Origin of the sequence: Stenotrophomonas indicatrix (assembly GCA_041545745.1) — a bacterium.
Lineage (GTDB): Bacteria > Pseudomonadota > Gammaproteobacteria > Xanthomonadales > Xanthomonadaceae > Stenotrophomonas > Stenotrophomonas indicatrix_A.
The window spans coordinates 483633-598595 of the sequence record CP168152.1 but is presented as its reverse complement, the minus strand read 5'-3'; the positions used below and the strand labels follow the sequence as shown (position 1 = coordinate 598595).

General features: G+C 65.8%; 100 protein-coding genes and 1 riboswitch (2 of these 101 running past the window's edge). Of the genes, 42 read left to right on the top strand and 58 right to left on the bottom strand.

Features of this window, described 5'->3' with window-relative positions; translation table 11 throughout:
• From ACEF39_RS02685 to ACEF39_RS02670, 4 genes are all read left to right on the top strand, one after another.
• Positions 1-1702, top strand: the 3' portion of a protein-coding gene (locus ACEF39_RS02685; protein ID WP_500286878.1) for a DEAD/DEAH box helicase. The gene continues 1610 nt to the left of window position 1, outside the view; 1702 of the gene's 3312 nt are visible here — the last part of the coding sequence; its start codon lies beyond the left edge, outside the window; the stop codon is at positions 1700-1702.
• Between the two features lie 130 nt (positions 1703-1832).
• Positions 1833-3179 (top strand): phosphohexomutase domain-containing protein, encoded by a 1347-nt coding sequence (locus ACEF39_RS02680; RefSeq protein WP_500286877.1) that lies wholly within the window; start codon positions 1833-1835, stop codon positions 3177-3179.
• 13 nt (positions 3180-3192) lie between these two features.
• The gene (locus ACEF39_RS02675; protein ID WP_500286876.1) at positions 3193-4596 is read left to right on the top strand and encodes a mannose-1-phosphate guanylyltransferase/mannose-6-phosphate isomerase; all 1404 of its coding nucleotides are present in this window, start codon (positions 3193-3195) and stop codon (positions 4594-4596) included.
• Positions 4597-4959: 363 nt separating this feature from the next.
• Positions 4960-5952, top strand: coding sequence for an acyltransferase family protein (locus ACEF39_RS02670; protein WP_500286875.1), 993 nt, complete (start codon positions 4960-4962; stop codon positions 5950-5952).
• 75 nt (positions 5953-6027) lie between these two features.
• Here ACEF39_RS02670 and rfbD read toward each other — a convergent pair whose 3' ends face one another.
• The 4 genes from rfbD to rfbB are packed head-to-tail and all read right to left on the bottom strand — an operon-like array spanning position 6028 to position 9438.
• Positions 6028-6930 (bottom strand): dTDP-4-dehydrorhamnose reductase, encoded by a 903-nt coding sequence (gene rfbD / locus ACEF39_RS02665; protein ID WP_500286874.1) that lies wholly within the window; start codon positions 6928-6930, stop codon positions 6028-6030.
• On the bottom strand, positions 6927-7484 hold the full coding sequence (rfbC, locus tag ACEF39_RS02660) for a dTDP-4-dehydrorhamnose 3,5-epimerase (RefSeq protein WP_312106443.1): 558 nt from the start codon (positions 7482-7484) through the stop codon (positions 6927-6929). Before rfbC ends, rfbD begins: the two co-directional genes overlap by 4 nt.
• The gene (rfbA, locus tag ACEF39_RS02655; protein ID WP_312106441.1) at positions 7481-8368 is read right to left on the bottom strand and encodes a glucose-1-phosphate thymidylyltransferase RfbA; all 888 of its coding nucleotides are present in this window, start codon (positions 8366-8368) and stop codon (positions 7481-7483) included. Before rfbA ends, rfbC begins: the two co-directional genes overlap by 4 nt.
• 14 nt (positions 8369-8382) lie before the next feature.
• Positions 8383-9438, bottom strand: a complete 1056-nt coding sequence (gene rfbB / locus ACEF39_RS02650) for a dTDP-glucose 4,6-dehydratase (protein WP_500286873.1) — start codon at positions 9436-9438, stop codon at positions 8383-8385.
• A 507-nt stretch (positions 9439-9945) separates the two neighbouring features.
• Here rfbB and ACEF39_RS02645 point away from each other — a divergent pair.
• The 5 genes from ACEF39_RS02645 to ACEF39_RS02625 all read left to right on the top strand — a co-directional run bounded on the left by ACEF39_RS02645 (position 9946) and on the right by ACEF39_RS02625 (position 15441).
• A complete protein-coding gene (locus tag ACEF39_RS02645) occupies positions 9946-11346 on the top strand; it encodes a UbiA family prenyltransferase (protein ID WP_500287955.1) in 1401 nt (466 codons plus the stop codon).
• Between the two features lie 59 nt (positions 11347-11405).
• A complete protein-coding gene (locus ACEF39_RS02640) occupies positions 11406-11783 on the top strand; it encodes an SMR family transporter (RefSeq protein WP_363729687.1) in 378 nt (125 codons plus the stop codon).
• Positions 11784-11855: 72 nt separating this feature from the next.
• Complete coding sequence (locus ACEF39_RS02635; protein WP_500286872.1) at positions 11856-13631, top strand: hypothetical protein; 1776 nt, start codon at positions 11856-11858, stop codon at positions 13629-13631.
• Between the two features lie 125 nt (positions 13632-13756).
• On the top strand, positions 13757-14503 hold the full coding sequence (locus ACEF39_RS02630; protein ID WP_093818820.1) for an electron transfer flavoprotein subunit beta/FixA family protein: 747 nt from the start codon (positions 13757-13759) through the stop codon (positions 14501-14503).
• Positions 14503-15441, top strand: a complete 939-nt coding sequence (locus ACEF39_RS02625) for an electron transfer flavoprotein subunit alpha/FixB family protein (RefSeq protein WP_500286871.1) — start codon at positions 14503-14505, stop codon at positions 15439-15441. Before ACEF39_RS02630 ends, ACEF39_RS02625 begins: the two co-directional genes overlap by 1 nt.
• A gap of 333 nt (positions 15442-15774) precedes the next feature.
• Here the strand turns inward: ACEF39_RS02625 and ACEF39_RS02620 are convergent, their stop codons facing one another.
• The 11 genes from ACEF39_RS02620 to ACEF39_RS02570 all read right to left on the bottom strand — a co-directional run bounded on the left by ACEF39_RS02620 (position 15775) and on the right by ACEF39_RS02570 (position 29319).
• Positions 15775-17046 carry a glycosyltransferase gene (locus tag ACEF39_RS02620; protein WP_500286870.1) on the bottom strand — a complete coding sequence of 424 codons (1272 nt, stop codon included), beginning with the start codon at positions 17044-17046 and terminating at the stop codon, positions 15775-15777.
• A 2-nt stretch (positions 17047-17048) separates the two neighbouring features.
• Positions 17049-20537 carry a polysaccharide pyruvyl transferase family protein gene (locus ACEF39_RS02615; protein WP_500286869.1) on the bottom strand — a complete coding sequence of 1163 codons (3489 nt, stop codon included), beginning with the start codon at positions 20535-20537 and terminating at the stop codon, positions 17049-17051.
• A complete protein-coding gene (locus ACEF39_RS02610) occupies positions 20537-21829 on the bottom strand; it encodes an ABC transporter ATP-binding protein (RefSeq protein WP_500286868.1) in 1293 nt (430 codons plus the stop codon). The genes ACEF39_RS02615 and ACEF39_RS02610 overlap by 1 nt, the downstream gene beginning before the upstream one ends.
• On the bottom strand, positions 21829-23142 hold the full coding sequence (locus ACEF39_RS02605; protein ID WP_500286867.1) for a glycosyltransferase: 1314 nt from the start codon (positions 23140-23142) through the stop codon (positions 21829-21831). Before ACEF39_RS02605 ends, ACEF39_RS02610 begins: the two co-directional genes overlap by 1 nt.
• On the bottom strand, positions 23060-23665 hold the full coding sequence (locus ACEF39_RS02600) for an acyltransferase (RefSeq protein ID WP_428703994.1): 606 nt from the start codon (positions 23663-23665) through the stop codon (positions 23060-23062). The genes ACEF39_RS02605 and ACEF39_RS02600 overlap by 83 nt, the downstream gene beginning before the upstream one ends.
• A 15-nt stretch (positions 23666-23680) precedes the next feature.
• Complete coding sequence (locus ACEF39_RS02595; RefSeq protein WP_500286866.1) at positions 23681-24388, bottom strand: ABC transporter permease; 708 nt, start codon at positions 24386-24388, stop codon at positions 23681-23683.
• A 103-nt stretch (positions 24389-24491) separates the two neighbouring features.
• Positions 24492-25664, bottom strand: coding sequence for a cystathionine gamma-synthase (locus tag ACEF39_RS02590; RefSeq protein ID WP_500286865.1), 1173 nt, complete (start codon positions 25662-25664; stop codon positions 24492-24494).
• A 124-nt stretch (positions 25665-25788) separates the two neighbouring features.
• The gene (locus tag ACEF39_RS02585) at positions 25789-27159 is read right to left on the bottom strand and encodes a pyridoxal-phosphate dependent enzyme (RefSeq protein WP_500286864.1); all 1371 of its coding nucleotides are present in this window, start codon (positions 27157-27159) and stop codon (positions 25789-25791) included.
• Positions 27160-27512: 353 nt separating this feature from the next.
• On the bottom strand, positions 27513-27749 hold the full coding sequence (locus ACEF39_RS02580) for an HP1242/YdcH family protein (protein ID WP_093818802.1): 237 nt from the start codon (positions 27747-27749) through the stop codon (positions 27513-27515).
• 323 nt (positions 27750-28072) lie between these two features.
• Entirely contained in the window at positions 28073-28957 is an 885-nt protein-coding gene (locus ACEF39_RS02575; protein ID WP_500286863.1) for an OmpA family protein, read from the bottom strand.
• Positions 28954-29319, bottom strand: coding sequence for a DUF4398 domain-containing protein (locus ACEF39_RS02570; protein WP_025878451.1), 366 nt, complete (start codon positions 29317-29319; stop codon positions 28954-28956). The genes ACEF39_RS02575 and ACEF39_RS02570 overlap by 4 nt, the downstream gene beginning before the upstream one ends.
• A gap of 121 nt (positions 29320-29440) precedes the next feature.
• Between ACEF39_RS02570 and ACEF39_RS02565 the strand changes: the two genes are divergently transcribed.
• From ACEF39_RS02565 to ACEF39_RS02555, 3 genes are all read left to right on the top strand, one after another.
• A complete protein-coding gene (locus tag ACEF39_RS02565; protein ID WP_223494152.1) occupies positions 29441-30568 on the top strand; it encodes a PilT/PilU family type 4a pilus ATPase in 1128 nt (375 codons plus the stop codon).
• Between the two features lie 129 nt (positions 30569-30697).
• On the top strand, positions 30698-31981 hold the full coding sequence (locus ACEF39_RS02560; protein ID WP_500286862.1) for a putative DNA modification/repair radical SAM protein: 1284 nt from the start codon (positions 30698-30700) through the stop codon (positions 31979-31981).
• Positions 31962-33434 (top strand): UdgX family uracil-DNA binding protein, encoded by a 1473-nt coding sequence (locus tag ACEF39_RS02555; protein ID WP_500286861.1) that lies wholly within the window; start codon positions 31962-31964, stop codon positions 33432-33434. Before ACEF39_RS02560 ends, ACEF39_RS02555 begins: the two co-directional genes overlap by 20 nt.
• Positions 33435-33467: 33 nt before the next feature.
• On the opposite strand, the gene maiA is transcribed toward ACEF39_RS02555, so the two are convergent.
• Together maiA and ACEF39_RS02545 are read right to left on the bottom strand one after the other, a co-directional pair.
• Complete coding sequence (gene maiA / locus ACEF39_RS02550) at positions 33468-34136, bottom strand: maleylacetoacetate isomerase (protein ID WP_500286860.1); 669 nt, start codon at positions 34134-34136, stop codon at positions 33468-33470.
• A gap of 14 nt (positions 34137-34150) precedes the next feature.
• Complete coding sequence (locus ACEF39_RS02545; RefSeq protein ID WP_500286859.1) at positions 34151-35140, bottom strand: fumarylacetoacetate hydrolase family protein; 990 nt, start codon at positions 35138-35140, stop codon at positions 34151-34153.
• 287 nt (positions 35141-35427) lie between these two features.
• On the opposite strand from ACEF39_RS02545, the gene ACEF39_RS02540 reads away from it, so the two are divergent.
• Together ACEF39_RS02540 and ACEF39_RS02535 are read left to right on the top strand one after the other, a co-directional pair.
• A protein-coding gene (locus ACEF39_RS02540) for an IS3 family transposase (protein WP_500285688.1) occupies positions 35428-36779 on the top strand; the annotation gives its coding sequence in 2 pieces (ribosomal slippage) (positions 35428-35884 and positions 35884-36779; 1353 coding nt in all).
• Positions 36780-37519: 740 nt separating this feature from the next.
• Positions 37520-38941 carry a DEAD/DEAH box helicase gene (locus ACEF39_RS02535; RefSeq protein WP_500286858.1) on the top strand — a complete coding sequence of 474 codons (1422 nt, stop codon included), beginning with the start codon at positions 37520-37522 and terminating at the stop codon, positions 38939-38941.
• 530 nt (positions 38942-39471) lie between these two features.
• On the opposite strand, the gene ACEF39_RS02530 is transcribed toward ACEF39_RS02535, so the two are convergent.
• Both ACEF39_RS02530 and ACEF39_RS02525 read right to left on the bottom strand, forming a co-directional pair.
• Complete coding sequence (locus tag ACEF39_RS02530; RefSeq protein ID WP_500286857.1) at positions 39472-42066, bottom strand: M14 family zinc carboxypeptidase; 2595 nt, start codon at positions 42064-42066, stop codon at positions 39472-39474.
• A 64-nt stretch (positions 42067-42130) separates the two neighbouring features.
• On the bottom strand, positions 42131-44758 hold the full coding sequence (locus ACEF39_RS02525) for a TonB-dependent receptor (RefSeq protein WP_500286856.1): 2628 nt from the start codon (positions 44756-44758) through the stop codon (positions 42131-42133).
• 195 nt (positions 44759-44953) lie between these two features.
• Here ACEF39_RS02525 and queD point away from each other — a divergent pair, with 195 nt between their 5' ends.
• Entirely contained in the window at positions 44954-45316 is a 363-nt protein-coding gene (gene queD / locus ACEF39_RS02520; protein ID WP_100554652.1) for a 6-carboxytetrahydropterin synthase QueD, read from the top strand.
• Between the two features lie 583 nt (positions 45317-45899).
• Here queD and asnB read toward each other — a convergent pair.
• On the bottom strand, positions 45900-47801 hold the full coding sequence (asnB, locus tag ACEF39_RS02515; protein WP_500286855.1) for an asparagine synthase (glutamine-hydrolyzing): 1902 nt from the start codon (positions 47799-47801) through the stop codon (positions 45900-45902).
• Between the two features lie 345 nt (positions 47802-48146).
• Here asnB and ACEF39_RS02510 point away from each other — a divergent pair, with 345 nt between their 5' ends.
• On the top strand, positions 48147-48836 hold the full coding sequence (locus ACEF39_RS02510; protein WP_500286854.1) for a winged helix-turn-helix domain-containing protein: 690 nt from the start codon (positions 48147-48149) through the stop codon (positions 48834-48836).
• Positions 48833-50176: an ATP-binding protein gene (locus tag ACEF39_RS02505; protein WP_500287954.1), complete on the top strand. Its 1344-nt coding sequence runs from the start codon at positions 48833-48835 to the stop codon at positions 50174-50176. Before ACEF39_RS02510 ends, ACEF39_RS02505 begins: the two co-directional genes overlap by 4 nt.
• Here the strand turns inward: ACEF39_RS02505 and ACEF39_RS02500 are convergent.
• Together ACEF39_RS02500 and ACEF39_RS02495 are read right to left on the bottom strand one after the other, a co-directional pair.
• Positions 50173-51645 carry a sensor histidine kinase gene (locus ACEF39_RS02500; protein ID WP_500286853.1) on the bottom strand — a complete coding sequence of 491 codons (1473 nt, stop codon included), beginning with the start codon at positions 51643-51645 and terminating at the stop codon, positions 50173-50175. The genes ACEF39_RS02505 and ACEF39_RS02500 overlap by 4 nt on opposite strands.
• Entirely contained in the window at positions 51642-52361 is a 720-nt protein-coding gene (locus ACEF39_RS02495; protein ID WP_500286852.1) for a response regulator transcription factor, read from the bottom strand. The genes ACEF39_RS02500 and ACEF39_RS02495 overlap by 4 nt, the downstream gene beginning before the upstream one ends.
• A 144-nt stretch (positions 52362-52505) precedes the next feature.
• Here ACEF39_RS02495 and msrB (ACEF39_RS02490) point away from each other — a divergent pair, with 144 nt between their 5' ends.
• The 4 genes from msrB (ACEF39_RS02490) to ACEF39_RS02475 all read left to right on the top strand — a co-directional run bounded on the left by msrB (ACEF39_RS02490) (position 52506) and on the right by ACEF39_RS02475 (position 57263).
• Positions 52506-53081 carry a peptide-methionine (R)-S-oxide reductase MsrB gene (msrB, locus tag ACEF39_RS02490; RefSeq protein WP_500286851.1) on the top strand — a complete coding sequence of 192 codons (576 nt, stop codon included), beginning with the start codon at positions 52506-52508 and terminating at the stop codon, positions 53079-53081.
• Positions 53082-53083: 2 nt separating this feature from the next.
• Positions 53084-54847, top strand: a complete 1764-nt coding sequence (locus tag ACEF39_RS02485; protein WP_500286850.1) for a cytochrome c biogenesis protein DipZ — start codon at positions 53084-53086, stop codon at positions 54845-54847.
• Positions 54848-54861: 14 nt separating this feature from the next.
• On the top strand, positions 54862-55599 hold the full coding sequence (gene msrA, locus ACEF39_RS02480) for a peptide-methionine (S)-S-oxide reductase MsrA (protein WP_500286849.1): 738 nt from the start codon (positions 54862-54864) through the stop codon (positions 55597-55599).
• A gap of 215 nt (positions 55600-55814) precedes the next feature.
• Positions 55815-57263 carry an aminotransferase-like domain-containing protein gene (locus ACEF39_RS02475; protein WP_500286848.1) on the top strand — a complete coding sequence of 483 codons (1449 nt, stop codon included), beginning with the start codon at positions 55815-55817 and terminating at the stop codon, positions 57261-57263.
• Between the two features lie 71 nt (positions 57264-57334).
• On the opposite strand, the gene bioD is transcribed toward ACEF39_RS02475, so the two are convergent.
• On the bottom strand, positions 57335-58021 hold the full coding sequence (gene bioD / locus ACEF39_RS02470; RefSeq protein ID WP_500286847.1) for a dethiobiotin synthase: 687 nt from the start codon (positions 58019-58021) through the stop codon (positions 57335-57337).
• A gap of 67 nt (positions 58022-58088) precedes the next feature.
• On the opposite strand from bioD, the gene ACEF39_RS02465 reads away from it, so the two are divergent.
• Both ACEF39_RS02465 and ACEF39_RS02460 read left to right on the top strand, forming a co-directional pair.
• The gene (locus ACEF39_RS02465; RefSeq protein WP_500286846.1) at positions 58089-58571 is read left to right on the top strand and encodes a GAF domain-containing protein; all 483 of its coding nucleotides are present in this window, start codon (positions 58089-58091) and stop codon (positions 58569-58571) included.
• Positions 58568-58930, top strand: coding sequence for a TfoX/Sxy family protein (locus ACEF39_RS02460; RefSeq protein ID WP_025878429.1), 363 nt, complete (start codon positions 58568-58570; stop codon positions 58928-58930). Before ACEF39_RS02465 ends, ACEF39_RS02460 begins: the two co-directional genes overlap by 4 nt.
• Before the next feature lie 90 nt (positions 58931-59020).
• Here the strand turns inward: ACEF39_RS02460 and ACEF39_RS02455 are convergent, their stop codons facing one another.
• Positions 59021-59599 carry a histidine phosphatase family protein gene (locus tag ACEF39_RS02455; RefSeq protein ID WP_500286845.1) on the bottom strand — a complete coding sequence of 193 codons (579 nt, stop codon included), beginning with the start codon at positions 59597-59599 and terminating at the stop codon, positions 59021-59023.
• A gap of 176 nt (positions 59600-59775) precedes the next feature.
• Positions 59776-59996, top strand: a riboswitch (cobalamin riboswitch).
• Positions 59997-60113: 117 nt separating this feature from the next.
• Between ACEF39_RS02455 and btuB the strand changes: the two genes are divergently transcribed.
• Entirely contained in the window at positions 60114-61955 is a 1842-nt protein-coding gene (gene btuB / locus ACEF39_RS02450) for a TonB-dependent vitamin B12 receptor (RefSeq protein WP_500286844.1), read from the top strand.
• A 78-nt stretch (positions 61956-62033) separates the two neighbouring features.
• Here the strand turns inward: btuB and gph are convergent, their stop codons facing one another.
• Together gph and ACEF39_RS02440 are read right to left on the bottom strand one after the other, a co-directional pair.
• Positions 62034-62702: a phosphoglycolate phosphatase gene (gene gph, locus ACEF39_RS02445; protein WP_500287953.1), complete on the bottom strand. Its 669-nt coding sequence runs from the start codon at positions 62700-62702 to the stop codon at positions 62034-62036.
• Positions 62703-62829: 127 nt separating this feature from the next.
• The gene (locus ACEF39_RS02440; protein ID WP_100462792.1) at positions 62830-63759 is read right to left on the bottom strand and encodes a LysR family transcriptional regulator; all 930 of its coding nucleotides are present in this window, start codon (positions 63757-63759) and stop codon (positions 62830-62832) included.
• Between the two features lie 106 nt (positions 63760-63865).
• Here ACEF39_RS02440 and ACEF39_RS02435 point away from each other — a divergent pair, with 106 nt between their 5' ends.
• Positions 63866-64504: an NAD(P)-dependent oxidoreductase gene (locus tag ACEF39_RS02435; RefSeq protein WP_500286843.1), complete on the top strand. Its 639-nt coding sequence runs from the start codon at positions 63866-63868 to the stop codon at positions 64502-64504.
• A gap of 97 nt (positions 64505-64601) precedes the next feature.
• Positions 64602-65513, top strand: a complete 912-nt coding sequence (locus ACEF39_RS02430; protein ID WP_500286842.1) for an MBL fold metallo-hydrolase — start codon at positions 64602-64604, stop codon at positions 65511-65513.
• A 291-nt stretch (positions 65514-65804) separates the two neighbouring features.
• Here the strand turns inward: ACEF39_RS02430 and dinB are convergent, their stop codons facing one another.
• Positions 65805-66893, bottom strand: coding sequence for a DNA polymerase IV (dinB, locus tag ACEF39_RS02425; protein ID WP_500286841.1), 1089 nt, complete (start codon positions 66891-66893; stop codon positions 65805-65807).
• A gap of 191 nt (positions 66894-67084) precedes the next feature.
• Here dinB and fabA point away from each other — a divergent pair, with 191 nt between their 5' ends.
• Both fabA and fabB read left to right on the top strand, forming a co-directional pair.
• Positions 67085-67600, top strand: a complete 516-nt coding sequence (gene fabA, locus ACEF39_RS02420) for a 3-hydroxyacyl-[acyl-carrier-protein] dehydratase FabA (protein ID WP_025878420.1) — start codon at positions 67085-67087, stop codon at positions 67598-67600.
• Positions 67600-68808, top strand: coding sequence for a beta-ketoacyl-ACP synthase I (gene fabB, locus ACEF39_RS02415; protein ID WP_089238458.1), 1209 nt, complete (start codon positions 67600-67602; stop codon positions 68806-68808). The genes fabA and fabB overlap by 1 nt, the downstream gene beginning before the upstream one ends.
• A 94-nt stretch (positions 68809-68902) precedes the next feature.
• Here the strand turns inward: fabB and ACEF39_RS02410 are convergent, their stop codons facing one another.
• The 3 genes from ACEF39_RS02410 to ACEF39_RS02400 are packed head-to-tail and all read right to left on the bottom strand — an operon-like array spanning position 68903 to position 71351.
• Complete coding sequence (locus ACEF39_RS02410; RefSeq protein WP_500286840.1) at positions 68903-69586, bottom strand: HAD family hydrolase; 684 nt, start codon at positions 69584-69586, stop codon at positions 68903-68905.
• Positions 69583-70284, bottom strand: coding sequence for a pseudouridine synthase (locus tag ACEF39_RS02405; protein WP_108266108.1), 702 nt, complete (start codon positions 70282-70284; stop codon positions 69583-69585). The genes ACEF39_RS02410 and ACEF39_RS02405 overlap by 4 nt, the downstream gene beginning before the upstream one ends.
• Complete coding sequence (locus tag ACEF39_RS02400) at positions 70281-71351, bottom strand: class I SAM-dependent methyltransferase (RefSeq protein WP_500286839.1); 1071 nt, start codon at positions 71349-71351, stop codon at positions 70281-70283. Before ACEF39_RS02400 ends, ACEF39_RS02405 begins: the two co-directional genes overlap by 4 nt.
• A gap of 156 nt (positions 71352-71507) precedes the next feature.
• Between ACEF39_RS02400 and ACEF39_RS02395 the strand changes: the two genes are divergently transcribed.
• On the top strand, positions 71508-71771 hold the full coding sequence (locus ACEF39_RS02395; protein ID WP_025878415.1) for a hypothetical protein: 264 nt from the start codon (positions 71508-71510) through the stop codon (positions 71769-71771).
• Between the two features lie 130 nt (positions 71772-71901).
• Here ACEF39_RS02395 and ACEF39_RS02390 read toward each other — a convergent pair whose 3' ends face one another.
• Both ACEF39_RS02390 and ACEF39_RS02385 read right to left on the bottom strand, forming a co-directional pair.
• A complete protein-coding gene (locus ACEF39_RS02390; RefSeq protein ID WP_500286838.1) occupies positions 71902-72192 on the bottom strand; it encodes a DUF3247 family protein in 291 nt (96 codons plus the stop codon).
• A gap of 43 nt (positions 72193-72235) precedes the next feature.
• Positions 72236-74221: a hybrid sensor histidine kinase/response regulator gene (locus ACEF39_RS02385; protein ID WP_500286837.1), complete on the bottom strand. Its 1986-nt coding sequence runs from the start codon at positions 74219-74221 to the stop codon at positions 72236-72238.
• A gap of 251 nt (positions 74222-74472) precedes the next feature.
• Here ACEF39_RS02385 and ACEF39_RS02380 point away from each other — a divergent pair, with 251 nt between their 5' ends.
• Positions 74473-75039: a DUF3016 domain-containing protein gene (locus tag ACEF39_RS02380; protein WP_500286836.1), complete on the top strand. Its 567-nt coding sequence runs from the start codon at positions 74473-74475 to the stop codon at positions 75037-75039.
• Between the two features lie 122 nt (positions 75040-75161).
• Here the strand turns inward: ACEF39_RS02380 and alr are convergent, their stop codons facing one another.
• Both alr and ACEF39_RS02370 read right to left on the bottom strand, forming a co-directional pair.
• Positions 75162-76232, bottom strand: a complete 1071-nt coding sequence (gene alr / locus ACEF39_RS02375) for an alanine racemase (protein ID WP_500286835.1) — start codon at positions 76230-76232, stop codon at positions 75162-75164.
• Positions 76211-77515 carry a D-amino acid dehydrogenase gene (locus ACEF39_RS02370; RefSeq protein WP_099821579.1) on the bottom strand — a complete coding sequence of 435 codons (1305 nt, stop codon included), beginning with the start codon at positions 77513-77515 and terminating at the stop codon, positions 76211-76213. Before ACEF39_RS02370 ends, alr begins: the two co-directional genes overlap by 22 nt.
• A gap of 149 nt (positions 77516-77664) precedes the next feature.
• On the opposite strand from ACEF39_RS02370, the gene ACEF39_RS02365 reads away from it, so the two are divergent.
• Positions 77665-78144 carry an Lrp/AsnC ligand binding domain-containing protein gene (locus ACEF39_RS02365; RefSeq protein ID WP_089241164.1) on the top strand — a complete coding sequence of 160 codons (480 nt, stop codon included), beginning with the start codon at positions 77665-77667 and terminating at the stop codon, positions 78142-78144.
• A 57-nt stretch (positions 78145-78201) separates the two neighbouring features.
• Here the strand turns inward: ACEF39_RS02365 and ACEF39_RS02360 are convergent, their stop codons facing one another.
• Together ACEF39_RS02360 and ACEF39_RS02355 are read right to left on the bottom strand one after the other, a co-directional pair.
• Positions 78202-78354 carry a lana protein gene (locus ACEF39_RS02360; protein WP_089238441.1) on the bottom strand — a complete coding sequence of 51 codons (153 nt, stop codon included), beginning with the start codon at positions 78352-78354 and terminating at the stop codon, positions 78202-78204.
• A gap of 477 nt (positions 78355-78831) precedes the next feature.
• Entirely contained in the window at positions 78832-79206 is a 375-nt protein-coding gene (locus ACEF39_RS02355; RefSeq protein ID WP_500286834.1) for a classical arabinogalactan protein 4, read from the bottom strand.
• 137 nt (positions 79207-79343) lie between these two features.
• Here ACEF39_RS02355 and msrB (ACEF39_RS02350) point away from each other — a divergent pair, with 137 nt between their 5' ends.
• From msrB (ACEF39_RS02350) to ACEF39_RS02330, 5 genes are all read left to right on the top strand, one after another.
• Entirely contained in the window at positions 79344-79811 is a 468-nt protein-coding gene (gene msrB, locus ACEF39_RS02350) for a peptide-methionine (R)-S-oxide reductase MsrB (protein ID WP_088099857.1), read from the top strand.
• Positions 79812-79912: 101 nt separating this feature from the next.
• Complete coding sequence (motA, locus tag ACEF39_RS02345) at positions 79913-80767, top strand: flagellar motor stator protein MotA (RefSeq protein WP_012509934.1); 855 nt, start codon at positions 79913-79915, stop codon at positions 80765-80767.
• A 3-nt stretch (positions 80768-80770) separates the two neighbouring features.
• Entirely contained in the window at positions 80771-81709 is a 939-nt protein-coding gene (gene motB / locus ACEF39_RS02340) for a flagellar motor protein MotB (protein WP_251472871.1), read from the top strand.
• A gap of 132 nt (positions 81710-81841) precedes the next feature.
• Positions 81842-82348 (top strand): hypothetical protein, encoded by a 507-nt coding sequence (locus tag ACEF39_RS02335; RefSeq protein WP_500286833.1) that lies wholly within the window; start codon positions 81842-81844, stop codon positions 82346-82348.
• A gap of 13 nt (positions 82349-82361) precedes the next feature.
• The gene (locus ACEF39_RS02330) at positions 82362-82637 is read left to right on the top strand and encodes a DUF4031 domain-containing protein (RefSeq protein ID WP_180167766.1); all 276 of its coding nucleotides are present in this window, start codon (positions 82362-82364) and stop codon (positions 82635-82637) included.
• An 87-nt stretch (positions 82638-82724) separates the two neighbouring features.
• Here the strand turns inward: ACEF39_RS02330 and ACEF39_RS02325 are convergent, their stop codons facing one another.
• Positions 82725-83267: a DUF6630 family protein gene (locus ACEF39_RS02325; RefSeq protein ID WP_025878402.1), complete on the bottom strand. Its 543-nt coding sequence runs from the start codon at positions 83265-83267 to the stop codon at positions 82725-82727.
• Between the two features lie 90 nt (positions 83268-83357).
• Between ACEF39_RS02325 and ACEF39_RS02320 the strand changes: the two genes are divergently transcribed.
• The gene (locus ACEF39_RS02320; RefSeq protein WP_025878401.1) at positions 83358-83606 is read left to right on the top strand and encodes a DUF3297 family protein; all 249 of its coding nucleotides are present in this window, start codon (positions 83358-83360) and stop codon (positions 83604-83606) included.
• Positions 83607-83675: 69 nt separating this feature from the next.
• On the opposite strand, the gene ACEF39_RS02315 is transcribed toward ACEF39_RS02320, so the two are convergent.
• The 3 genes from ACEF39_RS02315 to ACEF39_RS02305 all read right to left on the bottom strand — a co-directional run bounded on the left by ACEF39_RS02315 (position 83676) and on the right by ACEF39_RS02305 (position 86792).
• Positions 83676-85319, bottom strand: a complete 1644-nt coding sequence (locus ACEF39_RS02315; RefSeq protein ID WP_500286832.1) for a Na+/H+ antiporter — start codon at positions 85317-85319, stop codon at positions 83676-83678.
• Positions 85320-85528: 209 nt separating this feature from the next.
• Positions 85529-86338 carry a dioxygenase family protein gene (locus tag ACEF39_RS02310; protein WP_500286831.1) on the bottom strand — a complete coding sequence of 270 codons (810 nt, stop codon included), beginning with the start codon at positions 86336-86338 and terminating at the stop codon, positions 85529-85531.
• Positions 86339-86381: 43 nt separating this feature from the next.
• The gene (locus tag ACEF39_RS02305; protein ID WP_108266276.1) at positions 86382-86792 is read right to left on the bottom strand and encodes a DoxX family protein; all 411 of its coding nucleotides are present in this window, start codon (positions 86790-86792) and stop codon (positions 86382-86384) included.
• Between the two features lie 94 nt (positions 86793-86886).
• Here ACEF39_RS02305 and ACEF39_RS02300 point away from each other — a divergent pair, with 94 nt between their 5' ends.
• Positions 86887-87768, top strand: a complete 882-nt coding sequence (locus tag ACEF39_RS02300; RefSeq protein ID WP_500286830.1) for a LysR family transcriptional regulator — start codon at positions 86887-86889, stop codon at positions 87766-87768.
• A 43-nt stretch (positions 87769-87811) separates the two neighbouring features.
• On the opposite strand, the gene ACEF39_RS02295 is transcribed toward ACEF39_RS02300, so the two are convergent.
• Positions 87812-90874: a bifunctional diguanylate cyclase/phosphodiesterase gene (locus tag ACEF39_RS02295; protein ID WP_500286829.1), complete on the bottom strand. Its 3063-nt coding sequence runs from the start codon at positions 90872-90874 to the stop codon at positions 87812-87814.
• A 174-nt stretch (positions 90875-91048) separates the two neighbouring features.
• On the opposite strand from ACEF39_RS02295, the gene ACEF39_RS02290 reads away from it, so the two are divergent.
• Positions 91049-93160 (top strand): M13 family metallopeptidase, encoded by a 2112-nt coding sequence (locus ACEF39_RS02290; protein WP_500286828.1) that lies wholly within the window; start codon positions 91049-91051, stop codon positions 93158-93160.
• Between the two features lie 135 nt (positions 93161-93295).
• Here the strand turns inward: ACEF39_RS02290 and ACEF39_RS02285 are convergent, their stop codons facing one another.
• Complete coding sequence (locus ACEF39_RS02285) at positions 93296-94225, bottom strand: oxygenase MpaB family protein (RefSeq protein ID WP_500286827.1); 930 nt, start codon at positions 94223-94225, stop codon at positions 93296-93298.
• Positions 94226-94534: 309 nt separating this feature from the next.
• On the opposite strand from ACEF39_RS02285, the gene ACEF39_RS02280 reads away from it, so the two are divergent.
• Complete coding sequence (locus tag ACEF39_RS02280; RefSeq protein ID WP_025878393.1) at positions 94535-95149, top strand: hypothetical protein; 615 nt, start codon at positions 94535-94537, stop codon at positions 95147-95149.
• Between the two features lie 39 nt (positions 95150-95188).
• On the opposite strand, the gene ACEF39_RS02275 is transcribed toward ACEF39_RS02280, so the two are convergent.
• The 13 genes from ACEF39_RS02275 to ACEF39_RS02215 all read right to left on the bottom strand — a co-directional run bounded on the left by ACEF39_RS02275 (position 95189) and on the right by ACEF39_RS02215 (position 107689).
• The gene (locus tag ACEF39_RS02275) at positions 95189-95533 is read right to left on the bottom strand and encodes a hypothetical protein (RefSeq protein ID WP_500286826.1); all 345 of its coding nucleotides are present in this window, start codon (positions 95531-95533) and stop codon (positions 95189-95191) included.
• A gap of 32 nt (positions 95534-95565) precedes the next feature.
• On the bottom strand, positions 95566-96336 hold the full coding sequence (locus ACEF39_RS02270; protein WP_500286825.1) for a LytR/AlgR family response regulator transcription factor: 771 nt from the start codon (positions 96334-96336) through the stop codon (positions 95566-95568).
• Positions 96326-97585 (bottom strand): histidine kinase, encoded by a 1260-nt coding sequence (locus tag ACEF39_RS02265; protein WP_500286824.1) that lies wholly within the window; start codon positions 97583-97585, stop codon positions 96326-96328. Before ACEF39_RS02265 ends, ACEF39_RS02270 begins: the two co-directional genes overlap by 11 nt.
• 211 nt (positions 97586-97796) lie before the next feature.
• Positions 97797-99446, bottom strand: a complete 1650-nt coding sequence (locus tag ACEF39_RS02260; protein WP_500286823.1) for a M28 family metallopeptidase — start codon at positions 99444-99446, stop codon at positions 97797-97799.
• Positions 99447-99840: 394 nt separating this feature from the next.
• Positions 99841-101487, bottom strand: coding sequence for a CsgG/HfaB family protein (locus ACEF39_RS02255; RefSeq protein WP_500286822.1), 1647 nt, complete (start codon positions 101485-101487; stop codon positions 99841-99843).
• A gap of 16 nt (positions 101488-101503) precedes the next feature.
• Positions 101504-102178 (bottom strand): hypothetical protein, encoded by a 675-nt coding sequence (locus ACEF39_RS02250; protein WP_500286821.1) that lies wholly within the window; start codon positions 102176-102178, stop codon positions 101504-101506.
• Between the two features lie 100 nt (positions 102179-102278).
• A complete protein-coding gene (locus ACEF39_RS02245; RefSeq protein WP_500286820.1) occupies positions 102279-103379 on the bottom strand; it encodes a hypothetical protein in 1101 nt (366 codons plus the stop codon).
• Entirely contained in the window at positions 103370-104566 is a 1197-nt protein-coding gene (locus tag ACEF39_RS02240) for a hypothetical protein (protein WP_025878385.1), read from the bottom strand. The genes ACEF39_RS02245 and ACEF39_RS02240 overlap by 10 nt, the downstream gene beginning before the upstream one ends.
• A 107-nt stretch (positions 104567-104673) precedes the next feature.
• Positions 104674-105936, bottom strand: a complete 1263-nt coding sequence (locus ACEF39_RS02235) for an RNA polymerase sigma factor (RefSeq protein ID WP_500286819.1) — start codon at positions 105934-105936, stop codon at positions 104674-104676.
• A gap of 45 nt (positions 105937-105981) precedes the next feature.
• A complete protein-coding gene (locus ACEF39_RS02230) occupies positions 105982-106338 on the bottom strand; it encodes a DUF1428 domain-containing protein (protein WP_049468925.1) in 357 nt (118 codons plus the stop codon).
• 24 nt (positions 106339-106362) lie between these two features.
• Entirely contained in the window at positions 106363-106773 is a 411-nt protein-coding gene (locus ACEF39_RS02225; protein WP_500286818.1) for a VOC family protein, read from the bottom strand.
• A 37-nt stretch (positions 106774-106810) separates the two neighbouring features.
• Positions 106811-107233, bottom strand: coding sequence for a VOC family protein (locus ACEF39_RS02220; RefSeq protein WP_500286817.1), 423 nt, complete (start codon positions 107231-107233; stop codon positions 106811-106813).
• 39 nt (positions 107234-107272) lie between these two features.
• On the bottom strand, positions 107273-107689 hold the full coding sequence (locus tag ACEF39_RS02215) for a YciI family protein (protein WP_500286816.1): 417 nt from the start codon (positions 107687-107689) through the stop codon (positions 107273-107275).
• Between the two features lie 805 nt (positions 107690-108494).
• Here ACEF39_RS02215 and ACEF39_RS02210 point away from each other — a divergent pair.
• A complete protein-coding gene (locus ACEF39_RS02210; RefSeq protein WP_089238385.1) occupies positions 108495-108902 on the top strand; it encodes a YciI family protein in 408 nt (135 codons plus the stop codon).
• On the opposite strand, the gene ACEF39_RS02205 is transcribed toward ACEF39_RS02210, so the two are convergent.
• Positions 108880-110964 carry a gluconolaconase gene (locus tag ACEF39_RS02205; RefSeq protein WP_500286815.1) on the bottom strand — a complete coding sequence of 695 codons (2085 nt, stop codon included), beginning with the start codon at positions 110962-110964 and terminating at the stop codon, positions 108880-108882. The two genes, ACEF39_RS02210 and ACEF39_RS02205, sit on opposite strands and share 23 nt — an antisense overlap.
• Positions 110965-111114: 150 nt before the next feature.
• Between ACEF39_RS02205 and ACEF39_RS02200 the strand changes: the two genes are divergently transcribed.
• Positions 111115-112650 carry a hypothetical protein gene (locus tag ACEF39_RS02200; RefSeq protein ID WP_500286814.1) on the top strand — a complete coding sequence of 512 codons (1536 nt, stop codon included), beginning with the start codon at positions 111115-111117 and terminating at the stop codon, positions 112648-112650.
• 7 nt (positions 112651-112657) lie between these two features.
• Here ACEF39_RS02200 and ACEF39_RS02195 read toward each other — a convergent pair whose 3' ends face one another.
• Together ACEF39_RS02195 and cycA are read right to left on the bottom strand one after the other, a co-directional pair.
• Positions 112658-113434 (bottom strand): lytic transglycosylase domain-containing protein, encoded by a 777-nt coding sequence (locus ACEF39_RS02195; RefSeq protein ID WP_500286813.1) that lies wholly within the window; start codon positions 113432-113434, stop codon positions 112658-112660.
• Between the two features lie 449 nt (positions 113435-113883).
• Positions 113884-114963 carry the 3' portion of a D-serine/D-alanine/glycine transporter gene (gene cycA, locus ACEF39_RS02190; RefSeq protein ID WP_500286812.1) on the bottom strand. It continues 294 nt past the right edge of the window, so 1080 of the gene's 1374 nt are visible here — the last part of the coding sequence; its start codon lies off the right edge, out of view; its stop codon occupies positions 113884-113886.

The following is a 114963-nucleotide window of genomic DNA, read 5'->3' as shown; positions in this document are numbered from 1 at the left end:
GCTCTCTGCGGCAGACAACACCCGCCTGGCCTTCCGCGCCGGGCGGTTGAAGCCGGTGATCACCCTGCTGGCTGACCTGTTCGGGCAACGTGGCGAGCCGTTGCGCGTATCTGCGCATGACCGCGGTCGCCTGCGCGCATTGCAGGATGACGCACGCCTGCAGTTCAAGGGGCAGCGCGATACGCGCGCGCTGGTGCAGAGGCTGCTGGACGCGCCGGCACCTGCGCCGGTGGCGCCACCTGCCGGACTGGCCGCAACGCTGCGTCCCTACCAGCTTGAGGGCTTGGCGTGGCTGCAGTATCTGCGCCAGCAACAGCTCGGCGGCGTGCTGGCCGACGACATGGGCCTGGGCAAGACCCTGCAGACGCTGGCCCACGTACTGATGGAAAAGGAAGCGGGCCGACTGCAGCGACCGGCACTGGTGGTCATGCCCACCTCGTTGCTGCACAACTGGCAGAGCGAAGCCACGCGCTTCGCGCCCGATCTGCGTGTGCTGGCCCTGCATGGTGCAGGCCGCGAGGCATTGTTCGCGCAGATTCCAGAGCACGACCTGGTGTTGACCACCTATCCCCTGCTCTGGCGCGACGAACAGGCATTGCAGGCAAACACCTATCACCTGCTGATCCTGGATGAAGCCCAGCAGGTAAAGAACCCGAAGTCGCGCGCGGCGATCACCCTGCGCACACTGCACGCCGATCATCGACTGTGCCTGACCGGCACGCCGTTGGAAAACCACCTGGGCGAGCTGTGGACGCAGTTCGATTTCCTGCTGCCCGGCCTGCTGGGAAGCGAGAAACAGTTCAACCAGCATTGGCGCTATCCCATCGAACGCGGCAGCGACCAGCAGCGTGCGAAGCTGCTGGCAAAGCGGGTACGACCGTTCATGCTGCGCCGACGCAAGGACCAGGTCGCCACCGAACTGCCACCCAAAACGATCATCACCCGTACCGTTGCGCTGGAAGGCGGGCAACGCGATCTCTACGAGACCGTACGCGCGGCGATGGAAAAGAAAGTGCGCGAGGCGATCAGCAGCAATGGCCTTGGGCGCAGCCATATCGTGGTGCTCGATGCGCTGCTGAAACTGCGGCAGGTGTGCTGCGATCCGCGCCTTCTGCCCGGTGACAGCGCCGCGCGCGATGCGGGCTCGGCCAAGCTGGACCTGCTGCGCGACATGCTGCCGGAGATGGTCGAGGAAGGCCGCCGCATCCTGCTGTTCTCGCAGTTCACGGGCATGCTGGCCTTGATCGGCCAGGCGCTGCAGGAACTTGGCCTGGCCTACGTCGAGTTGACCGGCGATACCCAGGACAGGGTCACGCCAGTGCAGCGCTTCATGCAGGGCGAGGTTCCAGTGTTCCTGATCAGCCTGAAGGCCGGCGGTGTGGGCCTGAACCTGACCGCGGCCGACACCGTCATCCATTTCGATCCCTGGTGGAATCCGGCTGCCGAGAATCAAGCCACCGACCGCGCCCACCGCATTGGCCAGGACCAACCGGTGTTCGTATACAAGCTGATCGCCACCGGCAGCATCGAGGAACGGATCGCAGACCTGCAGCAGCGAAAGGCGGCTCTGGCCGAGGCAATCCTGGAGAACGGTGGCAGCGCCGCGCCACGCTTCGACGCTGCCGACCTGGAGGCGCTGCTGGCACCGCTGCCAGGTGCGCCCAGGCGCGCTACTGGCAGACGCAGGACCGCCCGGTCCTGACATCGCGCCCGGTCTGACATCACGCCCGGTCCTGACATCGCGCCGGTCAGGCAGCGTTGGGGCTATGGAAACGATTCCCATACGTGGCTGGGATTACACTAGCCAACTGATCTGACAAAGGATTCCAGCGATGCCCCTGCCCGCCTTCAAGGCTTATGACATCCGCGGCCGCGTGCCGGAAGAACTGAACGAAGACCTCGCCCGCCGGATCGGTGTGGCCTTAGCCGATCAGTTGTCACCCGGGCCAGTGGTACTGGGGCATGACGTGCGCCTGACCAGCCAGGCGCTGCAGGACGCGCTGGCAGCCGGTCTGCGCGGCGCGGGCCGGGAGGTGATCGACATCGGCCTGTGCGGCACCGAGGAAGTCTATTTCCAGACCGACCATCGCGGTGCAGCAGGCGGTGTGATGGTTACCGCCAGCCACAATCCGATGGACTACAACGGCATGAAGCTGGTCAAGGAGAACGCCCGGCCGATCAGCTCCGATACCGGCCTGTTCGCGATCTCCGATGCCGTGGCGGCCGACAGCGCAACACCGCAGCCGCCGACTGCAGGCCAACGCAGCGAGCACGACAAGAACGCCTACATCCATCACCTGCTGTCCTATGTTGACACCGCCAAGCTCAAGCCCCTCAAGCTGGTGGTCAACGCCGGCAACGGCGGCGCCGGCGCCATCGTCGACCTGCTGGCACCGCACCTGCCATTCGAGTTCATCCGCATCTGCCACGAACCCGACGGCAACTTCCCCAACGGTATCCCCAACCCGCTGCTGCCGGAAAACCGCGCCGCCACGGCCGAGGCGGTTCGAGCGCACGGCGCCGACTTCGGCATTGCCTGGGACGGCGATTTCGACCGCTGCTTCTTCTTCGACCACAGCGGGCGCTTCATCGAGGGCTATTACCTCGTCGGCCTGCTGGCCAAGGCGGCGCTGGACCGCAACCCGGGTGGCAAGATCGTGCACGACCCGCGCCTGGTCTGGAATACCGTGGAAATGGTCGAGCAAGCCGGTGGTGTGCCGGTGCTGTGCAAGAGCGGCCATGCCTTCATCAAGGAAAAGATGCGCGCGGAGGACGCGGTGTATGGCGGCGAAATGAGCGCCCATCACTACTTCCGCGAATTCGCCTATGCCGACTCGGGCATGATCCCCTGGCTGCTGATCGCCCAGCTGATCTCTGAAAGCGGCCGCTCGCTGGCCGACTGGGTCGAGGATCGCATGGCGGCCTACCCCTGCAGTGGCGAGATCAACTTCAAGGTCAGCGATGCGAAGGCGTCGGTTGCCCGTGTGATGGAACACTTTGCCGCCCAGTCGCCGGCGCTGGACCATACCGATGGCATCAGCGCCGATTTCGGCGACTGGCGCTTCAACCTGCGCAGCTCCAATACCGAACCGCTGCTGCGCTTGAACGTTGAATCGCGTGGGGACGCCGCTCTAATGCAGGCGCGTACCGACGAAATTTCCTGCCTGCTGCAGAAATAATCAAAGGAAGGTCATGAGTAACATCCAGCCCGTTATCTTGTCCGGCGGTTCCGGCACCCGCCTGTGGCCGCTCTCGCGCGAGGCCTATCCCAAGCAGTTTCTGCCACTGGCTGGTGAGGAAACAATGCTGCAGGCGACCTGGCAGCGCGTGGCGCCCATCGCCGCACGTGGGCCGCTGGTGATCGCCAACGAGGAACATCGCTTCGTTGCCGCCGAACAGCTGCAGCAGGTTGGCGCCGAGCCGGCCGCGATCATCCTCGAGCCGGTCGGCCGCAATACGGCACCGGCAATCGCGGTGGCCGCGCTGGAAGCGACCCGCGATGGCAGCGATGCGTTGCTGCTGGTGCTGCCCTCCGATCACGTAATCTCCGATGAAGCGGCGTTCCGCACGGCAGTACAGGCAGCTGCCGGCGCTGCGGAAGCTGGCAAGCTGGTCACCTTCGGCATCGTGCCGACCGGTCCGGAAACCGGCTATGGCTACATCAAGGCCGCCGATGGCCAGGGTGCGCGCGCGGTCGAACGGTTCGTCGAGAAACCCGATCTGGACACCGCGACCGGTTACGTTGCCAGTGGGCAGTACTACTGGAACAGCGGCATGTTCCTGTTCAGGGCCTCGCGCTACCTTCAGGAGTTGGAACGTCTGCAGCCGGCCATGTTGGCTGCCTGCCGCGCCGCTTGGCAGAGCGCACGCCGGGATGCCGATTTCACCCGGCTGGACAAGGACGCGTTCACCGCAGTGCCCTCCGATTCGATCGATTACGCGGTGATGGAAAAGACTGCCGACGCGGTGGTGGTGCCCCTGGATGCCGGCTGGAACGATGTTGGCTCATGGACCGCACTGCGCGATGTATCGCAGCAGGACGGCGACGGCAATGCCCACCAGGGCGATGTGATCGCCATCGACTGCCGCAATACCTATGCCTATGCACAGCGCCTTGTCGCCTTGGTCGGCCTGGATGACGTGATCGTAGTCGAGACCGATGACGCGGTGTTGGTAGGCAAGGGCGACCGCATGCAGGAGGTCAAGACCGTGGTAGCGCAGTTGAAGGCCGGCGGCCGCAGCGAGGCGACCTGGCATCGCAAGGTCTATCGCCCATGGGGTGCCTACGATTCGATCGACAACGGCGAGCGTTTCCAGGTCAAGCGCATCACCGTCAAGCCGGGCGGCACGCTGAGCCTGCAGATGCATCATCACCGTGCCGAGCACTGGATCGTGGTCAGCGGCACTGCTGAAGTCACCCGGGGTGACGAGGTAATCCTGCTGAGCGAAAACCAGAGCACCTACATCCCGCTGGGCGTGACCCATCGTCTGCGCAACCCGGGCAAGCTGCCGCTGGAGCTGATTGAAGTGCAGTCGGGCAGTTACCTCGGCGAGGACGATATCGTTCGATTCGAGGATACCTACGGGCGGAGTTGAGGAACTTCTCCATGCCGTGGGAAACAAAAGAGTAAAGTACGCCCCTTCTTTCGGGAATCTGCACGCGCCCGGGCACAAGGCACCGGGCGCTTGCTGGCAACAGTGTCCTCCACAGAAGCACACGGCAAGCCCACGGCGGGACGTTGGTTATGGGGACTGTGATGGCGCAGTATTGATGCAACTCCCGATTGGGAGGGATGACGTTAATCCCTCCAATCCCAGGTCAAAACAGGCAAACGTCAGTTCTTCCTAGCATTCCCAGCTTCAGGCCTCCTTGCCACGAAGTCCACTTTCCAGCACCCTGTGTATCGCCTATGATCCGGACCTCATCGACGTCGGATCCATCTGGGGATCGCATTATCCATGGACAACAAGATCACTCTGCAGTCGCTTCAGGCCCTAAGAGGCGTAGGAGCCGTGGCCGTGGTCGTGTTCCATGCACTGTCGCTACATCCTTTTTTCAATTTCCGGGCTGGTGCGGCGGGCGTTGATCTGTTCTTCGTGATCAGCGGAGTCGTGATGTACCTCTCGTTGAGGAACAACGCCTCACCCTTCGAGTTCCTGAAGCGCCGCTTCATTCGCGTAGTTCCAATGTACTGGATCGCAACCACCCTGGCCGCTGCCTATTTCTACGCGCGATATCCGGACATGACTCCGTCGACGGAGCACATCGTTCGGTCGTATCTGTTCGCCCCGCCGCCACCGGGCTACCAGATGCCGTTGCTCTACCCTGGGTGGACGCTGAACTATGAAATTTTCTTCTACGCGATTTTAGGCACGTTGCTGGTCACCAAGCGGCTTGCGGCCGCGCTCACCATCTGTGTGATTGCCGCCTTGGGCTCACTGACGAATGTCGTACCGGCCATCACTGGCGTTTATTACTTCAACCAGATCATCCTAGAATTTGCTGCGGGCATGCTTGTTGGCATGGCAATAAGGCACGGCTACCGGCCGAAGAAGCTGGAAGGATTCATTTACCTGGCACTATCCGTCATGCTGTTCGCAGTCCATAACCACTACAAGCCGGAAGGCGTTCTGGCATGGGGCGTTCCAAGTGTCTTGATGGTTGTTGGTGCACTGGCGTTCGAATCATCCAAAGCAGTGACCAACAGGATCTGCCAACTCATTGGGAGCGCCAGCTACTCCATCTATCTTTTCCACGCGCTTGCGATCTGGTTGGTCGACTGGTTCTGGCATACACCCCGCGGCGTCAGCGCTGTACTTTTCGCTATCGCACTATCAGTGGCGGGGGGGGTGGTTGCACATTTCCTGATGGAAAAGCCCTTACTACGCCTGATGCTGGGCTGGAATCGTGGCGACACGACTGCTGCCAGCCCGTCCCAGGCTAGCCCCTGATCATTGCGGAACCGAAGCCAGTGCAGCGGTGTGGGGATGGCAGATGGAAGCGATTGGCTGGATGCTGACGCTCACTTATTGAGCCGCAACAATCTCCGCCATCACCCGCTTCAGCCCGTCCTGCCACGCCGGCAGCACGATGCCGAAATCACGCTGCAGCTTGTGAATGCCCAGCACCGACCACGCCGGGCGCTTGGCCAGCGTCGGGTACTCGGAACTGGCAATCGGCTCGACGACCGGCGCTTTGGTCAGCACACCCGCTGCCAGCGCCTCGACGAAGATCGCCTCGGCAAATCCATGCCAGCTGGTCTGGCCACTGGCCGTCAGGTGCCAGGTACCGGACGACCTGCCCGGATGCTGCAACGCCTGCGCAGTGACATCGGCGATGAGTGCCGCAGGCGTCGGCGTGCCGATCTGGTCGGCCACCACACGCAGCTGATCGCGCTCAGCGCCCACCCGCAGCATCGTGCGCAGGAAGTTTGCGCCGTGCGAGGCATACACCCACGCCGTGCGGAAGATCAGATGACGGCCGCCGGCAGCGCGTACAGCGTCCTCGCCATCACGCTTGCTGGTGCCGTACACGCCCAGCGGCGCGGTCGGTTCGTCCTCGCGGTAAGGCGCACTGCCCTGACCATCGAACACGTAGTCGGTGGAGTAATGCACGAACGGCACGCCATGGGCGGCACACCAGCGCGCGACCACGCCCGGCGCCTGTGCGTTGGCAGCAAACGCAGCCTCCGCATCCTGCTCTGCACGATCCACTGCCGTGTAGGCCGCTGCGTTGACCACCACCGATGGCTGCAGGCGATCGAGCAGCGCCGGAAGGCTCTCAGGCTGGCCGAAATCAGCCATCTCGCAGGTGCTGCCATCGGGCAACGTGCCGCTGCGGGTGGTCGCAACCACCGTACCCAACGGGGCCAGTGCGCGCAGCAGTTCCTGGCCGAGCTGGCCGTTGCCGCCGAACAGCAGCACGGTCACGGCACGTAGACCGGCAGGCGGTCCTCGGCGATGTCCTTCAGGAACGGCGCGTTCTCGTCCTTGGCCGACAGCGTCGGTGCGCTGACCGGCCAATCCACGGCGATGCCAGCGTCGTTCCAGCGCACGCCGGCATCGAAGTCCTTCAGATAGACCTCGGTGCAGAGATAGCTGAACACCGCGCGCTCGGACAGCACTGCAAAGCCGTGCGCGAAGCCTTCCGGAATCCAGAACTGCTTCTTGTTCTCCGCACTCAGTACCACCGCTTCCCATTGGCCGAAAGTCGGCGAGCCGCGACGGATGTCGACTGCCACGTCATACACCTCGCCTTCCAGCACGCTGACCAGCTTGCCCTGCGGGCGCGGCCATTGGTAATGCAGGCCCCGCAGCACACCCTTGGCAGAAGTGGAGACGTTACTCTGCACAAAGCGATCGGGCAGACCCTGCGCGGCAAAACGCTCGGCGTTCCAGGTCTCGAAGAAATAGCCTCGGGCATCGCCGAAAACTGCCGGCTCGATCACCCTGCAGCCGGGCAGCCTGGTTTCAATCACTTTCACGGAACAACTCCACGCAATGCGAGCTTGTGCAGGTACTGGCCGTACTCATTCTTGATCAACGGCGCGGCAAGTGCTTCCAACTGCGTGGCGTCGATCCAGCCTTTTCCGAAAGCAATTTCTTCCGGGCAGCAGACCTGCAGGCCCTGCCGGGTCTGAATGGTCTCGATGAAGTTCGACGCTTCCAGCAATGACTGGTGTGTGCCGGTATCGAGCCAAGCGTAACCGCGGCCAAGCGGCTCCAGATGCAGACGACCCTCGCGCAGGTAGCGCTGGTTCAGATCGGTGATTTCCAGTTCGCCGCGTGGCGAAGGCTTCAGATCGGCAGCGTAATCACTGGCATTGCCATCGTAGAAGTACAGCCCGGTCACAGCGTAATTCGAACGCGGGTTTTCCGGTTTCTCGACCAGATTGATGACCCTGCCGCTCTTGTCGAACTCGGCCACACCATAGCGCTTGGGATCATTGACCCAGTAGCCGAACACCGTCGCGCCATCAGTGCGCACATCGGCGCGTCGCAGGGTTTCGCTCAGTCCATGCCCATGGAAAATGTTGTCACCCAGCACCAGGCAGCTCGGCCTGCCCGCCAGATAGTCGCGACCGATCAGATAAGCCTGCGCAAGCCCATCAGGGCTCGGTTGCACGGCGTACTGGATGTCCATGCCCCACTGCGAGCCATCGCCCAGCAACTGCTGGAACAACGCCTGTTCGTGCGGGGTGTTGATGATCAGCACTTCACGGATGCCCGCCAGCATCAGCACACTGAGCGGGTAATAGATCATCGGCTTGTCATACACCGGCAGCAGCTGCTTGCTGACGCCCTTGGTGATCGGATACAGCCGGGTGCCGGAGCCGCCGGCGAGGATGATGCCCTTGCGCTGGGTCATGTCGTCTCCTGGGTTCAGGCCGCGTTGCCGATGCGCTGCAGGCGGTAGCTGCCGTCAAGCACGCCATTCACCCATTCCTGGTTGTCCAGGTACCAGTCGACCGTGAAGCCGATGCCCTGCTCGAAGGTGTACTTCGGCTCCCAGCCCAGCTGGTCCTTCAACTTGCTGGCATCGATCGCGTAGCGGCGGTCATGCCCCGGACGGTCGGCGACGTAGGTGATCTGGCTGCTGCGCGGCTGGCCATCCTCACGCGGGCGGCGGGCATCGAGCAGCGCGCAGATCGCGTGCACCACTTCGAGGTTCTCCTTCTCCGAGTTGCCGCCCACGTTGTAGGTCTCGCCCACCTGGCCCTTGGCCAGTACGGTGCGGATCGCCTCGCAGTGGTCGGACACGAACAGCCAGTCGCGCACCTGCTTGCCATCGCCGTACACCGGCAGCGGCTCACCGGCCAGCGCCTTGGCGATCACCAGCGGGATCAACTTCTCGGGGAAGTGGTACGGACCGTAATTGTTCGAGCAGTTGGTGGTCAGCACCGGCAGCCCGTACGTATGGTGGAAGGCGCGGACCAGGTGGTCCGAAGCCGCCTTCGACGCTGAATACGGCGAATTGGGCGCGAACGGGGTCGTTTCGGTGAACTTGCCGGTCTCGCCCAGGGTGCCGTACACCTCGTCGGTGGACACGTGCAGGAAGCGGAAGGCCGCGCCCTGCTCGGCCGGCAGCGCCTTCCAGTAATCACGCACCGTCTCGAGCAGGCCGAGGGTGCCGACGACATTGGTCTGGATGAACGCGCCGGGGCCATCGATCGAACGGTCGACGTGGCTTTCGGCAGCAAAGTTCAGCACGGCATCGGGCTGATGCTCGGCCAGCAGGCGGGAAACCAGCGCGCTGTCGCCGATGTCACCCTGCACGAACACGTGGTTGGGGTTGCCGTCGAGGCTGGACAGGGTCTTCAGGTTGCCGGCGTAGGTCAGTGCATCGAGATTGACGACCTTGACGCCGCGGGCGGCGGCCTCCAGAACGAAGTTTCCGCCAATGAATCCGGCGCCGCCGGTGACGAGCCAGGTAGGCACCATCCATTCTCCAGGTTCGGGGGGGAGCGCGACCGCTTGCGACAGCGCTTCAGGACACACAGGATACCGCCCCAACGCGCGTCCAGGTATGACTGGAATCCGCATGCCGGTTTGCCGTCGGCGATGCAGGGCTGGAGCCGCCAATGGCCATTGCCAAGTCAACCTGAACAACACTGCCAGACTCTTGGCCCGATAACCGGCGGGGAGCGCCACGGCCGACATGGCATAAGCGCGAAATCCTGCCCAAGCACCCGTTCAAAGCGGCCGATGGGCGCGCAGCACAGTGTATACGTGCCACCCGGATTACGCCGGAGATCGCGCCCCCCCCCGACAGACCGGGGCCCTTAAAAGACGGTATCGTGCCACAGGCTACCGCGGCCCACTGCGGCGATTCCGGCAGTGGCAGCAACGGCTATAATCGCCGCCAACATGAGGCGACCGGACCCGGCGCCGAGCACACAAGGACTCCGGCTGGACCGCATGCAACGAACTCATCGCGCACTCTGCGTGGACCTGGATGGCACTCTGCTGCGATCGGATCTGCTCTACGAATCCCTGCTGGCGTTACTGGCGCAGAATCCACTGTATATCTTCCTCCTGCCTCTGTGGCTGTTGCGGGGCAAGGCCGCACTCAAGCGCGAGATTGCGTCGCGGGTCAGCCTGGCCGTCGAACATCTGCCCTACGATGACCGCGTGCTTGAATTGCTGCGGACGACCGAGCAGCGGCCGCGTGTGCTTTGCTCCGCCTCGGATCGGCGCCTGGTCGATGCCATTGCAGACCACCTAGGTGTGTTCGAGGAGGTAATGGCAAGCGACGGTACGCGCAATCTGGCCGGCGACCACAAGGCCGAAGCGCTCAATGCCCGATTCCGGCCTGGGCACTACGACTATATGGGCAACGCCAACGTCGACCTCAAGGTGTGGAAGCACGCTGGCGGCGCCTACGTTGTAAATGCAGGGGCCGCGCTTGCAGCAGCGGCGGGCCAGCAGACGCAGGTTCACGCGCACTGGACGGCCCACGGTGGCGGACTCCGCACCTGGATCAAGGCACTGCGGCTCTACCAATGGGCGAAGAACCTGCTAGTACTGATTCCCCTGCTCACCGCCCATCGACTCTTCGAATTGCATTCGGTGATCGATGCATTTCTGGCGTTCATCGCGTTTGGGCTTTGTGCTTCCGGCGTCTATCTACTCAATGATCTGCTTGACCTGGCCCCGGATCGACAACATGCGCGAAAGCGCAAGCGTCCGTTTGCAGCAGGCAACCTGCCCCTGCTGCACGGCCTGCTTGCCGCTCCCGCGCTCACGGCTCTGGGGTTCGGTCTGGCGTTGTGGACCAGCCCGGCTTTCGCACTGGTACTTGCGATCTACTACGTCATGACATTGGGCTACTCGTTCGTGCTCAAGCGCATCGTCATGATCGATGTGGTCATGCTGGCAGGGCTCTACACCGTCCGCATCATCGGCGGAGCGGTCGCGATCGATACCGAACTGTCGTTCTGGCTGCTCGCGTTCTCAATGTTCATCTTCCTCAGCCTGGCCCTGCTCAAGCGCTACACCGAACTGGGGGCAATGAAGAACAGCGGTAAGCAGAAGGTCGTTGGCCGCGGCTACGATGTGGCTGACCTGTCATTGATCCAGTCGCTGGGGGCAGCGGCCGGGTACATCGGCATTCTGGTATTCGCGCTTTACATCAACAGTCCCGAAAGCCTGGAGCGCTACCACAACCCACGCATACTCTGGCTGCTTTGTCCGGTACTGCTTTACTGGATAAGTCGTGTATGGATCATTGCCCATCGTGGCCAGATGCATGACGATCCAATCGTTTTCGCTGCGCGCGACGGCGTCAGCCGAATTGTGGCGCTGGTCTCCATCATCATCATCGGCGTGGCTACAGTCGCCTGGTAACCCCCACATCCGGATGCTGGGATCCCGGTCATCCACTGGGCATTCGTCGGAGTCTATGCATGTACTTCACCTACATACCCACAATCCTGCTGTCTGTGGCACTGAACGCAGCTGCGCAACTGCTGCTTCGCCAAGGCATGCCGCAGGTTGCATTGACCACGAACGAAGGCGCATTGGCGCTGTTGTCCAGCGCATTCAAGATCGTGATCAATCCTTGGGTGTTCTCAGGACTTGTCTGTTTCGCCGGTAGTCTCGTGGTCTGGATGTACGTACTTTCCAAGGTACAGGTCAGCTTCGCCTATCCCTTCAACAGCGTCGGTTACGTGATCGTGGTTGCCGCCGCGTACTTCGTCTTCCGGGAACCCATCAGCGCCATGAAGCTCTTGGGCGTGGGCTTGATCTGTCTTGGTGTTTTTCTCGTTACCAAGGGCAGCTGATGTTCCAGCACCCCAACGTAAGCGCCTGAGCTTGGCCGGGCCGTGGCTTCACCGAAGAAAGAGCGCCATGCCATGCCGGCTTCCACTTCCGCCGCAAGGCCGTGCGCCGCGCAGAAAATCAAGTCAAGGACACCTTCAGCCATGCAACTAAACGACAAGACTGCCCTGACTGGTAGCGTTGCGCGTATCGATTCAAGCACATTCGCAGCCAGTGTCGCCGGCGTAATCGTGACGGTGTCAGCTGCCAAGGCCGCTGCCTCCTACTGTGATGTCCCCGTCATGGTTTTCCTCCTTCCCGCCGCGGTCTTCGCTCTGCTGTGGTTCTACGCCTCTGATCGGCGCTGGGTAGCGGCTTTGGCTGCAACGGTTGCTCTGCTGATTGCCACCGCACTTGTCTCCAACTGGCTGCCCGACCCCACCTGGGACGGGAACATGTATCACAAGGTCGCGCTTGTTGCGCTGCATGACGGCTGGAACCCTTGGCGATTCCCAGAGTTTTCCGACTGGCTCAAGGCGCAGTCCGCCCTGGAGTACAGCGACAAGGTGTGGAGCAGCAACATAGCTGCTTCCTGGATCAGCCACTACCCCAATATCTCGTGGCTTTTTGGTGCCGCGCTGATGGACTATGGCTTCGGCTGGGAGTCGACGAAGGCGATCGGCACGATGATGGCCGTCGCGATCTTCTTCCGTTCGTTTTCCGTGTTCAGGCAGTGGATCGGACGACGCGCGGCAAGCGCCATACTGGCGGTATGCGTGGTGCTCTGCCAGCCGCTGCTGGCGCAGATTACGACAAATTACGTCGATGGCATCACCTACGCACTGTTCGTTTTGATCATGCTTGCGCTGCTGGACCAAGAACGAGGTACGGCAAACAGAATCACAGTTTGGTGCAGCCTGATTTTGCTGGCCGGCCTGAAATTCACCGGCGCCCTCTATGGTGCGCTCCTGGCAGTTCCCTTCCTTTTCGTCTATCGCCCCCGGTTCCGGGAAATGCTGTTGTGGGGCGCCATCGGCCTGGCCACGCTTTCCCACCCATACCTCAATCACGTCGTTTCGGGCCTTCCCATCGGCTATCCCGTCACCACCGGCAATCAGATCCTGGCGGGGCAGGCCGAGCAGGCAATGCTTGATCAGTCACGCCCCCAAGCGCTGCTGACCTCGCTGTTCTCGAAGGTGTCGAACGATTTCGCCATGCCGGGGCTCAAGATTCCAGGCAGCGTCCGCTCACGTGAAATCGCCATGTCCGGGGTACCGGATACGCGCTATTCCGGGTTCGGTCCGCTGTTCTCATTGGCCGCTCTGCTGGGATTGGTGGCGGGTGTTGCGGCCGCCGTGCGGGCCTACTGGATGAACGGTTGGCGCGACCCTACATGGAAGCTGCATGCATGCATCGGCTTCTTGCTGGTACTGGCACTGATCCACGCCGCTCCTTGGTGGGCACGTTATGTGCCGTTCCTCCAGTTTGCGCTCGTCGTCGCACTATTGGCCGGCATACGGACCGGTCCCTCTTGGGCGAGGGGTGTGGCGGTTGCCGGTGCATTCATTCTTGTCGTCAACGGCGCGATGGTCCTCATGGGCGCGGGCAGCTACATCCATCGCGCCTCCGTTGAAGGAGGCGTTGCCGTCGACCGTCAGATCATTCATCGTCATCTCCGTGGCGAGAGCGTGGTAATCCGTGCGCCCGCCTTCATGGGATTCCCCGCCATCTACCACGCCCGGGAGGTTCTTCATTTGGACTCAATCGATTATCAGGCGGTCAGTCTGGACAAGCTCGACTGCGATGGGCGCGAGGAGCTGGGCACATGGATTGCGCTGGTGAAGTTCTGCCGGGGCGAGATGCAGCCTTGACCGCGGCCAGACCATACGCATTCGCATGGTCGACAAAGGCCAGTTAGAATCGGGGTCCCACCCCCCGAACCGGTTGCTGTTGCAGAACCGGACGTTCTCCCTGTTACTGAAGGACCCCGTACCAGATGAAAATCCTCGTCGCGTACAAGCGCGTGGTGGACTACAACGTCCGCATTCAGGTCAAGCCGGACGGTTCCGGCGTGGTCACCGACGGCGTCAAGCTGTCCCCCAATCCCTTCGATGAGATCGCCTTGGAAGAAGCGTTGCGCCTGCGCGACAAGGGCATCGCCAGCGAAGTCGTGGTTGCCACCATTGCCCCCGCCGATGCCCAGGCGCACCTGCGCAATGGCCTGGCCATGGGCGCCAATCGCGCCATTCATGTGGTCACCGACCAGGCCATCCAGCCGCTGACCGCTGCCCGTACCCTGCTCAAGCTGGTCGAAAAGGAACAGCCGGACCTGGTGATCCTGGGCAAACAGGCCATTGACGACGATGCCAACCAGACTGGCCAGATGCTGGCCACGCTCTGGGGCCGTCCGCAGGCCACCTTCGCCAGCAAGCTCGAGATCGCCGATGGCAAGGCCACGGTGACCCGTGAAGTCGATGCCGGCCTGGAAACGCTGGAAGTCGATCTGCCGGCCGTGGTCACCACCGACCTGCGCCTGAACGAACCGCGCTTCATCAAGCTGCCCGACATCATGAAGGCCAAGGCCAAGCCGCTGGAGACCCTGCAGCTGGCTGACCTCGGCGTTGAAGCCGCCGATACCTTCAAGACCACCCAGTACGCCGCGCCGTCCAAGCGCAGCAAGGGTGTGATGGTCAAGGACGCGGCCGAACTGGTTGCTGCACTCAAGCAGAAGGGGTTGCTGTAATGAGCAAGATTCTCGTCATCGCCGAGCACCACGACGGCAAGCTCAACGCCGCCACCGCCAAGACCATCAGCGCTGCGGCCGCCATTTCCGGCGCCAGCATCGATGTGCTGGTGCTGGCCGCCGACCCGACCGCCGTTGCTGCTGAAGCGGCGAAGATCGCAGGCGTCGCCAAGATCCTGACCGTGGCCAACGCTGCCAACGCACAGGCGTTGGCTCAGGTACTGGCCCCGCAGATCGCGCAGCTGGCCAAGGGCTACACGCACGTGTTCGGCCCGTCGACCACCTTCGGCAAGGACCTGATGCCGTGCGTGGCCGCCCTGCTTGGCGTCAACCAGGTCTCCGACCTGATGGCCGTCGAAGGCAGCCACACCTTCAAGCGCCCGATCTACGCCGGCAACGCGATCATCACTGTGGAAGCACCAACCGACCAGATCGTGGTCGCCACCGTGCGTGCCGCGTCGTGGCCGGAAGCCGCCCAAGGCGGCAGCGCCTCGGTTGAGGCCGCAAGCGTCGATGCCTCCCTGCCGACCCACACCCGCTTCGTCGGCCTGGCCGCCGGTGCCAGCGACCGCCCGGACCTGCAGAGCGCCAAGCGCGTGGTCTCCGGTGGCCGTGGCGTCGGCTCGGAGGAGAACTTCAAGGTCATCTTCCAGCTGGCCGACAAGCTCGGCGCCGCTGTCGGTGCCTCACGCGCAGCGGTCGATGCTGGCTACGTGCCCAGCGACCTGCAGGTCGGCCAGACCGGCAAGATCATTTCGCCGGAGCTGTATGTGGCCGTCGGCATCAGCGGTGCCATCCAGCACCTGACCGGCATCAAGGATGCCGGCACGATTGTCGCCATCAACAAGGACGCGGATTCGCCGATCTTCGAGATTGCCGATATCGGCCTGGTGGGGGATCTGTTTGCGATCCTTCCAGAGCTTGAGAAAGCGCTGTAAGCGGAAGTTTGCCCACATGATGCATGGGTGGGCGATCATCGCCCCCCCATGTATTCATCAGATCATGCAGGCTTGTTTGCAACACACCTTCTGCCATTGGCTGAAGGCGCCGCGGTGGTTCACGCAGACGCCAGCAACCGCTGTCAGCACAGGCCACCGGCAGATCACAGTGCTTGCCGACGATGCGCGGCTGGGGCGAACTCCGGCTCGAAACAGGTACACGCGGATACCTGATCGACCTGGCGACGCTGCCTGCAGCCGCAGTTGGACACTGCAGCCTGTGGTGGCTGCGGGTGAGACTGTTTTCCCAGCCACCGGATCACCCCGACCCGCTCACGCATCCAGCATTTGCCGTAGGCGCTCGCGGAACCGCCCGGCGTCGTAACGTTGGCGAAGATAAGCTGCTGCCCCTGACGCTGCCGCCACCCAGGCAGCGTCATCCTCTACCAGTTGTTGGATAGCGGAAACGATCACCTGCGGATCATCGCTGACGGGTAGGAAGGCTCCCAGGCCATCCAGTCCCTGGGCACCAGCGGTCGACATCACGCAGGGAACTCCCTTGCCTATCGCTTCGAGAACTTTGCCCTTGACCCCCCCACCGAAACGCAGCGGTGCGATCACTACACGGGCGTGGCCATAGCACGCATCCAGGGCTGCATCGTCAACGCGTCCCAGAATGCGGACCTGCGTCGTGGGCGACGGCGGCACGTAAGCCTCCATTCCGGAACCCACGATGGTCAGCGTGCGTTGTCCCGCGTGCAGCTTCAGCTTGGGCTGCACCTCCCTCAGGAACCAATCCAGGCCATCCACGTTCGGCGCGTGTGCGTAGCTGCCAACAAACAGAAGTCCCTGCCGACCACTGGGCGCCGCAACGCAGACGTCACCATCCAGAGTCCACAGCGGGAACATTTCAGCATTACCGGCCAGTGCGTGCGCACGACGGAATGCATTTACCTCGTCCGCCTCCTCCTGCGAGGGATAAAGCACCACATCAACGTACTGCCACAAGCGTCGCTCGACCCTGCTCATCACCCACCGCTGCCAGAGCAGGCCCCGGCTCGAGATGGCGCCGATGCGCCGCATCGCCTGCAGGCGGCGGAAATGAATGTCATGACCGTAGTAGATGCAGGGGCCAGACAGGCTGCGGCGTATGACCGGCAGATACATGGCGGCGATCAAGGGTCGACTCAATACAGTGCCAGCCAGGTTCCAGGCACGACCGGGACCACGCAACCATTCTTCCAGCGGCCCCGTTTCGCTGCGGCAGGAGGCATGGATACCGGCACGGTGCAGCGTCGCTCTTCCCGCAGCAGATGGCGTGGTCGATGCTGCCCAGAACACAAGCTCGAATCCGGCCTCACCCACGAGCTTGGCGAACGACAGAATCGCTCGCGAACCTGCATCACGGTCGATCTCGGGAAAGTCATGGTCCACCAGCAGAACAGCGCGACGCCCGCCCTGTACAGAGGGCGCACGCTGTTCGGTCGCTGCTTCGGGTGATCGACTGCGATCGAACCAGCGGCTATAGAACTGTGGAACAACCGCCAGCAGTGCTTCCAGCACATGGTGCCTGACCCTGGAAAGCGGTGCCAACCAGCGACGCATGCTCAATGCCAGGACTTGAGGTCCACGAAGAACTCCGGATACCCCTTCCACTTGTCGCGGAAGTAGGCTGCGTTGCGGTTGAACAGCCGCTTGTAGCGCTCGCTGCCCTCGCTGGCGCCGGTGGTCTGGTGCGGCTGGTGACGGACACCGGCCAGGTCACGGAACGCCACCGAGTAACCAGCCTTCTTCACCTGGAAGCAGATGTCCGTGTCTTCGAAGCACGTAGGGTCGTAGAACACATCGAAGCCTTCCAGACGCTCGAACAGGTCGCGGGCAATGAACATGCAACTGGTTCCCAGGAAACCCACGTCATCGCGGTATCCCTTGATGCGGGCCTCGTTGTTCATGCCGCGATTGGGAAGGTAGTCGGAGATGGGCCCACCGAGGTCATCACGCGTGGCGTCGAACCAGCCTGCGTTCCAGCCGATGGTGCCGACACCGGGGTTGGCCGCCAGGATGTTCACGGCTTCACTGAAGCAGGAAGGAGAGGTCAACCACTGGTCGGAGTCGAAGAACGCAATGTAATTGCCGGTGGAATGCTTGACGCCCAGGTTGCGGCCCGAGGAGCACCCATTCTCACTGTTGCGGACAAGCTTCACCTTGGCATGCCCTGCATACAGCGATTCAACCAGTTCGGCGCCACCATCGCTGGACTGATTATCGACAACCACGATTTCCTGCAGCCATTCCCCGGCATGCTCCAGCAACGTGCTGACGCAGCGTTCAATGATGCGGCGGTTGTTGTGGATCAGCACGACCACGCTTACCGACACCGGATACTCCGGCTGCATCAATTGCTCGACATGGCCCAGCCAGGCGTGACGGGCGATGAATGCGTAGTCCTCCGACGCAGTGGCGCCGGCCAGCTGTGCGGAAAGCTGCGCGGCATCCACCCGATGCAGGTTAGGCGACGGTGCGAATGACGGCAGCGCATCGACAAACACCGGCTTCTCCAGCAGCAGCGCTGCCATCGACAGGTCGGCAAGGCGCGTGCTGTCCCCGGCTCCGCCGACGATGACGACCGCATGCGCGCCGGCGATCAGCGGAGCCATCTGCTGCGGCTGCCACGACCAATCGAGGGCATGTACCTGACGCGTGTCGCGGCCACCCACGTTCATTCCGGTGACATGGAAGACAAGATCGGGAGATGCCTCCAGCGCGGCATCGAGCCAGGCGTCGCCGTCTCCGCCGAGGACGACGAACAGGACATGTTGTCGCCCGTCCTCATATGCCTGCGGCAGCCCATGACTGCGGTAGGAGTCGAAGATTTCATTGTCTCCGGCCGCGCCCAGGAAACGCGACGGCACGCCATCGACCTTCTGCTCCGGGGTTCCGGTGACAACGCGATCGGTGAGGACGCGTAGTTCCGCGGAGAGAGAATCCGTACCGAGTGCAGCAAGGTCGACGATCACTTCGGCACCGCGTTCACGTGCCGAACGGGCCAGGCCCAGCGCCTGCGGCGATCCATCAGCAAGCAGAACGCGGGTGTCCTCGGCACGCACTTCCTGCAGCCAGGTGTGCGCATCAACAGCGAGACGCGCCGGCAGGCCGCTGCCATCGTCAGGCCAGGCACTTCCATCCGCTGAGGTGATGCGCACGAAGAAGCCCGCACGATCGCCCGCCTTCGCGAACTGCATCGCCCGGTTGGGCCAACCGTCGGTGGTCAACGTGCCGGCGATCACCAGCAGGCGTTCGCGGCGAACAGGTCGCACCATCGACGGTGGCGGCTCCGCCATCTGTTGCATGGCAGCGGTCTGAGGGACACCCAACGTCTTCATGCGCCGGGGGATCTGCTGCAGGGCAACCTTCAGACCATGGCGACGCCAAACCGAGGCCAGTTTGAAAGGAGCTGCCAGCACGCGCACCAGGTCGCGTCGAAGCAACTGCAGGAACCTGCGCAGGCGACGCCACAGGTTCAGCGCATCTGCGGTTTCCTGACGGCTGCGCGCCAGCTCGGCCTGCATCTGCTCGATCTGCTGCTGCAGGATCGCGATGTAGACCTCCTTGTCATCAATGTAGGCCTGCTTGCCTGCCAACTGCTGCTGGATCTGCTGCAGTATCTGCGCACTCTCCTCCTTGATCTGCTGCAGTGCCTTCGCACTCTCCTGCAGCTGGCCTTGAGCCGCATCCAAGCGGACCATGTCTTCATTCATCTTCGTTTGCTTCTCGACAAATTGCTGCGTCAGGTTTGTGTTTTGAGTCGCCTGTTCGGCAAGCTGATGGTCCCGGAACAGAAGCAGTTCGTGTGCGCGTTGGCTCTGCTCCCGGGTCTGTCCAAGCTCGACCAGTGCCTGTTGCAGCCACAATGACAACCAGTCCGTAGAGGTTGCGTCGAAGCGGAGGGGCGCCGGCGGCAAGGACGTACAACTGTCAAGCAGCCGCAGATGCGCGCTGGCCGACGCTTCCAGGCTATCTACCACCTGCGGGTCCGGCCGCCACTCCTCGGCAACCAGCGATTGGATCGCCTGCACGAAGCGCTCCGGGCCATCGTCGGTCGAGAGTCTCAGAATCGCTGGCATTTCGGCCATGGCATGGGCATGCGACAACTTGTCGTCGTACTCAAGGCCCGCAGTAGGCTTGCCCGCCAGCAGGGCCAGGATACTGGCATGCAGGCGCATGGACAGCACCGCGTCAGCGCTGGTGATTGTCTGCCAGGTCGCTTCCGTTGTTGCCGGTGCGATCAGTTCATCATTGCTGCGTCCCGGTAGCTGTTGACGCAGCGATTCGATTAAGGGCAGGTCGGATGTGGCGCCACTGCCTTCGGTATGGGCCTGGAACGCCACCCATTGGATGCGCCATCCTGCAGGAACTGCGGTGCGCAACGCCTCCACCAGGGACGTTTTCCACTGCCCCTTGTCCCATTCACGGACCACTACCGCCAGTACCTTGTTCTGCGGCTGGCCTGCGCCTTGCGCGGCCTGTTGCGCCGGCAATGGGTGATAGCGGCGGAACAACCACCCCGGATCGGCGGCAACGAGGATATCCCGATCCACGCCGATCTGTCGCAGCAGTGCCTTGGACGAGTCATCCCGCACGGATACGGCGGCCGCATGCTGGAACAACTCGCGCACCAGGGTGCGTGCGCCCTCTGAACTCAGCGGCCCGACCCCCTGCCCCCATACGATCGTCGGCACTCCCAGTTGCCGCGCGAGCAGCATCGGCCGCGCATAGCCGGAAATGTCATTGGCATAGGGGAGGTACACTGCATCGAGGTTGAAAGGATGATGATCCTGGAAGATGCCTCCCCCGCCCATCACCAGCACGTCGCAATGCATCAGTGCACGGGCGATGTCCCCGACATTGGCAAACTGCACGGCATCCACACCATGCATGCGGCGGGTCAACGAGGGATCGATGCTGGCAACCACCGGCTCGCCGCCCAGCTCGCGGATGCGGCGGACCAGCAGGTCCAGCAGCACCTCGTCGCCTACGTTGGGTGCCCCATAGAAACCCACGACCAGGGCCCTGAATACTGGCTTGGAGTGCGTCATCATGCAGTTCTCACAGGAGCGGTGAAACGGGGGGAGGGTGCAAGCCAGCCATGCCCGGAATGGGGCTGAGGCAACACATCCACATGGCCCGCGTAGGGCACGCGTGAATGACGGTGATACTCGCCCGTGTCGAGGTCACCGACACCCAGCGCCAGCACATAGCGGTTGCCGGTGACATTCAACGTCAACTGCCAATCGAAAACATAATCGCCCGGTTCCGTCGGCAGCGGCGAAAGGCTCATGTTCTGGGTGGTGCCAGCCCACAGGGCAATATCATCCACGCTCTTCAACTGAATTCCATAGCAGGGCTGCTCGATACGCCGGCGTACATGGATGGCGACCTTCACCAGTACTTGTTCGCCATGGCTGAACGTCGTCCTCGGCTGCCCCTGCAGGTCAAGAATCTCCACGCCGGTGATTTCGCTTGCCGGCAATGCCGCTGCGTCTGCAGGCAGACCATCGTCCTGCAAGCTGGCAAGGCCCTCGTCCGCATAGATCACGGCTCCGCCCTCCTCGTCCACCAGGTCGTCGGCATACTTTTTGACAACCTCGCGGCACGGTCCATCAAGCACGACCTTACCGCGGCGCAGGTAGATGCCCCGGTCGCAGTATTCCAGCAGGGTATTGGTGGAATGGGTAACCAGGATGATGCTGACACCTTCGGACTGCATCCTGCGAATGCGGGTGAGGCACTTGGTCTGGAAGGCGGTATCGCCCACTGCCAATGCTTCATCCACGACCAGGATATCGGGCGACACGTGGATTGCCACGGCGAACGCGAGCCGTACGAACATGCCCGAGGAGTAGGTTTTGACAGGCTGGTCGATGAACTCACCGATATCGGCGAACTTCTCTATCTCAGGCATGAGGCGGGTCATGTCCGCCGAGCCCAGGCCGATGATGGCGCCTGCCAGGTACACGTTGTCGCGCCCGCTGAATTCCGGGTTGAAACCAGCGCCCAGTTCCAGCAGCGCCGATATCCGTCCATTGACGGCTACGCTGCCGGTACTGGCCTGCAGCGTGCCGACCAGGATCTGCAGCAGAGTTGACTTGCCGCTGCCATTGCGGCCGATGATTCCAACAGTTTCGCCCGGCGCGATGTCGAAGTTGACATCGTCCAACGCATGGAACACGCGCACCGGCTGCGGCTGCATGCCCACCAGGCGCCGGAGCCGGTTTGCTGCCGGCTGCAACAGACGCTGCGCCGGACGGTCGAAAATGCGGAAGACCTTGCCGACACCACGCACCGAAACCACCGGCGCAACCGCCAACGGCATATCTGCTGCCTGCATCACATCACCCCCGCATGCCGATAGGCGGCCCGCTTGGCGTCCAGGCTTGCCTGCTGTGAATACTCGCGCGCCATGAGATCCTGCCCGGCCGCCGACAGAGCCGCCAGTCGCGTTCGATCCTGCGCGCATTCCAGCAATGTACGGGCAAACCCTTCGGCATCATCACGCACCAGGATGTCCACGCCGTCGGTGGCGCCGATGCCCTCGCACCCCTTGCTGGTGCTGAGTACGGGAATGCCTGCAGACATCGCCTCGATGATCTTGACCCGGATTCCGCCACCAGACAACAGTGGCACCATCAGCAGATGCGCCTTGTCCAGCAGCGATTGCAGGTCGTCGACAAAGCCATGCACGAGAACATTGCGGCCATCATGCAGCGCCTGCAGCGCCACTGGAGGATTGCCGCCGCAGAAGTGCAGAACAATCTTACGCTCCTGCAACTGGTCTGCCACCAGTGGATGGATCTTCTCGGCAAACCACGTCACCGCCTCCGCATTCGGGTACCAACCAAAGCCTCCCATCCACAATACGTGGAAGGTATCGTCCGGCTTGTCTTCAAAACGCGTGGTGCCCAACGGAAAGTGCAACGGCATGAGGTAGCGTGGGACCTTGTCGGTAACCCGCGACATGTCATGGCGAGAGATGAAGGTCATCGCCGAGAACCCGAAGGCATTGTCGATCTCGACAGCCTTGGCGGCTTGCCGGCTTCGGCTGGCAACCCATTCCATGAAACGCAGCTTCCATCCGGTCAGGCCTGCCGGCATCCAGAACGGAAAAATGTCAGCTTCGATGTTGTGGCTCAGCAGGATGCCCGGCACCTGTGGCAGGAACCGACGGAAGAACGCCAGATGGGTCGAGTTGACCTCGATCGCATCGATGCCCTGCTCGCGGACAATGCGACGTGCAGCCGCAACGGCGCTGCGGCTGTAGTAGCTGGCATCGATGAAAGGCAGACCCTGCAATGCCTGCCGCGCCATCGACAGGGCACGCTGCACCTTGGGCAATTCGAACGGCATCTTCGGACGAGGCTCGAGGTGGACCGAGCGGAACACTTTGTCGTAGAGCGCGCGATGCTGCTCGACCTTGCGCCGGTCCGCCTCGCTGCCCACGTAGCAGAACAGGTGGTAGTCGATCTCTTCAGCGAACGGCAGTACGGCGTTCACCGCATAGATGTCGCCTCCTGTCACCGCTGGCAGCGAAGGCGCCAGCATGAACACGAGGACTTGTTTCTTAACCTGCGGTTTCATCGAAGATGTCCGAATCAAAATACGGTGAAAACCTGGTGAGGTACTGGATATCCCGGTTGCGTTCACCGATTTTGCGGGCGGGTACGCCACCCACGACCTCGTACGGTGCCACGTCACGCGCGACGACCGCGCCAGCGGCGACTACGGCACCTTCGCCGATGGTCACGCCCGGCAACAGTGTGGCGCGGGCACCGATCCAGGCATGGTCCTGGATGGTGACCACACCGCCAATCGCGGGAAAGGTCGGTGCGTTGTGGTCATGGTGCAGGCTGAGGATGCAGGTCTGGAAGGAAACATTGACGTTGTTTCCAATAACCACACCTACCCGGCCATCCAGATACACCTCCCGGTTGATCACGCAGTTGTCACCGATGCTGACGTGCGCGCGCACCGGATAGCCGGTGATGAACCAGCGCATGCTTACATGCGTGTCCTTGCCGATTGCCACCTTGAGCACACGGGTCAAATAGAACCGCCGTACACATTCAATCGGGAAGCGAGCGACGACATTGTTGCCGAGGTAGTACTTCAGGCCCATCAGCACATAGAAGAAACGCTGGCGAAGAAGCCATTGCTTCAGGCGACTCATCGTGCAAGCTCCTTCTCAAAGGACATCGGCGAATCCACACTTGGTGCGACGGAACCAGACCATTCCCAGCAGGCACACCACCGAAGCGACAGCGCACTGGCCCGCCAACTGCCACCAGTCCGGCAGCTGGCCGAACACCGCGACGGCACGCGCCTGCTCGATGATGGTCGTAAGCGGATTGGCGAGGAAAAGCGGACGGATGTACTCGGGAATCTTGGTAACCGGGAAGAACACAGGCGAAATGAACAGCAGAATCTGCGAAAACACACCGACCACCTGGTTGACGTCCCTCAGGTACACGCCGACCGACGCCAGCATCCAGCTGATGCCCAGCGCATACAGCACCAGCGGGACCATCACTACCAGAATCAGCGGGAAGGTGGCGGGAACGCCGTTTCCAACGAACACCAGAGCAAGCGCCAGGACGCTGAGGCTGATGAACCAATGAAACAGCGCCGATGAACAGGAAACGATTGGCAGAATGCCGATCGGGAACACGACTTTCTTGACGTAGTTGACGTTTCCGGTGATCAAACCCGGCGCACGGTTGATGCATTCGGCGATGAATCCGTGGAGGATCAGGCCGACGAACAACAGGATCGCGAAATCCGACTGGCGCTGCGGCTGATCTCCCCAGCGCACTTTCAGGATCACCGAGAAGAACAGCGTGTAGACGCTGAGCATCAACAACGGATTGACGAAAGACCAGAACAGGCCGAGCACCGAGCCCTTGTAGCGGCCGCTGACTTCACGCCGGGTAAGCTGGAAAATGAGCCCAGCCAGGTTCGAGGCACTCATGTGTCAGACACCATGGACAATCCGACGGTCACTGAAGCGCCCTCTCCAGATCCACCTGCAGATCCCCCAGATCCTCAACACCCACGCTCAGCCTGACCAGTGCATCACTGATACCCAGCTGTTCACGTCGTGCCACCGGAATCGACGCATGGGTCATCACCGCCGGGTGGTTCACCAGGCTTTCCACCCCGCCCAGCGACTCGGCCAGGGTGAACAGCTCGGTCTTCTCGCAGAAGCGCTTGGCCGCCTCGAAACCTCCCTTCAGCACGATCGAGACAATGCCGCCGTAACCGGTCATCTGCTTGCCCGCCAGCGCGTGCTGCGGGTGCGAAGGCAGGCCCGGGTAAATCACCTTTTCCACGGCCGGGTGCGTTTCCAGCCACTTGGCCAGGGCCATCGCGTTGGCGCAGTGCGCCTTCATGCGCAGCGGCAGGGTCTTCAGGCCGCGCAGCGCCAGGAAGCTGTCGAACGGGCCCTGCACGCCACCCACCGAGTTCTGCAGGAAGGCCATCTGCTCGGCCAGCGGGGCGTCATCGCCTACGACGACCATGCCACCCACCATGTCCGAATGGCCGTTCAGGTACTTGGTAGCCGAATGCAGCACAAGATCGGCCCCCAGAAGCAGCGGACGCTGCAGCATCGGCGAGGCGAAGGTGTTGTCGACCACCACGATCAGGCCATGGCGCTTGGCGATGGCGGCGACCGCGGCGATGTCCACGATCTTCAGCATCGGGTTGGTGGGGGTCTCGATCCACACCATCTTGGTCTTCGGGGTGATCGCCGCCTCGAAGGCAGCCAGATCAGTCAGGTCGACAAAGCTGAAGTCCAGCCCGGCGGTGCGGCGGCGCACACGCTCGAACAGGCGGAAGCTGCCGCCATAGATGTCGTCCATCGCCACCACGTGGCTGCCGGCATCCAGCAGCTCGATCACCGTCGAGCTGGCGGCCATGCCCGACGCAAAGGCGAAGCCGCGGGTGCCGCCTTCCAGCGAGGCCACACAACGCTCGTAGGCGAAGCGGGTCGGATTGTGCGTGCGCGAGTACTCGAAGCCCTGGTGCTCGCCCGGGCTGGACTGCGCATAGGTCGAGGTGGCGTAGATCGGCGGCATCACCGCGCCGGTGCTCGGGTCGGGCGACTGGCCGCCATGGATGGCCAGGGTGGCCAGCGCCAGCGCGCGGTCCGGGAAAGAAGCGTTGGACATGTCGTTTCCTGATTGGCGCCGATGACCGGCGCCGTCGAAGGAGCGGGAGTCTATCAGCGTGGCCTTAACGAGCTTTGACGCGGATAAACCGGGGATTCAGCAGCGAATTGCGGCGATAAACGCCTTACTGAACACGCCGACGCAGGTAATTCAGCAGATCGATGCGGGTGATCAGGCCGAGGAAGGCGTCACCATCCATCACGATAGCCACCTGGCCACGGTCGAATACCGGCAGCAGCGCCTCGATGGGCGACTTCACATCCAGCCGGTCCAGCTTGCTGACCATGGCGGTGGCCACCGGGTCGCGGAAGCGTGCTTCATCGCCATAGACATGCAGCAGCACGTCGCTTTCGTCGACGATGCCGACCAGCTGGTCGCCATCCATCACCGGCAGCTGCGACACGTCATACAGCTTCATGCGCTGGTAGGCGGTGGTCAGCAGGTCGTTCGGGCCGATCACCACGGTGTCGCGCTGGCCGTACGGGCGCAGGATCAGGTCGCGCAGGTCGCCGTGCTGCGGGCGCTCAAGGAAACCGTTGTCCAGCATCCAGTAGTCGTTGTACATCTTCGACAGGTACTTGTTGCCGGTATCGCAGACCAGCACCAGCACCTTCTTCGGCGTGGTCTGCGCCTTGCAGTACTTCAGCGCCGCCGCCAGCAGGGTGCCGGTGGAGGATCCGCCGAGGATGCCTTCCTTGCCCAGCAGCTCACGCGCGGTATGGAAGCTCTCCGCGTCGGTAATGGCGTAGGCCTTCTTCACACGGCTGAAATCGGAGATCGACGGCAGGAAGTCCTCGCCGATGCCTTCCACCAGCCAGCTGCCCGACTTGTCGTTCAGCACGCCGTCGTTGATGTATTCGGCCAGGATCGAGCCGACCGGGTCGGCCAGCACCAGCTCGGTCTTCGGCGACAGCGTGGCGAAGGCACGCGACAGGCCGGTCATGGTGCCGGAGCTGCCGCAGCCGAACACGATGGCATCCAGATCGCCATCCATCTGCTCGAGGATCTCCGGGCCGGTGCCGAATTCATGCGCGGCCGGGTTGTCCGGGTTGCCGAACTGATTGACGAAGTAGGCGCCCGGGGTCTGCTCGGCGATGGTCTTGGCCAGGTCCTGGTAGTACTCGGGGTGGCCCTTGGCCACGTCCGAGCGGGTCAAGCGCACTTCGGCACCCATCGCCTTCAGGTTGAAGATCTTCTCCCGGCTCATCTTGTCCGGGACCACCAGGATCAACTTGTAGCCCTTCTGCTGGGCCACCAGCGCCAGGCCCAGGCCGGTGTTGCCGGCGGTGCCTTCAACCAGGGTGGCGCCGGGCTTCAGGTCGCCGCGCTTCTCTGCCGCTTCGATCATCGACAGACCGATGCGATCCTTGATCGATCCGCCCGGGTTGGCGCTTTCGAGCTTCAGGTAGAGCTCGCAGACGCCAGCATCCAGGCGCTGGGCCTTGACGATCGGGGTCTGGCCGATGAGTTCGAGGACGGAAGAATGGATGGGCATTCGGGGGACTTCGGTTCGCGCCACACAGGGCCGGACCGGTGATTATCCGACGGATGGCGACGAAAGTCAGGAGCCGTTTCTGTAGCGCCGGGCCATGCCCGGCGGGAGGCGTGCCGACCAACGGTCAGCACCCACCAGCTCGGCTGGCGGCCCAAAGGGATGCGGACGGCCCCGGATCGACGAGGAGACCGGTACCGCCCGCATCGGGGGACGTGCCTGCAGGGCCAAGGCACCACCGCGTGTGGTGCCTTGGCGCGACGCCTGCGTTCAGCGGCGCCGCGTTGCCAGGTCAGGAGTGCCTGGCGGGGCCATCGATGGCCGGGTCATGCCATTCCGGGCACGACCGGGATGCGTCAATGCGTGGGGGACGACGCTGCGAGCGGTGTTTCGTACATTCGCAGAAGGCGTTGCTTGGCCAGCAGCTTCTCGCGCTTCATTCGACCCAGGGTGACATCATCGATCGGGAGTACACCCAACTCCGCATCCATGCACTTCTTGTTCAACTTGCGGTGCTGGTCATGGAGTGCCCGGAACTCCGGATCGCGCGCGCGACGGGCGTCGATCTCGCTCTGGGGCTGATCTTCAAACATGATGGACCTCCTTCGACAGATACACGAACGCCCCGGCCGCAAGGCACGGGGCGTTGTTCATGGAGGAGTGCCGGTCGATGCCCACATGGGTAACCACAACGACGTGCCGCACTGGCCTGCGCACATCGATCTGCTGCGGTTCGCGCCCTGCTTGCATCGGCCCGGCCCTCCCATCGTCCGGTGCGCGTTATTGCGTCCCGGACAATTGACCCTACGCTTGCTCTGGACGGGGTTCAAGCCCCTGCGGCAAAAAGACCGAACCCCGCCGAGGCGGGGTTCAGGCTGAATACTCAGCACAACGAAAAACAAACAATATCAAGCAATTACGGCGCGATGACGACCTCGGCCGAGCGGGCCCGGGTCGAAGCCGCCTTCTTGCCAGCGACCTGGATCCGGCTGCTGGCGACACCGGCCGACACCAGCGCGTCGCGCAGTGCCTCGGCGCGCTTCTGGCCTACGCCATTGGCACTGTCATAGGCCTCGATGCGGATCCTGCCCTTCTTGCCGATGTTCACGTACTCGGCCAGGGCCTTGGCCTGGTTGCGGGCGCCACCGGACAGGTTCGAGGCCCCGGCAGCGAACGCGTCACCGGCAAAGGTGAAGACCTCGCCACGGCCATCGAACTTCGAGCCCGGCAGCTTCTGCCCCGAGACCAGCTCGGCTTCCTCACGGGCCAGCTTGGCCGCGTTCTGCTGGGCCGAGCTGAGGCGCTGCTGCTGCTTGCCAGCCACGCTGGTCAGGGCGTTCTCGGCATCCTGGCGTGCCAGGGTTTCGGCCTCGGCCGCCTGGCGCAGGCGTTCGGCCTCTTCTGCCTGCATCTGCGCCTGCATGCGCAGCTGCTCGGCTTCCTGGCGGGCGCGGGCAGCGTCGCGGCGGCTGGCTTCGATCAGCAGGTCGCTGCGGGTGCGCTCCAGGCGATCAACCTCACGCGCGGCCAGTGCAGCCCGTACGGCGGTCTCGGCGATCTCGACCCGGCGCTCGGCCAGGTAGGTGGCCAACTCCTGGTCACGGCGCTTGGCCTTCTCCAGCGTGGCGATGGCCTGCTGCGCCTGCATGCGCTCGAAGGCGCCCAGCTCGGCGGTGTCCGGATTGGCCTGGATCGACAGCAGGCGCTGGCTCAGCTGGCCGACCATCGGGTTGTCCGCGGCCAGGGCCAGCGTCGGCAGGGCCAGCAGTGTGGCAAGGGTCAGGACGGAGATGGTCTTCATCGGCGGTCCTCCCCGGTCGACAACTGGCGTTGCAGCTGGTTGACCTCGTTGCGGCGCAGCTGCAGCTGCGCGGTAGCCGTGGCTTCCTCGCTGCGGGCACGGGCCAGATCGGCGTCCACGGTGGCGCGCAGGGCCAGCGCCGGCGCGTTCTTGCGCTCGCGGCGGTCGCCAGCGGCACGCTGGGCCTGCTCCAGTCCCTGACGGGCCAGCCCGATCAGGTCCGGGGCGTACTGGTCGGCATCGGCCTGGGTGGCCTTGTCCACCGCCTGCCGGGCCTGCGCCAGTTCCAACGCGCCGTCCTGCGCCCAGGCGGGGGCAGAGAGTGCGAATGCAAACGCCATCACATACAGGCTGTGGCGCATTCGTGCGAAGCTAAGTCGTTTCATTGGGGAGGCCGTACCGGTTGTCGGTTCGCGGCCATTGTCGTCAAGCCGGTACCGTGCTTGCAACGGGCACCGGCAGTTTCGTTGGGGAAAATTCGCAATGGATATCGGCTACTTCCTGAAGCTGATGACCGAAAAGAACGCTTCGGACATGTTCTTGACCACCGGAGCGCCGGTCTACATCAAGATCGAGGGCAAGCTGTATCCGCTCGGCAATACCGGCCTGCCGCCGGGCATGGTGAAGAAAATCGCCTACTCGCTGATGGACGAGGGCCAGGTGCCCCAGTTCGAGCGCGAGCTGGAGCTCAACATGGCCATCGCCTTGGCCGATGCGGGGCGTTTCCGCGTCAACGTGTTCAAGCAGCGCGGCGAAGTCGGCATGGTCATCCGCGCCATCCGCAGCCGGATTCCGAGCATCGAAGAGCTCAACCTGCCGCAGGTGCTGAAGGACGTCATCATGACCCCGCGCGGGCTGGTGCTGGTGGTGGGGTCCACCGGCTCAGGCAAGTCCACGTCGCTGGCGTCGATGATCGACCATCGCAACAGCACCACCACCGGTCACATCCTCACCATCGAGGACCCGATCGAGTACCTGCACAAGCACAAGATGTCGATCGTCAACCAGCGCGAGGTGGGGCTCGATACCCACACCTTCCACGACGCGTTGAAGAATGCGATGCGAGAAGCACCCGACGTGATCCTGATCGGTGAGATCCTGGATGCCGAAACGATGGAGGCGGCGATCGCCTTCGCCGAAACCGGTCACCTGTGCCTGGCCACCCTGCACTCCAACAACGCCGACCAGACCATCGAGCGCATCCTCAACTTCTTCCCGGAAAGCGCGCACAAGAACGTGCTGATGAACCTGGCGCTGAACCTGCGAGCGGTGATCAGCCAGCGCCTGGTGAAGAACAAGGAGGGGCGCCGCCTGCCGGCCACTGAAGTGCTGATCAACACGCCGATGATCCGCGACCTGCTGCGTCGCGGCCAGGTGCACGAGATCAAGGCGGCGATGGAGGCCTCGCTGGAAGAAGGCATGGAGAGCTTCGACCAGTGCCTGTTCCGGCTGGCCAAGAACGGCACCATCGATCAGGAAGAGGCACTGCGTGCGGCCGACTCACGCGATGGCCTGGCGCTGAAGTTCCGCCTGTCCGAAGGCGGCAGCGGCGAGCATGATCCGTATGCGGACTTCTCGGCCGGCGCGCCGAGCATTACCCACGGGTTCTGAGCAGGAAAAAGGGGACGGAGGGGATTAAGTCGTTTGTGGCACAAACGACTTAATCCCCTCCGTCCCCTTTTTCTGAAGGGTTAAGGGGCGGTCTCATCCAATGAGACCCCTCGTGCGTAGGTTTCCTCAATGGAAACCATCCGCAAGTTGGCCATCCTTGCCGACGCCGCCAAATACGACGCGTCCTGCGCCTCCAGCGGTGCGGGCAAGCGCGATTCGCGCGCGTCCGGCGGCATCGGCAGTACCGAAGGCATGGGCATCTGCCACAGCTACACGCCCGATGGCCGCTGCGTGTCGCTGCTGAAGATCCTGCTGACCAACTTCTGCGTGTACGACTGCGCTTACTGCGTGAACCGGGTGTCCAGCAACGTGCAGCGCGCGCGTTTCAGCGTGGACGAGGTGGTCACGCTCACCCTGGACTTCTACAAGCGCAATTACATCGAAGGGCTGTTTCTTTCCAGCGGCATCATCCGCAATGCGGACTACACGATGGAACGCATGGTGGAGGTGGCACGTCGGCTGCGCGAGGAGCATCGGTACGCGGGCTACATCCATCTGAAGACCATCCCCGAACCATCCCCAGAGCTTCTGGCCGCCGCGGGTCGTTACGCCGATCGACTGTCGATCAACGTTGAATTGCCCACCGAGGCGGGTCTGGCCACCCTCGCTCCGGAAAAGACCAGCACATCGATCCGCGGCGCGATGGGTGAGCTGCGCTGGCGCATTGAAGAAGCCAAGGAGGCCCGCAAGGCACCGGCGGTGCTCGCGCCGGCTTCCACCCGCAGCGCGCGCCCTCGTCCTCCCCGCTTTGCACCCGCCGGGCAGAGCACGCAGATGATCGTCGGCGCGGACGGTGCCAGCGACCAGCAGATCCTGACCAGTGCCGACAGCCTCTACGGCAACTACCGCATGCGCCGGGTGTACTACTCCGCCTTCAGCCCGATTCCCGATGCGAGCCGCCAGCTGCCGCTGCAACCGCCCCCGCTGCAGCGCGAGCACCGGCTGTACCAGGCCGACTGGCTGCTGCGCTTCTACGGCTATGGCGTGGAGGAGATCACCGACACCACCCAGGGCGGCATGCTGGATCTGGACATCGATCCGAAGATGGCGTGGGCGATCCGCCATCCCGAGCGCTTCCCGGTGGACCTGAACCGTGCACCGAAGGAGCTGCTGCTGCGGGTACCGGGGCTGGGCGTGCGCAACGTCAAGCGCGTGCTGATGGCACGCCGCCACGGTCGCCTGCGCGTGGCCGACCTGGCCCGGCTGAAGGCGCCGCTGAGCAAGCTGCTGCCGTTCGTGCAGCTGGCCGACCACCATCCCCGCAACGCGCTGGATGATCCGGCGGCGCTGCGCGCGAAGCTGGCCCCACCGCCGCGCCAGGGCTCGCTGTTCGATGCCGCGCCCGCTGCCTGAGATGCAACGCTGGTCATTGCGGGTGGACCCGCCGTGGTCACTGGACGCCTGGCGCAACGCGGCGCGGGAGGCGTTGCTGCGCGACGTGCGCCCTGAGCAGCTGGACTGGCTGGTGGATTCCGAGTCGTCCCTGCTGGATGCGCCAGCGGTGCAGCAGGCGCCGTTGCCCGACGGTGCCGCCACACCGAACGTGCCGCGCGACTTCGTGGAACTGGCCGCGACCTGTCTATGCCATCGCGATCCGCAGCGCCTGCCGTTGCTGTACCGCCTGTTGTGGCGCATCGCCCACGGCGAACGCACGGTGCTGTCCAATCCTGCCGATGCTGATGTGCTGCGTTTGATGGCGCTGGCGCAGGCGGTGCGCCGCGATACGCACAAGATGAAGGCCTTCGTGCGCTTCCGCGAGGTGCCCGGCGAGACCGACGCGTTCATCGCCTGGTTCGAGCCCGATCACAATATCGTCGACCGCGTTGCACCGTTCTTCGCCCGCCGTTTTGCCGGCATGCGCTGGGCGATCCTGACACCCACGCGCAGTGTCCGCTGGGATGGCAGCGCACTCTCGTTCGGTGACGGCGGCAGCCGCCGCGATGCACCTGCCGAAGATGCACGCGAGACGCTGTGGCAGACCTATTACGCCAGCATCTTCAATCCAGCTCGGCTCAACACGCGGATGATGCAACAGGAAATGCCAACCCGGTACTGGAAACATCTTCCCGAAGCACAACTGTTGCCTGGCCTTGTGCGCGATGCGGCCAGCCGCGTGCAGGAGATGCACGATCGGCCGGCGCAGGCACCACAACGACGTATTCCAGCGCGGCCGAACGATGCCGCCGATGCCGCTGCGGACGATGGCAGCCTGCAGGCGCTGCGGCAGCAGGCGACCGTCTGCCGGCAGTGCCCATTGTGGGAAGCATCCACCCAGACCGTGTTTGGTGAAGGTCGTGCCGATGCACGCATCATGCTGGTGGGCGAACAGCCCGGCGATGTCGAAGACCTGAGTGGTCGCCCCTTTGCGGGACCGGCGGGCAAGCTGCTGGACCGCGCGCTGCAGGAACTGGGCATCGAGCGCGGCACGCTGTACCTGACCAACGCGGTGAAGCACTTCCACCACGAGCGGCGCGGCAAGGTGCGCCTGCATAAACGTCCCGAGAGCCGCCATGTGCACGCCTGCCGGCCGTGGCTGCAGGGCGAGATCGCACGGGTGAAACCGAAGATGATCGTCTGCCTGGGTGCCACGGCAGCGACCGCGTTGTTCGGCAGCGGCTTCAACCTGATGCGCGACCGTGGCCGCTGGCTCACGCTGGAGGATGGCACCCGTGGCTACGCCACAGTGCATCCGGCCTGGGTGCTGCGGCAGAAGGATGAAACGCGGCGCGAGGACGCCTACCGGCTGTTCCGCGATGACCTGCGGCAGCTGCTGGTGGCCGATTCCGCACGCGCCGGAGACCGGTAGCGCCGGGCCATGCCCGGCGAGCATAGCGGCACGTCAGGCGGCGTCGATCTGGTTTTCCGGGCGTGCTCCGGTGAATGCGTCCAGCTGCTGGCAGGCGGTCTCGATCCGGCGCAATGTGGGGTACGGCGCCAGATCCAGACCGAAGCGGTGCGCGTTGTACAGCTGCGGCAACAGGCAGATGTCGGCCAGGCCCGGGCGGTCACCGTGGCAGAACGTGCCGGTCTCCGCGCTGGCGGCCAGCATCGTCTCCATCGCCGCGAAGCCTTCGGCCATCCAGTGCAGCGTCCATTGCGTGCGCGCATCGGCGGGCAACTGCAGATCGCGCTCGAGGTACTGCATCACCCGCAGGTTGTTGATCGGGTGGATGTCGCAGGCCACCAGTTGCGCCAGCGCCCGCACGCGTGCGCGGCCAGCGGCATCGGCCGGCAGCAGCGGCACCTGCGGGAAGCGCTCTTCCAGATACTCCAGGATCGCCAGCGACTGGGTCAGCACGTGCCCGTCATGCAGCAGCGTCGGCACCAGCTGCTGCGGGTTGAGCCCGCGGTAGGCGTCATGGTGCTGCTCGCCGCCCTCGCGCACCAGATGCACCGGTCGTGCTTCGAAGGCCAGGCCTTTCAAGGCCAGGCCGATGCGCACGCGGTAGGCGGCACTGGATCGCCAGTAGGTGTACAGCACGATGCCGTCGTCGACCGGAATCTCCATCGCCGCCTCCATGCTCAGGGCTTGGCCGCCTGTTCGATGCGCTGCTCGATCGCACCGAAGATGCTGTTGCCGGCGGCATCGAGCATCTCGATGCGGACCACGTCGCCGAAGGTCATGAACGGCGTGCTCGGCTTGCCGTCGCGCAGGGTTTCCACCACGCGCTGTTCGGCGAAGCACGAAGCGCCCTTGCTGGTGTCTTCGTTGGCGATGGTGCCCGAGCCAACGATGGTGCCGGCACTGAGCGGCCGCGTCTTCGCCGCGTGCGCGACCAGCTGGGCGAAGTTGAACTGCATATCGACACCCGCTTCCGGCGCACCGAACCACTTATCGTTGATGTGGGTCAGCAGCGGCAGGTGCACCTTGCTGTCCTGCCATGCAGCGCCCAGCTCATCAGGGGTGACGAACACCGGCGACAACGCCGAGCGCGGCTTGGACTGCAGGAAACCGAAGCCCTTGGCCAGCTCGCCCGGGATCAGGTTGCGCAGCGAGACGTCGTTGACCAGACCGACCAGCTGGATGTGGCCAGCGGCCTGTTCGGGCGTAGCCGCCATCGGCACGTCGTCGGTGATGACCACGATTTCCGCTTCCAGGTCGATGCCATAGTCCTCGCTGACCACCTTGACCGCATCGCGCGGGCCGTAGAAACCGGCGCTGGTGGCCTGGTACATCAGCGGATCGCTGTAAAAGCTCTCCGGCACCTCGGCGCCGCGGGCGCGACGGACGCGCTCGACGTGCGGCAGGTAGGCGCTGCCATCAACGAATTCATAGGCGCGCGGCATCGGCGCGGCCAGGGCCTGCGGGTCCAGGTCGAACACGCCATCGGCGTCACCGGCATTGAGCGAGTCATACAGAGCGTTCAGGCGCGGAGCCAGATGGCTCCAGTCCTCCAGGGCCAACTGCAGGGTGGCGGCGATGCCGGTGGCGCGTACGCCGTGACGCAAGTCACGCGAGACGACGATCAGGGTGCCGTCGCGGCCGCCTTCCTTCAAGGAACCAAGCTTCATGGTGGGTGTCCGGAGTCGTGGGCAAACAAGTTTCAAGTGTAATCAAATATCCGGTGCAGCCAAGCTGCAGCGCGGCATCGGTCCACCCTACCGTAAGGGGGGATCGGCAGGGTTGCACCCTGCACCTGCAGAGGCAACGGCCAAGGCAACCGCGAAAGCAACGGCAACAGCCGGCTCTGGGTTTTCTGTGGGTTGGGCGGGGCGGTATGGGGCTGCAGGACACGCCGTAAACCCATCCATGAAGTGACCCCCGGAAGTTGGACACCCCGTCCAACTCCGAGGATTTCATGAATAGGTATGACGCGCGCTTCAAACTTCAGGTCGCCAAGGAGGCCTGCAAGACCTCCACATCCGTCAAGGCGGTGGCCCGTCGCCACGGTCTGGAGTTTTCGACGGTCCGGCGTTGGGCAGCGACCTACCGGCTGCATGGTTGGCGTGGGTTTCACCGCAAAGTCCGGTCCTACGATCTCCAGTTCAAGCTGGATGTCCTTGAAAAGATGCGTCAAGAAGGGATGTCTGGGCGCGAGGCCACGACCTATTTCCAGATCGGAGATGCCGGCGCGGTGGGGCAATGGCAACGGCTGTATGCTGACGGTGGCGCCCAAGCGTTGGCGCCGCCACCATTACCGCCCCCAAAGCCGATGAAGAAGACCCGCTCGTCCAAGCCAGCCGAGGACATGAGCCGCGATGAGCTCCTTAAGGAAGTAGCCTACCTGCGTGCGGAGACGGCCTACTTAAAAAAGCTCGATGCCTTGATCCAGGAAGAGCAGGCGGCACAGCGCACAAAGCGCAAGCCGTCCAAGGATTGAGGCAGGCCCACTCCCTGCCGCTTTTGCTCGAGGCGGCCGAGTTGTCGCGCAGCACGTTCTATTACCAGGTTCATGCCTTGGCCCATCCTGATGAGGGCGAGGTGGAACTGCGTGAGCGCATCCGCGCGATTTACGACGAAAGCCAAGGGCGCTATGGCTACCGCCGCATAACACTGGAACTGGCCAATCGGGGCGAGGCGATCAACCACAAGCGGGTGCAGCGCCTGATGGCCGAGCTGGGCCTGCAGTCGCGCGTACGCATCAAGCGCTACCGCGCGTTCAAGGGCACAGCCAATGTCGTGGTTCCCAACGAACTGGACCGTCAGTTTGAAGCCGAAATTCCCAACCAGAAGTGGGTGACCGATGTAACCGAGTTCAAAGTGCAGGGCATGAAGCTCTATCTTTCGCCGATCATGGACCTCTACAACGGCGAAATCGTGGCCTACCAGATGAAGCGTCGGCCGGTGTTCGATCTGGTGGGTCAGATGCTGGATCAGGCGATCAAAAAGCTCTCACCCGAAGATCGACCGATGATCCACTCTGACCAGGGATGGCACTACCAGCACGAGAACTACCGGCACAAGCTCGAGAGGCGCGGCCTGAAACAAAGCATGTCCCGACGTGGCAACTGCCTGGACAACGCGGCCATGGAGAGTTTCTTCGGGACACTGAAGTCGGAATTTTTCTACCTGAACAGCTTTGACAGTATCGAAAGCCTGGAAGCGGGCCTGGTTGAGTACATCAGGTACTACAACGAAGACCGCATCAAGCTGAAGTTGAAGGGCATGAGCCCGGTAAAGTACCGGGAACAGGCCAAGCTGGCCGCCTGACCGCCCAACTGTCCAGCTTTTGGGGGTCACTTCACCATGGGGGCTCGATGGCGCCATCCATGGCGCCAACGGTCCTGCAGCCCCATACCGCCCCGCCCTCGACAGTTTCCCGATGACGGTGGTAGATCCACGCCATGCGTGGATGAATCTCCAACGAAATCGAATATTTCGACAATTGAACGAAGAGCATCCACGCATGGCGTGGATCTACCGTGTCGACCAAGGTCGACACCCACCCAGAGCAGGCCATGCCATCCCGACAGATTGCGGAGATCTGTCGAAGGCGGGGTGGGTCCGGTTGCGGGGGTGTCCGCGGCATGGATGCCGCGGCCAAGCCTACAGGGACGTACTTGCGGCGCCCGCAACCGGACCCACCCCGCCATCCCACAGGAACCCGGCTTTTGCCGTTGCCGTTGCCTTGGCCTCGGCGGGTGCAGGGCGCAGCCCTGCCGAAACCCCAACCTGAACAGCCTGTTTTGCGTCAGGTCTCATCCTTCCGCTAGACTATGCGGGTCTGCAGCGGCCGTCCGTTTCCCTCCGGGATCGCCGGCGACCGGGGTCCGCCCCATCGCCCGCCCCCACTCCGACGCCGTTCGTCACGCATTCCAGCCTGCGCTTCGCGTTGGCTGCACCCAATTCTCGCAGCGCGGTTCACGGGAACGCTCCGAGTCAGCCGATCAGTTTGATCTGCCCCCGTCTGTCCGTTCGGACAGGCGTTAACTGCACTTGGAGCAATCTCAATGTCTTTTGAATCCCTGGGCCTTGCGCCCTTCCTGCTGCGTGCGCTCGCCGAGCAGGGCTACGAAACCCCGACCCCGATCCAGCAGCAGGCGATCCCGCTGGTGCTGGCCGGTCGCGACCTGCTGGCCGGCGCACAGACCGGCACCGGCAAGACTGCCGCGTTCGGCCTGCCGCTGCTGCAGCACCTGGGCACCGCTTCGCAGGAAGTGCGTACCGGCCCGCGCAAGCCGCGCGCGCTGATCCTGGCACCGACCCGCGAACTGGCCACCCAGGTGCATGACAGCCTGCGCGGTTACAGCAAGTACCTGCGCATCCCCAGCGCCTGCATCTACGGCGGCGTCGGCATGGGCAACCAGCTGGACATCCTGCGTCGCGGCGTGGATCTGCTGGTGGCCTGCCCGGGCCGCCTGATCGACCATCTGGAGCGTCGCAGCATCGACCTGTCCGGCATTGAAGTGCTGGTGCTGGACGAAGCCGACCGCATGCTGGACATGGGCTTCCTGCCCTCGATCAAGCGCATCCTGGCCAAGCTGCCCAAGCAGAACCGCCAGACCCTGCTGTTCTCGGCCACCTTCGAGGACAACATCCGCCAGTTGGCGCTGGAGTTCATGCGCAACCCGGAGCAGATCCAGGTGACGCCGAAGAACACCGTCGCCGAGACCATCACCCACAAGGTGCATCCGGTCGATGCCAGCCGCAAGCGCGACCTGCTGCTGCACCTGTTGGCGCAGGACAGCCGCGAGCAGACCCTGGTGTTTGCCCGCACCAAGCACGGCAGCGACAAGCTGGCCGCGTTCCTGGAAAAGTCCGGCATCAAGACTGCGGCGATCCACGGCAACAAGAGCCAGGGCCAGCGCCTGCGTGCGCTGGGCGACTTCAAGGCTGGCCGTGTCACCGTGCTGGTGGCCACCGACATCGCCGCGCGCGGTATCGACATCAACGAGCTGCCGAAGGTGATCAACTTCGATCTGCCGATGGTGGCCGAAGACTACGTGCACCGCATTGGCCGTACCGGCCGCAACGGTGCTACCGGTGAAGCGATTTCGCTGGTTGCGCAGGATGAAGTGAAGCTGCTGCGCGCGATCGTGCGCCTGCTGGGCCGTGACATGGACATCCGCGATGTGCCGGGCTTCGAGCTGCAGACGCCGATCCGCTGGGGCAACAGTGCACCGGGCAAGGCCGAGGCCGATACCGGCGAGCGCGTGCCGCGCAAGACCCACGCGCGCCGTCCGCACGGCGATGCGCCGCGTCATGCACATGCAGGCCCGAAGAAGGCCGGCGGTGGCCGCCGCGAGGGCGGTGGCAACGGCCAGCAGCGCGCAGGCGCAGGTGCCGGTCAGGGCCAGCGTCGCGGTGGCGGTGCCAATACGGGTGGCGGTCGTGGCCGCGGCCAAGGTGGCGGCGGCGGTCGCGCCAGCTGATCCCAGCTGACAGGGATGGCGTCTCCCGCTGCGCGGGGGCTGCTTATCGGGGGACGACGCTAACGCGTCGTCCCTTTTTTGTTGCTGGCTGCCGGGTGGTTTGAGAGCTGGCGGTGGGCTTTGTGTGGGCGTTGGGGAGCGGGGTCGGCGCAAAACACGCCGTAAACCCATCCATGGGGGCTCGTAGGCGCCATCCATGGCGCCTGCGGTTTTGCGCCGACCCCGCTCCCCAGCGCTTCAGACATTTCCAGCGCCTACTTGTCCCGCCGGGAAGCCGGGAGAAGAAGGATCAAACTCAAATTCAAAGACAAATGGAAAAGCCGGAATTCCAGCTTTTGCTTTTGCCCTTGCTCCCGCCTTGGGCTTGATGCATCCGCGCCCGCAGGAAACTGTCTGGGGAGGACGGATGGGCCGCGCAGGACCGCAGGCGCCATGGATGGCGCCTACGAGCCTACACGGACGTACTTGCGGCGTGTCCTGCGCGGCCCATCCGTCCTCCCAATCCCAGCGTCAGTTCGGGGCGTAATGCCTCAACCCCGCGCTTTACTCGGATTCACCAGATTCCCGAAGAAGATCGCATTGATCAGCAACCGGTCGGTGCCATGCCAGTACTTGCGATGCGCCGGATCATCCGCAAACAGGATCACGTTGCCCTGCCCCTGCGCCGACACCAGCAGCCACGCGCTGCCAGCCACGCGACTGCGGTTGCGTTCGGACAGATACCCGTTCACCCGTGGCGTGTCATCGATCCGCACCACCGTGGAAAACCCGTTCGCGCTCGGCTGCAGGATGACCGTGTTCTCCTTGTTGATCGCCAGCTGCCGGCGTGGCACGCCGAATGCCAAAGGATGGCTGGGGTCGACGTCGGCGCTGAGGATGTTGCCGCTGACACGCTCGATGGCGGCGATATCGCGCTGGTCGCCGAAAGCGCGGCGCGCGGTGTCTCCCGCGTCCTCGTCCTTGCCCAGCTTCTCGCCGTCGGCGAGCTTCTGTTCGATCGCCCATTTCGAGGCAGTGCCATAGGTGACCAGTGATCCACCGGCCTGGATCCAGCGCTTCAGTGCCGCTACTGCGGTTGCGTCGATGCCCGTGTAGGTGCCGCCGGAGAGCACGATCGTGGTGTAACGGTCCAGCGATACCTTGCCCAGCTGCTGGGGGTCCAGCTTGCTGGCCGGCAAGCGAAGCTGCTGGTCGAGCAGGAACCAGGCCGAACCGATTTCGGTGGCGGCCACGCCCTCGCCCATCACCAGCGCAACGGCTGGCTTGCGTAGTGCCTTGACGCCATCACTGCCAAGGTCGATGCCATCGCGGCTGCGACCGCTGGCCAGGGCATGCACCTGCACGCCGGCTGCCCGCGCTGCGGCGGCGACCGCCTCCTGCAGCGCCGCGCCCTGCAGTGGCTGCCCGGCGACCGGTACCACGATGCTGCCACCGGCAAAGGCCACGTCACCCTGTGCGGTGCTGGCGGTGAACGGCTGGAAGGTGGCACGCGTGGACAAGCCCTTGGCCTGCAGGCCGGCCAGTGCGCGGCTCGCGTTGTAGTCGCGCCAGTCGATTACATAAGCGAAGCCCGCTTCACCGCCGATCACCCCGCCCTGTGCTGCGGGAACCTCGAGCACGCGGGCGCCGCCGTCGATGCGGCTGCGGCTGCCGGCAGCGGCCACGCCGTAGGCCGGGGCGATCGCATAGCTGGTGCTGCCGTAGAACACGTCGCCCTTGATCGGCGGGGTCTCGGCGAAGATCGAATGGACCAGGCGGAACTGCGCCTGCTGCACCGGCACCACATAGGCGTTGCCCGCTTCGAAACGCTGTCCATCTACGGTGACAGCGCGATCCAGCGCATGCACTTCAATCCTGTGCAGCAACAGCAGTTCCAGCAGGCGTCGGGTCAATGCCGGATCATGCGCGTCGCCGAATACGAAGCTCTTCACCGGCTGCTGCGCGGCCTGCTTCAGCGCGCTCTGGAAGAAACTCTTCTGCAGATCGAACAGCGCGCTGCGCTCGGTCACCGCACCACGCACCGTGCCCAAGCCGGTGGCAACCTGGTTGCGGATGGTGAACGGGAACGTCAGCAGGCCATTCACCGATTCCTGCACGCGACCACGCGAACTGGCCTGTTCGACGGTGACACCAACCGCGCCGTGGAAATCCGGATAGGTCGAGCCGTACACCGGCGAGAAATTGTCGAAGTTCTCACCGGTGTAGTACAGCGAACCCAGCGTATCGAGTGCCTGGGCGTGGTACTTGGCCAGGGTCTTGTTGAACTCGTACGACGCCGCCGGGATCAACGGACTATGCATGCTCTTCGGCGAGGGCTCGAAGTAGTACGTGCTGTCCTTGCCCATCTCGTGGAAGTCGATCTGCACGTTCGGGTACCACTGGTGGAACTGTGCCACCTTCGGCCGTGAATCCTGCTGGGTCAGCGCCAGCCAATCGCGGTTGAGATCGGTGAAGTAGTGGTTGGTGCGGCCCTGCGGGAACGGCTCGACGTGCTCCTTGTCGGCCGGGTCGGCCGAGGCCGGATCGGACGCCCAGGCGTTGTGCCAGTTGGCGGCGCGATCGCGGCCGTCGGGATTCTGCGCCGGGTCGAACAGCACCACTGCCTGCTGCAGCCACTGCTGCGTTTCCGCGCTGCGGTTGGCCACCAGGTAGTAGGCGGTCAGCATCGCCGCTTCGCCGCTGGAAGTCTCGTTGCCGTGCACGCTGTAGCCCAGCCACACCACCACCGGGCTGTCACCGGCAGCGCTGCGCGGCTGCGCCGGGTCGGCCAGGGTCGCGTGCTGCTGGCGGATCTGTTCCAGCCGCGCGTGGTTGCCTGCAGCAGTGACCGTGGCGATCAGCAGCGGTCGGCCCTCATAGCTGCGGCCGATCTCGCGCACGCTGATCTTGTCCGAGTGCTTGGCCAGCTCCTGGAAGTAGGCCACCAGCTGGTCATGGCGGGTGTAGCGGCTGCCGATCGGATAGCCGAGGAACTGCTCCGGCGTGGGAATGGCGGTATCGAATGCCGCGGCATCGGTGGTCTGCGGGAAGAAATAGGCGCTCTGCGCATGTACCGCAGGCGGCAACGATATGGCGGTGGCGACGGCGAGCAACAACGGGAAAACGGCACGGCGGTGGAAGGACACGGTGACTCCCCTGGAACATGGCAACACGGCCGGCCACACAGGGTGGCCGGCCGCGGCGGGTGGATCAGAAGCGGTAGTCGAAGCCCAGCGTGAAGTAGCGGCCACGCAGGTCGTACTGGCTGAAGTCGTACGGCGCACGGATGCCCGGGAACGAGGCGTCGTACGGCGGCGTCTTGTCACCCAGGTTCTGCACCTTGGCATACACGGTCAGGTTCTCGATGCCGCTGTAGCCCAGGTACAGATCGAACTGGTTGTAGGCGTCGACACGGCTCTGCACCGCGGCGGCGGCGGTGCTGGCCTTCTGGTCGTAGCCACTGGTGTAGTACCAGGTCACCGCAGCGGTGTAGTCGCTGTACTTCCAGTCCAGGCTGGTGGTGGCCTTGTTCTTCGGCAGGGTGGCGCCGAGGTTGCTGCCGGCGTAATCCACCAACGGGCCACCGACCACGGTCGGGCGCCGGTAGTCGCGTACGTGGGTGTAGGCCGAGGTCACGGTGAAGTCACCGAAGGTGGTGGTCGGGATGCGCTGGCGCAGCTCGACGTCGATGCCCGAGGTCTTCAGCTCGCTCAGGTTCTGGTAGCGGTTGTAGACCGCCTGCAGCTTACCGCGCTCATCGCGCTGCACGGCACCGGCGACGTTGTCGTTGACCAGGGTCTGGGTGTTGTTGGTACCGACCAGGTTGTCCAGCTGGATACGGTAGTAGTCGATGCTCAGGTTGGTGTTCGCCCACGGCGACAGCACCACGCCGAAGTTCACGCTCTTGGTGCGCTCCGGCTTCAGGTCGCTGTTGCCGACGGTGAAGAAGGTCGGGTTCTGCCGCGAGCCCGGCACGTCCGGATCACGCGGGTCGACCACGCTGCCGTAGGCGATGCTGGTGCTGTTGGAGTTCTCCGACAGCGACGGGGCACGGAAGCCCTTCGACGCGGAGGCACGCACCAGCAGGAAATCCAGCGGCTGCCAGCGCAGGCCGAGCTTGGGCGAGAACGCGTCGCCGAAATCATCGTAATGATCGGCGCGGGCGGCGGCGGACAGTTCCAGGGTCGAGGCCAGCGGCACGTTGACCTCGGCGTAAGCGGCGCTGACCTTGCGCTCGCCATGCACTTCGGCGATTGCCGGGCGCACCTGCAGGCCAGCATCGATCTGCCACGGGTTGTTCGAATCGAGCTTCTCTCGGCGCCATTCGGCACCGGCGGCGAAACCGATGTCGCCGGCCCAGGTGTGGCCGAGGCTGCCGGAGATCTTCGCATCGATGCCCTGCAGCACCGACTCGGCCGGACGCAGGGTGGCGATGTTGATTGAATCGCGCACCGACTGCGGCGTGGCCGCCGGGTTCAGCAGGTTGTAGCTGCCGGTCGCCAGTGCGTTGGCCAGTGCCCAGCGGTTGGCGAAGCCGCCGGAGACGGTCTCGCGTTCGCTGCTGCGCGCGCCGAACGCGGCCACTTCCCAGTCCCACTTCTCGGTGTTGCCACGCAGCCCGAACACACCGCGGTAGGCGGTGGACCGGTTGGTCTTGATGGTGCCGCCGAGGTCGAAGAAGGTGTATTCGATCGGAATCGCGCGGCCGTACGGGTTGTACGGGCTGCTGGCCGGCAGGCTGGACGACACCGGCTCGGCCAGGCCGGTCTGCGCGTTCAGTGCGAAGCGGCCACTTTCCAGAGTGAAGAACGGGCTGCTGCCGAACCACGCAGCGCTCTTGATCTGGCTGTACAGCACTTCGCCGAACGCTTCGACGTCGTCGCCAAGGCGGAAGGTACCGTTGGCGTAGGCCTGGTAGCGTTTGGTCGAGGGAATCAGGGTGGTGTACGGCGCCTGGTTGAAGCCGCAGGTGTCACCGGCCAGACCGTCGATCGGCGCGCTGGCCACGCGGGTGGTGCCGGTGGGGCAGTTGCCGTTGGCATCGAGCATCGGCACGGAGGTGCCATTGACCAGATAGCGTGCGCCCTTGGCCGACCAGCCGTTCCAGCGGCCGCCAGGCTGGTCGCTGTAGATGCCGCTCTTGGTCAGGTTGCGCTCGTCCTGGTCCAGTCGCTCACGGTTGTAGGCCTGCAGGCTGAAGAGGATGTTGTAGCCATCCTTGTCGATGTCGCCCAGACCGCCGACGAACTTCAGGTTCTGCTCGTGCAGGCCGCCCTGGTCGGCGCCACCGAAGCTGCCGCCGATTTCGGCGCCTTCGAAGTTCTGCCGGGTGATGATGTTGACCACGCCGGCCACTGCATCGCTGCCGTACACCGCCGATGCACCGTCCTTGAGCACTTCGATGCGTTCGACGGCCACCAGCGGCAGCGCGTTGAGATCGACGAAGGTGTCCGACAGGCCGCCGGCCGGGAAGCCGTAGTTGGCCAGGCGACGGCCGTTGAGCAGCACCAGCGTGTTCTTCTGCGAGAGGCCACGCAGACCGATGCCGGCCGAGCCCGACGCCCAACCGTTGTTGGTGGTCTCGTTGCTGGCGTTGCCGGTGTTGGCCGAAATCGAGCGCAGCACATCGGCCACGGTGGCCTTGCCGGTCTGTTCCAGCTGCTGGCGGCCGATCACCTGCACGGGGTTGGAGGCTTCGGTATCGGCGCGTTTGATGTTGGAACCGGTGACGCGCACGGCAGCCAGGGTGCTGGCTTCGGCGGTGGTTTCGGCGGCGGCAGACAAAGGCGCGGCCAGAGCGACGGCCAAGGCCGCCACAAGCAGGGTGTGCTGGGGCATGACGATGTGGGGGAGGTAGTGGAAGGACGAGGTAAGTTCCGCAGTAATCCATGCCTGGCCGGGCTGCGGCCAATAACATCTCTTCATACGGATATAAGAGAAACTATCATCTCTTCATCCGGATGAAAAGAATTTCTTCACGGAAAGGCAACGCGAGATCGGGCTGATCGGGCGCCTGCGGCGTACAATCGCGGCATGGAAATCTTCAAAGTCTTCATGCTCGAGGCGGCGCACCGCCTCCCCAACGTGCCGCCGGGGCACAAATGCGCGCGCCTGCACGGCCACTCCTTCCGGGTGGAACTGAAGGTCGAGGGCGAGCCGGGTGCGCAGACCGGCTGGATCATGGATTTCGGCGACGTGAAGGCGGCTTTCCAGCCGATCTATGACCGCTTGGACCACCACTACCTCAATGACATCCCCGGCCTGGAGAACCCGACCAGCGAGAATCTGGCGGTGTGGATCTGGAACGAGCTCAAGCCCGTCCTGCCGGCATTGAGCGAGATCACCGTGCACGAAACCTGCACCTCGGGCTGCCGCTACCGCGGCCCTGCTGCCTGAGCAACCCATTGATCTGAAAGGCCTCAAGGCGCCGGAGACGGCGCCTTCGTGATTTTTGTTGCATTGCCGCATGATCGGCGTATGCTGCATTGCATCAACGCAAATGCACGGCGGATGCGACTGGCAACAGCCACTGGCGCGACGCCCACGCTCATTGCATGGGTCCCTCCCCCCATGCAATCCGGACCCGGCAGATCCCTCCCTCTGCCGGGTCTTTTTTTGCCTGGCGTCTGGATTCTGGAGCGCCTCTTCGTCTGGACGTTCTGCGAACTGATGGGCCCCGTCGGGGCGGGTAGGGGTCTGGGCAAATGTCCCCCGGCGCCTGCCTGCGGCCGCCCCCTCCTCCTTTACTTTGCCCAGACCCCTACCCGCCCCGACGAGGCTCGGCTTGCGGCGCGCAGATGCAGCGCTCGCGACGGCCCTTCAATGAGACGCCGACGAGCTCCGGACGCAGGGCGGAGGCCCTTGCGTGCGAAGTAAAGGGGGAGGTGACGGCCAACGGCCGGCGCCGGAGGACATTCGCACGCAAGGGCCTCCGCCCTGCGCCAGCAAGATTCTCCGCGCCCGTAAGGATCGCTCCCGGCTAGCGCCTGCGGTTGCCGTGCCAGTGCTGGTACCACGCTTGGAACATCAATACGTTCCACAGGTGCGTATGCCATTTGCGCTCGCCGCGCAGGAACGCCTCCCAGATCGCGCGCACGCGCACCGCATCGAAGCAGCCCTGGTTGCGCAGCAGTTGCGGATCGAGCAGCGCTTCCGCCCAGTCACGCAGCGGGCCGGCCAGCCAGCGCGCCATCGGCGGGCCGAAGCCACGCTTGGGGCGATAGACCAGCGGCGCCGGCAGGTAGCGCGACAGCAGATGCTTGAGGATCCGCTTGTGCTCACCGTCGTGGTATTTCAGGTGCTGCGGCAGGCGCCAGGCCAAGCGTATGACCTTCATGTCCAGCAACGGCGAGCGCGTTTCCACACCGGCCGCCATGCCGGCACGGTCGACCTTGGCGAGGATACCTTCGGCCAGGTCCATGCGGAAATCCAGCAGCTGGATACGCGCTTCTGCCGGCAATGCGGTGTCCTGCTGCTGGAAGATCGTCGCCGGCTCGCGTGCGCCCAGTACCACTTGGGTCGGCTGCCGCCAGCGGGTAACGCGCTGCAGGTAATGCCCCTCCACATCGTTGGCGGCCACTTCGGCTACCAGCGCACGCCAACCGCCAAGACGACCACGCTCCACGTTCAAGCGGCTGCTGCCACGCCGCGCGAGGTCACGCACCCAATCCGGCAGGCCACCGCACAGGCGCGCATTGCGCAACGCGCGACCATAGCTGGGATGGCCGAAGAACAGTTCGTCGCCGCCGTCGCCGGTCAGCGCCACCGGCTTGCGCGCACCGAGCAGTTCGCTGGCCAGCAGGGTGGGCAGCTGCGAGGGATCGGCGAACGGTTCGCACCAGACCTGCGGCAAGCGCTGCAGCAGATCCAGGCCCTGCCGGCTGTCCATCCTGTGCAGGTGGTGATGCACGCCCAGGTGGCGGGCGACCTGCGAGGCCCAGTCGCTCTCGTCGTGACCGGGGTCATCGAAACCCACCGTCCATGCTTCGATCGGCAACGCCGATTGCGCCTGCATCATCGCCACCACCAGCGACGAATCGGTACCACCGGACAGGAACGCACCGCAGGCCACGGGTGAATGCATGCGCGTGGCGATCGCCTGCTGCAGCACCACCTCCAGCTGGTCGGTGGCCTGCTCCAGGCTGGGCGCCGGCTGCAACGGCTGCTGCAAGGCGGATTGCATCGCATCGCGCGCGCACCAGTAGCGATGGCCTCCCTGCGTCGCCTGCGTTGATCCGCCGGCGGCATGATCGTTGAGGTCCACGCGCAGCATCGCGCCGGCCACCAGCTTGTGGATGCCGCGATAGATGGTATGCGGCGCGGGCACATAGTCATGGCGCAGCAGCAGGCTCAATGCATCCTGGTCGATGCTGGGAGCGAACCCGGCGAAGGCCTGCAGCGCCTTCAACTCCGAAGCGAACAGGAACTGGCCCTGGTACCACCCGTAATACAACGGCCGTTCGCCGACCGGGTCGCGCGCTAGCCAGAGTTCATGCGCACGGCGGTCCCAGAGGCTGAACGCAAACGCCCCTTCGATGCGCGACAGCGCTCGCTGCACGCCCCACTCGACGATGGCCTGCAGCAGCAGGCGCGCATCGGTGCAGCTGCGCGGCAGATCGCGCAGCTGCGACTGCAGCGCCGCCCTGTTGTAGATGCGGCCATCCAGGCACAGCACATAGCGCCCACAGCTGGAACTGAGCGGCTGCAACGGCATGTCGGTCGGCGCGCGGCAATGACCGAGGGCAAGCCCTGCATCGGCATCGGTCCAGTAACCGACACGACCGCGGCCGCGCTGCTGCAGCGCCCTCAGCATCGGCGCCAGCTGCTGCAGCAACTGCTCGTCGTCGGCAGGCGGCAGCCAGGCCCCGACCACGCCGCTCATCGCTGGCCTCCATGGCAATGGCAATCAAGGAAAAGCACGGGGCAGAAGGCGGACGGCATGGGGGCGGCACGCGGATGGGGAGAACTGCCATGCTCGGCCCCACCGAGTGCCACGTCAGTCGTAGCGCTGTCAGCGACCGTCACCGCAGGCGCGCCTTGCGTAACGTTTTGTAACGGCGCGATTGCTACGTTGCAGCCAAGTCATTGCCCGGCCTGAGGCCCGGCCCGTGCGCCAGCAACCCCGGCTGAATGGCGCCCGCTCCTTGGACCCGGGCGGCCCGACAGCTGGGATAGCATCGCCGCGCTCGTGCCACGGCGGTACGGAAGTGCCCCGGAGGCCTTGCAGATGCTGGATATCGTACTGGTTGAAGACGACGCTCGGCTGGGCACCATGGTCAGCGACTATCTGCAGCGCCACGGTTACCAGGTCGCCCATGAGCGCTGCGGCCAGCACGCGATCGCCCGGATCCTCAGCGAGAAGCCGGCATTGGTCCTGCTCGACATCGGCCTGCCGGACCAGGATGGTTTCGAAGTGTGTCGGCAGATCCGGCCCCACTATGACGGGATCATCTGCGTGCTGAGCGCCCGTACCGACAACATCGACCAAGTGCTGGGGCTGGAACTGGGCGCCGACGACTACATCGGCAAGCCGATCGAACCACGGGTGCTGCTGGCGCGGCTGCGCGCCCACCTGCGCCGCCACCGCCGGGTCGAGCCACGCGATGGCGCCCTGCGTTTCGGTGAACTGAGCATCGACCCGTCCACCCGCAACGTGCATCTGCAGGGCCGCCTGCTGGAGCTGACCACCGCCGAGTTCGACCTGCTGTTCCTGCTGGCCGGCAACGCGGGCCAGATCCTCGACCGCGATGCGCTGCTGCGCGGCCTGCGCGGCATCGCCTTCGATGGCTTGGACCGCTCGATCGATGCACGCATCTCGCGGCTGCGGCGCAAGCTGGGCGACAACCCGGAACAGCCCGAGCGGATCAAGACCGTGCGCGGCCGTGGTTACCTGTTCAGCAGATCGGCATGGGGATGAAGCATCCGTCGTCGGCCATGCGTGGCCACGCCTTCCACTTCCTGCGCTACGGCATCGGTTTCCTAACCGTCCACCTGCTGCTGATCGTGCTCGGGCTATGGGCCTGGGATGCGCTGCTGGAAGACCGCACCGAGGCCAGCCTGCAGGCGGAAATGCGCGGCCCACACGCGATGCTTCAACATCGCTTCGCCGAAACGCCACCGGCGCAGTGGCCAGCCCTGGCACAACAGTTGGACAGCGATTTCGCCTATCCACTGCAGCTGATGCCGTTGACCGAGGCTGCCGCGATACTGCCGGCGAAACAGCGCAAGGGCTTGATCAACGGCCACGTACAGATCGAGCTGGACAGCATGCGCAGCCTGCAACGCATCGGCCACAGCAGTAGTGCGCTGATCCTGGGACCGCTGGACCAGGCCCTGCCCGAAGAAGGCTGGCAGGACAGCGAGGCCTCTGGCGTGGCCATCATCCTGCTGATCCTGATGGTGGCGGTGGCGCTGCCGATGTACGTGATGGTCTACCGGCTGTGGCGCGATGTCTCGCAGCTGGCGCAGACCGCACGACGGATGCGCGATGGCCAGCTCGACAGCCGTGCGCCGCGAGCCGGTACCGCGCTGGTGCGGCCGTTGGCCAAGGCGTTCAACCACATGGCCGAACAGCTGCAGTTGCTGCTGGAAAGCCAGCGCGTGCTGGCCCAGGCGGTGGCGCACGAAGTACGCACGCCGCTGGCACGGATGCGCTTCGGCCTTGCGGACCTGGAAGACACCGGACTGGATGATGCCCAGCGCGATGCACTGTCCGGGCTGCGCATCGATGTGGACCGGCTGCAGCACCTGACCGACGCCGGCGTTGAATACGCCGCGCTCGGGCGCTGCCATCAGCTCACCCGCCAGCGCCTGCAACTGGCCGCGCTGGTACGCGGGGTGGTCGAGCAGTTCGCACCACTGACGATACCGGTGCAGCAGGACCTGTCATCGGCAGGGCTGGTCAACGTCAACCGGCACATGCTGGAACTGGCGCTGCGCAATCTGCTGGGCAATGCGCTGCGCTATGCACGCCGGCAGATCCGTATCGTCAGCACGCTCAACGAGGGATGGCTGTGCCTGCAGGTGGAGGACGACGGCCCCGGAATCGCCGTCGAACTGCGCAGCCAGGTGCTGCAACCCTACGTGCGGCTGGACCAGGCCAGCCCGGGTTTCGGGCTGGGGCTGGCACTGGTGCAGGTGGTGGCGGACAAGCATCGTGGCCACGTGGAAGTGGCTGATTCGGCGCTCGGTGGTGCCTGCATCCGGCTGCTGCTGCCGATGGAAAGCGGTGTCGCGCCACCGGCAGAAGACGTCTAGTTCGTCTCGGCATCCGCGCGTGGCAAGGCGAACACGAACAGCGCGCCCTGTTCGCTGTCGCGCAGTTCGATTCGGCGGCCATGCAACTGCACGATGCGCTGCACGATCAGCAGGCCGAGCCCGCCGTTTTCGCCACGCCGCGCGCCCAGTGCGGCCGGCGCCTGGAACAGTTGCCCACGCAGCGCCGGCAGCACCCCGGGGCCATCGTCCTGTACCGCCACCTGCACACTGTCGGGCAGCGCCGACAGCTGCACCTGCACGCTGCCACCGTCCGGCGCATGGCGCAGCGCGTTGTCGAGCAGGTTGGTCAGCACGCGCTCCACAAGACCGAGATCGGCACGCACCAGCGGCAAGCCCGGCGGGAACTCAGCATGCAGGCGCTGCCCGCGTGCCTGCGCGGCCAGCTCGAACTTCTGCAGTACGTCCTGTAGCAGTTCCGGCAGCGCGAATACTTCCCACTCCAGCCGCACTTCACCGTGTTCCAGCCGTGCCAGTTCGAACAGCGCGCGGGCAAGACGGCCGACCTTGGCGCTCTGCGCAAGCGCGATACCGAGATAGCGACGGCGTTCCTGCGGCGACAGCGTCGCTTCCTTCAGCGCCAGCGTCTCCAGGTAACCGTGCAGCGAGGACAACGGCGTACGCAGGTCGTGCGAGATGTTGGCCACCAGTTCTCGGCGCTGCAGGTCCTGCTGGCGCAGTTGCTGCCACTGTTCACCCAGCCGTTGTGCCATCTGTGCATGGGCATGTTCGAGGATCTTCAGCTCATCGCGCTCGCCCGCGCGCAGCGGTACCGGCGTGGGCAGCGGCGTCGGTGCGTCGATGTCGAAGGCCTGTATGCGCCGGGTGACCTGGCGCAGTGGCCGGGTCACCCAGTAGAAGGCCACCAGGCCGGCAAGCAGGCCCAGCCCGCCGATCAACAGCACCGACCACAAGGTAGTACGCCATTGGCTGCCAGCGGCCAGATCATCGGCCAGCATCTGCCGGTGTTCGCCCACCAACACCACATACACGTAGCCCGCCTGCCGCCCCTGCACCACCAGCGGCGCGACACTGAACACCTTGCGACCATCCGTGCTGCGCGGATCGTCACCGAGGATCGGCAGCGGCGCACCGGACAGCAGGCGCTGCAGTGGTGCCACGTCCACCTGGCTGCGCATCAGGTGGCCGCTGGGCGCATCATGGCCGAGGATGCGGCCCTGGTCGTCCAGCAGGTACACCTCGACACTGGGGTTGACCGCCATCAGCTGGCCGAACAAGGCGCGCACCGCCGCATCGCGCATGCCGCTGGTGTCCATCAGCTCACTGCGCTGGGCGATGTGCTCGGCCAACCCAAGCGAGAGGCGCTGCACCACTTCCTGCTCATGCCGGGTATTGGTGCGCATCTGCCAGGCCAGCAGCGCCATGCAGCACGTCAGCATCAGCGCCGACATCACCAGCGCCAGTTTCTGCCACAGGTTCGGCTTGATCATGCTGCCGCCCCGGCCGGGTCGACCAGCTTGTAGCCGCGCCCCCATACGGTCAGCAGACGCCGCGGGTTGCCCGGGTCGGCTTCGATCTTGCTGCGCAGGCGGTTGATGTGGGTGTTGACCGTGTGCTCGTAACCATCGTGCTGATAGCCCCAGACCTGGTTGAGCAGTTCCATCCGCGCAAAGACCTGGTCCGGGTGGCGGGCGAAGAACAGCAGCAGCTCGAACTCACGCGGTGTCAGTTCCAGTGCATTGCCATCGACGGCAGCGGTGCGCGCGACCGGGTCCAGGCGCAGCCCACCGAGTTCGATCGCCCCGGCATCGATGCGCGCGTTCTGTGCCATGGCCTCGGCGCGGCGCAGCAGCGCACGCACGCGTGCCACCAGCTCCGGCATCGAGAAGGGCTTGGCCAGGTAGTCGTCCGCGCCCAGTTCCAGGCCGACGATGCGCTGGGTTTCGCTGCCACGTGCGCTGATGATGATGATCGGCACGTAGCGCGCCATCGCGCGTGCACGCTGGCAGACCTGCAGGCCGTCCACGCCCGGCAGCATCACGTCCAGTACTAGCGCATCCCACGGGCCTTCCTGTTCGATCAGGCGCAGGCCGGCATCGCCGCTGGCGGCGTGCGCGACTTCATAGCCCTCATCACCCAGGTGCATGCGCAACAGGTCGGCGATATGGGCATCGTCTTCAACGATCAGGACACGTTTGGCGGACATCGGCAGGTTCGGGCCAGTGGGGAGGCTGCCCGCATTGTGGCGCGGGAGCGGCGTGGATACCTCACGAAAAATTGAATCCTGCGTGAGGATTCGTTGACCGGAGGGGGCGCAGCATGACCCCGTCGCCCCTTCCAGGAGTCCGCCATGTCCCTCACCCGCCGCCATCTGCTGGGCCTGGGCGGTGCTGTCACCGCCGCCGGCCTGCTGGGCCTGGGCGCATGCAGCCGCGCTGCCCCGGCCGCTGCCGAGGCACGGCCTTCGCGACAGTTCGAGGTGGCCCGCAGCGATGCCGAGTGGCGCCGTCTGCTGAGCCCGGCGCAGTATGCCGTGCTGCGCCAACAGGCCACCGAACGCCCCTGGAGCAGCCCGCTGAACAAGGAACACCGGCAGGGTACGTTCACCTGCGCCGGCTGCGCGCTGCCGCTGTTCTCGTCGTCCACCAAGTTCGAGAGCCACACCGGCTGGCCCAGCTTCTGGGCGCCGCTGCACAACGCCATCGGCGAAGACCGTGACACCACCTTCGGCATGTTGCGGGTGGAGGCACATTGCCGTCGTTGTGGCGGCCACCTTGGCCACGTGTTCAACGACGGCCCGCGCCCGACCGGACTGCGCTACTGCATGAACGGCGCCGCGATGGCGTTCATTCCCGGGGCTGCACAACAGGACGCCGCTGGCGGCTGGCGCGTGCCGCTGGGTTCTTCCCCCACTTCGGGAGCGTGATGATGCTGCTGTTGCTGCTTGCCTATCTCGGCGGCGTGCTGACCCTGCTCAGCCCGTGCATCCTGCCGGTGCTGCCGTTCGTGTTCGCGCGCGCCGATCGTCCTTTCCTGCGCAGCACCCTGCCGCTGCTGCTGGGCATGGCGCTGACCTTCACCGTGGTCGCCAGCCTGGCGGCGGTCGGCAGCCAGTGGGTGGCGCAGGCCAACCAGATCGGCCGCTGGGTGGCACTGGTGCTGATGGCCGTGTTCGCCATCGCACTGCTGTGGCCGACCCTGGCCGACCATCTGCTGGCGCCATTCCAGCGCATCGGTGCGCGACTGAGCGCGCGTGCCGACGCCGCGGATGCGGCCGGCCGTGGCGGCGCCTGGACCTCGCTGCTGATCGGCATCGCCACTGGCCTGCTGTGGGCACCCTGCGCCGGTCCGATTCTCGGCCTGGTGCTGACCGGTGCCGCCCTGAACGGCGCCAGTGTCGGCACCAGTTCGCTGTTGCTGGCCTACGCGCTGGGCGCCGTCACCGCACTGGCGCTGGCGGTCTGGGTGGGCGGCCGTGTATTCCGTGCGCTGCAGGCCCGGCTTGGCCTGGGCAATGTGGTGCGCCGCGTGCTCGGCGTGGCCGCGCTGCTGGCGGTGGTGGCGATCGGCCTGGGCTGGGACACCGGCCTGCTGACCCGCCTGTCCGCCGTCAGTACCGCACGCATCGAGCAGGGCCTGCTGGATGCCGTGCCCGATGCGCAGCCGGCAGCACCGCCGATGATGATGATGGCGGCTGGGCAGGCAGGCGCGCCGCTGCCAGTGGAAGGCACACTGCCTTCGCTGAGCGGCGCCACCGGCTGGCTCAACAGCCCACCGCTGAGTGCTGAGCAGCTGCGCGGCAAGGTGGTGCTGATCGATTTCTGGACCTACTCCTGCATCAACTGCCTGCGTGCGATGCCGTTCGTGCACGAATGGGCGCAGCGCTACCGCGACCACGGCCTAGTGGTGGTCGGCGTGCATACGCCGGAGTTCGCGTTCGAGCGCGACCCGCGCAACGTCATGAAGGCCGTGCAGCAGCTGAAGGTCCAGTACCCGGTCGCGCTCGACAACCAGTATGCGATCTGGCGCGCGTTCAACAACCGCTACTGGCCCGCGCACTACTTCATCGACGCGCAGGGCAACATCCGTGGCCACCAGTTCGGCGAGGGCAACTACGCACACTCCGAACAGGTGATCCGCCGCCTGCTGGTGGAAGCCGGGCAGACCGACCTGCCACCGCCTGCAGACCCCGCTGCGGCCGACCTGCAGGGCGTAGCCACGCAGGCCGACATGGGCAACCTGCGCTCGCCGGAAACCTACCTGGGCCACGCACGTGCCGAGCAGTTCGCCTCGCCGGGCGGGCAGCGCGCCGACGCGGCATTCGGCTACACGCTGCCGTCCACCCTGGCGCTGAACCAATGGGGCCTGTCCGGGCAGTGGCGGGTCAACGATGAAGCGGCACAGCTGCAGCAGGCTGGCGGGCGCATCGCGTTCCAGTTCCATGCCCGCGACCTGCATCTGGTGCTGGCACCGGGCGAGGACGGAACACCGGTGCGCTTCCGCGTGCTGCTCGATGGCAAGCCATTGCCCGCGGCCGATGCCGGCGCCGACGTGGCGGCCGATGGCACCGGCACCGTCAACGAGCACCGCTTGTACCAGCTGATCCGCCAGCGCGGCACGATCGGTCCGCATCGTTTCGAGATCGAATTCCTCGACGCAGGTGTGCAGGCCTACGCCTTCACCTTCGGTTGAACCGGGAGCACACGATGAAACTCTCCTTCGAACAGGGCATTGCCGCCGGCGTCGCCGGCCTGGTTGCCACCGCGCTGGTCGCGGGTGTGCTGCTGGTGGACCGCGGTGCGGTGGCCGCAGCGGCCGAACCCACGGCGCAGGTGCAGGCGTTGCCTGCGCCCAGCGGCGATGCGGCCTTCCGCGATGACGCCAGCCACGCCAGCGTGGTCTTCGCCGGCGGCTGTTTCTGGGGCGTGCAGGGCGTGTTCCAGCACGTCAAAGGCGTGAGCAACGCGGTGTCCGGGTACATCGGAGGCAGTGCCACCGACGCGCGCTATGAGCGCGTCAGCGGTGGCCGCACCGGCCACGCCGAAGCGGTGAAGGTGGACTACGACCCGCGCCAGGTCAGCTATGGACAGCTCATGCAGGTGTTCTTCTCGGTGGTGCACGACCCGACCCAGCTCAACCGCCAGGGACCCGATCATGGCAGCCAGTACCGCTCGGCGATCTTCGTCGATGACACGCGCCAGCAGGCAGCAAGCCGCGCCTACATTGGCCAGCTTGGCCAGGCAGGCAGCTATCGTGCGCCGATCGTTACCCAGGTGGGCAGCGGCCAGCGTTTCTACCCGGCCGAGAGTTATCACCAGAACTACATGAGCAACTACCCGCAGGCCGCGTACATCCGCTACTACGACGCGCCCAAGCTGGCCGCGCTGGGCAAGCAGTTCCCGGCGTTGTATCGCCGCGATCCGACGCTGGTACCGATGCGCTGACGGCCCGGGTAGTGCCGGCCGCTGGCCGGCAACCGCACCCTTCCGGCGCCAGGGATTGCCGGCCAGCGGCCGGCACTACCAAGGCATAAAAAAGACGCACGGCCACGGGGCCGTGCGCTTGGGAAGTATCGACCCGGTCCCGATCAGGCCCGGCCGACAACGACATGCTAGGCTCGTCAGCATCATGGGTACAGAACCAGATGTGGGTCGAGTCGATGGATACAGAAGACACCACCACGATGATCCCACCCCGCTATCAGCGGCTGTCGGACGAGCTGGCTGAAGCCATCCACGGCGGGCGCCTGCCGGTCGGCAGCCGGTTGCCATCGCTGCGGCAGATGGCTTCGCAGCGCCAGCTCAGCCTGAACACCGTGATTGCGGCCTATCGCCAACTGGAAGACGCCGGACTGGTCATTCCACGGCCGAAGGCCGGCTTCGAAGTTGCGCCGCGACTGTCGGCACCGCAGCGTTCGCTGCGTGATGCGCCGTCAGCACCCACTGCGCCGCTGCAGCAGGTGCTGATGGCGCGCGTGCTGGAAGCACAGCGCCGCCCCGGCGTGGTCGACCTGGCCTTTGCCGGCCCGCGCGGACGACAGTTCTACCCGGGCGCGCAGCTGGCCCGGCACACCGCGCAGGTGCTGCGCCACGGCCAACAGACCGTGGAAACCTATGCCCGCCCCAACGGGTCGCAGCGCCTGCTGGCGCAGATCGTGCGGCGTGGGCCCCGGCTGGGCCTGCATACCCATGCCGAGCGCCTGCTGCTGACCCATGGCGCGATGGAGGCACTGCAGCTGGCCCTGCGCGCGGTCACCCAGGCCGGTGATGCCATCGGCATCGAGGCGCCCTCGTACTTCAACCTGTACCCCTTGCTGACCACGCTCGGCCTGCAGCCGATCGAACTGCCCACCCATCCGCAGCGTGGCCTGGACGTGGATGCGCTGGAAGCACTGCTGGAGCACACATCTCTTGCGGCGCTGGTGGTGATGCCGACCGTACACAACCCGCTGGGCTGCACGATGCCGATCGCCGACAAGCAACGTCTGGCCGAGCTGGTCAACGCACGCCAGCTGCCGCTGATCGAAGACGCGGTGTATGCCGAACTGCAGTTCAGCGAGCCGCCAGCACCCTTGCTGAAGGCGTTCGACCGCGATGGCTGGGTGATGGTGGTCGGTGGATTCTCGAAGACGCTGGCACCGGACTACCGCATCGGCTGGCTCGATGGCGGCCGCTTCGCCGAACGCATCGCGCTGCTCAAATTCCAGTCCACCGGCGGCGAACCGCAGCTGCTCGGTGATGCGGTGGCGGCCTACCTGGAAGCCGGCAGCTACGAGCACCACCTGCACCGCATGCGCCGGTTGTACCGCGAACAGGTCGGTCGCCTGCGGCAACTGGTGGCCGAGCACTTCCCTGCCGGCACCTGCGCCACCGAGCCGCAGGGCGGCTTCCTGCTGTGGCTGGAGCTGCCGGGTGTGGACACCCGTGAACTGTTCGAGCGCGCACTGGCAGAGGACATCGTGTTCATGCCGGGCCAGGTGTATTCGCGTGGCGCGCGCTACCGGCATTGCCTGCGGTTGTCGTGCTGCCAGACCCTGGACGCGCGCTTCATCGGTGCGGTGGAACGGTTGGGTGCGATCGCGCGGGAGCTGGTGGCGACAACACGGTAGTGCCGGCCGCTGGCCGGCAATCGCACGCGTTTGATTACCTCGGGGTTGCCGGCCAGCGGCCGGCACTACCCTCACGCGTCGTGCAGGTGTGTGCTCAACGCTTCGCCACCTGCTTCCGGCAGATGCGGCAGCCGCCCCCAGCAGGGCATCGGCAGGCGCTGCTGCAGGGTCGCGACGTTCTCATCCTGGCGCTGCATCGAAGGATCGATGTGGTTGCCGATCCAGCCCAGGCAGTCCACGCCGCTGGCCTGCAGCGAGTGTGCGGTCAACCGCGCGTGGTTGACGCAGCCCAGGCGCATGCCGACCACCAGCACCACCGGCAGCCGCAGCGCACGTACCAGGTCAAGCTGGTCCAACTGCGCCGACAAGGGCGCCAGCCAGCCGCCCACGCCTTCGACCACCACCACGTCGGCCTGTGCGCGCAGGCGTTCGAAGGCTGCCACGATCGGGGCCAGTTCGATGCGCACGCCATCTTCTGCCGCCGCCAGCTCCGGCGCCAACGGCTGGCGCAATGCGTAGGGGTTCAGATCGGCATAGTCCGGCACCGGCAGGCTGGCGGCCTGCAGTGCCAGCGCGTCGTCGTTGCGCAGCCCCTGCCCCAGATCGTGGCTGCCGCTGGCCACCGGCTTCATGCCCACCACGCGCAGGCCGCGCCGGCGCAACGCATGCAGCAGCGCGGTACTGGCGGCGGTCTTGCCGATCTCGGTATCGGTGCCGGTGACGAACAGGGCCGTCGGCAACGTGGCAGGCAGGGACATCACAGGCTCCAGCAGGGCAACAGAGCCTGCATTATCGCTGGCCCGGCACGCTTGCTAGACTGCGGCCATGTTCGCCAACGCCTCGCTCACCGGCAGCAAGCCGGAACAATACGCCCAGCTGCTGGAACAGGCCCGTGGCCTGGTCTACGGCGAGTCCGACCGCATCGCCAATGCGGCCAACCTCGCTGCACTGGTCTACCACGCCCTGCCCGACCTGAACTGGGTCGGCTTCTACCTGTACGACGGCAAGGAACTGGTGGTCGGTCCGTTCCAGGGCCTGCCGGCCTGCGTGCGCATTCCGCTGGACAAGGGCGTATGCGGTGCGGCCGCCAGCCAGCGCGTGACCCAGCGGATCGAAGACGTGGAGGCCTTCCCCGGCCATATCGCCTGCGATGCCGCATCGCGCTCAGAGCTGGTGGTACCGCTGGTCCGCGGTGGGGAGCTGATCGGTGTGTTCGATATCGACAGCCCGGTCGTCGGCCGCTTCGATGCTGAGGACCAGGCCGGTCTGGAAGCCATCGCCCACGTGTTCGTCGGGGCGTTGGCGTGAGCGCGGTCAAGCTGCGCAACATCGGTCCGAAGAGTGCGGCATGGCTGCGCCAGGTAGGCCTGCGCAGCCGCGAGGATCTGGTTGCCATCGGTGCCGTCGGCGCCTTCGTCAAGGTCAAGCGCGCCGGCTTCAAGCCCAGCCTCAACCTGCTGTATTCGCTGGAAGGTGCGCTGCTGGACTGCCACTGGCAGGAACTGAGCGAGCCGCAGCGCACGGCACTGGTGCAGGACTACGAAGCACGTATCGCCGTGCATCCGCTGAAGGCCGCAGGTCCGGCATCGGGTCCGGTGCATGAGCAGCGCTTCGACGCCGAGGACGACGGCGAAGAAAGCACGGCCGAAAGCGCCGACGAGGATTGACTGTTTGGTAGTGCCGGCCGCTGGCCGGCAACTGCGCTGTGTCCTTCGGATTCATGAGGTTGCCGGCCAGCGGCCGGCACTACCCGGGCACTACGGCTGCTGCAGCTCCAGCAGCTCGCCCACCAGACCTGCTTCACCGCGCTCGACCCACACGCGCAGGCGCGTGCCGTGGTCGATGCGCAGCGCCCAGCACAGCGACATCGGCAGGCCACATACCTGCGACAGCACCATGCGCAGCGGACCGCCGTGGCTGACCACGACCGTCGGCACCGGGTCGTCGTCATCCAGCAGTCGATCCAGCGCCCGTGCGATGCGCCGTTCGAAGTGGCCCCAGCTCTCGCCATGCGGCGGCGGAAACGCGTGCGGATCGGCGTGGAAGGCGGCCAACGCGTCTTCTGGCAGGTCGAACAGCGATTGGCCATCCCAGTCGCCGAAATCCAGCTCCTCCCACTCCTCGTCCGCTTCCACGTCCAGCGCGCGCGGTGTGGCCAGTGCCATCGCCGTATGCAGCGAGCGCAGGCGCGGCGAACTGATCACCCGTTCCCACGATTGCCCGGCATAGGCATCGACCAGTTCCTGCGGCAGGCGGGCCAGCTGCGGCGGATCGCTGCGGCCATCGAGGAACTCATCGCGACCGTTGCCGGCATGGCGGACCAGGTCGAGGATCATGCGCGTGCCCAGTCAGGGCGGCGCGGGAACAGCGGAAAACAGACGGACATCGGCAACGGCACCACGATAATTCGAGCTGCATTCTAGGCGCTGGCGCCGGTCTGCTGCACCGTGCAGGTGCATCCGCGCCCCTCCGGTCGCGCAGATTCAACGCTACGGCCCGGCCGCGATGCCGTAGACTGCGCGCACTTCCAGGTGACCTGCGGCCCTGCCGGCAGGTTGAAACGGGAAGCCGGTGACGCGTGACAACACGCCATGCCGGCGCTGCCCCCGCAACGGTAAGCACGTCAGTTCCAGGCAACCCGCCACTGTGCCGCAGGCATGGGAAGGCGCCTGGACGGTGGCCTTGGGCCACCCGGCGGCGAGCCCGGAGACCGGCCCGGAAGCCTCAGGTCGCGATGCGGTGGGCATGGCGCTGGATGTCTGTGGCGATGGCCGCGGCATCGGCGCGTGCCTGCCTGTCGTGACTCCTCCCCTTCGCTGCGCGGGCGTGCGCGGCACCTGGAGTCCCCCGATGAAACTGCAGTCCCGAATGCTGTCCCTGGCCGTGCTGGCCGCGCTTCCCGCGTTGGCCCTGGCCGATGATGGCGCCGCCGACCTCGATCAGGTGCTGGTCACCGCCACCCGCACGCCGATCGCCCTGCAGGACAGCATTGCGCCTGCGCAGGTGATCGACCGCGCGCAGATCGAATCCAGCCAGGCCACCTCCCTGCAGGAACTGCTGCAGGGCCGCGCCGGCATCAACCTGACCAATGCCGGTGGCCTGGGCAAGCAGAGCTCGCTGTTCCTGCGTGGCACCAATTCCTCGCATACCGTGGTGCTGGTCGATGGCGTGCGCATCAACAGCGCCGACCTCGGCCTGGCGATGTACCAGGATCTGCCGCTGGCGCAGATCGAGCGCGTGGAAATCGTGCGCGGTCCGCAGTCCAGCCTGTACGGCGCCGACGCCATCGGTGGCGTGATCCAGATCTTCACCCGCCGCAACCAGGGCGATTTCGCTCCGCACTTCCAGCTGGGCGGCGGCAGCAACGGCCTGCGTGAAGCCAGCGGCGGCATCGGTGGCGGCACCGAACGCGGCTGGTTCGGCGCCGACATCGCCTACCAGCATTCGGATGGCATCGATGCCTGCCGCGGTTCGGCCACGCTGTTTGCCGGCTGCTTCGCCGATGAACCCGACCGTGATGGCTACCGCAACCTGTCCAAGAGCCTGCGCGGTGGTTACAACCTGAGCGACCAGTGGACCGTGGAAGGCAGCGCCCTGCGCGCCGACGGCAAGAACCATTACGACGGCTACTACAACTACTCCGAGACCCGCCAGCAGGTGCTGGCCGGCAAGGTGCGCTACACCCCGTCCGAGCAGCTGACGCTGACTGCCAATGTCGGCCGCAGCGACAACGAATCCGACAACTTCGGCGATTTCGGTGCACGCGGCAGCGCACAGACGCACCGCGACAGCGCCTCGCTGCAGGCCGACATCGGTGTGGCCGAAGGCCAGCTGCTCAGCGCCGGCGTGGACTGGAGCGAAGACAACCTGGACGGCAGCAGCGCCGGTTACCTGGTCGACAGCCGCCGCAATACCGGCGTGTTCCTGCAGTACCAGGCGCGCTTCGGCCGTCACCAGTTGCAGGCCAGCGCACGGAACGACGACAACCAGCAGTTCGGCAACCACGCCACCGGCAGCCTCGGCTGGGCGATGGAGCTGGGCCACGGTCTGCGCGTCAACGCGAGCTACGGAATCGCGTTCAAGGCGCCGACCTTCAGCGACCTGTACGACCCGTGGAGCGGCGTGCCGACACTGGACCCGGAGAAGTCCAAGAGTGCCAACCTCGGCATCTCGCAGCAGGGCCAGGGCTGGCGCTGGGGCCTGGACGTGTACGAGACCCGCATCGATGACCTGATCACCTATGACGCGGCGACCTTCCGCATGCAACAGGTCGAAAAAGCACGCATCCGCGGCGCGGAACTGACCGGCGGCGCCACCCTGGCCGGCTTCGACATCAACGCGCAGCTGAGCTTCACCGATCCGCGTAACCGCACCAGCGGCAGTGCGCAGTTCGACAACTGGCTGGCACGACGTGCGCAGCAGACCGCGCGCCTGGACGTCGACCGCCGCTTCGGCGGCTTCCGCACCGGCCTGACCGTGCAGGGCGCGGGCAAGCGCTACGACGATGCCGCCAACGCGGTAAAGGTCGGCGGCTACGGTACGCTGGATCTGCGCGCCGAATATGCGCTGACCCCGGCATGGTCGGTGCTGGCGCGGGTGGCCAATGTGTTCGACCGCGAGTACGAGACCGTGGCGTGGTTCAACCAGCCCGGCCGCGAGTACCAGCTGAGCGTGCGTTACCAGCCCAGGTAAGTGGTAGCGCCGGGCCATGCCCGGCGTCGGGGCGCCAGATCGAAGGGCCGCCGGGCATGGCCCGGCGCTACCGGCGGGTCAGATCGCCGATACCGCAGCCAATCCCGGCAGTTCACGCAGGTCGTCGATTACCGCGACGGCCTGCGCGTTTTCCAGGTCCAGTCCTCGCGGATAGCCGTAGCGCACCAGCGTGATCGGCATGCCGGCGTCCTCAGCGGCGCGGTAATCGGTAAGCGAGTCGCCCACCATCAGGCACGCATCGACGGGCAGTCCGAAGTGTGCGGCGATATGCCGCAACGGCTCGCCGCTGGGCTTGCGCTGCGGCAGCGAATCACCGCCCAGCACCAGCGCGAAGGCCTCGGCGATGCCCAGGTGCTGCAGCAACGGCGGCACCAGCGCGGCCGGCTTGTTGGTGCAGATCGCCAGCGGTACGTTCAACGCGCGCAACTGCGTCAGCGCGTCCACTACGCCATCGAACAGCTGCGGGCTGCGCAGCAGGCATTCGCGGTAGTGGACCATGAAGGTCGGCATCACGGCCGCCAGATCGATCTCGCGCCCGGCAGCCTCCACGGCCTGTTCAACCAGCCGGCGCACGCCGTCGCCGATCCAGCCCAGCACGGTGGCTTCGGGTACGCGCGCCAGGCCGATGTCTTCCAGCGTGCGGTTCAGTGCTTCGGCGATATCGGCCGCGCTGTCGACCAGCGTGCCATCGAGGTCGAACACGACCAGCGGATAGGGATACGACAAGGGACGGCTCACTCGTGCAACATGGGGCCGTCCATTGTACGCCCGCGCCTTCAGCCGACCCGGCGTGCGCGGGTGGCCTGGCGATCCCACACAGCGCGGTTGTGGTCGATCAACGTCTGACCATGGTTCATGTGTTCTCCTTGCCCGAAGGGCGCCAGTCCAGATCCTGGAAGGCCGGGCTCGCGAAGCATTCGGCGAGGAAGTCCAGGAATCGCCGCATGATGGCGGGCTGCTGTCGACGCGACGCGTACACCGCATGGATGCCGAGCTCGTCCAGGCTGTACTCGGGCAGCAGTTCGATCAGTTCGCCACTGCGCAGCAGCGGTGCGACCTGGTAGGTCGGCAACATGGCGATGCCGGCATTGGCGCGCACCGCCTCCAGCAACAGCGATGCTTCATTGGCACTGATGTTGCCGCCCACCGCAACCGACAACGAGCGCCCTTCGCGATGCAGCTGCCACAGGCTTTTGCCGACGTAGTGATGGGTCAGGCAGTTGTGCGCGGCGAGGTGTTCGGGCGCGGTCGGCGTGCCACGTGCCTGCAGGTAGGCCGGTGTCGCGCACAGCACCGAGCGGCAGATCGCCAAGCGACGTGCAATCAGGCTGGGATCGATCTGCCGCGCGATGCGCACCGCCAGGTCGACGCGCTCCTCCACCAGGTTGACCGTGCGGTCGACCAGCAGCAGTTCGATGCGGGCGGCCGGATGGCGCTGCACGAAGGCGGCCACTGCGCGCGCCAGATGGCTCTGCCCGAACGACACGCTGGCAGTGATGCGCAACGTTCCGTGTGGCTCGGGATCGTCGCTGGCCAGCTCGCCCTGCAGTTCATCGCCGATCGCCAGCATCTGCCGGAAACGCGCCAGCGCGGCTTCACCAGCCCCGGTCAGGCTGACCCGCCGGGTGGTCCGGTGCAGCAGCCGCGCGCCCAGCCAGCCCTCCACCTCGGCGAGGTAGCGGCTGACCATCGCCCGCGACATGTCCAGCACCTCGGCGGCGGCGGTCAGGCTGCCGCGCTCGGCAACTTCGACAAATACGGTCATGGCGGTCAATCGGTCCATCTGCTCGATCCATGCAACAAACAAGCGCGTTATACGCTGTTTTTCGAGCGACTGCAGCGACCTACAGTGGCCCCATTCCCAGCCACCACCCCCACGGAGTCCTGTCATGAAGATCGCCCTCGTCGGTGCCACCGGCAACATCGGCCGCCAGATCGCCCGCCACGCGCTGGCCAACGGCCACCAACTGACCGTCATCGTGCGCAGCGCGCAGGACCTGCCGGCCGAGCTGGCCGGCGCCCATCCGGTCATCGCCTCGCTGGATGACCAGGATGCCCTGGTCGCCGCCATCACCGGCCACGATGTGCTGGCCAGCGCCTACGGCCCGCGCCCGGGCGACGACATCGGCCGTGTCGGCGAGGTTGCCGCACAGCTGGCCGATGCCGCCCGCAAGGCCAAGGTGCCGCGCCTGGTCGTGGTCGGCGGTGCCGGCAGCCTGGAAGTCGCCCCCGGTGTGCAGCTGGTCGACACCCCCACCTTCCCGGAGGCTTACAAGCCGTACGCGCTGGCCCACCGTGAAGCGTTCAACCGGCTGCAGGCAGTGGATGACCTGGATTGGACCTTCTTCTCGCCGGCCGCCGAAATCGGCCCGGGTGAAGAGCGTGGGCAGTATCGCGTGCAGCCCAAGGCGTTGCTCGCCGATGCCAGCGGCCATAGCCGCATCAGCTACGCCGACTACGGCGCCGCGTTCGTCGCCGAACTGGAAGCGCACACGTACCCGAAGCAGATCATCACGGCAGCGTACTGATCGCGGCATGCGCCGGGTTTCATGCCCACCGGGCATGGCCCGGCGCTACTTCCCCATGGAGCCGATGCTCGGCTCGACATCCCCAAGGACACCTCCCATGCGCACCGCTACCCTGCTGCTCCCCCTCGCGCTGGCTGCAGGTTTCGCCAGCCCTCCGCTGCTGGCCGCATCGGCCGCCCCTGCGCCTGCCACTGCTGCGAAATCCCAGCTGCGCCTGCAGACCTTCCATCCTGGCCCGAAGGCGATGTTCCCGGTGTCCTCGGTGCTGATCGAAGGGCGCAACGACGCGATCCTGGTCAACGCGCAGTTCGGGGCCGGCGATGCGCGCCGGCTGGTCGAGCAGATCCGCGCCAGCGGCAAGCAGCTGACCACCATCTACATCAGCCATGGCGATCCGGATTACTACTTCGGGCTGGCCACCGTGCAGGACGCGTTCCCGCAGGCGCGCATCGTCGCCACCGCGCAGACCGTGGCGCACATCCGTGAATCCCAGGCCGGCAAGCTGGCGTACTGGGGACCGAAGATGGGCGCCGACGTTCCCGCACGCATCGTGGTGCCCGCCGTACTGGAAGGCGATGCACTGCAACTGGAAGATCAGCGCCTGCCGTTGATCGGCCTGGATGGGCCGACGCCGGACCGCAGCGTGCTGTGGGTACCGTCACTGCGCGCGATCGTCGGGGGTATTCCGGTGGTGGCCGGCGAGCATGTGTGGATGGCCGATACGCAGACGCCGCAGTCGCATGCCGATTGGCTGCGCACGCTGCAGCAGCTGCAGGCGTTGAAGCCGAAGGTAGTGGTGCCCGGCCATTACGCGGAGGGTGCGGCGCTGGATGCCAGTGCGTTGCGCTTCACGGCGGAGTACATCCGGGCCTTCGATGTTGAAACAGCCAAGGCCAAGGACAGTGCGGCGTTGGTGAAGGCGATGCAGGCGCGTTACCCGAAGCTGGCGGGTGTGGCGTCGCTGGAGTTGAGTGCGAAGGTGGCCAAGGGCGAGATGCAGTGGCCGTAAGGTAGGGGGTTTTCTTTTGCAGGGCTGCGCCCTGCACCCGCCGAATCGACGGCAACGGCAACGGCAAAAGCGGGCATTCCGGGGGATGGCGGGGTAGGTCCGGTTGCGGGGGACGCTGCAAGTACGTCCATGTAAGCTCGGTCGCCGCATCCATGCGGCTCACGCCCCCGCAACCGGACCCACCCCGCCTTCGACAGATTTCCGCGAGCTGTCGGAACGGCGTTCTGTGCTGCTGTTGGTAGGTGTCGACCTTGGTCGACACTTGGATCCACGCCATGCGTGGATGAACGATCAGGAATGATCGGTCTGGGTGTGCTCGAACAATTCGCCCTGCACTACCGCTTCCTTTTCACGGAAACCGCCGAGGCCGACGCCGACCAGGCGGTAGCGGGTGTCGGCGGGTAGATCTACGCGGGCGCGCAATGCCAGTGCGATGTCGCGTAGTTCGGCCATCGATTCCGGCGGGCGTTCCGGGGTGAAGCTGCGGGTGAGGATGCGGAACTGCGCGGTCTTCAGCTTCAACACCACGGTGTGGCCGATGCGTTCGGTCTTGCGCGTGGCCTGCCAGGTCTTCCCGGCCAGCTGCACGATCGCTTCACCCAGGTCTTCCAGCAACAGGTCCTCGGCGAAGGTGTCTTCGGAAGAGATCGACTGCACCTGCTGGTCTGGTTCCACCGGCCGCTCGTCGACGCCGCGCGCACGGTTGTACAGGCTGCGGCCGAAGCTGCCGAAGGCCTCTTCCAGGTCCTGCAGGGTCCACTGCCGCAGGTCGCCGCAGGTGACGATGCCGCGCGCCGCCAGCTTGCCTTCCATCACCTTGCCGACGCCGGGCACGCGGTTCACCGGCAGCGGCAGCAGGAACGCATCCACCCGCTGCGGCGGAATCACGAACTGGCCGTCGGGCTTGCGCCAGTCCGAGGCGATCTTGGCCAGGAACTTGTTCGGTGCGATCCCGGCTGAAGCAGTCAGGTGGGTTTCCTCGCGGATCTGCGCGCGGATGGTGCGGGCGATGTCGGTGGCCAGCACGATGTCGCTCTTCGGCGCCGTGACATCCAGATAGGCCTCATCCAGTGACAACGGCTCGACCAGGTCGGTATGACGCAGGAAGATCTCGCGCACGTGGCGTGACACCGCCTTGTAACGTGCGAAGTCCGGCGGCACGAAGATCGCGTCCGGGCACAGGCGCTCGGCCCGCACCGCCGGCATCGCCGAACGCACGCCGAACACGCGCGCCTCGTACGAGGCTGCGCACACCACTGAACGCGCGCCGCGCCATGCCACAACCACCGGCTTGCCGCGCAGTGACGGATCGTCGCGCTGCTCCACCGACGCGTAGAAGGCGTCCATGTCGACGTGGATGATCTTGCGCAGTGCGTTCATGGTTGGCCCACATGATACCTGCACCGTACCCGTCCAGACGCCGAAGTATGGTCGTTGTGCATCAACGGGATGCGTGGTTTCAGCTGAAAACACTACGCACGCGTACGGAGACGCGGTTTGATATCCGCCTGATCCGTCGTGCATCCTCGGGAACTCGTTGCCTTGTTTTCGCTTCCAGGATTGCGCTTTCCATGACTCGTCTCCACGCGTTCAACCGCGACCAGCTGCTGGCCAGCGCACGCGGTGAACTGTTCGGCGCTGCCGCCGGCCGGTTGCCCAACGACCCGATGCTGATGTTCGACCGCATCACCGAAATCCGCGAGGACGGCGGACCGCATGGCAAGGGGATGGTACGCGCCGAACTGGATATCCGCCCGGACCTGTGGTTCTTCGGCTGCCACTTCATCGGCGACCCGGTGATGCCCGGCTGCCTGGGCCTGGATGCCATGTGGCAGCTGACCGGCTTCTTCCTCACCTGGCTGGGTGCCCCCGGCAAGGGCCGCGCCCTGGGCTGCGGCGAAGTGAAGTTCACCGGCCAGGTGCTGCCCGATGCCAAGCTGGTGCGCTACGAGATCGACATCAGCCGCGTCATCAACCGCAAGCTGGTGATGGCCCAGTCCGACGCGCGCATGTACGTGGACGACCGCGAGATCTACAACGCCCGCGACCTGCGCGTGGGCCTGTTCACTGAAACCGGGAGCTTCTGATGCGTCGCGTCGTCATCACCGGCATGGGCATCACGTCCTGCCTCGGCAATGATCTGGATACCGTTTCGGCCGCCCTGCGCGAGAGCCGCGCCGGCATCACCGCGCTGGCCGACCACGCCGAAGCCGGCCTGCGCAGCCAAGTGGGTGGTCGCGTCGACCTCGACCTGGACGCGCTGATCGACCGCAAGCAGAAGCGCTTCATGAGCGATGCCGCCGCCTTCGCCTACCTGGCGATGGCCGATGCCATCACCGATGCGGGCCTGACTCCTGAACAGGTCAGTGGCCTGCGCACCGGCCTGATCGCCGGTTCCGGCGGCGGCTCCAGCGAATGGCAGGTGGGTGCGGTGGATCTGCTGCGCAGCCGCGGCGTGCGCAAGGTGGGTCCGTACATGGTGCCGCGCACGATGTGCTCGACCGTGTCGGCCTGCTTGGCCACCGCGTTCCAGATCAAGGGCGTCAGCTACTCGCTGTCGGCCGCCTGTGCGACCTCCGCACACTGCATCGGTGCGGCTGCCGACCTCATCCGCCACGGCGCGCAGGACATCATGTTCGCCGGTGGCGGTGAAGACCTGCACTGGTCGATGAGCGTGATGTTCGATGCGATGGGAGCACTGTCCACCAGCTTCAACGACACCCCCGCCAGCGCCTCGCGCCCGTATGACAAGGACCGCGATGGCTTCGTCATCGCCGGTGGTGGCGGCATGCTGGTGCTGGAAGATTACGACCACGCGGTGGCACGTGGCGCGCACATCCATGCCGAGCTGATCGGTTACGGCGTGACCTCCGATGGCGCCGACATGGTCGCGCCGTCCGGTGAAGGCGCCGTGCGCTGCATGAAGATGGCGCTGCAGAACGTCGACCGTCCGCTGGATTACCTCAACACCCACGGCACCTCGACCCCGCTGGGCGATGTGACCGAGCTGGGTGCGATCCGCGAGGTGTTCGGCGATGCGATTCCGCCGTTGTCCTCGACCAAGGCGCTGTCGGGCCATTCGCTGGGCGCTGCCAGCGTGCATGAAGCGATCTACTGCCTGCTGATGATGCGCGATGGCTTCGTGGCCGGTTCGGCCAACATCGGCGAGCTGGACCCGAAGGTGGAAGGCTTCCCGATCCTGCGCGAAAGCCGCGAGCAGAAGCTGGACACGGTGATGTCCAACAGCTTCGGCTTCGGTGGCACCAACGCGGCGCTGGTGTTCGGCAGGGTGTGACTGAAAGCGTGCCGACCAACGGTCGGCACCCACCGGGTTCAAGGAGGGCGGTGAAGCGTGCCGACCAACCGTCGGCACCCACCATCCCCCACCGTTACCTCGGCAACAACGGCAGCAGCAAGGCGTGCGCGTCCACCAGCGAGCCGACGATGCGGTGGCCCAAGGCACGCAGTTCTTCATCGGGATGCACCAGATCCGGCACCTGGATCACGGTCATGCCCGCAGCCAGTGCGGCACGCGTGCCTGCAGGGGAATCCTCCAGCGCCAGGCAGCGTTCCGGCGCCTGTCCCAGCCGCTGCGCGGCCAGCAGGTAGATGTCCGGTGCCGGCTTCGGCCGCGCCACATCGCCACTGGTGATCACCGCATCGAAGTACGGCAGCAGCCCGGCCGCGGCCAGCTTGCGGTTGGCCCGCGGCTGCCGCGTGGTGGTCGCCACCGCACGCGGCACCGCGTGCAACTTCAGCAACTCAAGCAGTTCCAGGATGCCCGGGCGCAGCGGCAACCCGGTCTGCGTGCGTTCCTCGTACAGATCATGGCAGCGCGCGGCCATGGCCTCGATCATGCTGTCTTCGATACCCTGCCGGCGCAGCAGCGCCTGGCTGTCGCGGTCACCGAGGCCGACCATGCGCACGAAGAAGGTGGCATCCAGCGGCAGACCGAATTCCTCTGCCGCCTCGCTCCAGCATGCAAGCGACACGCGCTCGCTGTCGATCATCAGGCCGTCCATGTCGAAGATGACGGCGTCGGGCAGGAACGGCAGTGCAGCGATGGAGGTCATGGAGCGAACAGCGTATCCAGATCGGTGGAGGTCAGCAGCCGCCATTGCCCTTCAGCCAACCCCTGCAGGTCCAGGCCACCGACACGGCTGCGATGCAGTGCCTGCACGTGGTTGCCTGCGGCAGCGAACATGCGGCGTACCTGATGGTAGCGGCCTTCGTGCAGTATCAGGCGCGCCTTGCGCGGGCCGAGCACCTGCAGTTCAGCCGGCAGCAGGGGCGTCTTCTCCGCTTCCAGCATCAGCGTGCCGCTGGCGAACAGCGCCACTTCGTCACCGCGCAGATCTTCGGCCAGCTCCACTTCGTAGACCTTGGGCAGCTTCGACTTCGGCGAGATGATCCGGTGCAACAGATTGCCGTCGTCGGTCAGCAGCAACAGGCCGCTGGTCTCGCGGTCCAGGCGGCCGACGGTGGACAGCACCGGGTCGCGGTCACGGAAGCGCGGCGGCAGCAGGTCGTAGATCAAACGGCCTTTGTCCTTGGTCGAACAGGTGTAGCCGGCCGGCTTGTACATCGCCAGCGACAGGCCCACCGGCGGGTCCAGCGGCTCGCCGTCGACCCGCACCGCTTCATGCGGCACCTGGTCGTCGGCATACAGCACCTCGCCGTCGGCATCGGTGACGCGGCCTTCGCGGAACATCCACTGCACCTGCTTGCGGCTGCCGTAGCCGAGGTTGGCGATGTGCTTGACCAGTTTCACCGGCCCTTCCCCTTGCCCTTCACCGCCTCGACCAGCTTGAAGCCATCGCGCTCGGCAACCACGCGCACGGCGCCGAAGCTCTCATTGAGCGTGTATTCGTACGGAAGGTGGCGGTTGGCCACCACGTACAGGCGACCGCCGGGGCGCAGCGCCTGCGCGGCCACGGCGATGAAGCGCTGGCCGATGTCCGGGCGGTCCGCACGCGAGGGCGTGTGGAACGGCGGGTTGCTGATGATGACGTCGTAGTCCGGCTCGATGCCAGCGGTGACGTCGCGCCACAGGAAGCGCAGCGGCACCGGGCGCGGCGGCGGCGCCAGATTGAGTTCGGCCAGGTCCAGTGCGCGCTTCTCGGCCTCGTACAGGTCCAACGCGGTGATCTTCGGGCAGCGCTCCAGCAGCTCGCGCGACAGGTAGCCATAACCGGCACCGAGGTCGGCCGCACGCCCGGCCAGGTCGGCCGGCAGATGTTCGGCCAGCAGGGCCGATGCCGGGTCGATGCGGTCCCAGGCGAACACGCCCGGGCGGCTGAGGAAACGGCCGCCGACGATCGGCCGCACCGCGTCCAGGCTGCCCCAGCGCTTGGCCACGTCCGCATCGTGCTGGCCCTGCAACGGCGCGGTCCAGAACACGCGGCAGTGGTTCTTGGTCAGGCTGCCGCCGAGACCGGTCAACTGCTTCAGGTCGCCTTCGCCGGAGCGGGCGCCCTCGTTGTTGTGCTGGCAGGCCACGATGCGGCCACCGTCGGCGACCAGCGCCAGGGCGCGGGCGAACAACGCGCGGGCTTCCTCGCGCTGGCGCGGCGGCAGCACCAGCACCAGCGGGTAACGGCCGCGGCCGGCAGCATCATCCAGCTGGCCGCTGACGGTCCAGCCAGCGGCCTGCTGCAGCGGCTGCGCGAACGGGGCGAAGCTCTGCTCGCAGTCGACCTCGCGGCCGCCGGCCTGCTCGCGCAGGGGCCAGCCGTCGCGGGCACGCAGGAAGGCCACCGGACCCTCCGGCCAGCGCAGGGCGCCGCTGGAGAACGGCAGGAGCAGGGTCTGCAGGGGGGCGTCGTCGCTGGATGCCATCGGCGCGGGTACTGGAAGCGTGAGGGCCGTCCATTGTACCGGCTTGTCCGGCCCGGCCCCGGTCACCGCTTTGCGAAACTTCAACGTTGCCTTGATGCCGCAGCAACATGCCAGCGTTCAGGGTAGAGGCTCCCCCGCAACTCCTGGAGATCCTGCATGCGTGCCTTGTTCGTCGGAGGTGTCGTCGACAACAGCGAAATGGACCTGGAAGGCAGCCATCCCCCCGTGCATTACCCGGAGGACACCGGCGGCGGCCATTCCCGCTACCGCCTGCACCAGGTCGGCCACGGTGCCGATGGCAGCGTGGCCTACGCCGTCTATGGCGCGCCGGATCTGGCAGACGATGAAGTGACCCGGGTAGCCGAGGAGCGCGCCTATGCGCGCAGGTTCGAAGCGACGGCAACGCTGTTCGAGCATTGACCACCGCAGACCACCGCAGCCACGCATGGCGTGGCTCTACTGTTGACCCACCCCATCTGCGGATGCGGTCGAAGTAAATCCACGCCATGCGTGGATGCCGCCATCCGCGGATGCCGTTGGCAAGTTGCCGTCAGAGCCGCGGCGGCAGCCTGCGGATGCTGGCGATTTCATCCAGCCACACGTAATGCTGCTGCACCGGCGTATCGAGATCATCCAGTCGCAGCTGGCCGTTGCTGCCTTCGTCGCCAGCGTCGTTGCGGTACTGCTGCAACGTCGGCTGCACCGCAACCGTGCCCAGCAGGCGCCGGCCATCATGCAGGGTCAGCTGCACCTCGGTTTCGCCCTGCAACTGCGGCAGCAGGGTTTCCAAGCGCGCGATCTGCGCGGCATCGGTATGGATTCGGGGAGCAATACGGGACATAAGCGACCTCCTGTGTGCAGGGTCGCCGATCGTCCGTGAATGCTCAGTGCAGCAGACTGTCCCCGCGCGTGGCCTGCACGCGGCGTACGACACCCACCAACTGGGCCACCGAATACGGCTTGGCCACATGCTCCTGGAAGCCCGAGGCCAGCGCGCGACGACGGTCATCGGCGCGGGCCAGCGCGGTCACCGCCACTGCCGGCAGCGCTGCCGCATCTACGCCAAGGTCCTGCCGCAGCGTGCTTACCAGGCCATAGCCATCCATCCCCGGCATGCCGATGTCGGTCAGCAGCACGTGGTACTGCAGGTGGCCATTGTCGGCCAGCAGCGCCAGCGCCTCGCCCGCCGAACTGGCCGCAGACACGCTGGCGCCCTGCTCCTCCAGCATGCGCCGCAGGTACTCCAGCACTTCCGGCTGGTCTTCCACCGCCAGCACATGCAGGCCGCGCAGCGGGTACGGTTCGACCATCATCGGTTCCAGGATGGGGCCGCTGACGACCTCACGCAGCGGACGCCGTTCGGCATCGGGCAGATGCTGCGGCAGGCGCACGGTGAAGGTGGAGCCGTGACCGTGGCCATCACTGGCCGCGCTGACCGTGCCGCCGTGCAGTTCGACCAGCTGCTGCACGATGGCCAGGCCCAGGCCGAGACCGCCATGACGGCGGGTGGTGGTGCCGTCGGCCTGGCGGAAGCGACTGAACAGATGGTTCAGGAACTCCGGCGCGATGCCGTCGCCGGTATCGCGCACGGTGATCGTCCAATAGTTGCCATCGGCCTGCAGCTGCACGTCGATGCGGCCTTCGGCCGGGGTGAACTTGATTGCGTTGGACAGCAGGTTCCAGAACACCTGCTGCAGCCGGGTAGCATCGCCCAGCACCTGGCAGGCCTGCGCCGGCAACTGCAGGGTGACATCCAGCGCCTTGCCCTCGGCCACCAGCTCCTGCGCGCCCATCGCTTCGTTCAACTGGTCGCGCAGATCCAGCACTTCCACTTCCAGCTGCACCTTGCCCAGCAGCATGCTGCTGAGATCGAGCATGTCCGAGATCAGCCGCTTCTGCGCGGTGGCGCTGTTGGCGATCACGCCCAGGCCCTTGTACAGCGGGCTGGTGGAATCGACGCGCTGCAACAGCAGTTCGCTCCAGCCCAGGATCGTGGTCAGCGGCGTGCGCAGCTCATGTGACAGCGTGGCCAGGAACTCATCCTTCAGCCGTGCCATGTTTTCCGCCGCACTGCGCGCGGCGCGCTCGGACTGCAACAGTTCCTCGCGCGCCAGTTCGATCTCGCGACGCTCGGTAACATCCGGGCTGCTGCCGGCCAGGCCGATGAATCGGCCCATCCGCGAGAAGCGCGGACGCGCGTTCATTTCCAGCCAGCGCCACTGCCCATCGGCACGACGGGCGCGCACCAGGGCATGCATCGAACGCTGCGCTTTCAGCGCCTCCTGCAGCTCGTATTCGAACACCGACGCATCGTCGGGATGCACCAGGCCACGCCAGACATCTTCCGGCACGCGGTTCTCGTCGCCGCCGAAGAACTCGCTGAAGGCACTGTTGACGAAGCGGGCGTGACCACGCTCATCCAGCACCCATACCGGCATCGGCAGGCCATCGGCCAACGCGCTGAAACGGGCCTCGCTCTCGCCCAACTCCACTTCCATCTGCTTGCGCGCGGTCACGTCGAAGAACAGGATGCCAACCTTGTCCTCGCCAGGCTGGCCGACCCGCACCGCATCGACGGCAAACGAGCGCCCCAGGGCACGGGCATCCATCTCGAACTGCGCCGGTCGCCCGGTCCGCGCCACTTCGCCGTAAATCCGGAACCAGTCGCCTTCGTGCTGTGGCTCCAGCGTGCTCATGCGCTTGCCACAGGCATCCTTCAGGCCGGTGTGGCGCTCGAATGCCTCGTTGACTTCCAGGAAGCGGTAATCGATCGCCTCGTCGCCATCGAACAGCACCTGGATCACACAGAAACCTGCGTGGATGCGCTCAAGCAGGCCATGGTGCAGGTCGGGTTCGGGCGTCGGCACCATCAAGGGTGAGCGCTCCACGAGGGGCGGCAATGTGGACAAGGGCGTGGGAAGGAAAAAGACCGGATGGAGGTACAGCATCTTCCAGAGCGCGTATTCACAGCGTCAAGCGTCGTCAGTCAGGGTTGACGACCATGAATTGGCGGCAACTGTTGACGCATTTGACGCTACTGACCATTGCTGCGGTCCTGCGGCGGGATCACACTCGATCCGAGATCATCATCCTCCCCGCTTCGGGGACGCAGGAGACTGCCATGAAAGGTTCGCTTTCAACCGCCCTGCTGCTGGCCGGCATGCTTGCCGTGGGCAGCGTGGCCGCCGCGCCGCGGACGGTAACGGCGCCCGATGCACCACGCGCGCTGCAGGCCGATGGGCCGGTCAGCGTGAAGTGGGACGATCCGGCGAAATTCACCGAGATCCGCCAGAGTACCAACCGCTTCGAGGCTGAACGTGGGGACTGGGTGCAGCAACTGGCACGCTACGTACAGACCAGCGCGGCCAAGCCGCTGCAGGCCGGGCAGACGCTGGACGTAACCCTGGTCGATATCAAGCGCGCGGGCGACTACGAGCCCTGGCATGGCCCGCGTGGCAGCGACATCCGGATCATGCGCGACATCTACCCGCCGCGGATCACCCTGCAGTACACGCTGAAGGACGCCAGCGGTCGCATCATCGATGAAGGCGATGCCCGCCTGAGCGACAGCGGCTACCTGCACAACATTGGCCTGAAGAGCGATACCGATCCGCTGCGCTATGAAAAGCGCCTGATCGATGACTGGGTGAAGCGCCAGCTGACCTCGCGCGTCACCGCTGCCCGGTAGGTGTCGACCTTGGTCGACACGCATTCAAAGCGCCGACCAGGGTTTGATCCGATCCGGTAGGTGTCGACCTTGGTCGACACGCATTCAAAGCGCCGACCAAGGTCGGCCGCTACCAGCGCCGGTCAATCCTGGTAGACGCGTGCCACGCGCTTGACGCCGCACGGCAGCTGGTAGGCACTGACACCGCAGCGCGGGGCCAGCTCGGACAGCGTCGGCGCTGTGCCCCACAGTTCCACCACGCTGCCGACGCCGGCCTGCGCATGTGCGGTCAGGTCCACGGTCAGCATGTCCATCGACACGCGGCCGATCAGCCCACCGGGTTGGCCATCGATCAGCAGCGGGGTGCCGTTGGGCGCGAACTGCGGATAGCCATCGGCATAGCCCAGTGCGACCACGCCCACGCGTGTGCGTGCCTTGGCGACGAAACGCGCACCGTAGCCGACCGGTTCACCGGCCTCGATCCAGCGCTCGGCGATCACCTTGGACTGCATCGTCATCACCGGGCGCAGGCGCGCGGTCAGCTCGCTGTTGTCTGGCAGCGGGTTGGCGCCGTACAGCATCAGGCCCGGGCGCACCCAGTCACTGCGTACGTCAGGCCAACCCAGCAGCGCCGGCGAATTGCAGACGCTGGTCTCACCCTGCAGGCCTTCGATGGCCTGGACGAAGGTGGTGGCCTGCTCATGGGTACGCTCGCTGTCCAGCTCGTCGGCACGTGCCAGGTGGGTCATCAGTACGATGCGCGCCACCTGCGGCAGTGCAGACAAACGTGCATGCGCGGCGCGGAAACCGGCAACGTCCAGGCCCAGCCTGTGCATGCCACTGTCCAGCTTCAGCCACACCGTCAGCGGTCGCGGGCTGTCGAACGCGGCCAGCGCTTCCAGCTGCCACGACGAACCGACCGAGAACCACAGGTCATGCTCGGCCACCAGCGACATCTCGCTGGGCTCGAAGATGCCTTCCAGCAGCAGGATCGGTGCACGGATACCGGCCTGGCGCAGCTCAAGTGCCTCTTCGATCGTGGCCACGCCGAAGCCGTCGGCCTCGCCTTCCAATGCCTGCGCGCAGCGCACTGCACCGTGGCCATAGGCATCGGCCTTGATGATCGCCAGCGCCTTGCCACCGCCCAGTTCGCGGGCCAGGCGGTAGTTGCTGCGCAGTGCGCCCAGATCGATCAGCGCGCGGGCAGGACGCATGTGCGGTTCTCATGTTGCGGGGCGTGGCGGTACTGGCCGTAGCGGAAGATATCCAGGCCTTCGGTGCTGATCTGCGGCTGGCGCGCGCTCATCAGGTCGGCCAGGTAGCGGCCCGAGCCGCAGGCCATGGTCCAGCCCAGCGTGCCGTGGCCGGTGTTGAGGAACAGGTTGCGGAACGGCGTGGCGCCGATCACCGGCGTGCCGTCCGGCGTGGCCGGGCGCAGGCCGGTCCAGAACTCGGCCTTGGCCAGGTCACCGCCCTTCGGGTACAGATCGCGCACCACCAGCTCCAGCGTCTCGCGGCGGCGCGGCGACAGCGACAGGTCGAAACCGGCCACTTCGGCCATGCCGCCGACGCGGATGCGGTTGTCGAAGCGGGTCACCGCCACCTTGTAGCTCTCATCAAGGATGGTCGAGGTGGGCGCCATCGCCGGGTCGGTGATCGGCAGGGTCAGCGAGTAGCCCTTCAGCGGATACACCGGCAGACGCATGCCCAGCGGCGCAACCAGTGCCGGCGAATAGCTGCCCAGTGCGACCACGAAGCGGTCTGCGGTTTCCAGCTTGCCGCCGATGCGCACGCCGGTGATGCGGTCGCCGTCGAATTCCACGCCGGTGATGTCCTGGTCGTAGCGGAACTCGACCCCCGCTTCGGCCGCCATCTGCGCTAGGCGGCGGGTGAACAGCTGGCAATCGCCGGTCTGGTCGCGCGGCAGGCGCAGCGCACCGACCAGGCCATCGACGTGGGCCAGCGCGGGTTCGGCCTTGATGATGCCGGCGCGATCCAGCACTTCGTACGGCACGCCGTACTGGGCCAGGATCTCGATGTCCTGCGCCGATGCATCCAGCTGCTGCTGGGTGCGGAACAGCTGGGTGGTGCCGAGGTCGCGCCCTTCGAAATCGATGCCGATCTGCGCGCGCAGCTCGTTCAGGCAGTCGCGGCTGTACTCGGACATGCGCACCATGCGCGCCTTGTTGATCGCGTAGCGCTCGTGGGTGCAGTTGCGCAGCATCTGCCACAGCCAGCGGTACTGGGCCAGGTCCATGCCCGGCTTGATCGCCAGCGGTGCGTGCTTTTCGAACAGCCAGCCGATGGCCTTCTTCGGCACGCCCGGGGCGGCCCACGGCGAGGTGTAGCCGAAGGACAGCTGGCCGGCATTGGCGAAGCTGGTTTCCAGCGCGGGACCGGGCTGGCGGTCGACGACCGTGACTTCAAACCCGGCCTGTCGCAGGTACCAGGCACTGGTGGTGCCGATCACGCCGCTGCCGAGAACTAGGACTCGCATGGAAATTCTCCAACCCGATCATTCCCTGCATTTGGGTGCGCAGGGGCCATAATCGGGGAAGTATATTCTTCCGTTCCTAGGTGATTTGCCTGATTTTAGGAATGCAGGCAGGATATTTTCCTATGATTCATTCCCCGAGGTTGACGGCCATGACCACCCGCCCCCGCGAACTGGACAAGATCGACCGCAAGATCCTGCGCATCCTGCAGGGCGAAGGCCGCATCTCCTTCACCGAGCTGGGCGAGCGGGTCGGTCTGTCGACCACCCCGTGCACCGAGCGCGTGCGCCGGCTGGAGCGCGAAGCGGTGATCACCGGCTATCACGCCCACCTGGACCCGTCGGCGCTGAAAGCCAGCCTGCTGGTGTTCGTGGAGATCAGCCTGGCTTACAAATCCGGTGACATCTTCGAGGAATTCCGGCGGGCGGCGCTGAAGCTGCCCAACGTGCTGGAATGCCATCTGGTGTCGGGCGATTTCGATTACCTGTTGAAGGCGCGGATCAGCGAGATGGCCTCGTATCGCAAGCTGCTTGGCAGCACCCTGCTGACCCTGCCGCATGTGCGTGAATCGAAGAGCTACATCGTGATGGAAGAGGTCAAGGAGACCTGGTCGCTGCCGATTCCCGATTGAATTGGCGGTCGGCAGCGGGACCAGACCCCGTAGCACGGGCTCTGGCCCCTGGCTGCATCAGCGCTGCTGCGGGTTCTTCATGGAACCCTGTTGCGGATTCTTCTTCTGCTGCTCGTTCGGCTGCTGTTGCTGTTGCTGCTGGCGCTGCTGGTCCTGCGGTGTTTTGCCCTGCTGTTCCTTGCCGGGATGACGGTTCTGCTGGTTGGCCATGATCGTATTCCAAGGGGCGAGGGAAGCGCGACGGCGGGGATGCCGGCGCAGCTCCACCGTGGTCCTGGCGCGGTTAATCGCAGGCGAAAAACGGGTGATGCGGGGTGTGCAGGGCGGAGGCTGTTTTCCGGCGTTCATGTGGGGATCGGCGAACGGCTGAGCCCCTCGTGGCTGGGGCCGGGTGCAGCGTTGTCGGGTGGGCCGGGCGGGTGGGCTGTGCAGGGGACGCCGTGAATCCCCAGACCGGCCCAGCCGCTAGCGGCTGTGCGTTCGGGCGCTTGCGAAGCAGTGCTTCGCAAGCAAAGCGCCCTCACCCCTGTAGGCTCGGGCGCGCCATCCATGGCGCTTACGCCCCTGCGCAGCCCACCCGCCCCGCCTCTGACAGGTTCATGCGGGCGCCAGCCACGGAAAAGAAAAAAGAGCGACAGCGGGTCGCTGCGCTCTCTTTGGGTTACTCGATTGGTTTCAGGCGCTGGGTCAGCGCTTGATCTGCTGGCCGTCGCCGGTGGGTACGCTGTCGTAGTAGCGGCCGGTGCGCGAGTCGAACACGCGGTTGGGGCCGACCGGTTTGACGCCGGGAACGATGCGGCCGTTGCGGTCGTAGACCTTGTCCGGCAGTGCCGGTGCGGGCGTGGGGGTCACCTGGGCTGGGCCGGTCGAGCGGATCGGCTGGGCCGGCTGCGGCGAGGGCAGCACCTGCGGCTGCGGGCGCGACGACTGCGGTGGCGGGGCGACAGGCGGCGGTGCCAGCGTCGAGCTGCTGCGGGTGGCGGTCGGATTGCCGGTGGGCACCTGGGCCTGGGCAAGCAGAGGCAGCAGGGCCGTCACCAGCAGGACTAGTCGGGGTTTCATGGCGCGCTCCAGGGTGGATCATGTTTACCCTGCGCCTGCCCCTGTGTGCCGGCCATGAACGGCTGTCACACTTGCAAGCACGTACCGACACCCCCACGTCTGCGGCATCCCAGGCCATTACCCCACGGAGAGCCGGCATGAGCGCTTTCGATCTGACGCCCCCCACCGCCACGCAGACCGACGCCCTGGTCGCCGGGCTCAGCGCCGAGGAGCGCCGCGTGCTGCTGCAGCACGGCACCGAGGCGCCGTTCTGCGGGGTATTCCTTGATAACAAGCGCGAGGGCGTCTACTGCTGCCGGCTGTGCGCCCTGCCCTTGTTCCGCTCCAGCACCAAGTTCGATTCGGGCACCGGCTGGCCCAGCTTCTTCGCTCCGTTCGACCCGGCACATGTGCGCGAGATCCGCGACAGCAGCCATGGCATGGTCCGCACCGAGATCACCTGCGCCCGCTGCGGCAGCCACCTGGGCCACGTATTCCCGGACGGTCCGCCGCCCACCTACGAGCGCCATTGCCTGAACTCGGTCTCACTTTCCTTCACCGGCAACGGCGAGCCCTGGCCCGATCCGCTGCAGCGTGGCGGCGCGGAAGCCGGCGTGGCGGGCTGACACCCGCCGCAATGGCCCACTGATCGACTTCACAGAATTCCCTCTTCAGAAACACCGGTGTCAGGCCGACAAGAAGATATCCCCCCTCCTTCCGTCGCGCCATGCTCATCATCGTTGGATTCCTGGTCGTCATCATCAGCGTGCTGGGCGGCTACCTCGGCGCACACGGCCGCCTTGGGGCGCTGTGGCAGCCCTACGAACTGGTCATCATCGGCGGTGCCGCGCTGGGTGCGTTCCTGGTCGGCACCCCGGCCAAGACAGTCAAGCAGACGCTGCAGGCCATGGTCGGCGTGTTCAAGGGCCCGCGCTACAAGCAGCAGGACTACATCGATGTCCTCAGCCTGGTGTACGAACTGCTCAACAAGGCCCGCCGTGAAGGCTTCATGGCGCTGGAAGACCACGTCGAGCGCCCGGCCGAAAGCGCGCTGTTCGGCAACTACCCGAAGGTGCAGGCCGACCACCACCTGATCGACTTCATCACCGACTGCCTGCGCCTGATGATCGGCAGCAACATCGAGCCGCATGAGCTGGAGCCGCTGCTGGAGCTGGAGTTGGAAAAGCACCACGCCGAAGCGATGGCGCCGTCTCAGGTGCTGACCAAGGTTGCCGACGGCCTGCCCGGTTTCGGCATCGTGGCGGCGGTGCTGGGCATCGTCATCACCATGGGCTCGATCGGCGGCGACATCGTCGAAGTGGGGGGCCATGTGGCCGGCGCGCTGGTCGGTACCTTCCTCGGCATCCTGCTGGGCTACGGCTTCGTCGGCCCGATGGCCTCGGCGATGGAAGCCCGTGCCGAGCAGGACAGCCGCATCTACGAGTCGGTGAAGACCGCCCTGCTGGCCTGCCTGCGCGGCTACAACCCGAAGATCGCGCTGGAGTTCGCCCGCAAGACGCTGCCGTCGAACGTTCGCCCGGCGTTCTCCGACTTCGAGCAGCACCTGAAGACGGTCAAGTAGGCCATGGCCGAGACCAAGCCCACCGTCATCGTCCGCCGGGTCAAGAAAGCCGGCCACGCCGCGCACCACGGCGGTTCGTGGAAGGTGGCCTATGCCGACTTCGTGACCGCGATGATGGCCTTCTTCCTGGTGCTGTGGCTGATGGCCAGCACCAGCAAGCCCGAGCGCGCGGCCATTTCCGAATACTTCCGCAACCCCAGCCCGCTGGTCGGCTCCAGCGCGACGCCGGCGCCGGGCATGGCCGGGCCGGGCGGTGCCAGCACCTCGATGATCAAGCTGGGCGGTGCTACCGATGTCTCGCGCGGCAACAGCAACGATCCCTTCCAGAATCAGCAGAAGGCGATTCCGCAGCCGGTGGACGAGCAGCAGCGCGACAAGCAGCAGCTGGAAGCGCTGATGAAGGAACTGCAGGAGGCGATCAGCCGCAGCCAGGCACTGGAACCGTTCAAGGACCAGCTGCTGCTGGACCTGACCCCGGAAGGCCTGCGCATCCAGATCGTGGACAAGCAGAACCGGCCGATGTTCGACCTCGGCAGCGCCACCCTGAAGCCGTACACGCAGCAGATCCTGCACGAGCTGGCCGAGTACCTGAACCACGTGCCGAACCGGATCAGCCTGACCGGCCACACCGACATCACCGCCTATTCGGCCGCACGCGGCTACGGCAACTGGGAACTGAGCGCCGACCGCGCCAATGCCGCGCGCCGCGCGCTGATCGATGGCGGCATGGACGACAGCAAGATCACCCGCGTGGTCGGCCTGTCTTCGTCGGTGCTGTTCGACAGGACCGACCCGCAGAACCCGATCAACCGCCGCATCAGCATCGTGGTGATGACCAAGGCCGCCGAAGAAGCCGCGCTGGCCGGCGCCGGACCGCAGGTGGGCCTGTCGGCGACCACCGTGGACCCGGACGTGCAGGCTGCGCAGGGGCCAGGAAAGTAATCTGTGGGTGCGGGCCCTGGTCCGCACAGCGCTGAACCGGGGTCAGATCCCTTTCCCATGGAAAGGGATCTGACCCCATCTACGCGCGGCCGCTACAATGGCGGTCTTTCCGATTCCAGGTGATTACACCCCATGTCCCAGTCCTCCAAGGCCAAGCGCGACAAGCGCAAGAAGCAGCAGGCCAAGCGTCCGTTCCTCCGTCTGAACGCCCAGCAGCAGGTGCAGAACCATGCCGTGCTGGTCAACGAGGACGGCCAGGCCGTGGCCGCCATCGGCCTGCAGGGCCGCGAGTGGCTGCTGGCCATCGGCGGCCAGACCATGGGCAACGCCGACAACCCGGTGCCGATGCTGGCCATGCTCAAGCACCTGTCCAACGTGCAGGAAACCGAAGGCCGCAAGGTTACCCTGGAATATTCCGAGCTGATGCAGAAGCTGCTCGACACCCTGGCCGAAGAAGCGGGCCAGACCGCCGAGGAATACCTGGACAAGCTGGTGGCCGAGTTCGCCAGCGAGCAGGCTGAAGACGCAGCCGCCGAAGGCGAAGCTGCCGATGAAGCTGCGGACACTGACGGCGCCGAAGGCGCTGCCGACGCCGAGGCCGCTACGGCCGCCGACGCCGACGGCAAGCCGCAGGCCTGATCCGGCGGCGGCGGTGTCGGTCTACGTCGATGACGCGGTGCATCCCTGGCGCGGTCAGCGCTGGGCGCACCTGATGGCCGATACCCTGGCCGAGCTGCACGCGATGGCGGCGCAGCTCGGCATTCCCTCGCGAGCCTTCCAGAACAAGGCCAGCGGGGCGCACTACGATGTCACCGCCGAGCTGCGTGCGCAGGCGCTTGCGCTGGGTGCGGTGGCCATTTCCCGGCACGTGGATCGCGCGCAGGTGAAAGCGGTGATCGCGAATGCCAGGGCGCAGTACCGGCCATAGGCGGGTACGGGTAGCGCCGGGCCATGCCCGGCGAGCGCACAGCGCGGCGAGAAGCCGCCGGGCATGGCCCGGCGCTACCGGTGAAGCTCAGAACGGGTCGCTGCCCAGCCGCACTTCCACGTTCAGCAGCGAGCACAGCGCCAGCAGGGCGTCGTCATCGCGGGTCAGCGCCATCCAGCCACTGAAGCCGTCGTTGCCGGCATCCACGCTCCACAGCGTGTAGTTGTGCTCGCGCAGGCGGTCGAAGGCGGTGCTCATCAGCTGCACGCCGTCCAGGTCTGCGGCGAAGTCCTCATCGTCCAGGTCGCCACCCCAGTCCAGCTGCAGGTTGAAACGCGCCGACAGCTCGTTCACCGCCGACTGCAGCGAATCGAAGTCATCACGCTCGACCTCGAAACCCGACTGCCAGGCGATGGCGGTGAACAGTGCCGGCAGCCAATCGCTGTCGGCTTCCAGCGGCTGGCCGTCCTCGGACAGATGCTCGCGCCAGCGGTTGAACTGCTGCAGGGCCAACTCTTCGTCGCCCGGATTGATCAGCACGAGCAGGTTCCAGACCCGCGCCTCGAAATCGTCCTCGTCGAAATCGTGGGCGTCTTCCTCGAAGTCGAAATAGTCGCTGTTGTCAGGCATGGCGGAACGTCCTCGGGAGCAGGTGGGCATTCTACGGTTTATCCTGTACCGCTGAAGCCGGCCGTGGTGGCCGTCACTGTGAATGAAGCGATGAGCGATACCCCTCCCGACCACCTGGCGATCAACCCGGCCAGCCCCTTCCACGATGCGCAGGCCCTGGAGCGCGGCGTCGGCGTGCGCTTCAACGATGTCGAGCGCGACAACGTCGAGGAATACTCGGTCAGCGAAGGCTGGATCCGCGTGCAGGCCGGCAAGGCCCGCGACCGTCGCGGCAACCCGATGACCATCAAGGTCAAGGGCAAGGTCGAGGCATATTTCCTGGAACAGAAGCCGGAGTAACCGGCCGTCCCGGGGCGGGGTCAGATCCCTTTCCTGCGGAAAGGGATCTGACCCCGATCGGCATACCGGTCACTCGCGCTTGCGCGATTCCAGCAGGTCCAGGTTGCGGATCAGCCGCCGTGCGATCTCGTCAGACACCACGCCGCGGCGGGTCAGCCGGAACAGTTCCTCGCGTTCGGCATTGAGGCCGGCGCTGCGCAGCTGGCGGTAGCCGACCTCCATCCGGTTCACCTTTTCCGGATCCACATCGGGGTTGTCGCGGTCCAGATGCCGCTGATACAGCAGGCTCACCCGCGATGCGGCGTCGTTGTACAGCTGCACGTTCTCGGTGTTCTGGTTCAGCACCAGCTGCTGGCGCATGCGCTCCACGCCCGCCAATGCGGCCTTCGAGGACAGCTTGCGGGCCAGATCCTCTTCCTTGCGCTCACCCGAATCGGCCGGCAGCTGCAGGCCCTTCAACAGCTGCGGCAGCGCCACGCTGGCACCAACCAGCGAGCACAGGATCACCGCGGCCGCCAGGAAGATCACCAGGTCACGTGCCGGGAACGGGCTGCCATCAGGCAGGAACAGCGGCAGCGTCAACACACCGGCCAGGGTGATCGCACCACGCACACCCGCCACCGAGGTGGCCACCACGATGCGCCAGTTCGGTGCCTCGCCACGCTCCAGGCCGCGGCGTCGCGCGCGCAGCAGGTTCCAGCGCAGCGACAGCCACACCCACAGCAGGCGCAGCGCGATCAGCGTCGCGTTGATCACCAGCACGTACACCAGCAGCCACCACGCGCTCTGGTGGCCGCTCTCGTTCATGGTGGTGGTGGCGCGTTCGACGATGCCCGGCAACTGCTCGCCCAGCAGCACGAACATGATGCCGTTGAAGCTGAACTGCAGCATGTTCCAGACGCCGGCACGCTGCACGCGCATGCTGCCGGACACGCGGCCGGTCATTTCCACGTAGCTCATGGAAATACCCGCTGCGACCGCAGCGAGGATGCCCGAGGCGTTGATCTCTTCGGCCAGCAGGTACGCCGCGAACGGGATCAGCAGGTTGACCAGCATCGCCGCGCCGGGCTCTTCGCCGAAGCGGCGCCACAACCAGCGCTGGAACGTGGACACGCCCAGGGTGACCGCCACGCCGACGGCCAGGCCGGCCACCGCCACCCACACAAAGGTCAGCGAGGCGGTCGCCAACGAGAAGGTACCGGTCATCACCGCCGCCACCGCGAAGCGGAAGCAGACCAGGCCGGAGGCATCGTTGAGCAGCGACTCGCCTTCCAGGATGTGCATCAGGCGCTTGGGAATCGGTGCCTTGGCAGCGATCGCGCCGACCGCCACCGGATCAGTCGGCGACACGATCGCGGCCAGCGCGAAGCACACCGCCAGCGGCATCACCGGAATCATCCAGTGGATCAGCAGGCCCGCGCCGAGCACGGTGAACACCACCAGCCCGAACGCCAGTTCGAGGATCGCGCCCTTGTCGCGGAACAGGCCCTGTTTGGGAATGCGCCAGCCATCGAGGAACAGCAGCGGCGGCAGGAACAGCAGGAAGAACACTTCCGGTTCCAGTGCATGGCCGCGGTTGAATACCCCGGCAATCACCGCGCCGAGGCCGATCTGTACCAGCGGCAGCGGCAACGAGAATGGCAGGACGCGAACCAGGTAGCCGCTGGCGACAACGGCCACCAGCATCGCCAGGACGACTTCGATGGTGTGCATGCTTCTTCCAGGAGCGGCGCGTGGGGCCGGAAAAACCGGAGTGCGCCGGGGGACGGGAAAAAACTTAACACAGCAGGCCGCCACTGCGGCCAGCCATCTGAATGCGCGTCAGGACCGCGACAGCAAGCGCTACCCGGGCCGGGCCAGTGTGCTCACCCGACCCTGCACGTGTCCTTGTGCAGGGCATTCAAGCCCTGGCAGCAGCCGGCTCATGCCGCTTCCCGAGCGCGGCCTGTGCCATCGAAGCGGTACAGGTCCATCGCCAGGAAGCCGGCGTCGATACCGGCATTGATGCGCTGCGCACCGAAACCGCCCTCGCCCGCCGCACCCATCGCGAAGTACAGCGGCAGCAGATGCTCATCGGTGGGATGCGCACGCTCGGCAAACGGTGCCTGTCGGCGGTAGTCGAACAGGGCATCGCGGTCATTGGCGGCCAGCCGCTGCTCCACCCAGTCGATGAAGGGACGCACGTAGGGCGCTTGCTTGCCGTCCTGGTAGTTGCCCCAGTCGTGCAGGTTGTGGGTGATGCTGCCCGAGCCGATCAGCAGTACGCCCTGTTCGCGCAGCGGCGCCAGCGCACGGCCCAGCGCGAACTGATGCTGCGGGCCCAGCATTGGCTGGATCGACAGCGGCACCACCGGGATGTCGGCCTGCGGGTGCAGCAGGCGCAGCGGTACCCACGCGCCGTGGTCGAGGCCACGTTGCGGATCGAGTGCCACCGGCAGACCTGCGGCGGCGATGCGGCCCGCCACGTCTTCGGCGAACGCCGGATCACCCGGCGCCGGGTACTGCAGTTCGAACAGTTCGCGTGGGAAGCCCCCGAAATCGTGGATGGTGGGCGGGTGTGGATGGCTGCCGACCAGCGGCTGCCGGGCCAGCCAATGCGCCGAGGCGATGACGATCGCACGCGGTGCCGGCAGGTCGCGGGCCAGCTCGGCCAGGCGCACGCCAACCTGGCCCGGATGCAGGGCGGTCATCGGCGAGCCGTGGGAGATGTACAGCGAAGGCAGGCGGGACATGATCTTCTCCAATCACAGGAACAGGCAGCGGGCCGGGGGACGTTCAGCGCGAACGCAGGGTCCAGCGGCCATCGCCAAGCAGGAACAGCACGACCAGCGCCAGCGCCCAGAACGCAGGGTATTCCCAACCGCCACCAGCGTTGGCGAAGCTGAAACCGTTGCCGCCGTGCACCGTCACGATGGTGCCCAGCAGCAGCGGCACACCGAGCAGGCCGATCCAGCGCGCGTAGATGCCGAGCAGCAGCGCTGCGGAAATGGTCAGTTCAACGGCGATGGTGAGGTAGCCCAGGACGCCGGGCAGGCCGAGCGACTCGAAGAAGGCAGCGGTACCTGCCGGGGTGAACACCAGCAGCTTGGTCAGCGCATGGACCAGGAACAACACGCCCAGGGCCAGCCGCAGCAGGGTCGCGGCATACGGGGCAAGCGGAGACAGGGGAGCGGCGGTAGCGTTCATGGGGCACCTCGGTGGGGACAGGGCACAGGTTATTGCGCCCTCCCTCGATGATAAATACGATGAATCGACCGTATTTATTTCAAAAGGCGCAACAATGGACACCCTGGATGCCATGCGCGTGTTCGTCACGGTGGTCGAACGCAACGGCTTCAGCGCCGCCGCACAGGCGCTGGACCTGTCCACGGCCGGCGTCACCCGCCAGGTCGCTGCGCTTGAAAAACGCCTGTCCACCCGCCTGCTCCACCGCACCACCCGCCGGGTCAGCCCGACCAGCGCCGGCGCCGCCTACTACGCGCAGTGCGTGCGCCTGCTGGCCGAGTTCGATGCGCTGGAGGCCAGCATCGGCGCGCAGGCGCTGGAGCCGTCCGGCACGCTGCGCATCAACGCACCGGTCAGCTGGGGCATCGCCCGCCTCGGTGCCTTGCTGGCCGGCTACCGCGAGCGCTTCCCGCAGGTCGAACTGGACCTGGCGCTGTCTGACCGCCTGGTGGACATGGTCGAAGAAGGCTACGACGTGGCCATCCGCATCACCCGCGAGCCAGGCCCGACCCTGATCGCACGACGCCTGGGCCAATCGCGGATCAGCCTGTGTGCCGCACCGGCCTACCTGGCCGCACACGGAACACCACAGGCACCAGAGGATCTGCAGACGCATGCCTGCCTCGGCTACAGCTACTGGGCCGCTGGCGACCACTGGCCACTGCAGGGACCCGGCGGCGAAGTGAAGGTGGCAGTGACCACCCTGCTGCGCGCCAACAACGGCGACGTCCTGCGCGAAGCGGCGATTGCCGGCATGGGCGTGATCCTGCAGCCCGACTTCCTGTTGGAAGAAGCGCTTGCCGATGGCCGCCTGGTGCGCATCCTGCCGGAATGGGAAGCCGCGCCGATCGGCATCTTCGCCGTCTACACCAGCCGCAGCCATCTCGCACCGAAGGTGCGAAGCTTCATCGACTACCTGGTGGAAACCGGGGTGTGAGGGTGCGTCCGTCGGGCCATGCCCGGCGAGCGCGAATCGCGGCCTAGGCGGCTACCTCATCCAGCTGCGCGATGATCCTCTCCAGCGGTGCCGGCCGCCCCAGCAGGTAACCCTGCACCTGGTCGCAGCCATGCGCGGCCAGCCAATCCAGCTGCCCCGGCGTCTCCACGCCCTCGGCGATGATCGTCAGCCCCATGCTGTGGCCCAGCGACAGCAGCGCCCGGCAGATCGACGCGTTGCGCGGATTGGTTTCCACGTCGGCGACGAAGCTGCGATCGATCTTGAGGATGTCCAGCGGCAGGTGCTGCAGGTAGGACATGCTCGAGTAGCCGGTGCCGAAATCGTCCAGCGACACGCTGATGCCCTGCTCGTGCAGGCGCTGCATGGTCTGCATCGCCTGTGCCGGCTTGCGCATCAGGCTGCTCTCGGTCAGCTCCACGTGCAGTGCGCCGCGGGCCAGGCCGAAATCCTGCTGCGCGCGTGCGAACTCGGCCACCAGATCACTGTTGAAGAACTGCACCGCCGACACGTTGACCGCGATCGACAGCTCGCCCCACCCCGCTTCGACCAGACGCCGCTGTGCCTGTGCCGCCGCACGGATCACCCAGCGCCCCAGCGCCAGGATCAGACCGGTGTCCTCGCACAACTGGATGAACTCGCTGGGCGGGATGAAACTGCCATCGGCCTGCGGCCAGCGCAGCAGCGCCTCCAGTGACGCCGGGCTGCCATCGCTGGCGTGCCGGATCGGCTGGAAGTACAGCTGGAACTCGTTGTCGATGGCCGCATGGATGCGACCGGCCAGGCGCAGGCGATCGGCCAGGCGGGTGGTCACCGCCGCATCGAACCAGGCCACCACGTTGCCTTCGGCGCGGGCCGCGTGCGCCGCCTGCGCGGCCATGCCGATCGCCTGTTCCGCACTGTGGCCTGCATCGGCGTCATGTACCGCCACACCAATGCGGGGTTCGAACTGGTGCAGCGAATCCTGGCCGCGCATCGGTGCGGAGACGATCTGCAGCAGATCGTCCAGCACGCGCTGGGTGTTGTGTTCCGGCGCGATCGCCAGCACGAAGTCCTCCGCCGGCTGGAACGCGAGCAGGCCGAAGCGCGCGCCCAGTCCGCCCAGGCGCGAAGCCATCGACTGCAGAACCGCATCGCCGATCTCGCGGCCCAGCGTATCGGCCACCAGCTGCAGGCCGCGCAGCTGTACATAGGCAATGGTGTAGGCGCCAGCCTGCTCGTCCAGCTGTTCGCTCAGTGCACGCACGTTGAGCAGGCCCGTGGCCGGGTTGTGGCGCGCGTGATAGGCCAGGTCGCGTTCGTAAGCCAAGCGCTCGCTGACATCCTCGGCCAGCACCAGGCATGCGGGCTGGCCGTCGAAATCCAGCTGCGACAGGTGCACGCGCACTTCGAACACCGTGCCATCCTTGCGCTGGTGCAGGCGAACGGCAGCATCCTGCAGTTCACCGCTGCGCACCTGCGCGATGGCCCCCTTGACCTCGTCCCAGCCCTCGCGCGGGCGGATGTCGAGGATGCTCATCGCCAGGAATTCATCGCGGCTGTAGCCGTACTGCTGCACGGCCGCCTCGTTGACCTCGATGAAGCGCAATGTGTCCGGATCGAACACCCAGAACGGCGCGGGGTTGCGATCGAACAGCAGACGGAAGCGGCGCTCGACCTGGCGCATCTGTTCGTGTGCCTGGTAACGCTCGCTGAGGTCGGTCAGCGCGCCGATCATGCGCCGCTGCCGATCGGCAACCGCCACCCGCTGGCCGCGCGCGGCAACCCAGCGCACGGCACCGCCGGGCAGCACCAGGCGGAATTCTTCGTCGAACACCGCAGTGCCGGCGAAGGCCTGGTCGAAGGCCTGCTGCATGCGTGTGCTGTCATCGTGGTGGACGCGGGCGAAGAATTCGGCCACCGGCAGCGCATCGGTCTGCACGCCAAAGATTTCCCGCGCCAACGGTGACCAGCGCAGCAGCGCGGCGTCTTCGTCGACATACCAGGTACATACGCGGCCCACCTGGTGCGCCAGGCGCAGTTCGGCGTGGCCGGTATGCAGTTCTTCGGCCATCGACTGCTGCCGATGCGTGCTGCGGCGAACCGCATACAGCAGTGCCAGCAGCAGCGCCACGTAGGCCAGCACGATGACGACCGCTGCCTGCAGATACGGCCACCATGGCTTCAGCACATCCTCGTTGGCCAGGCCCACCTGCACCGCCAAGGGGCTGTGTTCGAGGGTACTGATGGTGGAGATGCGCGATATCTGGTCCACCGCGCCGGGAACGGTGCCCAGCTCGACCACCGCCTGCCGGCCCAGCAGCTTTCGTGCCGGCAGCGCATAGCGGCGGCCGACGGTGCCATGCGGATCAGGGACACGGGCCAACATGTAGCCGTCGGCGTCGCTGATCGAGGCAAGGCCACTCGGCCCCAGATCCAGACCACCCACGATCCGCTGCAGTTCGCCGCAGCGCAGCCGTGCCAGCAGCCAGCGATCGCCCGCCATCGGCAGCGCCAGCGGTACCACCCAGCCATCATCGCTGGCACGCTGCGGCGGCCCGATGTACAGCGCACTGCCCTGCCCGCGACGCTGCGGATCTGTCCACAGCGGCAGCTGCAGGTCACCCTTGCCGGCCGTGAGGGCGCGGCCATGGGTATCGAGCACGACGATGCTGTGCAGTTCGGCGTGTCGGCGCAGCACGCCGGCAATGGCCGAGTTCAGCAGCGCGGGCGTCTGCACAGGCACTGTGCGGAACAGCTCGGCTGCATCGGCAGCTATGCCACCCATCGCCCGTTCCAGATTGCGTAGTTCCAGTGCCAACAGGCGCTCGCTGCCTATCGCCAACGCCCGGCTCTGCCGTTGCGCGGCTTCCAGCCGGCGCTGGTAGTCGTTGGCCAACATTGCAGCCAGGCCAACCGCCAGCAGCACGCCCAGCACCACGCCGCCCCAGGTAATGGCACGCAACGGCCGGGCCAGCGCGTGTCTCAGCGCCGGCATCGGTCGGTCTTCCCTGTGCAGTCGGCTGACTTCATGCGCGAACGTTTCCTCCACATCCCCGACCTCAACGGCCGGCGGACGCCATTCTTGACGCCTCGATCCGTCCTGCATGCGCCCTCCCCCGGGTGCTGCGGACATCCAGCCCGCAGCATGCACCACGCCGATGACCGCGTGAAGGTCGCTGCTGCGTGTTCAGCCAGATCACGCACAGTGCTGGCCTTGCCGAGCACGTCCAGCCGGCCCGCAGCGGATTAGACTTGGAGTTTTCCGCCGCAAGAGAAGTCCATGTCCAAGCTGCGCCGCCCCACCCTGGCACTGGCCATCGTTGCCAGCCTGTCCCTGGCCGCCTGCGACCGCCCGGCCGACCCGGCCGCCGGCACCGCCGCACCGGCCGAGGCGACACCCGCTGCCGCCAAGCCGATGCTGGGCAGCTTTGGATTCGATGCCAGTGGCATGGACCGCAGCATCGCCGCCGGTGAAGACTTCTTCGGCTTCGCCAACGGCAGCTGGGTGAAGAACACCGAGATTCCGGCGGACCGCTCGCGCTTCGGCAGCTTCAACGTGATCGCCGAGAAGACCCAGGCCGATACCCGCGCGATCCTGGAAGGGGCTGCCGGCAATGCCCAGGCCAGCGGCGAAGACAAGCTGATCGGTGACTACTATGCCGCTTACATGGACGAGGCTGGTATCGAGCAGCGCGGCCTGGCACCGGTGCAGCCGCAGCTGAAGAACATCGATGCGATCGCCGACAAGGCCGGCCTGGCCCGCGCCCTCGGCGGCGAGGTGCGCGCCGATGTCGACCTGCTCAACGCCACCAACTTCTACACCGACCGCCTGTTTGGCCTGTGGGTCTCGGTGGACCTGCTGCAACCGGACCGCACCGCGCCGTACCTGGTGCAGGGCGGCCTGGGCATGCCGGACCGCGATTTCTACCTGGGGGGTGGCCGCATGGCCGAACTGCGCAAGCAGTACCAGGCCTACATCGCGGAGGTGCTGCAGCTGGCCGGCGTGGCCGACCCGGCCGGCAAGGCGCAGCGCATCCTCGCCCTGGAAACGAAGATCGCCCAGGCGCACGCCACGCAGGAAGAAACCAATGACGTGACCAAGGGTGCCAATCCCTGGACCCAGGCCGACTTCAACGCCAAGGCGCCGGGCATGGACTGGGCCGCATTCCTGGACGCTGCCGCGCTCGGCCAGCAGCAGGACTTCATCGTGTGGCAGCCCAAGGCCGTGGCCGGCCTGTCCAAACTGGTGGCCACCGAGCCGCTGGATGCCTGGAAGGACTACATGACCTTCCACGCGCTGGACCGCGCCGCCGCCTACCTGCCGAAGAAGTTCGCCGATGCGCGCTTCGCCTTCCACGGCACCGCGTTGAGCGGTACGCCGCAGCAGAGCGACCGCTGGAAGCGTGCGGTGGATGACGCCAACCATGCGGTCGGCGAGGCCATCGGCAAGCGCTATGTCGAAAAGCACTTCGATGCGAAGACCAAGGAACGTGCCGACGAGATGGCGAAGAACATCATCGCCGCCTTCGCCAAGCGCATCGATGCACTGGCCTGGATGTCACCGCAGACCAAGGCCAGCGCCAAGGCCAAGGTCGCCGGCCTGACCGTGGGCATGGGGTATCCGGACAAGTGGCGCGACTACACCGGCCTGGATATCCGCCGCGATGATCCCCTGGGCAATGCGCAGCGCGCCGAACTGTTCGAGTACCGGCGCAACATCGCCAAGCTGGGCAAGCCGGTCGACCACAGCGAGTGGGCGATGCTGCCGCAGACCATCAATGCGATGAACGTGCCGCTGGAAAACCGTCTGGTGTTCCCGGCGGCGATCCTGCAGCCGCCGTTCTTCGACGGCGCCGCCGACGACGCGGTGAACTACGGTGCGATCGGCGCGGTGATCGGCCACGAGATCAGCCACGGCTTCGACAATGCAGGCGCGTTGTTCGACGACACCGGCAAGCTGCACAACTGGTGGACGGCCGAAGACCTCAAGCAGTTCAATGCTGCCGGTGATGCGCTTGCCGCGCAGTTCAGCAGCTATGAGCCGTTCCCGGGCGTGCACGTCAACGGCAAGCTGACCTTGGGCGAGAACATCGCCGACGTCGCCGGCCTCGGCACCGCTTACGACGCCTACCAGCTCTCGCTACAGGGCAAGCCGGGCCAGACCCTGGAAGGATTCACCCCCGACCAGCGCTTCTTCCTCGGCTTCGCCCAGGCCTGGCGCAGCAAGAGCCGCGAGCAGGCGCTGCGCAATTCGCTGCTGACCGACGTGCATGCACCGGGCCAGTTCCGCGCGCTGACAGTGCGCAACATCGACGCCTGGTACCCGGCGTTCGAAGTGAAGGAAGGCCAGAAGCTGTATCTGGCCCCGGACAAGCGGGTCAAGGTCTGGTGATGTAACGCGAACGGGCGCCGAAAGGCGCCCGTTTCGTTTCCATGGGTAGACGCCAACCTTGGTTGGCGTTTTTCCGGCATCCACGCATGGCGTGGATGCGGCGCCGCGCGGCGGCGCGCCGACCAAGGTCGGCATCTACCGGAGCAATGCCGGCCACTCGCGCAACACGTCCACCGGCACACCCACCCGTGTGCAGGCGCGGGTCGCCAGGCCGTCGGGCAACGCGCGGCGGAACAGCGGCGCCATGCCCTGCATCAGCTTGGCCGACGCCGCTGCCTGTGCACGCTGGCGCGTGCTGCGCTCGAGCATGCCCTCGGCCCAGTCCGGCAGCAGCGCGGCACCGGCACCGAGGAAAATTTCGCGTGACAGGCCGGGCACCGGCACCGGCAGGCGCACGCCGGACAGCACCTGCAGCACTTCGCGCGAGCGTTCGTCCACCACCAGCTCCGGCTGCCGCGCGCAGAAGTACGCATCCACTTCCGCCTCGCTGCGCGGCACATCCACCGCGCCCAACGCTTCGGCCACGCAGCGGTATTCGTCGTAGTAGCGGTCGGCGATCGCGGCAGGCACTTCACGCCCGTAGCGGCGATAGCCCTGCAGGAAGCCGTAGGCCTCGGTCACATGCACCCACGTCAGCAGGTGCGGATCATCAGCGGCATAGGGCTCGCCCTGCGCGGTATGGCCGCGGATCTGCGCGTGGATGCGCCGCACCTTGGCCACCAGCGCTTCCACCTCACCTGCCGGTGCGTAGCTGGTGCCTGCCACGAAGGCAGTGGTGCGGCGCAGGCGGCCGACCAAGTCCTGGCGGAAATTGGAATGATCGTAGACACCGGCCAGTGCGCGCGGGTGCAGCGTCTGCAGCATCAGTGCACACAGGCCGCCGGCCAGCATCGAGGGCAGTTCGGCGTGCATCCGCCAGGTCACGCTGTGCGGCCCGAACCAGCCGGGATCGCCCAGTGGATGGTCGTAGTCGATGCCGCTCTGCCCACGCGGAAACGCATCCAGGACCCAGCGTCGGATCGGCGCGGTGACGGGGCGGGAAAGACGGTGCAGCAACGGCGGCATCACGGGTCCAGATCGGCGGAGGGACGGACCGCGTCCTGCGCGGTACCCCCCGATTCTGGTCGATCATGACCGGCACAGCGAGCCCATCCGCTCAGCGTCGGTTTCATGTGCGCGCGCAGCACGTTTCACCCTGCGACATCTTGTCGCAGGCCGCGCAAGCAATGTTGCGTCGCAACAATATTCACCTGTTCAGGCAGAACCCTTGTGCCGCGTGGCCTTGAGGCCATTGCACCGCTCGCTGGAAGTGCTAGAACTGAACCCGCCACACCGTCCACTGCAGATCGCCGCACGTTCCACAAGGAGCCAGCCATGATTGCTTTGTTCAAGGGTTTGGGATTACTGCTTCGCGACAACGAGCTCTACAGCAGCCCGTTCGAAAAACAGGTCGCGCACTGGCGCAGCCTCAGCGAACAGCAGATCCGCGATGAAGTGGCGGTGCTGGCCCAGGCCAAGTGCCAATGGCTGATCACTTCGATCGTCGGATGGCAGGCAGCCTCGCTGCTGATCCTCGGCCTGATCACCAATTACCTGTGGCGCGACGATTACCACATCACCTTCACCCGCGTGGTCGTGGTGTTCGGCTCGTGGATCTCGATCCTGTTCGTGATCTGGTTCATGGCCAACATGTTCGACCGCACAGCGGGCTTCGAACGCTGGATGAAGGCCTTCAACAGCCGCGCGCGCATCACCTCCAAGGCCGACAGCGTCGAGCACGTGGCCGAAGCACTGGACCTGGCTGAACACTATCCGGAAGTGCTGGACTACAAGCAGGCGGTCACCGCCAAGCGCGAGCTTCGCCACGAGGACATACGCATCATGACCGAGATCGGGCGCATGAAGCAGCACTCCGAACTGGTGGGTCGCCTGAATCATGTCGGTGAAACCGAACACCATCACGACATGACGCTGCAGCCGGCTTACTGAGCCGAACGCAATCCGGGGGGAGCCACAATGCCACCGTGCTCAGTCACGGTGGCATTGTTCTTTCTGCACGTCGCTGACGCACTGGCGGAAGTCCTTCGGCAGGCCACTGACCTGCTCGGTCTTGCCTGCGGCCACCGCGAACCGGCGCAGCGGCGGCGTCGCGCAAGCGGTGTCGGTGCTGCAGCCCGGCGCCAGCACCAGGTAATGGCATTGGCCGCTGCTGCTGGCGATGCATTCGAAACGCGCCACGCCATCGACCACCGTGCTCTTGCTGTACAGCGTATCCACGCCATTGGCAGTGGTGCGGGTGATCGACGTGTTGCTGGATTTTTCGCAGCCGGCGATGGCCAGCACGGCGACACCTACAAGCAGGATACGGCGCATGTTCGTTCCTCGGTGGACGGCAATGGCTGCGGCTACATGCCGCGGAACAGGCTCATGAACGGCTGGCTGACCACCAGGGTTTCGGCACGCTGGCGCAGGCGCAGCACGCCACGGCCGGTATCGTCGCGGCTGACGGCTGCCACCGCCTTCATGTTGACGATGGTGGAGCGATGCACCTGGCGGAAGTGCAGCGGATCGAGCACTTCCAGCAGTTCGCGCAGCGGTGTGCGCAACAGGCTTTCGCCGGCAGCGGTGACCACGGTGGTGTACTTGTTGTCAGCACGGAAATAGATCACATCGTCGAGCATGATCAGCTGCGTATCGCGCCCGTTGCTGGCGGTGATCCAGGCCAGCGGTGGTCGATCGTTGGCGACCGGGCCTGCACCGAGGCGCTGCAGCAGGCGCTCCAGCACCGCATCGTCCTGGCGCGTGGATGGCAGCCGCGAAAGAATGCGGTCGCGCGTGGCCAGCAGCCGCTCGTCGCTGACCGGCTTGAGCAGGTAATCCATCGCACCCTGCTCGAAGGCATCGATGGCGTACTGGTCGTAGGCGGTGACGAACACCACCTGGGTGCGCGGGCTCAGTTCGGCCAATGACCGCGCCACTTCGATGCCGCTGATGCCGGGCATGCGGATGTCGAGGAAGGCGATGTCCGGCTGCTTCTCGGCCAGCTGTTCCAGCGCACTGGCGCCGTCCTCGCATTCGGCCACCAGCTTCAGCTCCGGCCACAGCCGCCCGAGCTGCTCGACCAGCGAGTGCCGCAGCAGCTCCTCGTCTTCGGCAATCAGCGCTTCAAGCGGCATGGCTGGGCTCCTTGGCCGACTGCGGCAGGGTCATGGTGGCGGCTACACCGCTGGGGAAATTGGCCACGATCGCCACCCCGGCCTGCTCGCCGCAGGTCAAGCGCAGCCGCTCGCGCAGGTTCTTCAGGCCGATGCCGGTGCCGCTGGTGCCCTGTCCGAAACCGAGCCCATCGTCGGCGACCGTCACGGTGACATGGTCATCGAAACCACGCGCGAGGATCCAGATCGTGCCGCCGCCGGGCTTGGGCTCCAGGCCGTGCTTGATCGCGTTCTCGACCAATGTCTGCAACGCCATCGCCGGCAGCTTCACCTCGTGCAGCTCGGTGGGCACCTGCACTTCCACCGCCAGCCGGGCGCCCATGCGGATACGCAGGATTTCCAGGTAGGCACGGGTGCGCTCCAGTTCCACGCCCAGCGTGGACACCGACTCATCCACCTGAGGCAGCGAACTGCGCAGGTACTGGATCAGGTGGCCCAGCATCTGGTCAGCACGTGCCGGGTCAGTGCGGGTCAGCACCTGTGCGTTGGCCAGCGAGTTGTACAGGAAGTGCGGCTCGACCTGCGCGTGCAGCAAGTTCAAGCGCGCGACCGACAGTTCCTTTTCCACCTGGGTCTGTTCGGCAGCGGCCTGCTCGTCGCGGCGCTGGTCGGCCACGCGGCGGCTGATCGCGCGGGTCACCGCTTCGGCGTTCTCATAGTTGCTGCCTTCATCCAGCGCCAGCAGATCGGCCCACCAGCCAGCATCGGGTTCGAACAGCAGGGTGACGGTGCTGGTGCCCTGCCCCGGCGTTACCGTGGCCAGCACGCTGTTGCGTTTGATCGCCAGCCGCGCCGGCAGGTTCCAACGCGACGGTTGCCGGCCGTTCCACAGGTCGACGCGCCGCACATAGGCACGCACCTGCAGGCTGCCGGCAGAACTCTCCACCTCTTCCACCCGTGGCAGTTCGCCGACGGCCGCCTCGACCACTGCAAACGCTTGGCCGGCATCCATCGGCAGTTCGATCTGCCGGCGCTGGCGACCCGACAACGTGGCGCCGTCGAGGCGACCAGCCACCAGCCAGACCCGGCGCACGTGGGTGATCGCGCTGCCCAGTGCGGAGATCATCAGGAACATCACCAGCAGCCCGAACACCCAGCCCGGGCCATCGCGCATGCCGCTGAAGATGCCGCTCCAGACCATGCCGGCAACGAACAGCGCCGCGGCCCAGGCCAGCAGATGACGGATGATGAGGGAGAAGCTGGCGATCACGGCGGCGCCTTGGTGGAAGGGGTGAGCCGAGCATAGAACGGCCCTTCGGGCAAACAAGCGGTGTGCGACGAAGGCCGGAAAAGGGTGGATGGAACCGGTTCTGGTAGTGCCGGCCGCTGGCCGGCTCCCCATTGCCTCCGCAAGCACCACAGGGTTGCCGGCCAGCGGCCGGCACTACCGGGGAGGTGCCGGGTGAGCCCGGCGCATTCCCTTATCTGCGCTGGTCGGCGCTGGCGTCACGCACCGCGCGGAACGCCTCGTCCTTGCCCCAGTTCGGCCAGCTGCGCGAGTTGGCCAACTGGTTGCCCAGGGTGTACAGCACTTCCAGGTCGCGCGCGGCGCCGGCGAACACCCAGTCCGGCTGCCACTCGTCACCCTGCTGGTGGTAACGCTTGGCGGTGTAGTCCTCGGACGCCTTCTTGCCCGCCGCGACGCCACCGTCCACCCAGTCCTGCCCTGCCGACCAGGACAGCGCCGGCACGCCACGCTTGGCGAACGGGAAGTGGTCGGAGCGGAAGAACAGGCCGGCCTCCGGCTTCGGGTCCGGCGTGTAGCGGATGTCCCAGCCCTTGGCCACGTCCTTCAACTGGTCCAGCAGTTCGAAGCGCGCCGCGCCGTAGATGCCGAAATCGCGCGACGGACCGAACGGCGCCATACCGTCCATGTTGATCATCGCCACGGTCTTTTCCAGCGGATACAGCGGATGCGTTGCGTAGTACTCCGAACCCAGCAGGCCCTTCTCCTCGGCCGTCACTGCCAGGAACACGACCGAACGCTGTGCGCGCGGGGCCTTGGCGAAGCCGCGTGCCAGTTCGATCAGCGAGGCGGTGCCGCTGGCGTTGTCCAGCGCGCCGTTGAAGATGCGGTCGCCGCGTGCATCCGGTTCGCCCACGCCGATGTGGTCCCAGTGCGCGCTGTAGATGATGGTCTCGTCCGCATGCGTGCTGCCTTCCAGGCGCGCGGCCAAGTTCTGCGACGTGATTACTTCGGTCTTCACCGCGTACTTCGCGTCCAGGCTGGCGCCGGTCAGCGTTACCGGAGTGAAGTCGCGCTGCTGCGCCTTCTTCTTCAATGCTTCGAAATCCTGCCCGGCCGCGCGGAACAGTTCCACTGCCAGATCGCGCTGGATCCAGCCTTCCAGCAGTGGGTGGCTGTCGGCCGGGTTGTCGCGCACCACGTCGAACATGGTGTTGGTGTTGGAGCCGGCCACCGTGGCCCAGCCATACGACGCCGGGGCGGTCTCATGCACGATCAGCACACCGAGTGCGCCCTGGCGTGCGCCTTCTTCGTACTTGTACGGCCAACGGCCATACCAGGTCATGCCCTTGCCATCGAAGTCGCCCTTGCCGGTTTCGAAGTCCGGGTCGTTGATCAGCACGACGGCGATCTTGCCCTTCAGGTCCACGCCTTTGAAGTCGTCCCAGTTGCGCTCTGCTGCCTTCACGCCATAGCCAAGGAACACCAGCGGTGCCTTGCTGATGTCCACGCTGGTCGCACCGTTCATGGCTGCACGCACGGCGATCTGCTTGCCCTGCTCCAGCGCGATGGTCTTGCCGCCCTGCTGCAGCGACAGCTGCGGGGTGCCGACGATGTCACCCTTGCGCAGCGGCACGGCCTGGGTCCACAGGCGCTTGCCGTCCTTCAGGTCACCACCGGGCTGCAGGCCGGCATCGGCGAACTGCTTGCTGAGGAAGGCGATGGTCTTTTCTTCGCCGGCGGTGGCCGGTGAGCGGCCTTCATAGGCGTCGGAGGCCAGTTCCTTGACGTCGGCGGAGATCCGCGCGCCATCGAATTTCGGGGTGGCCGCCATCAGTGCGCTCGACACCGACAGGGCCAGCACGCCCAGTACTACTCGCTTCATTGCTCTCTCCAGCAGGGAAATCGTTCTGGAGTGTAAGGGGTAAGGGGTTCGGCAGGGCTGCGCCCTGCACCCACCGAATCAACGGCAACGGCCGGAGCAACAGCGGGCTATCCGTGGGATGGCGGGGTGGGTGCGGTTGCGGGGGACGCCGTGAATCCGTCCCTGGAGGCTTGGGCGCGCCATCCATGGCGCTTACACCCCCGCAACCGCACCCATCCCGCCTTGGACAGATCTCCGCAATCTGTCGGGAGGGCATGGCCTGCTCTTGGTAGGTGTCGACCTTGGTCGACACGGTAGATCCACGCCATGCGTGGATGACCAGAAACAAGAAGGGGTCAGATCCCTTTCCCGGTGGGAAAGGGCTCTGACCCCATCTATGTGTTGCTTGGGCGCGTTACCAGTTCGGGTCTTCAGCCGGGGCGGCGGCGGGCTTGGGCTTCGGCTTGCTGGCCGGGCGCGCTGCTGCGGCCGGGGCGGCCGATGCGGTTGCGCCGGTGGCGGCCTTGGGCTTGCTGCCCAGCTTCTGCCGCAGTTCGATCTGACCGGGGCGGAAACCACCACGCATCGCGTCCACGCCCTCTTCCAGGGTGCCGTAGGAAGTCTGCGCGGCAACGCGGTCGATGCGAATGGTGCAGCACGGATGCTCGCTGCGGCCGAGCGAACGGCCGGTCTGCGGGTCCTTCAGCTCTTCGCCCAGGCGCACAGCCTGCCAGCGCTGGCCGACCTGCACGGTGTCACCGCCCTGGCTCAGCACGACCTGGTCGCCATCGACGGACACCACCGACACCGGGAACAGCGTGGTGACGATCGTGCTGCCGATCTGGCCGGACAGCGAATCCATCATCGAGGCAGCCATGCTGCGGCCGTTGACCACGCGCGGCAGCGTGCTCGGGCCGGTCGAGGCCAGCTGGTGGTCGAAGCTGTCGGACATCACCACCTGGCCGGTGGTGGCGTTGATCAGCCGCAGGGTGATGCGACCGCCACCGGAGTACGAGGTCACCTGGCGATCGGACATGCGCAGGTTGCGCACGCTGCGCGGGTACTCGAAACGTTCGATGGTCGGAATCAGGATCAGGTCGGTCGCCAGCTGCTGGCCAACGCGTGCGGTGTCCTGCAGGCGCACGTTGCCACTGTTGATGTGGTCGATCTCGGCCTGCAGTTCGTCGCCGAACTCGCGGTCCAGCACGATGAAGCGCTGGGTCTGGGTAAGCGTGTCGGACAGCCGCGCGCGGATCGCCTGGGCGACCTCGTCGGCATTCACCCGGCCATCGCCAACGGCATAGCTGCCCGACTTGGTGCGCGGCAGGGCCACCACGATCTTCGGCTTGCCTTCTTCGTCCGGTGCGCGGTACTGGGCAATCTGCGCGCGTACACGCACCTTCCAGTAGCTGCGCATGCTGCGCCGGGTGACATCCGAATCGAAGGAGCTGGCACCGCGCTTGGCGTCTACCTTGACCTGCTCTTCGTAGTTTTCCTTGACGCTGGCCGACGCCGAGCCGCCCTTGGCGGAGGCTTCACCGGAAGCGCTGGCCGAGGCCGAACCCTTGAAGCTCCAGCCTTCGTCGCTGGCGCGCACGCGGGCAATGGTCTCTTCGTCGAGCTGGCTCACTTCATCCTGCGAGAGGATTTCATAGCCCAGCACCGCGCCCTGCGAGCCGGCAATCATCTGCTGGGAGAACGCGTCGGCGCGGATATCGCCGACGTGTTCACCGTCCACGTCCACATGCAGGCCTGCGCGCAGGCTCTGCATCTGGCTGGCCACGCGTACGCCGTTGACCTGGGCCACGGCCGACTGCAATGCCGCCAGCACCGCCAGTTCCGGGGTGCTGCCGATACCGTCGGCTTCGCGCGCGACCTGGGTGGTGCCGCCGAAATCCGGCGTGCCACGCAGGGGCGCTTCCTGCACCGGCGCATTGCTGGCCAGTGCACTGGCGGCCTTGTCCTTGGCGGGTGCGGCTTCTGCCGGTGCATCCTGCTTGCCGCAGGCTGCCAGCAGGGCCGCGGCCAGGCCCAGGCCGATCAATCGAGTCGTCGTACGCATGCGGCGTTGCCTCGTATCAGAGCGAATCCAGCATCGAATCGGCGTTGGTCGGCACCTTCACCTTGCTCTTCTTGGCGAAGGTCACAGCCGACTTGGTCGAGCCGTACAGGCCCTTGATGAAGCCCGGCGATTCCTTGGCAACCCAGGCACCGGCAGCCAGCTTGCGGCCAACGGTGGCCATCTGGGTGGCACCCAGGTTCTTCATGCCGGCTGCAAAGCCGCTGGCTTCGCCGCTCAGCTTCTGTGCTTCGGCAGCCGAAGACAGCAGCGAGACCAGGCCTTCGGCGTAGTGCTGCTTGGATTCAGCGTTCAGTTCCGGCTGTGCCGCCTGGCGCTCGTCGATGGCGGCCTGCGCGGCTTGGCTGACCGAGACCGACTTCTTCATCGCATCGACGTTCACCGAACCCGACGACAGCGCCTGGCGCTCGGCTTCCAGCAGCTGCACCTGCTCGGCCAGGCCGAAGGCGCGGGCGAAGGAGGTCTGAGCCTGCAGCGAGTGCGACTGCGAGCTGACGAAACGACGGACCAGCGCTTCCTGCGCGGCTTCGTCCGGGGCGGCAGCGCTGGTGCTGCTGCTGGAGGTACCGGTAGCGGCGCCAGCCAGATCCTTCAGCTTGCCGAACTGGGCATGGGCCGGCATCGACAGGGTAGCGGCCGCGATGGCAACGACGAGAGCGGTATTGCGGATCATGGAAGATTCCTTTGGGAGAGACGGCCGCGATGCGGCACGTGGAAAGACGGGAATTTTGCGGCGATGCCGAGCAAGCTCGGCACCCACCGAAGCGGTGGTATCAGCGGACCGCCTTGACGTTCAGCTCGTTGATCATCTGCTGTGCAGCCTTTTCGGCAGCCAGCTGCAGCGCGTTGGTGCGGGCGACGGTTTCGTTCGGGCCGGTACCGGAGAACTGCACCGGGCCCACCGACGACACGGTGCGCGGGAAGCGACCGGTCACGTCCAGCACCTTGCCGGTGACAGTGACGAACACGCGGATGTTGCCGCTGGCCGGGTCACGGTCGCGCATGCCGACGTCGAGGGTGCCGACGGCGATGTACGGAATGTTCGCCGCGCGGATGCCGTTGGCGGTATCGCGCAGGGTCGCTGCGGACAGGTCATTGCCGGTGCTGAAGTCCTTGCGGATGCGCTCGATGCTGAGCAGGCCGCGCGACTCGCCTTCCACGTATTCGGCTTCAACCACTTCGTAGCCGGCGGCGCTGAAGGCACCGGTCATGGCGGTGTTGACTTCGGCGGCGTTGGCCACCTTCCAGCTGATGTTGTCGCTGCGTGCGGTGGTGCTGCCGCCGCTGGTGACCGACACCGAGCCGTTCTGGTTGATGCTGCCGTTGGTGCTGACCGAGTTGCCACGGAAGCTGTCGCCCTCACGAGTGTTCTCGCTGTAGCTGCTGCTGGCGTCAACGCGGCGGTATTCCTTGTCCTGGAATGACTGCACGGTGTCCTGCGAGCGCGCCATGAACAGGAAAGTCAGCAGCGAGCGCTGCGCCGCGGTGGCACCGGCCACGGCCGAACCGGCATCCAGCTTGGTCTGCAGCAGGGTGGTGTTGATTTCGGCGCGGACGGTGACGCTGTAGGTCTTGGCCTTCTTGTCTTCGTTGTCCGACAGCTGCACGGCGCTGAGCACGTAGCGGTCGATTTCGCCGAGGAATTCGGCGCGGCGCGATTCGAACAGGCGCAGCTTGGCCGCACCGGATTCGGCGATGTACGCCTCCAGTGCATTGGCCTTGGCCTTGTTCAGGGCTTGGGCACGGGTATCGGCACTCAGGCGCAGGCTGTAGCTGGCCGAACCGGTACCGCGCGAACTGGCGGTCTGCGCGGCGACCGGCGAGGCCACCGCCAGGGCGATGAGGATGAGCAGGATGGTACGCATCAACGACATGATTTGATCAACTCCTGGAGGGCTTGGGTCTGTTGCTGCAACGGGCGTCCGCCCGGCTTCTGCTCATCCAGCCAGGCGCGCGAATCGGCACGCTTGGCGGCGGCGCCGGCGAAGGCATCGAAGCCGGCCAGCAGGGTTTCGTAGCTGGCCGACCACTGGTCGACCTGCCACTGCGTAACGGGCACCACCTTGGTGGCGCCCTTGCGCAGCGGTTGTTCGAAGTACACCTTGCCGGAGAACGGTTCGGTGACCTTGGCGGTGAAGAAGGCGCCGAACAGCATCGTCTTCATCGCCGGGGTTTCGCTGATGACGCCGTTCTTCAGCGCATCCACCTGCAGGCTGATGACGTAGTCGGCCTCGGGGATCTTCAGCTGGTAGACCTTGCCGTCGGCAAAGCGCGCCGCCATGGCACCGCCGATCGCCTGGCCCGAGGCCGGTGGCAGCAGGCCGACACCGGTATTGGACGACAGCGTCTTGGACAGTTCATGGGCCAGCGTGGCACGCAGCGGACCGGCCCACTTCGGGTCGGGCAGCTTGGCCAGCGTGGCGTCGGACAAGGTCACCGCACCCACCTGCAGGCGACGCGTGGCCGCTTCCGGCAGCTTGGCCTGGGCCAGGGTCGTGGCCAGCACCTGCGACAGGCTGGTATCGGCACCGCCGTACAGCAGATCGGCGACGATCGCGTCGATATCGTCGCTGTCCGGGCGGTATTCCTGCACGTCGATACGCTGCAGGGTAAGCGGATAGGAGGCGATCACCTGGCGCTCGCGGAAATCGAAGAACAGCGCCTGCAGGGCCACTTCCACCAGCACCTTGTACTGGTCGCCGATCGGTTCGACCGACACCAGTTCGCGGTCCAGCGCAGCGGCCAGCACCACGGCACTGGTGGTGCCGTCGAGCATCGCCACCGGCTGGTCGATCAGTTCCAGGTTGGCCGGCGCGCGGCGCTTGAGCGCCTGTGCCAGGGTCTGGTTGAGCGGAATCAGGCCACGCTTTTCCAGTACGGCATGCGCATGCGGAGTGGTCGCCTGTACGGCGGCGGCGTCAGCGGTATAGGCAAAACCGGCCCAGTAGGCCTGCTGCGATTTGTCTGCGGCCTGGCTGGCCAGCGGCCATACGGCCAGGCACAGGGCATAGGCAAGCAGGCGCGCAAAAGCGCGCGGTGCGCTCTTCGTCCTTGAAAACATCCAACCGCTCCTCGGTCACGACACATGAATGACAGGCGCGAACACGCCCGCTGGGCGCGAAACATAGCCGCTCCGGGGCAAACCGACAAGTGCTGACCTTGTCGGCTTCAATTTTCCTGCGGCAGGCCGGCCCGTTGCCGCAGCAGGGTCCGCTCTGCCTGGTTCTGGCTCAACGCCGCTGCCGAGGCGAACGCGTCACGTGCATCCTGCTCCCGCCCCAGTTGCTGCAGCAGCTCGCCGCGCACCACCATCAGCGGTGTGTAGCCCTGCAGGCGTGGCTCGTCCAGCAAGGGCTGCAACAGCGCCCACGCCGCGAACGCACCTTCGCTGCGCGACACAGCCACCACCCGGTTCAATGCCACCACCGGCGACGGCATCACCTGCAGCAACTGCGCATACAGTGCGGCGATCCGCGCCCAGTCGGTGTCTTCGGCGCGGCGGGCACTGGCATGGCAGAAGGCGATCCGTGCCTGCAGCACATAGGGATCATCGCCGCCGCCTGCGGACACCGCGCGCGTCAGTGCCTGCTGGCCGCGTTCGATCTGCAGCCAGTCCCAGTGCGTCCGATTCTGCTGGTCCAGCAGAACCGGCGCGCCCTGCGCATCGACCCGTGCCGCCGCGCGCGAGGCCTGCAGTTCCATCAGCGCCAGCAGACCCAGTACCGGCGGCGCCGGCATCCGGTGGGCCAGAATGCGCGCCAGCCGCAGCGCCTCGGCGCACAGTGCCGGTCGCATCCAGTCGTCGCCCGCACTGGCCGCGTAGCCTTCGTTGAATACCAGGTAGATCGCTTCCAGCACCGACGCCAGTCGTTCCGGCAATGCATCGGCACGCGGCACTTCGTAGGGCACCTGCTTCTGCGCCAACGTGCGCTTGGCCCGCACGATGCGCTGGGCGATGGTCGGCTCCGGCTGCAGGAACGCGCGTGCTATCTCGATCGTGGTCAGCCCGCCCAGCAGGCGCAGGGTCAGCGCTACCCGTGCGTCGGCAGGCAGGACGGGATGGCAGGCCACGAACATCAGCCGCAGCAGGTCGTCGCCGATGTCGTCTTCCAGGGCCTGGCTGTCGTCGGGCGCGGGCAATGCGGCCGGATGCAGCTCCTCTCCCCATTGCGCATGCTGCTGCGCCACCCGCTGGTGCTGGCGCAGCACATCGATGGCACGGTTGCGCGCGGTGGTCATCAGCCAGGCTCCGGGATTGTCCGGGATACCCTGCACCGGCCAACGCTCCAGCGCGGCCAGCCAGGTGTCCTGGGCCAGCTCTTCGGCGCGACCGACGTCGCCGCCGAGCAGGCGCGCCAGGCGCGCGATCAACACTGGCGATTCCATCCGCCAGAGGGTGTCCAGGCGTTGGCTCAGGGCGGGCTCGTGCATGCGGCGATCACAGCATGCGGGCCCGGCCTGCACAAGCGCCGGTGTTCACGCTTCCACGATCGGCTTGAAGCCGCCCCAGAACATGCGCTTGGTATCGAACGGCATGTCCTTGGGACCGATATGCGCCAGCCGCGGGTCGGCCATCACCTTCTTGTTGATGCGGTCGCGCGCGGCACGCGTGCGGAACACCACGAAGGCCACGATCACCGTTTCGCCCGGCTTGAGCTTCACCGCCTGAGGGAACGACGTCGATTTCCCGGGTTGCACGTCGTCGGCCACGCATTCCATGTACTGCAGTGCGCCATGGTCCTTCCACACCGCGCCGGCCTGGCGGGCAAGGCGGCGATAGGCCGCCACCTTGTCCTGCGGGCACGGCAATACGTAAGCATCCACGTAAGTCATGGGGAGTCTCCCTGCAGCGGCCGGTCAGCCCGGCTCGCCGTCCATGTGTGCGATTTCCCAGAGATGCCCATCCAGGTCCTGGAAGCCGCGCTGGTACATGAAGCCATAGTCGCGCGCCGGCTGCGGTTCGCTGGCACCGGCGGCCAGCGCTTTGTCCACCATGGCGTCCACCGCCTTGCGGCTGTCGGCCGACAGGCAGGTGATCACCTCGGTCTGCGTGTGCGCATCGGCGATGCCCTTGGCGGTGAACTGCTGGAAGAACGGCTTGACCAGCAGCATCACGAAGATGCTCTCGCTGACCACCATGCAGGCGGCGTTCTCATCGGTGAAGGCTGGGTTGAAGCTGTAGCCCAGTGCAGCGAAGAACGTCTTGGCTTTTTCCAGATCCTGCACGGGCAGGTTGACGAAGATCATCTGCGGTTGCGGTGTACTCATCGGTGCGGTTCCTTGGAATGGATGGAGAGACGGAAAATCAGGGCTGCTTCATGCAGTTGACCATCCACGGCTTGCCGTAGCGGTCGGTCAACATGCCCCAGCGGTGGGCCCAGAAGGTTTCGGCGATCGGCATCTGCACCTGGCCACCCTCGGCCAGCGCCGCGAAAACGCGCTCGGCTTCTTCGATGCTGTCCACGTCGACGTTGATGGTCGTCGAACCGCCCTCGCCGCCGCCGGGACCATCGGCCGCCATCACGATCGCGCTGCCGATCTCCAGCTGGCTGTGGGCCACATGGTCGAGCGTGTCTGCCGGCATCTCATTGCAGCCCGGCGAGCCGTCGGACGGCGGCATGTCGCGGTACTTCATTTCCGACGTGACCTGGCCACCGAGTGCCCTGGCGTAGAACGCCATTGCATCGTGGGCCTGGCCGCTGAAGCCGAGGAAGGGAATCAGTTTCATGGGAATGCTCCGTCGATTGGGATGAATGCGCGGCCGTGCTCAGGCGCGGTCGAGCTGCTCACGCAGACGCTGTTCCTGCTGCTGTAATTCAGGGGTGAAGGCTGCGCCGAAGTCTTCGGCCGAGATCAACGGGCGCAGTTCCAGCGCACCGCCCGCACTGAAAGGCGCGCGGCTGGCCCATTCGGTGGCCTCGTCCAGCGAGCGCACCTCCCACAGCCAGAACCCGGCAATCTGCTCGCCGGCCGGGCCGAACGGGCCGGTCTCGACCCGCGGCGTGCCGGTGCCGAAATGAATGCGGCGGCCACGCTGGGTAGCATGCAGGCCTTCCCCGGCGAGCATGATGCCGGCGGCCACCAGTTGTTCGTTGTAGGCGCCCATGGCGGCCAGTTCCTGTGCACTGGGCATGCGCCCGGCTTCGGAATCGGCGTTGGCTTTGACGATCACCATCACTTTCATTGCGGTCTCCGCTGGGCTGCGGGTGCGTGCCCTTCTCTGGTACGACGAACCACGGTCGCGGGAATCGACACCGTCGTGCGGATTATTTTTCCTGCGGAGAGCGCGCCTTCGGCGGGGATCGGCGAACGGCGGAGCCCCTCCGTGGTGGCGGTTGGTCGTGAAGAGCTGCATCTCTGCGGGTTGGCCGGGCGGGTGGGCTGCGCAGGGGACGCCGTGAATCCCCAGACCGGCCCAGCCGCTGGCGGCTGTGCGTTCGGGCGCTTGCGAAGCAGTGCTTCGCAAGCAAAGCGCCCTCACCCCTGTAGGCTCGGGCGCGCCATCCATGGCGCTTACGCCCCTGCGCAACCCACCCGCCCGGCCACGGACAGGTTCCTGCCTTCGATCCACCACGGGAAGATCAAGAAAAAGGCAGAAGCAAGAGCAAGATCAACAGCAACAGCAGCTGGCTGGCTGCCTTGGCTTTGCGAGCGAAGCGACCCGCTTTTGCTCTTGCTTGTGATTTCCCGTGGTGGTGCAGCCACCGGAATCTGTCTGGGGCCGGGCGGGTGGGGTTGGCGGGGTACCCGCGCCATGGATGGCGCGGCTAAGCCTCCAGGGACGGATTCACGGCGTCCCCGCCAATCCCACCCGCCCGGCCCACCCTCATGAAGCCAGCTTTCAGCGACCAACCCACCCCACCACGGAGGGGCCCCGCCGTTCGCCGATCCCCGCCGAAGGCGCGCTTCCCGCTCTGCCTTTCGCAGTGCAGCATGCCCCCGCGCAAACCTGCGCGATCATGGACCCCCGCCCCCGCCAGGACTCCGCCATGCAGCAGTACCTGCTTCTGATCTACATCGACCCGTCACTGCTGCGCACACTGCCCATCGACGACTTCAATACGTTGATGCGCGACTGCCTCGCCCATGCCGACAAACTGCAGGCCGAAGGCACGTTGCTGGCCGCGCAGAAACTGCAGCCGATCGAATCGGCACAGACCCTGCGCGTGCGCGATGGCCACAGCCGGGTACTCGATGGTCCCTTCGCCGAAACCCGCGAACTGCTGGCCGGCTTCAACCTCATCGTCGCCCACGACCGCGATGAGGCCATGCGTATTGCGCAGGGGTTCCCGTGGGCCCGCTTCGGCAGCATCGAGGTGCGCCCGCTGGAAGACATGGACGCCGAGCGCGAACGCTGCGGCGCCCCCGCTGCTGCTATGGCAGCAGCCGTACCCTGATCTCGCGCGGGCCTACGCCTTCGTTGCCGCTGTAGTCGCGCGCACTGGCACGCACAATGTACTCGCCCGGCGGCAACGCCGCCGGCTGCCAGCGACCGGTTTCCATCAGGCCATCGCGCACGGTGTTGGTCACCAGATAACGGAAGCGGGTGACCGCACTGCCGTGCACGGTGATGCCGCTGTCCGGGGCATAGGCCACTTTCACCGCCTGCTTCTGCGGCGGCATGCGGTTGAAGACGATGTTCCAGCGCGGCTGCTCGTAGCCCTGCAGCGGCTGCCCGGCGGCATCCAGAATCTGGTAGCCCACCTGGTACGGCCCCAGCCGACGACGCGGCAGGTTGTTGTCCACCTGGTCCCAGGCTTCCACCACGATCTGCACGCCGCGCCCCTGCCGCGCCAACATCACCACGCCATCGCTGCCGGCGACCAACGGCTGGTCGTTGTCGTCCAACAGCGCCACATCGGTGATGCGCGGCGCGAAGTGGTCGGCATAGCCCTTGAACCCCAGCGCCACCGCATTGGTCTCGAAGCCACCATTGCCCACGGCCAGGTGCACGTGCGCCTGGTTGTTGATGCTGCCCAGGCGGTCGCCTACGTGGATGCGCGTGCCACGCCGCACGCGGATGCGCTCCAGCGTGCCGTCTTCGGCGTACAGCGGCTGCCAGCGCGCGTCGAACGGTTCGCCGCGTGGCGTACGACCGACCCGCATGTGGATGTACTTCAATCGGTCCACGGCCAGACCCTCAGCCTGCCCACCCAGGCTCCAGGCCGCGATCGGGCTGCTGATCTTGCCCTCGGCAATCGCCAGCACGGTCTGGCCGACATCGCCGCGCACGTCGAAGCCGCCGTGCAGGTGGTGGCGGCTCTCGCCCTGGAAGGTGCCGCGCACCTCGCCGAGCGTGCCGACCACTTCGTGCCAGCCATCCTGCGGTGCAAGTGGCCAACGCCCACCACTGTCTGGCAGCGCCGCATCGGAGGCCGGGCCCACCAGCGCCGGTGCGGGCAGTTCACCCACCGGCAACGGGCGCAGGCGATGCAGGCGATAGGCTGCGGAGTCGGCCACCAGCAGAGCGCCGTCTGCCGCCACGGCCAGGCCACTGGGGCGTGCCAGGCGTGGCAGGCGGTCATTGCCCAGCAGCGCCAGCTGATGGCCCTGCGGGGTCACCTGCACGATGCGCCCGTCCAGGTCACCGACATACAGCACACCGTCGTGCGTGGTGGCCAGTGACAACGGTCCATTGATGACCTCACCTTTGCCGACCACGGTGCTGACCGTGCCATCGGCACCGACGCGGCGGATCGCGTTGTTGAACAGGTCGGCCACCAGCAATGCGCCGTGCGCATCGAAGGCCAGCGCCACCGGTGTATCGAAGCGGGCGTCAATACCCGGTGCGTCGGCGAAGCCCGGGCGGTCGCCGCCGGCCAGCGTGCGTACATTGCCATCGGTACCGATCACCCGGATGCGGTCGTTCCAGGTATCGGCCACATAGACCTGTCCCTGCGCATCCACGGCGATGCCCATCGGTCCATCGAAACGCGCCTGCGCGGCGGGACCATCGGCGAAGCCCTGCTGGCCACCGGCCAGCGTCGTCACCTGTCCATCGGTGCTGATGCGCCGGATCGCATGATTGCCGGTGTCGGCCACATACAGATTGCCCTGTACATCGGCGGCAATGCCCGAAGGGGTGTTGAAACTGGCCTGCAGCGCAGGCCCATCGACACGTCCCTCGCCCTGCCCCGCTACCGTTTCGATACGGCCATCGGCCAGGCGGCGGCGGATGCGGTTGTTGTCACCGGCATCGGTGAAGTAGACGCTGCCATCGGCGCTGCCCAGCAGCGCGTAGGGGTCGGCGAAGCGCGCCTGCGCCGAGCCGCCATCGCGATCACCCGGATGGCCGTCGCCGGCCAGCAGCTCGATCTGTGCGGTCCACGCCAGCGGCGTCGGTGCAGGGCCGGTCGGTACCTGCGGGCCGGAGGCAGGCAATTCCCACCAGGTCGCCGCCAGGGCCACCGCTGTTGCCACCACCACCGCACCCACCGCCATCCCTTGCCACCGCGCCATCGTCCCATCTACCTGTGCTTGCATGAAGAGGCACGAACGATAGTCGCTGTGCCCATGCAGCGCCATGGCCGATGGTCAGGGCCCTCTCATGGCGCTTGTCCTGCGCTGCCGCAGCGGGTTCAATGTCCACTCCATGGACGGAGGCCCACCATGCCCCGCTGCACCTCACTCCTCGTGCTGCTGCTTGCCGCACTGACCAGCGCGACCGCCTCGGCGAATGTTCCCCGTACGCCCACTCCCACCTCGCAGCATCCGCCCAATGCGGCGATGGATGCTGCGCATGCCGCGTACGCGCAGCAATGGGATACGGCCATCGAGCAGTCCCGCAGCGGCAATACCCTGGCCGCGCTGATCGCCATGGAACGGCTGATGGACAGCCCGCTGCTGGCCGACTTCGATGCCGAGCGCCGCGGCCGCGCCGCGCAGTTTGCCGGCTGGACGGCGGCCATGCAGAAGCAGCCTGCGCTGGCACGGCGCTATCTGCAGCAGGCGCTGCTGGCGTTGCCGGGCGATGCAAGCATCCTGACCACGCTGGTGTCGCTGGACCTCAATGATGACCAACCCGCAGCGGCAGTGGAGCATCTGACACAGGCACTGGCGCGTGCCGACAGCCCGCTGGCGATCGACCACCACACCATCAGCTACCTGCAGTACCACCTGCGCGCGCAGCCCGCGCAACGCATGGCGCTGCTGCAGGCGTTGTTCGACAACGGCTGGAAGAGCGGCGGCAGCGAACCCACCGGGCTGTGGCTGGAGTTGGCCACGCTGCAGGCCGACAACGGTCGCAGCGATGCCATCGCTGCGACGCTGGCACGCATCGATACCCCGGCCGAACTGATCCGGTTGCGCAGCGACAAGCGCTTCGATCGCTATGTGGACCGCCGCGATGTGCACTTCGATCCGGTCAAGGCCGCGCAGCGCCACCTTGACGCCCTGCGTGTATCAGGCCTGCTGGATCGCGTTCTGGATGCACGCATGGTGGATTTCAGCAGCACGCTGCTGATGCTCGATCGCAACGAGGAAGTCCTGGCACTGACGGATACGCTGGCCGAGGCCGCCGCGGACGGACAATCGCCGCCCGCCGCCGAAGCGGAATGGCTGGCCTGGCTGCTCAACAGCCGGATCGCTGCGCTGCGTCGCTTGGGGCGTACCGATGAGGCGCTGGCGACGGCGAAGCTCGCCGCCCGCATCGGCGCGCTCGGGCCAGATGGTCTGGAGCACCAGATGAACGTGGCCTTCGTGCTCAACTCACTTGGTCAGACGCAGGAAGCAGACACCGCGATGGAGACATTGACCGGCCTAAGCGGCTATGGCCAGGCCGCACAGGCCTTGATCCATTTCGCCGCCGCCCGCCAGCGCGGTGATGCTGACGCTGCTGCCGCAGCACGTGCAGTCATCGTCGCCCAGCGCCAGGGCGCGCGCCTGTTCTACCGCGAGATGCTGCTGGAAGAGGGTGATCTGGATGCTGCCGCAGCCGTGCTGATCGAGCAGTTGCGTTCGCCGCTGGAACGCGGCGACGCGCTGGCCAGCCTGCAGGACATGCGCGTGTATCCGTCGTTGCCGGGCGATGTACGCATCGATGCCGCCTGGCGCGAACTCAAGCAGCGGGCCGACGTACAGGCCGAAGTCTCGCGCGTCGGCCGCATCGAGCGCTACGAGCTGGTAGGCAGCGCCACGTCGCGCTGAGCGCCGGCTACTTCGCCGGTACTTCGATGCGGATGCCCATCGCCTCGCGATAGCGGGTGTACAGGGCCATCACCTTGTCCACGTAGGCCAGGGTTTCGGCATACGGTGGCACGCCCTTGTAGCGCGCCACCGCACCGATGCCGGCATTGTAGGCCGCCGCTGCCAGCGGACGGTCGCCGTTGTAGCGGCGCAGCAGCGCACGCATGTAGCGGGCGCCGCCGTCGATGGACTGTTGCGGCGAGAACGGGTCGCGCACGCCGTACTCCACTGCGGTATCGGGCATCAGCTGCATCACGCCCTGCGCGCCCTTGCTGGACACCGCCAGCGCGTCGAAGTTGCTTTCGGCATGGGCGATCGCCCGCAGCCAAGCATCGTCCACGCCGGTGGCCTTGGCCGCCGCCTTGAATTGCTTTGCGTGCTGGGCCAGCTGGGGCTTGCCGACCTTGCCGAGGCCTTCATGCGCCGGTTCGCCCGGCGGTGTGGCTACGGTGAACTTCAGGAACACCCGCGAGCCGGGCAGGTTGCGGGTGGAGTAGACCAGCTTGCCGTCCTGTTCGCGCTCGTACAGCACGCCACTGAACACGCCCATGTTGCCCCACAGGTTGGGGGCCTGCACGGCGCTGTCGTCGATCTCCTTCGGCGTGCAGCGCGAGCCGGGCTCGGGCGCGGTGGCCAGGCTGACCGTGTTGCCTTGTACGCAGCGGTAGACCGTGCGCGCAGCGGCCAGCCCTGGCCACAGGGCAGACAGCAGCAACAGCGCGACAAGGGCGGGACGAAGGGACATGGCGGCGGGATGATCCGGCGGCGGCCGCTAACAATGAGTGAATGGGGGTGTTCGGCCGGGCGGCGCCCGGCACCCGCAGAGGCAACGGCAACGGCAACGGCCGAAGCAACAGCAACTGCGGCATTCCGTGGGATGGCGGGGTGGGTCCGGTGGCGGGGGACGCCGTGAATCCATCCATGGAGGCTTGGGCGCGCCATCCATGGCGCTTACACCCCCGCAACCGGACCCACCCCGCCTTCGACAGATTTCCGCGATCTGCCGGAATGGCATGGCCTGCTCTTGCTGGGTGTCGACCACGCGGCTGTTGGTGGGTGTCGACCTTGCGGCTGTTGGTGGGTGTCGACCTTGCGGCTGTTGGTGGGTGTCGACCTTGGTCGACACGTAGATCCACGCCATGCGTGGATGGGACTCACCGAGGCCGTTAGATCTGTTGGCGAGGGTCTTCCCGACTAGCGCGCCATCTTCCGCCGCAGCCAATAGCCTGCGCCCAGCAGCACGAACCATGCGGGGCTGGCCACCAGCGCCTGGCGCGTGTCGGCCTGCAGGCTCAGCAGTACCAGCACGGCGGCGAAGAAGATCAAGCAGGCCCAGCACATCGCCACGCCACCGGGCATCTTGAAGATCGAGGCCGCGTGGCGTTCGGGGTAGCGACGGCGATAGACCATGTAGGCCACCAGGATCAGCGACCAGACGAAGATGAACAACACCGTTGCCAGGGTCGTCACCAGGGTGAAGGCGGTCACCAGGTTGGGAATCAGATAGATCAGCAGGGTGCCGCCCAGCAGGCACAGGCAGGAGAACAGCAGGCCCCGGGCCGGCACCGCTGCGCGCGATAGCTTGGACAGGCCACGCGGTGCATGGCCTTCCTCGGCCAGACCGAACAGCATGCGGCTGGTGGAAAAGATACCGCTGTTGGCCGACGACGTGGCCGAAGTCAGCACCACGAAGTTGATCAGGCTGGCCGCGGCGGGAATGCCGGCCAGCACGAACAGCTGCACGAACGGGCTCTTGTCCGGCACCACCTGGCGCCATGGGGTGACCGCCATGATCGCGATCAGCGCCAGCACGTAGAAGATGATGATGCGCACCGGGATCGAGTTGATCGCCTTGGGCAGGTTGCGCTCCGGGTCGGCCGTTTCCGCAGCGGTGGTACCCACCAGCTCGATGCCGACGAAGGCGAACACCGCGATCTGGAACCCGGCAAAGAAACCGACCAGGCCCATCGGGAACATGCCACCGTCATTCCACAGGTTCGACAGCGATGCGGTGTGCCCGCTGGGCGAGGTGAAGCCCCACGCCACCAGCCCGGCGCCGGTGATGATCAGCGCGCAGATGGCCACGATCTTGATCAGCGCGAACCAGAATTCCATTTCGCCGAACAGTTTCACTGTCACCAGGTTCAACGACAGCAGCAGCATCACGCAGGCCAGCGCCGGTTTCCACGCTTCCAGTCCCGGGAACCAGAACTGCGCATAGGCGGCGATGGCGATCACATCGGCGATGGCGGTGACGATCCAGCAGAACCAGTA

Bases quoted from the DNA above. Each gene is read 5' to 3' on its own strand.
- rfbA (WP_312106441.1), bottom strand. From the start codon at position 8,368: ATGACCCAGCGCAAGGGCATCATCCTCGCCGGCGGCTCCGGCACCCGG.
- ACEF39_RS02220 (WP_500286817.1), bottom strand. From the start codon at position 107,233: ATGAAACTGATTCCCTTCCTCGGCTTCAGCGGCCAGGCCCACGATGCA.
- ACEF39_RS02635 (WP_500286872.1), top strand. From the start codon at position 11,856: ATGCCGGCTTCCACTTCCGCCGCAAGGCCGTGCGCCGCGCAGAAAATC.
- ACEF39_RS02390 (WP_500286838.1), bottom strand. From the start codon at position 72,192: ATGTCCCGTATTGCTCCCCGAATCCATACCGATGCCGCGCAGATCGCG.
- ACEF39_RS02385 (WP_500286837.1), bottom strand. From the start codon at position 74,221: ATGGTGCCGACGCCCGAACCCGACCTGCACCATGGCCTGCTTGAGCGC.
- ACEF39_RS02615 (WP_500286869.1), bottom strand. From the start codon at position 20,537: ATGACGCACTCCAAGCCAGTATTCAGGGCCCTGGTCGTGGGTTTCTAT.
- ACEF39_RS02500 (WP_500286853.1), bottom strand. From the start codon at position 51,645: ATGATCAAGCCGAACCTGTGGCAGAAACTGGCGCTGGTGATGTCGGCG.
- asnB (WP_500286855.1), bottom strand. From the start codon at position 47,801: ATGAGCGGCGTGGTCGGGGCCTGGCTGCCGCCTGCCGACGACGAGCAG.
- ACEF39_RS02430 (WP_500286842.1), top strand. From the start codon at position 64,602: ATGCGCACCGCTACCCTGCTGCTCCCCCTCGCGCTGGCTGCAGGTTTC.
- ACEF39_RS02275 (WP_500286826.1), bottom strand. From the start codon at position 95,533: ATGCGCCGTATCCTGCTTGTAGGTGTCGCCGTGCTGGCCATCGCCGGC.
- bioD (WP_500286847.1), bottom strand. From the start codon at position 58,021: ATGTCCCTGCCTGCCACGTTGCCGACGGCCCTGTTCGTCACCGGCACC.
- ACEF39_RS02630 (WP_093818820.1), top strand. From the start codon at position 13,757: ATGAAAATCCTCGTCGCGTACAAGCGCGTGGTGGACTACAACGTCCGC.
- ACEF39_RS02670 (WP_500286875.1), top strand. From the start codon at position 4,960: ATGGACAACAAGATCACTCTGCAGTCGCTTCAGGCCCTAAGAGGCGTA.
- ACEF39_RS02310 (WP_500286831.1), bottom strand. From the start codon at position 86,338: ATGTCCCGCCTGCCTTCGCTGTACATCTCCCACGGCTCGCCGATGACC.
- ACEF39_RS02355 (WP_500286834.1), bottom strand. From the start codon at position 79,206: ATGAAACCCCGACTAGTCCTGCTGGTGACGGCCCTGCTGCCTCTGCTT.
- ACEF39_RS02570 (WP_025878451.1), bottom strand. From the start codon at position 29,319: ATGCGCCACAGCCTGTATGTGATGGCGTTTGCATTCGCACTCTCTGCC.
- ACEF39_RS02205 (WP_500286815.1), bottom strand. From the start codon at position 110,964: ATGGCGCGGTGGCAAGGGATGGCGGTGGGTGCGGTGGTGGTGGCAACA.
- ACEF39_RS02295 (WP_500286829.1), bottom strand. From the start codon at position 90,874: ATGCAGGACGGATCGAGGCGTCAAGAATGGCGTCCGCCGGCCGTTGAG.
- ACEF39_RS02610 (WP_500286868.1), bottom strand. From the start codon at position 21,829: ATGCAGGCAGCAGATATGCCGTTGGCGGTTGCGCCGGTGGTTTCGGTG.
- maiA (WP_500286860.1), bottom strand. From the start codon at position 34,136: ATGGAGATTCCGGTCGACGACGGCATCGTGCTGTACACCTACTGGCGA.
- ACEF39_RS02290 (WP_500286828.1), top strand. From the start codon at position 91,049: ATGTCCAAGCTGCGCCGCCCCACCCTGGCACTGGCCATCGTTGCCAGC.
- ACEF39_RS02400 (WP_500286839.1), bottom strand. From the start codon at position 71,351: ATGGCATCCAGCGACGACGCCCCCCTGCAGACCCTGCTCCTGCCGTTC.
- ACEF39_RS02320 (WP_025878401.1), top strand. From the start codon at position 83,358: ATGAGCGATACCCCTCCCGACCACCTGGCGATCAACCCGGCCAGCCCC.
- ACEF39_RS02505 (WP_500287954.1), top strand. From the start codon at position 48,833: ATGAAGCATCCGTCGTCGGCCATGCGTGGCCACGCCTTCCACTTCCTG.
- ACEF39_RS02675 (WP_500286876.1), top strand. From the start codon at position 3,193: ATGAGTAACATCCAGCCCGTTATCTTGTCCGGCGGTTCCGGCACCCGC.
- ACEF39_RS02370 (WP_099821579.1), bottom strand. From the start codon at position 77,515: ATGCGAGTCCTAGTTCTCGGCAGCGGCGTGATCGGCACCACCAGTGCC.
- ACEF39_RS02455 (WP_500286845.1), bottom strand. From the start codon at position 59,599: ATGATCCTCGACCTGGTCCGCCATGCCGGCAACGGTCGCGATGAGTTC.
- ACEF39_RS02560 (WP_500286862.1), top strand. From the start codon at position 30,698: ATGGAAACCATCCGCAAGTTGGCCATCCTTGCCGACGCCGCCAAATAC.
- fabA (WP_025878420.1), top strand. From the start codon at position 67,085: ATGACTCGTCTCCACGCGTTCAACCGCGACCAGCTGCTGGCCAGCGCA.
- motA (WP_012509934.1), top strand. From the start codon at position 79,913: ATGCTCATCATCGTTGGATTCCTGGTCGTCATCATCAGCGTGCTGGGC.
- msrB (WP_088099857.1), top strand. From the start codon at position 79,344: ATGAGCGCTTTCGATCTGACGCCCCCCACCGCCACGCAGACCGACGCC.
- ACEF39_RS02625 (WP_500286871.1), top strand. From the start codon at position 14,503: ATGAGCAAGATTCTCGTCATCGCCGAGCACCACGACGGCAAGCTCAAC.
- ACEF39_RS02475 (WP_500286848.1), top strand. From the start codon at position 55,815: ATGGATACAGAAGACACCACCACGATGATCCCACCCCGCTATCAGCGG.
- ACEF39_RS02230 (WP_049468925.1), bottom strand. From the start codon at position 106,338: ATGACTTACGTGGATGCTTACGTATTGCCGTGCCCGCAGGACAAGGTG.
- ACEF39_RS02395 (WP_025878415.1), top strand. From the start codon at position 71,508: ATGCGTGCCTTGTTCGTCGGAGGTGTCGTCGACAACAGCGAAATGGAC.
- queD (WP_100554652.1), top strand. From the start codon at position 44,954: ATGGAAATCTTCAAAGTCTTCATGCTCGAGGCGGCGCACCGCCTCCCC.
- ACEF39_RS02580 (WP_093818802.1), bottom strand. From the start codon at position 27,749: ATGTTTGAAGATCAGCCCCAGAGCGAGATCGACGCCCGTCGCGCGCGC.
- btuB (WP_500286844.1), top strand. From the start codon at position 60,114: ATGAAACTGCAGTCCCGAATGCTGTCCCTGGCCGTGCTGGCCGCGCTT.
- ACEF39_RS02360 (WP_089238441.1), bottom strand. From the start codon at position 78,354: ATGGCCAACCAGCAGAACCGTCATCCCGGCAAGGAACAGCAGGGCAAA.
- ACEF39_RS02620 (WP_500286870.1), bottom strand. From the start codon at position 17,046: ATGCGTCGCTGGTTGGCACCGCTTTCCAGGGTCAGGCACCATGTGCTG.
- ACEF39_RS02210 (WP_089238385.1), top strand. From the start codon at position 108,495: ATGCAGCAGTACCTGCTTCTGATCTACATCGACCCGTCACTGCTGCGC.
- ACEF39_RS02575 (WP_500286863.1), bottom strand. From the start codon at position 28,957: ATGAAGACCATCTCCGTCCTGACCCTTGCCACACTGCTGGCCCTGCCG.
- ACEF39_RS02285 (WP_500286827.1), bottom strand. From the start codon at position 94,225: ATGCCGCCGTTGCTGCACCGTCTTTCCCGCCCCGTCACCGCGCCGATC.
- ACEF39_RS02260 (WP_500286823.1), bottom strand. From the start codon at position 99,446: ATGAAGCGAGTAGTACTGGGCGTGCTGGCCCTGTCGGTGTCGAGCGCA.
- ACEF39_RS02315 (WP_500286832.1), bottom strand. From the start codon at position 85,319: ATGCACACCATCGAAGTCGTCCTGGCGATGCTGGTGGCCGTTGTCGCC.
- ACEF39_RS02255 (WP_500286822.1), bottom strand. From the start codon at position 101,487: ATGCGTACGACGACTCGATTGATCGGCCTGGGCCTGGCCGCGGCCCTG.
- ACEF39_RS02600 (WP_428703994.1), bottom strand. From the start codon at position 23,665: ATGAGTCGCCTGAAGCAATGGCTTCTTCGCCAGCGTTTCTTCTATGTG.
- ACEF39_RS02270 (WP_500286825.1), bottom strand. From the start codon at position 96,336: ATGCCGCTTGAAGCGCTGATTGCCGAAGACGAGGAGCTGCTGCGGCAC.
- ACEF39_RS02365 (WP_089241164.1), top strand. From the start codon at position 77,665: ATGACCACCCGCCCCCGCGAACTGGACAAGATCGACCGCAAGATCCTG.
- ACEF39_RS02680 (WP_500286877.1), top strand. From the start codon at position 1,833: ATGCCCCTGCCCGCCTTCAAGGCTTATGACATCCGCGGCCGCGTGCCG.
- msrA (WP_500286849.1), top strand. From the start codon at position 54,862: ATGAAACTCTCCTTCGAACAGGGCATTGCCGCCGGCGTCGCCGGCCTG.
- ACEF39_RS02280 (WP_025878393.1), top strand. From the start codon at position 94,535: ATGATTGCTTTGTTCAAGGGTTTGGGATTACTGCTTCGCGACAACGAG.
- ACEF39_RS02240 (WP_025878385.1), bottom strand. From the start codon at position 104,566: ATGTTTTCAAGGACGAAGAGCGCACCGCGCGCTTTTGCGCGCCTGCTT.
- ACEF39_RS02435 (WP_500286843.1), top strand. From the start codon at position 63,866: ATGAAGATCGCCCTCGTCGGTGCCACCGGCAACATCGGCCGCCAGATC.
- ACEF39_RS02555 (WP_500286861.1), top strand. From the start codon at position 31,962: ATGCCGCGCCCGCTGCCTGAGATGCAACGCTGGTCATTGCGGGTGGAC.
- ACEF39_RS02495 (WP_500286852.1), bottom strand. From the start codon at position 52,361: ATGTCCGCCAAACGTGTCCTGATCGTTGAAGACGATGCCCATATCGCC.
- ACEF39_RS02195 (WP_500286813.1), bottom strand. From the start codon at position 113,434: ATGTCCCTTCGTCCCGCCCTTGTCGCGCTGTTGCTGCTGTCTGCCCTG.
- ACEF39_RS02335 (WP_500286833.1), top strand. From the start codon at position 81,842: ATGTCCCAGTCCTCCAAGGCCAAGCGCGACAAGCGCAAGAAGCAGCAG.
- motB (WP_251472871.1), top strand. From the start codon at position 80,771: ATGGCCGAGACCAAGCCCACCGTCATCGTCCGCCGGGTCAAGAAAGCC.
- ACEF39_RS02535 (WP_500286858.1), top strand. From the start codon at position 37,520: ATGTCTTTTGAATCCCTGGGCCTTGCGCCCTTCCTGCTGCGTGCGCTC.
- ACEF39_RS02545 (WP_500286859.1), bottom strand. From the start codon at position 35,140: ATGAAGCTTGGTTCCTTGAAGGAAGGCGGCCGCGACGGCACCCTGATC.
- ACEF39_RS02485 (WP_500286850.1), top strand. From the start codon at position 53,084: ATGCTGCTGTTGCTGCTTGCCTATCTCGGCGGCGTGCTGACCCTGCTC.
- fabB (WP_089238458.1), top strand. From the start codon at position 67,600: ATGCGTCGCGTCGTCATCACCGGCATGGGCATCACGTCCTGCCTCGGC.
- ACEF39_RS02565 (WP_223494152.1), top strand. From the start codon at position 29,441: ATGGATATCGGCTACTTCCTGAAGCTGATGACCGAAAAGAACGCTTCG.
- ACEF39_RS02245 (WP_500286820.1), bottom strand. From the start codon at position 103,379: ATGTCGTTGATGCGTACCATCCTGCTCATCCTCATCGCCCTGGCGGTG.
- ACEF39_RS02305 (WP_108266276.1), bottom strand. From the start codon at position 86,792: ATGAACGCTACCGCCGCTCCCCTGTCTCCGCTTGCCCCGTATGCCGCG.
- ACEF39_RS02300 (WP_500286830.1), top strand. From the start codon at position 86,887: ATGGACACCCTGGATGCCATGCGCGTGTTCGTCACGGTGGTCGAACGC.
- ACEF39_RS02585 (WP_500286864.1), bottom strand. From the start codon at position 27,159: ATGCCCATCCATTCTTCCGTCCTCGAACTCATCGGCCAGACCCCGATC.
- ACEF39_RS02410 (WP_500286840.1), bottom strand. From the start codon at position 69,586: ATGACCTCCATCGCTGCACTGCCGTTCCTGCCCGACGCCGTCATCTTC.
- ACEF39_RS02250 (WP_500286821.1), bottom strand. From the start codon at position 102,178: ATGATCCGCAATACCGCTCTCGTCGTTGCCATCGCGGCCGCTACCCTG.
- ACEF39_RS02215 (WP_500286816.1), bottom strand. From the start codon at position 107,689: ATGAAAGTGATGGTGATCGTCAAAGCCAACGCCGATTCCGAAGCCGGG.
- ACEF39_RS02325 (WP_025878402.1), bottom strand. From the start codon at position 83,267: ATGCCTGACAACAGCGACTATTTCGACTTCGAGGAAGACGCCCACGAT.
- alr (WP_500286835.1), bottom strand. From the start codon at position 76,232: ATGCGTCCTGCCCGCGCGCTGATCGATCTGGGCGCACTGCGCAGCAAC.
- ACEF39_RS02525 (WP_500286856.1), bottom strand. From the start codon at position 44,758: ATGCCCCAGCACACCCTGCTTGTGGCGGCCTTGGCCGTCGCTCTGGCC.
- dinB (WP_500286841.1), bottom strand. From the start codon at position 66,893: ATGAACGCACTGCGCAAGATCATCCACGTCGACATGGACGCCTTCTAC.
- ACEF39_RS02225 (WP_500286818.1), bottom strand. From the start codon at position 106,773: ATGAGTACACCGCAACCGCAGATGATCTTCGTCAACCTGCCCGTGCAG.
- msrB (WP_500286851.1), top strand. From the start codon at position 52,506: ATGTCCCTCACCCGCCGCCATCTGCTGGGCCTGGGCGGTGCTGTCACC.
- ACEF39_RS02235 (WP_500286819.1), bottom strand. From the start codon at position 105,936: ATGCACGAGCCCGCCCTGAGCCAACGCCTGGACACCCTCTGGCGGATG.
- ACEF39_RS02200 (WP_500286814.1), top strand. From the start codon at position 111,115: ATGCCCCGCTGCACCTCACTCCTCGTGCTGCTGCTTGCCGCACTGACC.
- ACEF39_RS02510 (WP_500286854.1), top strand. From the start codon at position 48,147: ATGCTGGATATCGTACTGGTTGAAGACGACGCTCGGCTGGGCACCATG.
- ACEF39_RS02380 (WP_500286836.1), top strand. From the start codon at position 74,473: ATGAAAGGTTCGCTTTCAACCGCCCTGCTGCTGGCCGGCATGCTTGCC.
- ACEF39_RS02640 (WP_363729687.1), top strand. From the start codon at position 11,406: ATGTACTTCACCTACATACCCACAATCCTGCTGTCTGTGGCACTGAAC.
- ACEF39_RS02590 (WP_500286865.1), bottom strand. From the start codon at position 25,664: ATGTCCAACGCTTCTTTCCCGGACCGCGCGCTGGCGCTGGCCACCCTG.
- ACEF39_RS02465 (WP_500286846.1), top strand. From the start codon at position 58,089: ATGTTCGCCAACGCCTCGCTCACCGGCAGCAAGCCGGAACAATACGCC.
- ACEF39_RS02440 (WP_100462792.1), bottom strand. From the start codon at position 63,759: ATGGACCGATTGACCGCCATGACCGTATTTGTCGAAGTTGCCGAGCGC.